The 87,558-nt window shown below is 69.5% G+C and carries 77 protein-coding genes and 1 tRNA gene (1 of these 78 cut by a window edge); 44 read left to right on the top strand and 34 right to left on the bottom strand.

Annotated features, from left to right (window positions below; all coding sequences use genetic code 11):
• The 4 genes from EJ913_RS22190 to EJ913_RS22205 form a co-directional block, all read left to right on the top strand.
• Positions 1-239, top strand: partial view of an enolase C-terminal domain-like protein gene (locus tag EJ913_RS22190; RefSeq protein WP_127001964.1) — the final stretch only. 1,096 nt of this gene lie to the left of the window's left edge; 239 of the gene's 1,335 nt are visible here — the last part of the coding sequence; its start codon lies beyond the left edge, outside the window; the stop codon is at positions 237-239.
• Between the two features lie 23 nt (positions 240-262).
• A complete protein-coding gene (locus tag EJ913_RS22195; protein ID WP_127001966.1) occupies positions 263-1,414 on the top strand; it encodes a Gfo/Idh/MocA family protein in 1,152 nt (383 codons plus the stop codon).
• Positions 1,415-1,573: 159 nt separating this feature from the next.
• The gene (locus EJ913_RS22200) at positions 1,574-2,737 is read left to right on the top strand and encodes a dihydrodipicolinate synthase family protein (RefSeq protein WP_127001968.1); all 1,164 of its coding nucleotides are present in this window, start codon (positions 1,574-1,576) and stop codon (positions 2,735-2,737) included.
• 2 nt (positions 2,738-2,739) lie between these two features.
• Positions 2,740-3,606 carry a sugar phosphate isomerase/epimerase family protein gene (locus tag EJ913_RS22205; protein ID WP_127001970.1) on the top strand — a complete coding sequence of 289 codons (867 nt, stop codon included), beginning with the start codon at positions 2,740-2,742 and terminating at the stop codon, positions 3,604-3,606.
• 6 nt (positions 3,607-3,612) lie between these two features.
• On the opposite strand, the gene EJ913_RS22210 is transcribed toward EJ913_RS22205, so the two are convergent.
• Both EJ913_RS22210 and EJ913_RS22215 read right to left on the bottom strand, forming a co-directional pair.
• A complete protein-coding gene (locus tag EJ913_RS22210; RefSeq protein ID WP_127001972.1) occupies positions 3,613-4,536 on the bottom strand; it encodes a response regulator transcription factor in 924 nt (307 codons plus the stop codon).
• On the bottom strand, positions 4,523-7,945 hold the full coding sequence (locus tag EJ913_RS22215) for a hybrid sensor histidine kinase/response regulator (protein ID WP_127001974.1): 3,423 nt from the start codon (positions 7,943-7,945) through the stop codon (positions 4,523-4,525). The genes EJ913_RS22210 and EJ913_RS22215 overlap by 14 nt, the downstream gene beginning before the upstream one ends.
• A 362-nt stretch (positions 7,946-8,307) precedes the next feature.
• Here EJ913_RS22215 and urtA (EJ913_RS22220) point away from each other — a divergent pair, with 362 nt between their 5' ends.
• The 8 genes from urtA (EJ913_RS22220) to EJ913_RS22255 all read left to right on the top strand — a co-directional run bounded on the left by urtA (EJ913_RS22220) (position 8,308) and on the right by EJ913_RS22255 (position 17,690).
• Positions 8,308-9,567, top strand: coding sequence for an urea ABC transporter substrate-binding protein (gene urtA / locus EJ913_RS22220; RefSeq protein ID WP_127001976.1), 1,260 nt, complete (start codon positions 8,308-8,310; stop codon positions 9,565-9,567).
• 172 nt (positions 9,568-9,739) lie between these two features.
• The gene (gene urtB, locus EJ913_RS22225) at positions 9,740-10,666 is read left to right on the top strand and encodes an urea ABC transporter permease subunit UrtB (RefSeq protein ID WP_127001978.1); all 927 of its coding nucleotides are present in this window, start codon (positions 9,740-9,742) and stop codon (positions 10,664-10,666) included.
• A gap of 59 nt (positions 10,667-10,725) precedes the next feature.
• The gene (gene urtC / locus EJ913_RS22230; RefSeq protein ID WP_244939453.1) at positions 10,726-11,847 is read left to right on the top strand and encodes an urea ABC transporter permease subunit UrtC; all 1,122 of its coding nucleotides are present in this window, start codon (positions 10,726-10,728) and stop codon (positions 11,845-11,847) included.
• 13 nt (positions 11,848-11,860) lie between these two features.
• Positions 11,861-12,607: an urea ABC transporter ATP-binding protein UrtD gene (urtD, locus tag EJ913_RS22235; RefSeq protein WP_127001982.1), complete on the top strand. Its 747-nt coding sequence runs from the start codon at positions 11,861-11,863 to the stop codon at positions 12,605-12,607.
• Positions 12,608-12,625: 18 nt separating this feature from the next.
• Positions 12,626-13,315: an urea ABC transporter ATP-binding subunit UrtE gene (gene urtE, locus EJ913_RS22240; protein ID WP_127001984.1), complete on the top strand. Its 690-nt coding sequence runs from the start codon at positions 12,626-12,628 to the stop codon at positions 13,313-13,315.
• A gap of 188 nt (positions 13,316-13,503) precedes the next feature.
• The gene (urtA, locus tag EJ913_RS33280; RefSeq protein WP_185909892.1) at positions 13,504-15,927 is read left to right on the top strand and encodes an urea ABC transporter substrate-binding protein; all 2,424 of its coding nucleotides are present in this window, start codon (positions 13,504-13,506) and stop codon (positions 15,925-15,927) included.
• 178 nt (positions 15,928-16,105) lie between these two features.
• The gene (fmdA, locus tag EJ913_RS22250; protein ID WP_127001988.1) at positions 16,106-17,335 is read left to right on the top strand and encodes a formamidase; all 1,230 of its coding nucleotides are present in this window, start codon (positions 16,106-16,108) and stop codon (positions 17,333-17,335) included.
• A gap of 13 nt (positions 17,336-17,348) precedes the next feature.
• Positions 17,349-17,690: an FmdB family zinc ribbon protein gene (locus EJ913_RS22255; RefSeq protein WP_127001990.1), complete on the top strand. Its 342-nt coding sequence runs from the start codon at positions 17,349-17,351 to the stop codon at positions 17,688-17,690.
• Between the two features lie 73 nt (positions 17,691-17,763).
• On the opposite strand, the gene EJ913_RS22260 is transcribed toward EJ913_RS22255, so the two are convergent.
• Positions 17,764-18,243 carry an RT0821/Lpp0805 family surface protein gene (locus EJ913_RS22260; RefSeq protein ID WP_127001992.1) on the bottom strand — a complete coding sequence of 160 codons (480 nt, stop codon included), beginning with the start codon at positions 18,241-18,243 and terminating at the stop codon, positions 17,764-17,766.
• 279 nt (positions 18,244-18,522) lie between these two features.
• On the opposite strand from EJ913_RS22260, the gene EJ913_RS22265 reads away from it, so the two are divergent.
• Positions 18,523-19,065 (top strand): hypothetical protein, encoded by a 543-nt coding sequence (locus tag EJ913_RS22265; RefSeq protein ID WP_127001994.1) that lies wholly within the window; start codon positions 18,523-18,525, stop codon positions 19,063-19,065.
• A 12-nt stretch (positions 19,066-19,077) separates the two neighbouring features.
• Here EJ913_RS22265 and EJ913_RS22270 read toward each other — a convergent pair whose 3' ends face one another.
• The 9 genes from EJ913_RS22270 to EJ913_RS22310 form a co-directional block, all read right to left on the bottom strand.
• Entirely contained in the window at positions 19,078-19,596 is a 519-nt protein-coding gene (locus tag EJ913_RS22270) for a flagellar protein FlgN (protein ID WP_127001995.1), read from the bottom strand.
• On the bottom strand, positions 19,593-19,925 hold the full coding sequence (locus tag EJ913_RS22275; RefSeq protein ID WP_127001997.1) for a rod-binding protein: 333 nt from the start codon (positions 19,923-19,925) through the stop codon (positions 19,593-19,595). Before EJ913_RS22275 ends, EJ913_RS22270 begins: the two co-directional genes overlap by 4 nt.
• 38 nt (positions 19,926-19,963) lie before the next feature.
• Positions 19,964-21,115 (bottom strand): flagellar basal body P-ring protein FlgI, encoded by a 1,152-nt coding sequence (locus EJ913_RS22280; protein WP_127002000.1) that lies wholly within the window; start codon positions 21,113-21,115, stop codon positions 19,964-19,966.
• 9 nt (positions 21,116-21,124) lie between these two features.
• The gene (locus EJ913_RS22285) at positions 21,125-22,228 is read right to left on the bottom strand and encodes a flagellin (RefSeq protein WP_127002002.1); all 1,104 of its coding nucleotides are present in this window, start codon (positions 22,226-22,228) and stop codon (positions 21,125-21,127) included.
• Between the two features lie 4 nt (positions 22,229-22,232).
• Positions 22,233-23,630 carry a flagellar hook-associated protein FlgK gene (gene flgK / locus EJ913_RS22290; protein ID WP_127002004.1) on the bottom strand — a complete coding sequence of 466 codons (1,398 nt, stop codon included), beginning with the start codon at positions 23,628-23,630 and terminating at the stop codon, positions 22,233-22,235.
• A 25-nt stretch (positions 23,631-23,655) separates the two neighbouring features.
• On the bottom strand, positions 23,656-24,894 hold the full coding sequence (locus EJ913_RS22295; protein ID WP_127002006.1) for a flagellar hook protein FlgE: 1,239 nt from the start codon (positions 24,892-24,894) through the stop codon (positions 23,656-23,658).
• A 174-nt stretch (positions 24,895-25,068) separates the two neighbouring features.
• Positions 25,069-26,088, bottom strand: coding sequence for a flagellar motor protein MotB (locus tag EJ913_RS22300; protein WP_127002008.1), 1,020 nt, complete (start codon positions 26,086-26,088; stop codon positions 25,069-25,071).
• A gap of 6 nt (positions 26,089-26,094) precedes the next feature.
• Positions 26,095-26,982 (bottom strand): flagellar motor stator protein MotA, encoded by an 888-nt coding sequence (gene motA / locus EJ913_RS22305; protein WP_127002010.1) that lies wholly within the window; start codon positions 26,980-26,982, stop codon positions 26,095-26,097.
• 165 nt (positions 26,983-27,147) lie between these two features.
• Positions 27,148-29,628, bottom strand: coding sequence for a hypothetical protein (locus EJ913_RS22310; RefSeq protein ID WP_127002012.1), 2,481 nt, complete (start codon positions 29,626-29,628; stop codon positions 27,148-27,150).
• A 145-nt stretch (positions 29,629-29,773) separates the two neighbouring features.
• Between EJ913_RS22310 and flgF the strand changes: the two genes are divergently transcribed.
• Genes flgF through EJ913_RS22335 form a run of 5 tightly spaced genes read left to right on the top strand, consistent with a single transcriptional unit; the run spans position 29,774 to position 33,321 of the window.
• Complete coding sequence (gene flgF, locus EJ913_RS22315) at positions 29,774-30,505, top strand: flagellar basal-body rod protein FlgF (RefSeq protein WP_127002014.1); 732 nt, start codon at positions 29,774-29,776, stop codon at positions 30,503-30,505.
• 12 nt (positions 30,506-30,517) lie between these two features.
• On the top strand, positions 30,518-31,303 hold the full coding sequence (gene flgG / locus EJ913_RS22320) for a flagellar basal-body rod protein FlgG (RefSeq protein WP_127002016.1): 786 nt from the start codon (positions 30,518-30,520) through the stop codon (positions 31,301-31,303).
• 5 nt (positions 31,304-31,308) lie between these two features.
• On the top strand, positions 31,309-32,058 hold the full coding sequence (flgA, locus tag EJ913_RS22325; protein WP_238520484.1) for a flagellar basal body P-ring formation chaperone FlgA: 750 nt from the start codon (positions 31,309-31,311) through the stop codon (positions 32,056-32,058).
• 21 nt (positions 32,059-32,079) lie between these two features.
• Entirely contained in the window at positions 32,080-32,811 is a 732-nt protein-coding gene (flgH, locus tag EJ913_RS22330; RefSeq protein WP_127002020.1) for a flagellar basal body L-ring protein FlgH, read from the top strand.
• A 39-nt stretch (positions 32,812-32,850) separates the two neighbouring features.
• Positions 32,851-33,321, top strand: coding sequence for a hypothetical protein (locus EJ913_RS22335; protein WP_127002022.1), 471 nt, complete (start codon positions 32,851-32,853; stop codon positions 33,319-33,321).
• 138 nt (positions 33,322-33,459) lie between these two features.
• Here the strand turns inward: EJ913_RS22335 and EJ913_RS22340 are convergent.
• The 3 genes from EJ913_RS22340 to EJ913_RS22350 all read right to left on the bottom strand — a co-directional run bounded on the left by EJ913_RS22340 (position 33,460) and on the right by EJ913_RS22350 (position 35,008).
• Positions 33,460-33,535, bottom strand: a tRNA-Glu gene (locus EJ913_RS22340).
• A gap of 55 nt (positions 33,536-33,590) precedes the next feature.
• Positions 33,591-34,613, bottom strand: a complete 1,023-nt coding sequence (locus EJ913_RS22345) for a threonine aldolase family protein (protein WP_127002024.1) — start codon at positions 34,611-34,613, stop codon at positions 33,591-33,593.
• A gap of 65 nt (positions 34,614-34,678) precedes the next feature.
• Positions 34,679-35,008: a hypothetical protein gene (locus tag EJ913_RS22350; protein WP_127002026.1), complete on the bottom strand. Its 330-nt coding sequence runs from the start codon at positions 35,006-35,008 to the stop codon at positions 34,679-34,681.
• Between the two features lie 63 nt (positions 35,009-35,071).
• On the opposite strand from EJ913_RS22350, the gene EJ913_RS22355 reads away from it, so the two are divergent.
• The 3 genes from EJ913_RS22355 to EJ913_RS22365 all read left to right on the top strand — a co-directional run bounded on the left by EJ913_RS22355 (position 35,072) and on the right by EJ913_RS22365 (position 37,816).
• Positions 35,072-36,076, top strand: coding sequence for an RluA family pseudouridine synthase (locus tag EJ913_RS22355; protein ID WP_244939454.1), 1,005 nt, complete (start codon positions 35,072-35,074; stop codon positions 36,074-36,076).
• A 161-nt stretch (positions 36,077-36,237) separates the two neighbouring features.
• Positions 36,238-37,122: an RNA polymerase sigma factor RpoH gene (gene rpoH, locus EJ913_RS22360; RefSeq protein ID WP_127002030.1), complete on the top strand. Its 885-nt coding sequence runs from the start codon at positions 36,238-36,240 to the stop codon at positions 37,120-37,122.
• 31 nt (positions 37,123-37,153) lie between these two features.
• Entirely contained in the window at positions 37,154-37,816 is a 663-nt protein-coding gene (locus tag EJ913_RS22365) for a dienelactone hydrolase family protein (protein ID WP_127002032.1), read from the top strand.
• Here EJ913_RS22365 and EJ913_RS22370 read toward each other — a convergent pair.
• Positions 37,728-38,444 (bottom strand): protein-methionine-sulfoxide reductase heme-binding subunit MsrQ, encoded by a 717-nt coding sequence (locus tag EJ913_RS22370; RefSeq protein ID WP_127002034.1) that lies wholly within the window; start codon positions 38,442-38,444, stop codon positions 37,728-37,730. The genes EJ913_RS22365 and EJ913_RS22370 overlap by 89 nt on opposite strands.
• 2 nt (positions 38,445-38,446) lie before the next feature.
• Complete coding sequence (msrP, locus tag EJ913_RS22375) at positions 38,447-39,394, bottom strand: protein-methionine-sulfoxide reductase catalytic subunit MsrP (RefSeq protein WP_127002036.1); 948 nt, start codon at positions 39,392-39,394, stop codon at positions 38,447-38,449.
• A gap of 431 nt (positions 39,395-39,825) precedes the next feature.
• Between msrP and EJ913_RS22380 the strand changes: the two genes are divergently transcribed.
• From EJ913_RS22380 to EJ913_RS22400, 5 genes are all read left to right on the top strand, one after another.
• Positions 39,826-45,654: a hybrid sensor histidine kinase/response regulator gene (locus EJ913_RS22380; protein WP_244939455.1), complete on the top strand. Its 5,829-nt coding sequence runs from the start codon at positions 39,826-39,828 to the stop codon at positions 45,652-45,654.
• 80 nt (positions 45,655-45,734) lie between these two features.
• Positions 45,735-47,933, top strand: a complete 2,199-nt coding sequence (locus tag EJ913_RS22385; protein ID WP_244939456.1) for a PAS domain-containing hybrid sensor histidine kinase/response regulator — start codon at positions 45,735-45,737, stop codon at positions 47,931-47,933.
• Between the two features lie 182 nt (positions 47,934-48,115).
• The gene (locus EJ913_RS22390; protein WP_127002040.1) at positions 48,116-48,490 is read left to right on the top strand and encodes a hypothetical protein; all 375 of its coding nucleotides are present in this window, start codon (positions 48,116-48,118) and stop codon (positions 48,488-48,490) included.
• A 16-nt stretch (positions 48,491-48,506) separates the two neighbouring features.
• Positions 48,507-48,776 (top strand): DUF5985 family protein, encoded by a 270-nt coding sequence (locus EJ913_RS22395; protein ID WP_185909893.1) that lies wholly within the window; start codon positions 48,507-48,509, stop codon positions 48,774-48,776.
• Entirely contained in the window at positions 48,776-49,054 is a 279-nt protein-coding gene (locus EJ913_RS22400) for a DUF5985 family protein (RefSeq protein WP_127002042.1), read from the top strand. Before EJ913_RS22395 ends, EJ913_RS22400 begins: the two co-directional genes overlap by 1 nt.
• Before the next feature lie 28 nt (positions 49,055-49,082).
• Here the strand turns inward: EJ913_RS22400 and EJ913_RS22405 are convergent, their stop codons facing one another.
• The 13 genes from EJ913_RS22405 to EJ913_RS22465 form a co-directional block, all read right to left on the bottom strand.
• Positions 49,083-50,321, bottom strand: coding sequence for an MFS transporter (locus EJ913_RS22405; RefSeq protein WP_127002044.1), 1,239 nt, complete (start codon positions 50,319-50,321; stop codon positions 49,083-49,085).
• A complete protein-coding gene (locus EJ913_RS22410; protein ID WP_127002045.1) occupies positions 50,318-51,505 on the bottom strand; it encodes a thiolase family protein in 1,188 nt (395 codons plus the stop codon). The genes EJ913_RS22405 and EJ913_RS22410 overlap by 4 nt, the downstream gene beginning before the upstream one ends.
• 37 nt (positions 51,506-51,542) lie before the next feature.
• On the bottom strand, positions 51,543-52,997 hold the full coding sequence (locus EJ913_RS22415; protein WP_127002047.1) for a class I adenylate-forming enzyme family protein: 1,455 nt from the start codon (positions 52,995-52,997) through the stop codon (positions 51,543-51,545).
• Positions 52,998-53,004: 7 nt separating this feature from the next.
• Entirely contained in the window at positions 53,005-53,556 is a 552-nt protein-coding gene (locus EJ913_RS22420) for a biotin transporter BioY (RefSeq protein WP_127002049.1), read from the bottom strand.
• A gap of 23 nt (positions 53,557-53,579) precedes the next feature.
• A complete protein-coding gene (locus EJ913_RS22425) occupies positions 53,580-54,197 on the bottom strand; it encodes an energy-coupling factor transporter transmembrane component T family protein (RefSeq protein ID WP_127002051.1) in 618 nt (205 codons plus the stop codon).
• Positions 54,197-54,871: an energy-coupling factor ABC transporter ATP-binding protein gene (locus EJ913_RS22430; RefSeq protein ID WP_127002053.1), complete on the bottom strand. Its 675-nt coding sequence runs from the start codon at positions 54,869-54,871 to the stop codon at positions 54,197-54,199. Before EJ913_RS22430 ends, EJ913_RS22425 begins: the two co-directional genes overlap by 1 nt.
• Positions 54,872-54,941: 70 nt before the next feature.
• Positions 54,942-55,922, bottom strand: a complete 981-nt coding sequence (locus tag EJ913_RS22435; protein WP_127002055.1) for a zinc-dependent alcohol dehydrogenase family protein — start codon at positions 55,920-55,922, stop codon at positions 54,942-54,944.
• Positions 55,923-56,019: 97 nt separating this feature from the next.
• Positions 56,020-56,682, bottom strand: a complete 663-nt coding sequence (locus EJ913_RS22440) for a flagellar hook assembly protein FlgD (RefSeq protein ID WP_127002057.1) — start codon at positions 56,680-56,682, stop codon at positions 56,020-56,022.
• Positions 56,683-56,699: 17 nt separating this feature from the next.
• Positions 56,700-58,106, bottom strand: a complete 1,407-nt coding sequence (locus tag EJ913_RS22445; protein ID WP_127002058.1) for a flagellar hook-length control protein FliK — start codon at positions 58,104-58,106, stop codon at positions 56,700-56,702.
• Between the two features lie 5 nt (positions 58,107-58,111).
• Positions 58,112-58,834: a MotE family protein gene (locus EJ913_RS22450; RefSeq protein WP_127002060.1), complete on the bottom strand. Its 723-nt coding sequence runs from the start codon at positions 58,832-58,834 to the stop codon at positions 58,112-58,114.
• A gap of 3 nt (positions 58,835-58,837) precedes the next feature.
• The gene (locus tag EJ913_RS22455; protein WP_127002062.1) at positions 58,838-59,512 is read right to left on the bottom strand and encodes a DUF6468 domain-containing protein; all 675 of its coding nucleotides are present in this window, start codon (positions 59,510-59,512) and stop codon (positions 58,838-58,840) included.
• Complete coding sequence (gene fliM, locus EJ913_RS22460) at positions 59,493-60,692, bottom strand: flagellar motor switch protein FliM (protein WP_244939457.1); 1,200 nt, start codon at positions 60,690-60,692, stop codon at positions 59,493-59,495. Before fliM ends, EJ913_RS22455 begins: the two co-directional genes overlap by 20 nt.
• A gap of 28 nt (positions 60,693-60,720) precedes the next feature.
• A complete protein-coding gene (locus EJ913_RS22465) occupies positions 60,721-61,257 on the bottom strand; it encodes a flagellar basal body-associated FliL family protein (RefSeq protein WP_127002064.1) in 537 nt (178 codons plus the stop codon).
• Positions 61,258-61,444: 187 nt separating this feature from the next.
• Here EJ913_RS22465 and fliF point away from each other — a divergent pair, with 187 nt between their 5' ends.
• The 9 genes from fliF (at position 61,445) to EJ913_RS22510 (ending at position 70,125) form a co-directional block, all read left to right on the top strand.
• Entirely contained in the window at positions 61,445-63,175 is a 1,731-nt protein-coding gene (fliF, locus tag EJ913_RS22470; RefSeq protein ID WP_127002066.1) for a flagellar basal-body MS-ring/collar protein FliF, read from the top strand.
• Positions 63,175-63,915, top strand: coding sequence for a FliH/SctL family protein (locus EJ913_RS22475; protein WP_185909894.1), 741 nt, complete (start codon positions 63,175-63,177; stop codon positions 63,913-63,915). The genes fliF and EJ913_RS22475 overlap by 1 nt, the downstream gene beginning before the upstream one ends.
• A 172-nt stretch (positions 63,916-64,087) precedes the next feature.
• Positions 64,088-64,402, top strand: coding sequence for a flagellar motor switch protein FliN (fliN, locus tag EJ913_RS22480; RefSeq protein ID WP_127002068.1), 315 nt, complete (start codon positions 64,088-64,090; stop codon positions 64,400-64,402).
• 14 nt (positions 64,403-64,416) lie between these two features.
• Entirely contained in the window at positions 64,417-65,229 is an 813-nt protein-coding gene (fliP, locus tag EJ913_RS22485; RefSeq protein ID WP_127002070.1) for a flagellar type III secretion system pore protein FliP, read from the top strand.
• Positions 65,230-65,233: 4 nt separating this feature from the next.
• Positions 65,234-65,527 (top strand): hypothetical protein, encoded by a 294-nt coding sequence (locus tag EJ913_RS22490; protein ID WP_127002072.1) that lies wholly within the window; start codon positions 65,234-65,236, stop codon positions 65,525-65,527.
• A 9-nt stretch (positions 65,528-65,536) separates the two neighbouring features.
• Complete coding sequence (locus EJ913_RS22495) at positions 65,537-66,565, top strand: flagellar motor switch protein FliG (RefSeq protein WP_127002080.1); 1,029 nt, start codon at positions 65,537-65,539, stop codon at positions 66,563-66,565.
• Positions 66,566-66,567: 2 nt separating this feature from the next.
• On the top strand, positions 66,568-67,278 hold the full coding sequence (locus tag EJ913_RS22500; protein WP_244939458.1) for a hypothetical protein: 711 nt from the start codon (positions 66,568-66,570) through the stop codon (positions 67,276-67,278).
• Positions 67,279-67,416: 138 nt separating this feature from the next.
• Positions 67,417-68,166, top strand: coding sequence for a response regulator (locus tag EJ913_RS22505; RefSeq protein WP_127002082.1), 750 nt, complete (start codon positions 67,417-67,419; stop codon positions 68,164-68,166).
• A gap of 3 nt (positions 68,167-68,169) precedes the next feature.
• A complete protein-coding gene (locus EJ913_RS22510) occupies positions 68,170-70,125 on the top strand; it encodes an ATP-binding protein (RefSeq protein WP_127002084.1) in 1,956 nt (651 codons plus the stop codon).
• 3 nt (positions 70,126-70,128) lie between these two features.
• Here the strand turns inward: EJ913_RS22510 and EJ913_RS22515 are convergent, their stop codons facing one another.
• On the bottom strand, positions 70,129-70,575 hold the full coding sequence (locus tag EJ913_RS22515) for a hypothetical protein (RefSeq protein ID WP_127002085.1): 447 nt from the start codon (positions 70,573-70,575) through the stop codon (positions 70,129-70,131).
• A 387-nt stretch (positions 70,576-70,962) separates the two neighbouring features.
• On the opposite strand from EJ913_RS22515, the gene EJ913_RS22520 reads away from it, so the two are divergent.
• The 8 genes from EJ913_RS22520 (at position 70,963) to EJ913_RS22555 (ending at position 78,224) form a co-directional block, all read left to right on the top strand.
• On the top strand, positions 70,963-71,781 hold the full coding sequence (locus EJ913_RS22520) for a winged helix-turn-helix domain-containing protein (RefSeq protein WP_127002087.1): 819 nt from the start codon (positions 70,963-70,965) through the stop codon (positions 71,779-71,781).
• Positions 71,782-72,015: 234 nt separating this feature from the next.
• Positions 72,016-73,809: a flagellin N-terminal helical domain-containing protein gene (locus tag EJ913_RS22525; protein ID WP_185909895.1), complete on the top strand. Its 1,794-nt coding sequence runs from the start codon at positions 72,016-72,018 to the stop codon at positions 73,807-73,809.
• 118 nt (positions 73,810-73,927) lie between these two features.
• Positions 73,928-74,308: a flagellar biosynthesis regulator FlaF gene (gene flaF, locus EJ913_RS22530; protein WP_127002091.1), complete on the top strand. Its 381-nt coding sequence runs from the start codon at positions 73,928-73,930 to the stop codon at positions 74,306-74,308.
• Complete coding sequence (locus EJ913_RS22535) at positions 74,298-74,732, top strand: flagellar biosynthesis repressor FlbT (protein WP_127002093.1); 435 nt, start codon at positions 74,298-74,300, stop codon at positions 74,730-74,732. The genes flaF and EJ913_RS22535 overlap by 11 nt, the downstream gene beginning before the upstream one ends.
• Before the next feature lie 2 nt (positions 74,733-74,734).
• A complete protein-coding gene (locus EJ913_RS22540) occupies positions 74,735-75,127 on the top strand; it encodes a hypothetical protein (protein WP_185909896.1) in 393 nt (130 codons plus the stop codon).
• Positions 75,124-75,915, top strand: a complete 792-nt coding sequence (locus EJ913_RS22545) for a DUF1217 domain-containing protein (RefSeq protein WP_127002095.1) — start codon at positions 75,124-75,126, stop codon at positions 75,913-75,915. Before EJ913_RS22540 ends, EJ913_RS22545 begins: the two co-directional genes overlap by 4 nt.
• A 48-nt stretch (positions 75,916-75,963) precedes the next feature.
• Positions 75,964-77,058 (top strand): hypothetical protein, encoded by a 1,095-nt coding sequence (locus tag EJ913_RS22550; RefSeq protein WP_127002097.1) that lies wholly within the window; start codon positions 75,964-75,966, stop codon positions 77,056-77,058.
• 95 nt (positions 77,059-77,153) lie between these two features.
• A complete protein-coding gene (locus EJ913_RS22555) occupies positions 77,154-78,224 on the top strand; it encodes a serine hydrolase domain-containing protein (protein WP_127002099.1) in 1,071 nt (356 codons plus the stop codon).
• A 30-nt stretch (positions 78,225-78,254) separates the two neighbouring features.
• Here EJ913_RS22555 and EJ913_RS22560 read toward each other — a convergent pair whose 3' ends face one another.
• From EJ913_RS22560 to EJ913_RS22570, 3 genes are all read right to left on the bottom strand, one after another.
• Positions 78,255-78,647, bottom strand: coding sequence for a hypothetical protein (locus tag EJ913_RS22560; protein ID WP_127002101.1), 393 nt, complete (start codon positions 78,645-78,647; stop codon positions 78,255-78,257).
• 127 nt (positions 78,648-78,774) lie between these two features.
• Positions 78,775-80,088 (bottom strand): HlyD family type I secretion periplasmic adaptor subunit, encoded by a 1,314-nt coding sequence (locus EJ913_RS22565; protein ID WP_127002103.1) that lies wholly within the window; start codon positions 80,086-80,088, stop codon positions 78,775-78,777.
• 23 nt (positions 80,089-80,111) lie between these two features.
• Positions 80,112-84,110 (bottom strand): peptidase domain-containing ABC transporter, encoded by a 3,999-nt coding sequence (locus tag EJ913_RS22570; RefSeq protein ID WP_244939459.1) that lies wholly within the window; start codon positions 84,108-84,110, stop codon positions 80,112-80,114.
• Positions 84,111-84,459: 349 nt separating this feature from the next.
• On the opposite strand from EJ913_RS22570, the gene EJ913_RS22575 reads away from it, so the two are divergent.
• A partial coding sequence (locus EJ913_RS22575) for a beta strand repeat-containing protein (RefSeq protein ID WP_425321123.1) occupies positions 84,460-87,558 on the top strand: 3,099 nt, incomplete at its 3' end.

The following is an 87,558-nucleotide window of genomic DNA, read 5'->3' on the forward strand; positions in this document are numbered from 1 at the left end:
TGCTCGGCCTCGGCCACGCCGAGCGCAACGGCCACCAGTACGGCGAAGGCTTCGGCACCCCGGATGAGGCGAACGCCTTCCTCGCCGCCCATCCCGGCTTCTACGCCCGCGACCCGGACGGTTCGGTCCGGCTCGCGACGGACGACGGGCGCTTGCTTACGGCGCCGCTGTCCACCCCCGGTTTCGCCCGCGCGGCCGAGCCCGCCTGGGCCAGCCTCACCCCCATCCAAACCGCCTGAAGCCTACCTAGGGAGTCCAACCCATGAGCACGCAACGCCTCGGAATCATCATGCACGGCGTGACCGGCCGGATGGGGATGAACCAGCACCTCATCCGCTCGATCCTGGCGATCCGGGCGCAGGGCGGGGTTACCCTGTCCGACGGCTCGCGCGTCATGCCCGACCCGATCATCGTCGGCCGCAACGCCGAGAAGATGCGCGAACTGGCCCAACGCCACGGCATCGAGCGCTGGAGCGACAACGTCGAGGCGGCGCTGGAAAACCGCGAGGACACCATCTTCTTCGACGCCGGTACCACCCAGATGCGGCCCATTCTGTTGGAGAAGGCGATCCGCGCCGGCAAGCACGTCTATTGCGAGAAGCCCATCGCCACCAACCTGGAGGCCGCGCTCGGCATCGTCCGCCTCGCCGAGCAGGCCGGGGTGAAGAACGGCACCGTGCAGGACAAGCTGTTCCTGCCCGGCCTGCAGAAGCTGCGCATGCTGCGCGACAGCGGCTTCTTCGGCCGCATGCTGTCGGTGCGCGGCGAGTTCGGCTATTGGGTGTTCGAGGGCGACTGGCAGCCGGCGCAGCGCCCGTCCTGGAACTACCGCGAGGAGGACGGCGGCGGCATCATCCTCGACATGATCTGCCACTGGCGCTACGTGCTCGACAACCTGTTCGGGCCGGTCAAGAGCATCTCCTGCCTGGGCGCCACCCACATCCCGGACCGCTGGGATGAGAAGGGCCAGCGCTACGACGCCACCGCCGACGACGCCGCCTACGCGATGTTCGAGCTGGAGGGCGGGGTGATCGCCACCATCAACTCCTCCTGGTGCACGCGGGTGTACCGGGACGATCTGGTGACCTTCCAGGTCGACGGCACCAACGGCTCGGCGGTCGCCGGGTTGACCGACTGCGTGATCCAGCCGCGCCAGGGCACGCCGCGCCCGGTGTGGAACCCGGACCAGAAGCAGACCATGGACTTCTACGAGACGTGGCAGCCGGTGCCGGACAACCAGCCGGTCGACAACGGCTTCAAGACCCAGTGGGAGTCCTTCATCCGCCACGTGGTGGAGGACGCGCCGTACAACCACGGCCTCATCGAGGGGGCCAAGGGCGTGCAACTGGTGGAATGCGCGCTGCAGAGCTGGAAGGAACGCCGCTGGGTGGACGTTCCGTCACTGACCGCCTGAGCCCGTCTGCCCCCTCCCCATCCCTCCCCCGCCTCTGGCGGGAGAGGGGGCTGGACGCTTGACGGCGCTCGGCGGAGTTCCCTCTCCCGCGCAGCGGGGGAGGGTTAGGGAGGGGGCACCGGCGAAAGACCTTACCACCCTGTTCCGGAGTCCATCGCCATGGCCCTGACCATCCGCCTGCCGCGCGCCGACCGCACGCTCGAAACCTACGAACTGGCCCCCGCGCGTGGATTCCCGGCCCGCACCGACCGGCCCCTGACCCGCGTGGCCTTCGCCGCCGCCCACATGGTCGCCGACCCGCTGGCGGAGTGCGACCCGTGGCTCGCCCCCGCCATCGACTGGGACCGCACCATCGCCTTCCGCGAGCATCTGTGGGATCTCGGGCTCGGCGTCGCCGAGGCGATGGACACCGCCCAGCGCGGCATGGGGCTCGACTGGCCGACCTCGCTGGAGCTGATCCGCCGCTCGCTGGCCGCCGCCAAGGCGCGCGGCAACGCGGTGATCGCGTGTGGCGCCGGCACCGACCATCTGCTGCCCGAGAACGCCCGCTCCATCGACGACGTGATCCGCGCCTACGAGGAGCAGATCGAGGCCATCGAGGCGCTGGACGGCCGCATCATCCTGATGGCGTCGCGCGCGCTGGCCCGCGTCGCCAAGGGGCCGGACGACTACGCCCGCGTCTACGGCCGCATCCTGTCCCAGGTCAAGCAGCCGGTGGTGCTGCATTGGCTGGGCGACATGTTCGACCCGGCGCTGACCGGCTATTGGGGCACCGGCGACCTCGACGCGGCGATGGACACGGCGCTCGGCATCATCGGCGACTTCGCGCCCAAGGTGGACGGCATCAAGATCTCCCTGCTCGACAAGGAGAAGGAGATCGTCATGCGGCGGCGCCTGCCGGACGGCGTGCGCATGTACACCGGCGACGACTTCAACTACGCCGAACTGATCGCCGGCGACGGCGAGCGGCACTCCGACGCGCTGCTCGGCATCTTCGACGCCATCGCCCCGGCGGCGGCGGCGGCGCTGGCCGAACTGGCCGACGGCAACGAGGCCGGCTTCCACGACATCCTGGCCCCGACCGTGCCGCTGTCGCGCCACATCTTCAAGGCGCCGACCCGCTTCTACAAGACCGGCGTCGTCTTCATGGCCTATCTGAACGGCCATCAGGACCACTTCACCATGGTCGGCGGGCAGGAGAGCACGCGCTCGACCCAGCACCTCGCCGAACTGTTCCGGCTAGCCGACAAGGCGGGGCTGCTGACCGATCCGGAGCGCGCGGTCCGCCGCATGGCCGCCGTCCTCGCCGTGCGGGGGCTGTGACGATGCGCGACTTCTCCGCCGATCACCGCTGGCTGTCGATCAACACCGCCACCGTGCGCAAGCAGGGCGATCTCCTCCAGATCATCGAGGCCTGCGACCGCCACGGCATCCGCGCGATCTCGCCGTGGCGCGATCAGGTCGCGACGGTCGGGCTCGACGCCGCCGTGCGCGCGGTGCGCGGCGCCGATCTCCAGCTCTCCGGCTATTGCCGGGGCGGCATGTTCCCGGCGGACGCCGCCCACCGCGCCGAGATGCGCGACGACAACCGCCGCGCGGTGGACGAGGCGGCGGCGCTGGGCGCCGTCTGCCTCGTGCTGGTCGTCGGCGGGCTGCCGCAATACTCCCGCCCCGGCTCGGCGCCCAGCAAGGACCTTGCCGGCGCCCGCGCCCAGGTGGAGGACGGCATCGCCGAGTTGCTGGACTGCGCGCGCAACGCCGGCATGCCGCTTGCCATCGAGCCGCTGCACCCGATGTACGCCGCCGACCGCGCTTGCGTGAACACGATGACCCAGGCGCTCGACATCTGCGACCGGCTCGACCCCGACCGCAGCGGGGCGCTGGGGGTGGCGGTGGACGCCTACCACGTCTGGTGGGATCCCGACCTCCAGGCGCAGATCCGCCGCGCCGGCAAGGAGCGGCTGCTGGCCTTCCACGTCTGCGACTGGTTGGTGCCGACGACCGACCTGCTGCTCGACCGTGGCATGATGGGCGACGGCGTCATCGATCTGCCGCAGATGCGCGGCTGGGTCGAGGATTGCGGCTTCGCCGGCTATTCGGAGGTCGAGATCTTCTCGGCGAACACCTGGTGGGAGCGCCCGATGGACGAGGTGCTGTCCACCTGCATCGAGCGCCACCGCAGCGTGGTGTGACGCCCTCTACCGGGTGTTGAGCGTCCGCACCGCCATAGCCGCCGCCGCCGCGCGGTTCTCGACGCCGAGCTTGGCGTAGATCTGCTCCAGATGCTTGTCCACGGTGCGCGGGCTGAGGCCGAGGATCTCGGCGATGTCGCGGTTGGGCTTGCCGTTGGCAACCCACATCAGCACCTCGGCCTCGCGGGCGGTCAGGGCCAGCTTCTGCTTCAGCCGGGCGTCCTCGCCGGCGCCGGTCTCGTCGGCCAGTTGCAGCAGAAGCTCGTCCGGGCCGGTCTGCCCGACCGGGCTGATGCGCAGCCGCACGCCGGGCGTGGCGGTGGGAACGACGACCGTGTCGGGCTTGCGCGCCGGGCCGTTGCGCTGCCGTTCCTCCAGCCAGGAGCGCGCCTCCTCCGGCAGGGTGAATCCGGCTTCCTGCGCGCCGTGGCCAAACGCGGTCTCCAGCATGCGGCTGGTCTGCGGCGTGCACCACAGCACCTCGCCCCGGTGGTTGGCGGCCAGCAGGTAGCGGCCGGTCGCGTCCAGCGCCGCGCGCGTGCTCTGGGCGACGCGGGCGTTGGCGAGATGGGCGTACATCCGCGCGATCAGCGCCTCGGCGACGATGGGCTTGGTCACGTAGTCGACGCCGCCGGCCGAGAAGCCCTTCAGGATGTGCTCGGTCTCGGTCAGCCCGGTCATGAAGATCACCGGCACATGGGCGACCTGGCTGTTGCGCTTCAGGCGCCGGCAGGTCTCGAAGCCGTCCAGCCCCGGCATGATCGCGTCCATCAGGATGACGTCGGGCGTCACCTGCTCCAGCAGGGTGAGCGCGCGGCGGCCGTCGAGCGCCACCAGCACCGTCACGCCGGCCTCCTCCAGCGAATCGGTCAGGAAGCTGAGGGTTTCCGGCGAATCGTCAACGACGAGGACGACGTCACGCGGTTTCATGTCCGGGGGCTTGGTCTGGGCTGTCATCGCGGTGCACCGCCTCCAGCGCGGCCATGTATTGGTTCAGGTCATAGTTGCTGACCAGCCGGCGCATCCGGCCCACGAAGGCGTCGAGTTCGGGATGGGCCGCCGCGATCTCCGACAGCTTGGCCTGCATGCCGCGCACGTAGCCGATGCGCCCGAGATGGATCAGCTCGGCGATGTGGTGCTGCGGCGGCAGGTCCGACGCCGCGAAGCCGGGCAGGGCGGCGAGCGTGCCGTTGGCCGGACCCTGCTCGTACTCCCACGCGATGGGCCGCAGCTTGCCCAGGCAGGCCAGCAGCTTGGGGATCGATACCGGCTTGGCGACGAAGCCGTCATGCGCTGCGTCGGGCGGCAGCACCGCGCGGTCCTCCCGCGTGTCGGCGGAGACCATGACGATGGTCGCCCGCTCGTGCCCGGTCCGGCGCAGCAGCCGCGCCACCTCCCAGCCGTTCAGGCCGGGCATCTGCACGTCGAGCAGGACGATGTCCGGCTTGTGCTGGTCGGCCAGCGTCAGGCAGGCCGGGCCGTCCGCCGCCTTGACGACGGTGAAGTCCAGCTCGCCCAGGATCTCGCCGATCAGGTTGCGGTGGGCCATGTCGTCGTCGGTGACCAGCACGGTCAGGCGCGGTCCGCTGTAGCCCCGGATCAGGTGCTCGGGCTGGGCCGGCGCGGTCGAGATCACCGCCGCCGACATCATCAGCCGTACCTTGAACACGCTGCCGCGCCCGATGGCGCTGGTCACGGTGATCTCGCCGCCCATCACCTCGGTCAGCAGCTTGGTGATGGTCAGCCCCAATCCCATGCCGGGCACCATCTGGCTGGCGGCGGCGCCGCGCTCGAACGGCTCGAAGATGCGCTCCAGATCCTCGGGGAAGATGCCGGGGCCGGTGTCCTCGACCTCGAACTCGGCGATCTGGCTGCGGTAGCGCACGCGCAGGGTGACGATCCCGGATTCGGTGAACTTGATGGCGTTGGACAGCAGGTTGATGACGATCTGCCGGATGCGCCCCTCGTCGGTCAGGACGACCGGCGGCAGCTCCTCCACCGCCTCGAAGCGGAATTCGATGCCCTTGGCCTCGGCCTGGAGGCGGAACATGCTGACCAGCTGGTCGAGCAGCTCGACGAAGCGCACCTCGCCGCGATTGAGCTGCAACCGGCCGCCCTCGATCTTCGACACGTCGAGCAGCCCGTCGAGCAGCCCCGACAGATGCTCGGCGCTGCGCCGGATCACCGTGACCGCGTCGACCCGGTGCGGCGGGATGGTCGGATCGCGCTCCAGCATCTGGGCGTAGCCGAAGATGGCGCTCAGCGGCGTGCGGAACTCATGGCCGATGCCGACCAGATAGCGGCTCTTGGCGAGGTTGGCGGCCTCGGCGGCTTCCTTGGCCTTCTGCAACTGGGCGTCGGTCTTCTCGTGGGCCTCGATCTCCTGCATCAGCAGGGCGGTCTGCTTGTGGGATTCCTGTTGCGCCACCTTGCGGCTCTCGCGGGCCAGGACGTAGAGCCAGGTCGCCACCCCGGCGACGATCATCAGGATGAAGAACACCTTCCACAGCGTGCTGCGGATGACGGCGCGGGCCTCCTCGTTGACCGCCGCGACCTCGAAATAGACGAGCGCCAGCACCGCGCCGATGGCGGCGCCGAGCAGCAGCAGCACGCCCAGGTAATGCCCGAAGCGCGCCTTCAGCGCCCCGGCCAGCCGCCCCGGCAGCAGCGCGTCGATCGCGCGGCGCAGCTGCACGCCGAGCCGCGCGTCGGTCTTGCAGCCGTCGCCGCAGCGGGCGTCCAGCGAGCAGCAGAGCGAGCAGATCGCGCCGGCGTAGACCGGGCAGAAGGCCATGTCCTCCGGCTCGAACGCGTGCTCGCAGACCCGGCACCGGATGGCGGGCTCGCGGTTCCAGCCCTCGAAGGGACGGCGCGCGATGTAGTACGCGCCATCGGTCAGAAAGGCGATGGCCGGCGCGGCGGCAAAGGCGGTGGCGAAGGCCAGGAAGGGCGCGAAGACCTTCACCGCCGGTCCGAAGCAGCCGATCACCGCCAGCCCCGACACCCCGGCCGCCAGCGCCATGGCGCCGACCCCGACCGGGTTGACGTCGTAGAGATGGGCGCGCTTGAACTCGACCTGCGGCGGGCTGAGTCCGAGCGGCTTGTTGACCACCAGATCCGCGACCAGCGCGCCGATCCACGACGCGGCGAAGCAGGAATAGAGGCCGAGCACCGGCTCCAGCGTCTTGTAGACGCCCAGTTCCATCAGCAGCAGGCCGATGACGACGTTGAACACCACCCAGACCACCCGGCCCGGATGGCTGTGCGTCAGCCGCGAGAAGAAGTTCGACCAGGCGATGGAGCCGGCGTAGGTGTTGGTGACGTTGATCTTGATCTGCGACAGCACGACGAACAGCCCGGTCAGCCCGATGGCGAGCTGGGGCGAGGGCGTCACGTGCTGGAAGGCGACCAGATACATCCGGGTCGGCTCGGCCGCCTGCTCCACCGGCACGGCGTGGCGCAGTGCCAGCACCGCCAGGAAGGAGCCCAGCAGCAGCTTGACCCCGCCCAGCAGGATCCAGCCCGGCCCGGCCGCCAGCAGCGCCGCCCACCATTCCAGGCGCTTGCGCCAGTTCTGCGGCCCCGGTTCCTGGGGCAGGAAGCGGATGAAATCGACCTGCTCGCCGATCTGCGCGGTCAGCGAGAACACCACCGACGCGGCGGCGCCGAACAGCAGCAGGTCGAAGCTCCCGCCATTCCCGCCGCTCTGGAAGCCGGTGAAACCGGTCCAACGGGTCAGCGCCTCGTCGTCCTGAAGCGCGATGAACAGGAAGGGCAGGGCGTGCAGGACGAGCCAGAGCGGCTGGGTCCACAATTGGATCCGGCTGATGACGGTGAAGCCGAAGGCGACCAGCGGGATGACGACCAGCGAGCTGACCACGTAGCCGGCGGCCAGCGGCAACCCGACCATCATCTCCAGCGCGGTCGCCATGATGGCGGCCTCGATGGCGAAGAAGATGAAGGTGAAGGAGGCGTAGATCAGCGAGGTGACGGTCGAGCCGATGTAGCCGAAGCCGGCGCCGCGCGTCAGCAGATCCATGTCCACCCCGTAGCGGCTGGCGTAGACGCTGATCGGCAGGGCGGTGGCGAAGATCAGGACGGCGGTGGCGAGGATGGCGAGCACCGCGTTGGTGAAGCCGTAATTCAGGGTGATCGCCCCGCCGATGGCCTCCAGCGCCAGGAAGGAGATCGAGCCCAGCGCCGTGTTGGCGACCCGCACCGGCGACCAGCGCCGCGCCTTGCGCGCGGTGAAGCGCAGCGCGTAATCCTCCAGGGTCTGGTTCGCGACCCAGCGGTTGTAGGTCCTGCGGACCGCGACCACCCTTTGCCGGTTCGCCATGGCGCCTCTTCGAGGAATGATGTCTTCCAGTTTGTTCGTTTAACAAACCATATAGGGTCGCTCCCTTCAGGGTGGCAGCAACAATTTCTCCTGTCCAGCTCGAGAAGGGCGGCTTTTCACGAAATAACGATCATGGGTCGGTGACTGGATTGACTTGGCGGAAAGCGCGCCGACTGACGGGCGGTCGTCGGGACGCGCCCAGGATTTCGGCCGAGTTTATAGAGTTCCATGGACCGGCGGGCCTATACGCAAATCCACGTATTGCTGCATTGCACCGTCGCGCTGACCATCGGGGCCGATAACGCGGTGCGATCCCGCCAATCCCCTTCAAAAAATACAAACTGCCCACATCAGGAGGTTTCATGTCCTCGGATAAGACCAGTGGCGGCTTGCGTTCGCCGTTCCGGCGCAAACTCCTCCTCGGCATGGCGGCCCTGCCGGCCCTCACCCTGCTGCCGCGCGGCGCCATCGCCCAGGCGCTCGCCACCGACGCGGTCAACACCACCAAGCTGGCGGTCACCGACAGCACGGTGAAGGTCGGCATCCTGCATTCCACCACCGGCACCATGGCGATCTCCGAGACCGGCTCGGTCCAGGCGGAAAAGCTGGCGATCGCGCAGATCAACGAGATGGGCGGCGTGCTCGGCCGCAAGATCGAGGTCATCCAGGAGGACGGCGCCAGCGACTGGCCGACCTTCGCCGAGAAGGCCCGCAAGCTGCTGGTCGAGGACAAGGTCGCGGCCGTGTTCGGCTGCTGGACCTCGGCCTCGCGCAAGGCGGTGCTGCCGGTCTTCGAGCAGTACAACGGCATGCTCTACTACCCGACCTTCTACGAGGGGCTGGAGCAGTCCAAGAACGTCATCTACACCGGCCAGGAAGCGACCCAGCAGATTCTCGCCGGGCTGGACTGGGTGTCGAAGGAGAAGAGCGCCAAGAGCTTCTTCCTCATCGGTTCCGACTACATCTGGCCGCGCACGTCCAACAAGATCGCCCGCAAGCACATCGAGAAGAACGGCCAGAAGGTGGTCGGCGAGGAGTATTTCCCGCTTGGCCACACCCAGTTCAACTCGGTGATCAACAAGATCAAGCTGACCAAGCCGGACGTGATCTACGCCTCGGTGGTGGGCGGCTCGAACGTCGCCTTCTACAAGCAGTTGAAGGCGGCCGGCATCAACCTGGAAAAGCAGACCCTGATGACCATCTCGGTCACCGAGGACGAACTGCTCGGCATCGGCGGCGAGAACATCGCCGGCGCCTACGCCTGCATGAAGTATTTCCAGTCGCTGAAGAATCCGAACAACGAGAAGTTCGTGGCGGCCTTCAAGAAGATGTGGGGCGGCGAGAGCGTCATCGGCGACGTGACGCAGGCCGGCTATCTGGGGCCGTGGCTGTGGAAGCTGACGGTGGAGAAGGCGCAGAGCTTCGACATCGACAAGATCGCCGTCGCCTCGGAGGGGATCGAGTTCAAGGAGGCGCCGGAAGGCTACGTCCGCGTCCACGCCAACCACCATCTGTGGAGCAAGACCCGCGTCGGCCGCGCCCGCATGGACGGCCAGTTCGACATGGTCTACGAGACCGCCGACCTGATCGAGCCGGATCCGTTCCCCAAGGGCTACCAGTGACGCTCAGCCTCCGTTTGCCCCCTCCCTAACCCTCCCCCGCTGCGCGGGAGAGGGAACTCCGCCAAACGCCGGCAAGGGTCCGGCCCCCTCTCCCGCCGCAGGCGGGGGAGGGATGGGGAGGGGGCCAGACGCCCCACGCGCGCCGCAGGAACACTGCACAGGAGTTCCCATCATGTTCGAGGGCTACAGCCTGGCCGAGCTCGGCTCGATCTTTGCGATGCAGGGATTCGCGGGGCTCATTCTGTTCTCCGTCTTCGTTCTGATGGCGCTGGGCCTCGCCATCATCTTCGGGCAGATGGGCGTCATCAACATGGCGCACGGGGAGTTCATGATCCTCGGCGCCTACGTGACCTACCTGTGCTCGACGCTGGTGTCGCAGCACGCGCCGGCCCTGTTCCCGGTCTATTTCTTCGTCGCGATGATCCTCGCCTTCATCGCCAGCGGACTGCTCGGGATGCTGGTGGAATGGGGCATGATCCGCTTCCTCTACAAGCGGCCGCTCGACACGCTGCTGGCGACCTGGGGCCTCAGCCTGATCCTCCAGCAGATCTTCCGCTCGGTCTTCGGCGCTCGCGAGGTCGGCGTCGTGCTGCCCGACTGGCTGATGGGCTCGGTCGCCGTCACCGACACCATCGAGGTGCCGATCAACGGCCTGTTCGTCATGGCGCTGACCATGGCGATCACCGTGGTGATCTACGTCGTCATGTTCCGCTCCCGCTGGGGGCAGGGCGTGCGCGCGGTGATGCAGAACCGCACCATGGCCGGCGCCGTCGGCATCAACACCGAGAAGGTCGACCGCTACACCTTCGGCCTGGGCTGCGGCATCGCCGGGGTGGCGGGCAGCGCCTTCACCATGGTCGGCTCGACCGGCCCGACCTCGGGCCAGCTCTACATCGTCGACACCTTCCTGGTCGTGGTGTTCGGCGGCGCCCAGAGCCTGCTCGGCACCATCGCGTCCGCCTTCGCCATCTCGCAAGCGCAGTCGACCATGGAGTTCTTCCTCAGCGGCTCGACCGCCAAGGTCCTGACCCTGCTGACGGTGATCGTCATCCTGATGCTGCGCCCGCAGGGCCTGTTCGTCCTCAAAGTCCGCCGGTGAGGTCTCAATCCATGAAGCAAGCCATTCAAAGCGGATCCCCGTTCCGTGTGACGGGAGAGATGGCGGGGGTCCTGCTGCTCGCCCTGTTCATCGTCGTCGTCCTGCCGCTCGGCCTCGACACCTTCCGGCTGAACATGGTCGGCAAGTACCTGACCTACGCCTTCGTCGCGCTGGGGCTGGTGCTGTGCTGGGGAAGCGCCGGCATCCTCAGCTTGGGCCAGGGGATCTTCTTCGGCCTCGGCGGCTACTGCATGGCGATGTTCCTGAAGCTGGAGGCGTCGAGCCCGGAGGCGACGAAGATCCAGTCCACCCCCGGCATCCCCGACTTCATGGACTGGAACCAGCTGACGGCGCTGCCCTGGTTCTGGGAGCCGTTCCACAGCCTGACCTTCTCGGTCGTCGCGGTGGTGGCGGTGCCGGCGCTGCTCGCCTTCGTCGTCGGGCTGGCGATGTTCAAGCGGCGGGTCGGCGGCGTCTATTTCGCCATCATCACCCAGGCCTTCGCCGCCATCCTGACCATCCTGATCGTCGGCCAGCAGGGCTACACCGGCGGCATCAACGGCATCACCGACCTGCGCACGCTGAAGGGCTGGGACATCCGCACCGACGAGGCGAAGCTGGTGCTCTACTTCGTCAACGCCGCACTGCTGATCGGCTGCATTCTGCTGTGCCTCTATGTGCGCCATTCCAAGCTGGGCCGCATCTTGGTGGCGCTGCGCGACAAGGAGGACCGGGTCCGCTTCTCCGGCTACGACGTGGCGAACTTCAAGATCTTCGTCTTCTGCTTCGCCGCCGCGCTGTCGGCGGTGGGCGGCGCGATGTTCACCCTCCAGGTCGGCTTCATGTCGCCGTCCTTCGTCGGCATCGTGCCGTCGATCGAGATGGTCATCTACTGCGCGGTCGGCGGCCGGCTGTCGCTGCTGGGCGCGGTCTACGGCACGCTGCTGGTCAACTGGGCCAAGACGCTGCTGTCGGAAAGCTTCCCGGAGCTGTGGCTGTTCGCCATGGGCGCGCTGTTCATCGGCGTGGTGATGGTGTTCCCCAACGGGCTGGCCGGGCTCTACCAGCAATACCTCGCCCCGCATGTGAAGCGCGCGCTGTCGCGCGGCCGGACCATCGCTCCCGCCCCCGCCTCCGCCACCACGTCCGCCATCGTCCCGCCCCACACCGCCGCCGACTGAGGAGCGACTCTTCATGTCCAATCCAACGGATTACCTGCTGGCGGTCGAAGGGCTGACGGTGTCCTTCGACGGGTTCAAGGCGGTCAACGACCTGTCCTTCTACGTCGATGCCAACGAGATTCACGTCATCATAGGGCCGAACGGCGCCGGCAAGACGACGGTGCTCGACCTCATCTGCGGGCGGACCAGGGCGTCCGGCGGCTCGATCAAGTTCCGCAACAAGGAGCTGACCGCGATGAAGGAGCACGAGATCGTCAAGGCCGGGGTCGGGCGCAAGTTCCAGAACCCGTCGATCTACGACGACCTGACGGTGTTCGAGAACCTGGAGATCTCCTTCCCGCGCGGCCGCTCGGTGTTCGGCGCGCTGGCCTTCAAGCGCGACGCCGAGGTGCGCGACCGCGTCGCCGAGATCGCCGAGATGATCTTCCTGACCGACCACCTCGACCAGCGCGCCGAGTATCTCAGCCACGGGCAGAAGCAGTGGCTGGAGATCGGCATGCTGCTGATCCAGGACCCCGAGCTGCTGATGCTCGACGAGCCGGTCGCCGGCATGAGCGTCAACGAGCGCAAGAAGACCGCCGAGCTTCTCAACAAGATCATCCAGAACCGCTCGGTGCTGGTGATCGAGCACGACATGAAGTTCGTCGAGGACATCGCCCACCGCGTCACCGTGCTCCACCAGGGGAAGATCCTGTCCGAAGGGTCGATGGAGCGGGTGAAGAACGACCCGAAGGTCGTCGAAGTCTATCTGGGCCATTGATACAGCGGGGGACCGAACATGCTGTCCGTCAACCAACTGCGCGTGTCCTACGGCCAGAGCGAGGTCCTGCACGGGCTGGACTTCACCGTGGCGCCCAACGAGATCGTCGCCATCATGGGGCGCAACGGCATGGGCAAGACCACGCTCATGAAGTCGCTGATGGGGATCGTGCCGACGCGCTCGGGCGCCGTCCGGGTCGGCGACACCGAAATCACCAACCTCAAGAGCTACGAGCGGGTGGGCCACGGCGTCGCCTACGTGCCGCAGGGCCGCATGATCTTTCCGGCGATGACCGTGCAGGAGAACATCGAGACCGGGCTGACCGTCCATGGCGGGCGCAGCGTGCCGGGCGACCTGTACGAGCTGTTCCCGGTGCTGCTGGAGATGAAGGGCCGGCGCGGCGGCAACCTGTCGGGCGGCCAGCAGCAGCAGCTGGCCATCGCGCGGGCGCTGGCAAGCAAGCCGAAGGTGCTGCTGCTCGACGAGCCGACCGAAGGCATCCAGCCCTCGATCATCCGCGAGATGGGCCGCACGCTGCGCCGCATCCGCGACGAGAAGGGGCTGAGCATCGTCGTGTCGGAGCAGGTGCTGAGCTTCGCGCTCGACATCGCCGACCGCGTGCTGGTCATCGAGAACGGCGAGATCGTCCACGAGGACACCCGCGACCGGATCGACGAGGCGAAGGTCGCGCGCCTGCTGTCGGTCTAGGCGGTTTGGTGTCGGCTTCGATGCCCCCACCCTTCCTCCCCCGCTGGGCGGGGGAGGGGACTGGCCTCTGAACGTCGACAAAGCTCCTGCCTCCTCCCCCGCCCAGCGGGGGAGGAATGAGGTGGGGGCATCGAAGCCGACACTCCCGTCCAATCTTCACCGCCGTCATCACCACACCGGGGAACGCCATGAGCCCTGCCAAGACCGCCCTTGTCTCCTGCGCCGCCGTCGCCGCTCTCGCGGCGCTGACGGTCGCCGTCCTCCTGATGACCGGTTCGATCGGTGCCGCGCTGGCGGGGATCGCCGTCAACGCGCTGCTGGCGCTGGGCGTCCTGTACGGCGTGCTGGCGCGCCGCGTCGGCGAACCGCTGTCCAGGCTGGCCGCCGGGGCGACCGCCGCCGCCGGCCTGCCGAGGACCGACGACGACGTCGGGGATCTGACCAAGGCGCTGGAACGCCTCATCGCCGACGCGGCAGCCCGCGCCGCCAACGAGACGGAACGCGAGGCCGAGCGCAAGGCGACCGAGGAACGCGCGGTCCGGCTGGAAACCCTGACCCGCGCCTTCGAGAACAAGGTCGGCCATCTGGTGCAGACGGTCTCCACGGCGGCCGGCGAGATGACGGAGACCGCCACCGCGATGACCGGCACCGCCGAGCGCAGCAACCAGCTGTCGGCGGCGATGGCGTCGGCGTCGGGCCAGGCGTCGGTCAACGTGCAGACGGTGGCGACCGCGACGGAGGAGCTGTCGGTCTCCATCCAGGAGATCGGCCGTCAGGTCGCCTCCTCGGCCAGCATCGCCGGCAAGGCGGTGGACGACACCCGGCGCACCGACGCGGTGGTCCAGGGCTTGGCGGAAAGCGCCAACCGGATCGGGCAGGTGGTGACGATGATCCACGGCATCGCCGGCCAGACCAACCTCTTGGCGCTGAACGCGACCATCGAGGCGGCGCGCGCCGGCGAGGCCGGCAAGGGCTTCGCGGTGGTGGCGTCGGAGGTGAAGACCCTCGCCAACCAGACCGCCAAGGCGACGGAGGACATCTCGACCCAGGTCGGCGCCATCCAGTCGGCGACGGCCGAGGCGGTGGAGGCCATCCGGGGCATCGCCGGCACCATCGCCGACATCAACGAGATCGCCGCGACCATCGCCGCCGCCGTCCAGCAGCAGGGCGCCGCCACCCGCGAGATCGCCCGCAGCGTCCAGGAGGCCGCGCGCGGCACTGAGGAGGTCGCCCGCAACATCACCGGCGTGACCGAGGCCGCGTCGGACACCGGGACGGCGGCGGGGCAGGTGCTCGACGCCGCCGGGGAGGTCTCGCAGCGCGCCGACCAGCTGAGCCAGGAGGTCAACAACTTCCTCGCCGAGGTCAGCCTGCAATCGGCGCTGCGCCGCCGCGCCAACGCCGCCGGGCGCATGAACGCTTCCGCCGGGACCGGTGTTCGGCGGGTGGCGAGCGGCCCGGCGACGGCCACCGTCAACACCACCGGCCTCGCCGTGACCGACGACAGCGTCACCATCGGCATCCTGCACTCCGCGACCGGCACCATGGCGCTGAGCGAGGGCGGCTCGATCCAGGCGGAGATGCTGGCGATCCAGCAGATCAACGAGGCGGGTGGCGTGCTCGGCCGCGAGATCCGCATCGCGCAGGAGGACGGCGCCAGCGACTGGCCGACCTTCGCCGACAAGACGCGCAAGCTGCTGGCCGAGGACAAGGTGGCGGCGATCTTCGGTTGCTGGACCTCGGCCTCGCGCAAGGCGGTGCTGCCGATGCTGGAGCGGCACAATGGGCTGCTCTACTACCCGACCTTCTACGAGGGGCTGGAGCAGTCCAAGCACGTCATCTACACCGGCCAGGAGGCGACCCAGCAGATTCTCGCCGGGCTGGACTGGGTGCGGCGCGAGAAGGGCGCCAAGACCTTCTTCCTGATCGGCTCGGACTACATCTGGCCGCGCGCGTCGAACGCCATCGCCCGCCGCCACATCGAGCGCAACGGCTGCCGCATCGTCGGCGAGGAGTATGTCGAGCTCGGCCACACCCGCTTCGAGGCCATCGTCGCCAAGATCAAGGCGACCAAGCCCGACGTGATCTACCCCATCGTCGTCGGCGGCTCCAACGTCGCCTTCTACAAGCAGCTGAAGGCGGCGGGGATCGACCTCGGCACCCAGACCCTGCTGACCAACAGCGTGACCGAGGACGAGATGCTGGGCATCGGCGGCGACTACATCGCCGGGGCCTACACCTGCGCCAAGTATTTCCAGGGGCTGGATCTCCCGGCCAACCGGGCCTTCGTCGCGAACTTCAAGAAAATGTGGGGGGCGGACAGCGTCATCGGCGACGTCACCGCCAACGCCTACATCGGCCCCTGGCTGTGGAAGCTGGCGGTGGAGAAGGCCGGCAGCTTCGACGTGGCCCGCGTCGCCGCCGCCTCGCCCGGCATCGAGTTCAAGGACGCGCCCGCCGGCCACACCCGGATCCACGAGAATCACCATCTCTGGACGAAGACCCGCGTCGGCCGGGCGCGCCGCGACGGTCAGTTCGACGTGGTCTACGAGACCAAGGACCTGATCGAACCCAACCCCTTCCCCGAAGGCTTCCGCGAGATCGCGGCGTGATGAAGCCGTCGCGCCCCGTGCCCCCTCCCTAACCCTCCCCCGCTTGCGCGGGAGAGGGAACTCCGTCGAACGCCGACGAAGCTCCTGCCCCTTCTCCCGCTGACAAGCGGGGGAGGGATGGGGAGGGGGCTTGCCTGAACACCGCCCAACCATTCCATAAAGAAGGAAGACCCACGCTATGGCCGACACACTCGTCAAGGTCGATCTGTCGAAGTCCCCCTATGAGAACGACATGATCCACAACCGCTGGCACCCGGACATCCCGATGGCGGTCACGGTGAAGCCGGGCGACGATTTCATCCTGGAATGCTACGACTGGACCGGCGGCCAGATCATGAACGACGACAACGCGGCCGATGTCCGCGACGTCGATCTCAGTCAGGTCCATTTCCTCAGCGGCCCGGTCGGCGTCGAGGGGGCCGAGCCGGGCGACCTGCTGGTGGTCGACCTGCTCGACATCGGCGCCTTCCCGCAGCAGCAATGGGGCTTCAACGGCTTCTTCTCCAAGCAGAACGGCGGCGGCTTCCTGACCGAGCATTTCCCGCTGGCCCAGAAGTCGATCTGGGACTTCGAGGGTATGTTCACCAAGTCGCGCCACATTCCGGGCGTGCGCTTCGCCGGTCTGATCCACCCCGGCCTGATCGGCTGCCTGCCGTCGCCCGACCTGCTGGCCAAGTGGAACAAGCGCGAGCAGGCGCTGATCGACACCAACCCGACCCGCGTTCCCGGCCTCGCCAACCCGCCCTACGCGCCGACCGCCCATATGGGCCGGTTGAAGGGCGATGCCCGCGACAAGGCGGCGGCCGAAGGCGCCCGCACCGTTCCGCCGCGCGAGCATGGCGGAAATTGCGACATCAAGGATCTGTCGCGCGGCTCCAAGATCTATTTCCCGGTCTATGTGAAAGGCGCCGGCCTGTCGATGGGCGACCTGCACTTCAGCCAGGGCGACGGCGAGATCACCTTCTGCGGCGCCATCGAGATGGCCGGCTGGGCGCATCTGAAGGTCGACCTGATCAAGGACGGCATGGCGAAATACGGCATCAAGAACCCGATCTTCCGACCCAGCCCGATCACCCCGACCTACAACGACTACCTGATCTTCGAGGGCATCTCGGTCGACGAGGCCGGCGAGCAGCATTACCTCGACGTCCAGGTCGCCTACCGCCAGGCCTGCCTGAACGCCATCGAATACCTGAAGAAGTTTGGCTATTCCGGCGCGCAGGCCTACTCGATCCTCGGCACCGCGCCGGTCCAGGGCCACATCAGCGGCGTGGTCGACGTGCCGAACGCCTGCGCCACCCTGTTCCTGCCGACCGAGATCTTCGACTTCGACATCAAGCCCAACGCCAACGGACCGACCAAGTTCGTCACCGGCGACGTCGACCTGCCGATCGCCCAGGACAAGTGAGGAGCCCGTCGCCATGCCGATGTACGATTACGAATGCCCGAGCTGCGGCGATTTCACCGACCTGCGTCCGATGGTGGAATGCCGGATGCCGCAGCCCTGCCCGGCCTGCGCCACGCCGTCGCCACGGGTGATGCGCACGGCCCCGGCCTTCTCGACCGTTTCGGCGGCGACGCGCAAGGCCCATGGCACCAACGAACGCAGCGCCGACCGGCCCAAGCTGCTGTCGGAAGGGGGCCACAAGCACGGCCCCAACTGCGGCTGCGGCAGCGGGTCCAAGAACAGCCGGACGGTGGCGCGGGGGGCCGACGGCTCCAAGGCGTTCCCGACCGCGCGCCCCTGGATGATCAGCCACTGAGGTCTCGGCATTGAGACCTGCGGGACCGGGGCTGCGGCTCCGGTCCTCTTTCTTTATCGACCTCCGGGCAGCCTCAGCTCGCGATCTTCCACGAGCCGTCGGGCTGGCGGCAGGCGGTGCCGTGGGCCTGCTCGGTGCGGCCGCCGACCACGATGGTCTGCTGGAACTCGCGGCAATAGGCGCCGCCGCCGTCGTAGCCGTCGCGGATCGGCACGATGGTCCCCTGGTTGCCCGATTGCGGGTTGTTCCAGCGGATCTGTTGACCGATCGGCGCCGCGTAGGCGCGGGTCGCCGCCTGGTCGGCGTAGGTCTGGTCGGCGCGGTCCAGCGAGGAGCCGAGTTCCCGCCCGGCGAAGGCGCCCAGCAGCGTGCCGATGCCCACCGCCACCAGCTTGCCCGACCCGCCGCCGAAGCGCGAGCCGATCAGGCCGCCGGCCACGGCGCCGCCGACCGTGCCGACCCCTTCCTTGGTTCCCATGGAGCCGGTCTGGCAACCGGCCAGGGCGGTGCTCAGGAGGGCGGCGATCAGGACGGCGGACAGGGCGGAGCGCATCGGTGGTCCTTCATGAAAAAACATTCCCCATGGAAGCCGCCGGAGCGGGCTCGGATGCCCGTGGGGAAACCGGGCCGCATGATAATGCGGCAGGCCGAACGCAGTCATCCGAAAACCCGTATATTCGGAGACTTACTTTTCCGGAGCGCCCGCGGTTTCGGTCCGGGCCGCCCCAGGTGGGGTCATATTTCTCCACCGGTTCATTTGGTATTAATCTGTTTTTGTTCGACTTGAGCCTCTGCGGAGCCCCTTGACCGGGGCCAGGACACCGGGGCGGCAATGGGCGATTCGGACGATCTTTTCGATATGTACCGCAACGACCGCACGCCCAAGCGGGCGCTGACCGGTGCGGCGCTCGCCACGGCGCTGTCGGAGCGGGTGCGGCGCAGCTTCGCGCTGATGGACAGCCTCTGCGCCGACGTGGCGCGGGCGCTGGCCCAGGCGCGCTACACGACCCGGCTGGCCACGGCGGTGGTGGACCGCTCCACCTATGTGCGGCTGGACCGGAACTCCGAAGGCTTCCGCGACTACCTGCGCGGCTGGAGCCAGCAGCGGGCCGAGCGCGGCTCCGGGGGCATGCATTGGGAGGCGCAGATCCTCGTCGCCGACCACCGGCGCGTCTCGGCGGAGATCGGGCTGGGCGTGGCCTTCGAATGGCCGTCCGGCGATGCCGGCGAGGCCGAGGCCTTCGTCGAGTTCTGGCCGACCGGGCAGGGGGTGGCGCTGCCCGCCGACTCCCGTGGCTTTCAGCGCGCGCTCGTCGCCTGCATCGTCAAGATGGAGGAGGCGGGCACGCTGTCCAGCTTCAAGGGCCGCTCCTGATCCCGTTTTTCCCTACAGCGTCGTGTTGAGGCCGGAGGCCGACAACTCCACCGGGCGCAGGGAATGGCCGCTGCGGGCGTAGGTCCCGTCGCTCGCCGCCTTTTCCAGCGCCGCCAGCAGGTTGCGGTTGATGGTCAGCACCGCCTTGCGCAGGGCGACCAGACCGGTGGCGTTGACGGTGACCGCCCGGTCCAGCCGTTCGATCCGGTCCAGCGTCATGGCCCGCAGATCGTCGGGCAGGCGGACGCCGTCGGCGCGGGCTTGGTTGGCGACGCTCTCAAGCCGCTCGGCCATCGCGGCCTTGCGGTGGGCGAAGACCTCCAGCCGATCCAGCATGCCCACGGCGATGCAGGCCGATTCCTCCTCCAGCACCGCGCAGAGCGCTTCGACCGCGTCGAGGAACTCGGTGACCAGCAGCGCCGTGGCGCCGTCATAGGCCGGGGTCTCGGCCTCGGGTGCCGCGCCGGGGACGGCGTCGGGTTTCTGTTCGGAAGCGAACTCGTGGATCAGATCCTTGAGGGTCACGCTCACGATGCGGTCTCCGCCTGCTGGGCGTAGAGGCGGGCGACCTCCTCGCGCACCATGCGGCCGATGCCCAGCGTGCCGGCCTCGGCGATGGCCTTGCCGTATTCCTGGAGCATGAAGCTGCGCCACGGTTTCTCCGCCGGACCGCCGCCGCCGAAGGTGCCGCTGCTCTCCAGCCCGGCGAACATCGATTCCATCATCTGGCCGACGATCATCGATTCGAACTCCTTGGCCACCTTGTCCGCCGAGACGGGATCGAGCCTGGGCGCCGCAGGCCCCCCGGTCTTTCCATTCGGCACGTCCGACGCCGCCGGCCGGACGTTCACCCCGCTCATGTCCATCGACTTCCGCCCTCCCGCGTGGCTTGCCGGTCTCAGATGATCTCAAGGTCGGCGTGCAGGGCGCCCGCCGCCTTGATCGCTTGCAGGATCGCCACCATGTCGCGCGGGCCGACCCCCAGCGCGTTCAGCCCGTTGACCAGTTGCTGGAGGCTGACGTTGCCGCCCACCGTCACGAACTGCCGGCCGTTGCCCTCCTGCACCTGGATGTCGGTGCGCGGGACGACGACGGTCTGGCCGTTGCTGAAGGGCTGCGGCTGCGACACCTGCGGGGTTTCCACGACGCGGACGGTCAGGTTGCCTTGCGTGATGGCGACGCGACTGACCCGCACGTCGTCGCCGATGACGATGGTGCCGCTGCGCTCGTCCACCACGACGCGGGCGATGGCGTCGGGCCGGACGTGCAACTGCTCGATCTCGCCGATCAGGCGCGAGACGTTGCCCGTGTAGGCGCCGCCGATCCGCACGTCCACCGTGGTCAAATCCACCACCCGCGCGTTGCCGGCGCCCAGCCGGCCGTTCACCGCGTCGGCGATGCGGTTGGCCGTGGTGAAGTCCGGGTTGCGCAGCGCCATCCGCACCGCGCCGATGTCGTTCAGGGCGAATTTCAGCTCGCGCTCGACGATGGCGCCGTTGGCGATGCGGGCGGTGGTCGGCACCCCCTTGGTCACCGTCGCCGCCGCGCCCCCGGCGGAGAAGCCGCCGACCGACAGCGGCCCCTGCGCCACCGCGTAGGCCTCGCCGTCGGCGCCCAGCAGCGGCGTCACCACCAGCGTGCCGCCCAGCAGGCTGGTCGCGTCGCCCAGCGCCGACACCGCCACGTCCACCGCCGTGCCCTGGCGCGGGAAGGGCGGCAGGCTGGCCGTCACCATCACCGCGGCCACGTTGCGGGTGCGCAGGGTCTCGCCGCGCGTGTTGATGCCCAGCCGCTCCATCATGCCCTTCAGGCTCTGCTCGGTGAAGGGCGCGTTGATCAGCCGGTCGCCGGTGCCGTTCAGCCCGACCACGAGGCCGTAGCCGACCAACTGGTTGCGCCGCACCCCGTCGAAGGTGACGAGATCCTTGACCCGCGTCTGCGCCACCGCCGTGCCGCCGGCCGGCGGCCCGAGGACGGCGAGCAGCGCCAGCGCACCGGCGATGATGGCCCTGGCGGCGGCCCAGGTGACGTCGGTGGGGAAGCGGGGCATGGCGGGCGCCTAGAGGTAGTTGGTCAGGTGCATCTTGGCGATGCGCGCGGTGGCGCTGGCGGTCGCGTCGATCTGCGCCTCCAGATGGCTGATCCGCGTGCTCGCCTCCGCGTAGTCGACGCCTTCCAGATTGTCGATCTGGAGGTTGAGGATGGTCTTCTGCGTCTGGTGCTGCTCGGTCACGGCGGCGATCTGATTGCGCTGGATGCCGAGCAGCGCCGTGGCCTGCCGCAGGTCGCCGAGGCCCTTCGACATCTTGGAGACCGCCTCCTCGATGTAGTCCTTGTAAGCCGCCGGCTCCATCGTCGAGGTGTCGACCGCCGCCAGCATGTAGGCGCCCTGCAGCAGGTCGCGGAACGTCTGGTCGTTGGCCTGCACGCCGTAGGCGACGCTGGTGGCGTCGGCCGGGCGGCCGGTGATGCGCGGGGACGCCGCGCCGCCCGCCTGCATCGCCGTCGTGCCGGTGTAGAAGCCGCCCTCGTAGGTGTCGGTCAGCGGTGCCGGCGCCGCGGTGGCCGGGTCGCGCACCGCGAACAGGTTGTCCAGCGTGGCGATCACCGCCGCCGTCTGCGCCGCCGTGGTCGGCATGGCCGAACCGCCGGTCGCCGCCGTGATGGCGTCGCGGACGATCTGCATCGGCGAGGGCAGGCCGGACTTGTCGCCGTCGACGGCGCGCATCGGCGGCCCCTCGACCGCCGTGCCGGCGAAGAGATAGGCGTTGCCCGACGCCGCGTTCAGCATGCCGACGATCTGGTCGAGCGTCGCCTTCGCCTTGTTCTGCAGCGACACGCCGGTTGGCGCCTGCTGACCGAGGCCAGTGGAGGCGGTGGCCAGCAGATCCGTCCCGGCGGTCAGGATGCTGGTCATCGCGCTGTCCATCGTGCCCATGCGGCCGTCGAGCAGCGCGGTGGTCTTCAGGTACTCCTCGGTGCGGTCGAACAGGTTGCGCAGCGCGATGTCGCGGCCGGTGCGGGCGCCGATCGTCGCGGAGACGTCGGCGTGGACGCCGGTGGAGAGTTCCTCGTTCGCCCGCACCATGTCCATCTGCAGCTGCGTCATCGTGGTCTGCAGGCGCCGGGACATGCCCAGCGTGGAGAGCGTGTTGTACAGCATCGGCTCAGCCCTTGATCTGGAGCAGGATGTCGATCATGCGGCCGGCGACCTGCACCACCTGCGCGCTGGCGCCGTAGCTCTGCTCGATCAGCAGGAGCTTCTGCATCTCGTCGTCGATGTTGACGCCGTCGCGGTTGACGCGGGCGGATTGCAGCGTGTCGGCGCTGATCTTGCGCGCGTTCATCTCGGATTCGGCGGTGGTGCGGTAGCCCTGCTGGACCGACACCATCGCCGTCGCGTAGCCGCCCAGCGTCGCCGAGGCCGGCATGTCCGTCGCGGTGAAGGTGCCGGTCGCGGTGAAGACGGCGGAGAACGTCTCGATCTGCGTCTGGTCGCCGGCCGGCAGCCGGGCGATCGCCTGGACGCCGCTCTGCACCCGCCAGCTTTCCGTCTTGACCGAGGCGTCGACGGCGATGCGCGAGGCGAGCCCGGCCGTCGTCGTGTAGGCGGCGCCGGCGTCGGTGAACAGGCCGGGCTTGGTCGGGTCGGCCTCGGCGTTCTGGAAGCGCTGGACGATACCGGCGGCCAGCTGGTCGAGCTGGGCCATTGCGCGCGGCATGTCTTGGGTGGCGGTCTGGACGTAGCCCATGATCCGGCCGGTCTGGATGTCGGTCTCCGGGTTGGCCGACAGCGAGGCGCCGTTCGCCATCAGGTCGTTGCCGACGATGGTCAGCGGCGTCTTGCCGGGGGCGAGCTGGCCGTCGAGCAGGGTCTGGCCGTTGCGGGTCATCACCACGACCTGCCCGTCGTCGCGGCTGTAGGTGCGGATGCCGATCTCCTCCGACACCGTGTCGAGCAGCCGGTCGCGCTCGTCGCGCAGGTCGCCGGTGTCGCCGCCCTTGGCGTCGAGGCTGGCGATGGCGCCGTTCAGCTCGCCGATGCGCTGGAGCGACCCGTTGACCGTGTCGACCGAGTTCTGGAGCCGGTTGCGCGCGTCGGTCTGCACCGTCCGGGCCGCCTCGGCGGCGCTGTTCAGTCCCTGGACCAGGGAGGACGCCTGGGCGACCACCGCGTTCTGCGCCGCGTCGTCGTTCGGCATGTCGTGCAGGCGCGAGAAGGCTTGCTGCAGCTTCGACAGCAGGGTCGAGACCGAGCGTTCGTCCTGCGGCTGCCCCAGCACCAGCGCGTAGTCGGCCAGCGCCGAGGCGCGCGCCTCCTGCCCGGTGTAGCGGCTGGTCTCGTGGCGGGCGTCGCGGATCAGCAGCTCGTCGACCTTGCGGGCGATGGCGTCGACCTTGACGCCCGACCCCTGCCCGCCGGTGAAGGACGCCGACAAGGCGAGGTCGCGGCGGACATAGCCGGCGGTCGTCGCGTTGGCGATGTTGTGGGACGCCAGGGCGGCCTGCTGCTGGGTCGTGCGCAACCCGGACAGGGCGGCGGACAGGGCGAGTTGAACGCTCATGGCTGGGGCTCCGTCGCTTGCGCGCTCAACGCTTCAGGCGGTTGGTCTCGTCGACCATCTCGTCGGCGGTGCGCACGATGGTGGCGTTCGACGAGTAGGCGCGCTGGGTCTCGATCAGCGAGACCAGTTCGGTGGCGATGTCGACGTTGGACTGTTCCAGCGCCCCGCCGATCACGGAACCCGCGCCGGCGCTGCCGCCCTTGCTGAGACTCAGGGGACCGGCGTCCATGCCCAGCGTGAAGGTGTTGCCGTTCTGGGCGACCAGCCCGCCCGGATTGACCACGTCGGCGACCGGAACCTGGTAGAGCGCCTGGCGCGCGCCGTTGTCGTAGACCACCCAGAGCTTACCGGTCTCGTCGATGTTCACCGTGCTGACCCGCCCGACCTTCGCGCCGTCGCCGATGACCTGCGGGACATAGTCGCCGTTGAGTTGGGTGACGTTGCCGAATCCGAAGGTGACGGTGTCGGCGGTCGGCGTCGCCGGTGAGGTGACCGTGAAGGAGGCCGGGGTGATCGGGTTGCCGGTTCCGTCCACCGGCATGCCGGCGTAGGGGCCGGTCGCCGCGAAGGTGACCGTCACCGGCGAGCCGGTGACGGTGTAGCCGGTGGGCGCGGTGGCGGTCAGCGTCCATTCGTTGGCGGTGGCGGTCTTCGTCCAGGTCAGGTTCAGATCCTGCGCGTTGCCGAGCCCGTCGTAGAAGCCCGGCGTCGTCGTGAAGGTGTCGCCGGCCGCCGCTTGGCCCGGCAGGTTGCCGGAGAACTCCATCTGGGTGGTGCGGCTGCCGCCGTAGAGCAGGTTGCCGACGTTGACCGGCACCAGATCGTCGAAGCGGGTGGTGCTGACGTTGGGCAGGGTTCCGTCCGGCGACAGCTTCCACGCCTCCAGATACTGGCCGGCGGTGTTGCGCAGATAGCCGCTGTCGTCGGGCAGGAAGCTGCCGGCGCGGGTCAGCGAATATTGCGGCGACCCCGAGGAATTGTTGCCGACCACGAAGAAGCCGTTGCCGCTGATCGCCATGTCGGTCGCCGAGCTGGTGCCGATCGGCGTGCCGTCCTGTTCGAGCTGGTAGCGGGTGCTCGACTGCACGCCGCCGGCCGAATAGGTGCTGCTGCCCGGCGAGGTCAGCAGGGTCGAGAAGTCCACCGTGGCCCGCTTGTAGCCCACCGTCTGCGAGTTGCTGATGTTGTCCGAGATGGCGGCGAGGCGAGAGCTCTGCGCGGACATTCCGCTCACTCCGGATCGCATGGCGCTGTACAGGCTCATCGGGGCATCCTCTGGTCAACCGTCGAACGAAGGGGGAGGGCGGTCCCGGGTTTCTCCGCGAAGGACTGTCGAGGCCGACGATAGCGCAGCGTTTTTAAAGGGGCTTTAAAAGAAAAACGGCCGCTTTTGTTAAAAAGCCGGCCGTTTTTATCTGGGAATGGGTGAGGGTCTCTCTCATCCCGGAGTCTTGCGCAGCAGCGTGATGCTGATGCGCCGGTTGCTGGGGTCGAGCGGCGTGTCGGCCGCGAAATGGTCGAGGTCGGCGCGGCCCTCGACGCGGACGATCCGCTTGGCCGGGATGCCGCCGGCGATGATCTCGCGCCGGGCGGCGTTGGCGCGGTCGCTCGACAGCTCCCAGTTCCCGTATTTGGCCTCGGCGGCGTAGCCCAGCCCGTCGGTGTGGCCGGCGATGCTGATGCCGTTGGGCACCGGCGCCAGCGCGGCGGCCACCATGCGCATCAGGCGTCGGCCCGGCTCGTTCATCTGGGCCGAGCCGACCTTGAACATCGAGAAGCGGGCCTGGTCGGTCAGCTGCACGCGCAAACCCTCCGGCACCTGCTGGATCACCACGCTGCCGGACAGCGCGTTCAGCTCCGGCGATTCGGCGATGCGGGCGCGCAGGTCGCGCTCCAGCGATTCCAGGGCGACGCGTTCGTTCAGTTCCGCCGACTGGTGGTCGAGCAGGGCTTCCAACTCGGCGCGCGTGGCGGTCGGGCCGGCGTTGCCGGCGGCGGTCGCCGCAGCGTTCTGGGCCGGCGGGGCTTGCAGCAGATCGACCGGCTCCGACGGGGCGCGGCCGCCCGGCGGGTGGGGCATCGGATCCTTGCGCCCGGCCGGCTGGCGGTCGCTGTCGCCGACCGAGGCGACGACCGGCGGCGATGCCACGGGGCTGGCCTGGTCGCCGGCCGCGTTGGGTGTGGTCAGCGCGCCGGTCTTGTCCACCGACCGCCCGGCCAGCATGCCGTCGGCGCCCGATTCGCTCTGCGACACGGCGACCGGGTTGAAGTAGTCGGCGATGCCCTTGCGCTGTTCGGTGGTGGTGATGTTCATCAGCCACATCACCAGGAAGAAGGTCATCATCGCCGTCACGAAATCGGCGTAGGCCAGCTTCCAGGTGCCGTTGTGGTCCTCCTCGTCGTGGACGATGTAGTGGCGCTTGACGATGATCGGGGGGAGCGTGGATTTGCGCGGCATCGGCGGTCACGCGGCCTGACGGCCCTCGCGGCCCTTGGCCTGCGAGGACAGGGTGGTGGCGACCTCGACTTCGGCGAGGCTGGGCTGGATGTCGGTGTACAGCACCTTGCGGGCGAATTCGGCGCAGACCTGTGGCGGGCTGCCGCGCAGGTAGGCGCAGAGCGCCGCCTTGATGCAGAGGAACATGTTCAGCTCCGACTCGCGGCGCTGGCGGGTGGCGCTGGCGATCGGGCCGACCATGCCGTAGGACAGCAGCACGCCCAGGAAGGTGCCGGTCAGCGCCCCGCCGATCATGTGGCCCAGCACCTCCGGCGCCTCGCTGATGGCGCCCATCGCGTTGATGACCCCCAGCACGGCGGCGACGATGCCCAGCGCCGGCAGCGCGTCGGCGAAGTTCTGGAGAGCCTTGGGCACCTGGTTCAGCTCGCGGCTCAGCGTGTCCAGCTCCTCCGCCATCAGGGATTCCATGTCGTGCGGGTTGTCCTGGCCCAGCGCCACGAGGCGCAGGTAATCGCACAGGAAGGTGATGCAGCGCTCGTGGCGCAGGACGTTGGGGAACTGGGTGAAGAGCGGGCTGTCGGACGGGCGGTCGATGTCGCCCTCGATCTGCGACATGCCCTTGGACTTGGCGACGCGCAGCAGGCCGTAGACCAGCGCGATCACGTCGAGGTAGTCGTTCTTCGTGGTGCGCCGCCCGCGCGCCACCGCGCCGACGGTGCGCAGCGATTCGCGCAGCACGGTCGGCGAGTTGGCGATGACGAAGCCGCCGATGCCGGCGCCGATGATGATGACGATCTCCACCGGCTGCCACAGCACGGCCATCCGCCCGCCCATGGCGGCGAAGCCGCCCAGCACGCTGGCGAACACGGCGATCAACCCGAACAGCAAGCGCATCGTTCATTCTCCCGGACGGGTGGGGTGCCGGTTTGGGGTGTGGTGGGGTGTCGGCTTCGAATGCCCCCACCCTTCCTCCCCCGCCCAGCGGGGGAGGAAGGGTGGGGGCAACCGTGGCAGCCACGTCTCCCTGCTTACGCTGGTGCGTTTAAAGCCGCTTTACGATTAGCGTCCGCTCCGCCAGCCACGCGCCAGCCGGTCGAGCGCGTCGGCGGCGGCGAGCTGCCGCGTCACCTCGTCGCCGTCGAGCGGCCGGTCGCCGGTCGGCGGTGGCGTCAACGTGTCGAGCAGCCCCGCCCAGCGCGTCCCGGCCAGCCGCGCGCCCTGCCGGCCGGCAAGCCCGCGCACCGTGTCGGGATCGCCCGCCAGATAGGCCGACAACCCGTAGAGCGCCACATCCTCGGCGGCGGGGTCGGGCACCGGATCGACCAGCTCGGCGAAGGCGGTGCGCGCCGCCGGCCATTCCCCGGCCTCGAACAGCCCGCGTGCCCGCAGCCTTGCCGCCGCCGCGCCGGGCAACCCGCGCAGTGCGTCGAGCGCCCGCATGGTGTCGCCGTCGCCGAGCAGCGCGTCGGCCCGCAGCAGGGCGCGGCGCTCGGCGAGGCCGGCGTCCAGCCCGGAATCGCCGGTGCGGTTCAGCACCTCCAGCGCCTCGGTCTCGTGGCCGGACTCGATCAGCGCGCGGGCCAGCAGGGCGCCCAGCTCGGCGCGCCGCGCGCCGCTGCTGTCCTCGGTCAGGGCGTGCAGGATGCGGGTCGCCTCGACACTGTAGCCGTCGCGCGCCAGCAGCGCGGCGAGGCGGCGGCGCAGCGTGGCGTCCCCGTCGTCGGCCAGCCCGACCAGCCGGCCGTGCCGTGCTTGGAGCGCCAGCGCGTAGAGCCCGCCGGGCTTGGCGCGCTCCAATTGGTCGAGCACGGCGGCGAGCAGCCCGCGCCCGGCCACCAGGGCGTCGCGCCCGCGCGCCGTGGCGCCGAAGCGCCGGCCGAGCAGCCCGAACAGGTCGAGCGCGGCGTCGGTCCGCCCCTGCCGGGCGTAGGCGTTGCCCAGCGCCGCCAGCGCGTCGGTCTCGACGTCGTCGCCGCGCCAGGCGAAGCGCAGGGCCTCCAGCTCGGCGATGGCGCCGTCCTCGTCCAGGCTGCCCAAGGTCCGGCGCAGCTCGATGCCGCGCACCTCGGCGCGGCGGGCGAAGGGGCCGTGGGTGATCGCCGCCGCCTTGCGGTACTGGTCGAGCGCCGCGTCGGGGGTGTTGCGCAGCTCGGCCAGCCGGCCCCGGAAATAGTCGAGCCGTCCGTCGGCCATGCCCTTGGCGTCGACCGTGATCATCTCCAGCACGATCAGGTTCAGGGCGTTGACGTCGGGCGCGGCGACGGCCGCCTCCGCCAGAATGGTCAGCAGGCGGCTGCGCAGCTCGGCCGGGTAGTCGAGCAGGCGCTTCAGCGCGATGGGCAGCCCCTCGCGCGCCGCCTCCCAGCGGGTGGGGGCGAGGGTGGCGCTGCGCCAGACATGGTGGTCGGGGGAGGCCGCCGGGGGGATCGTGACGAACAGGCTGTCCTCCGGCGTGCCGGCGCGGTCGAGCGCGCGGAAGGCGTCGCCCAGGATCCGGAGGCTGTATCGCTGGTCGGGCGCCGGGGATTGGCTGGCCGCCGCCTCCAGCGTGGCGCGTCCCTCCTCCTCCAGCGCGCGGGCCAGGGCGAAGCGGGCGAGCGCGATGAAAGCGTCCACGCGCGCCCGACCCTGCGCGCCGTTCAGCGCCTGCTGCAAACGGTCGCGGGTCTGGACGAAATCCTCGCCCGCCCAGGCGGCCACGTCCATCGGGCCGATGGGGGGCGGGCCTTGCGGCACCGGTTGCGCCACGGGCTGGTTTGCCTGCGGGTGGGGCGTTCCGGCCGGCTTGGCGGCGGGCATGGTTTCGAGCTGCCGCAAGGTCTGCTCGACGCTGCTGCGAATTTCGGTGTCCAGGCTCGGCGGCGTCGCCTTGACCAGCACGGGGACGGGCGGCAGCGGGACGGGGGCGGGCAGCGGCGCCAGCTTGATCGGCGGCGGGAGCGTCGGAAGGGCCGGGGGGATGGGCTGCGCTTGCGCGGTGCGGACCGGGTTCAGCGCGTCGGCGATCTCGCCGAAGGTGGAAGGGGCGGGGGCCGTGACGGCTTGCGGCGCGTCCCCGGCCGTTGGGGCAGCCGCGGAAACGGGCGTGTCTTCCAACGCCTCCGCCGGTGTTTCGTCGGACGGCAGGAGGCCGGCCGGCACGGGAGGCTTGCGAGCCGGCACGGGAAGGGCGCCGATGTCGACGATCAGCACCCGGCGCTCGCGGAGCGCGGTGACGCGGGCGCCGCAGGCGATGTCGGCGGTCAGGGAGCGGCCGTCCTCGGTGACCTGGAAGCCGGACAGCCGCGTCGACCAGATGCCGTTCAGCGTGGCGACCGGCCAGTTCGCCCGCTTGGGCAGGGTGACGCGCAGGGCGCAGGCCTCGGCGACGGCCTCGGCCTCCACGCCTTCGGGCAGGCTCAACGCCAGACGCGAGAATTCGGCGTGGTCGCCCAACTGCCCCTTCACCGTGACGGCGGCCTGGGCTGCGGCGGGCACCGCCAAAATCACGAGAAGCAGCGTCGAGGCGACGGTCGTTCCTGTGTCTGTGCGCCGTTTCATCGCAGTCATCCCGAATTTTATCCAAATGATCGGCAAAGCGGTTTCAGTGCCGCCGGGACATCCGCGAACCGGCCTCAGGTTGAAACCCGGCTTTAAACTGCATCGTCCAGATTAAGGCGGCGTTCAAACCCAGGGGTGTTCCGCGATGGAGAACCAGCTTTACATCGGACTGTCGCGCCAGATGGCGTTGCGGCGGCAGTTGGATGTGGTGGCGAACAACATCGCCAACATGAACACCGCCGGTTTCCGGGGCGAGCGCACCCTGTTCGAGACGGCGATGGAGGCCGGCGGACGCAAGCCGACCGACCGCATCGCCTTCACCATCGACCGCTCCACCTACACCGATCTGCGGTCGGGCTCCTTCTCGGCGACCGGCAACCCCTACGACGTGGCGCTGGACGGCGACGGCTTCCTGGCGGTGCAGACGCCCGACGGGGTGCGCTACACCCGCGACGGCCGGATGCGCCGCGACGCCGACGGGCAGCTGGTGACCGCCAACGGCCATCCGGTGCTGGACGACGGACGCCGGCCGATCACCATCAATTCGGACACCAGCACGGTCAGCATCGCCGCCGACGGTCTGGTGTCGGCCGACGGCAACGTGGTCGCGCGGCTGGGCCTGAGCCGCTTCGACAACCCGCAGGCGCTGACCCAGACCGGCGACCTGCTGTTCGAGGCCGGCAACGGCGTGGAGCCGCGCCCGGCGCCGGACACCCGGCTGGTTCAGGGCAAGATCGAGCAATCCAACGTCCAGGGCATCGCCGAGATCGGCCGGATGATGGACCTGACCCGCGATTATCAGGCGGTGACCAGGATGGTGGACGACGGTCAGGACCTGCTGCGCACCGCGATCAACCGCCTCGGCAAATCCCAGTAAGGAGTTTCGACCATGCGCGTGCTCAGCATCGCGTCCACGGGCATGATGGCCCAGCAGTTGAACGTCGAGGTCATCTCGAACAACATCGCCAACATCAACACCACGGCCTACAAGCGCTCGCGCGCCGAGTTCCAGGATTTGATGTACCAGTCGGAGCGGCGCCAGGGCAGCCAGTCCACCGACAGCGGCACCATCGTGCCGACCGGCATCGAGGTGGGGCTGGGCGTGCGGCCGACCTCGGTCAACCGCATCAACACCACCGGCAGCCTGACCTCCACCGGCAACGAGCTGGATCTGGCGATCGAGGGGCGCGGCTATTTCAACGTGACCCAGCCGGGCGGCGACACCGTCTACACCCGCGCCGGCAGCTTCAAGCTGTCGCCGGAGGGCACCATCGTCACGTCGGACGGCTTCCCGGTCGCTCCCGGCATCACCGTGCCGCAGGGCACCCGCGAGGTGGTGATCAACCGCTCGGGCGAGGTGCTGGCCTATGTCGACGGCCAGACCCAGCCGGTCAACCAGGGTCAGCTGGCGATGACGGTCTTCGTCAACGACTCCGGGCTGGAAGCGCTGGGCGACAACCTGTTCCGCGCCACCCCGGCGTCGGGCGAGGCGCAGGACGGGCTGGCGGGGCAGGCCGGTTTCGGCACCATCCGGCAGAAATACCTGGAATCCTCGAACGTCAACGTGGTGCAGGAGATCACCGAGCTGATCTCCGCCCAGCGCGCCTACGAGATGAACGCCAAGGTCGTCGAGGCCGGCGACCAGATGGCCTCCACCATGACCAACATGCGGTGATCGCCATGCTCCGTTCCATTGCGGGCCGGCTGGCGGGGGCGCTGCTGGCGCTGTCCGCGCTTGCGGCGCCGGTCCAGGCCGGTCCTGTGGAGACCCTGCTGGCCGAGGAACTGCTCGGCACGCTGGGGCCGTCGGTGCCGGCCGACGCGCGGGTGTCGCTGACGCTGGGCGCGCCCTTCGACGGCCCGGTCGATCAGATCCGCGCGATCGCCCACGACCCGCGCGGCGGCACCTTCCGCGCCCAGGTCGTCAGCAACGGGCGGACGGTCGAGTTGGCCGGCCGGGCGGAGATCGAGGTGGAGATGCCGGTTCCGGTCCGCCGCATCCGGCCGGGCGAGATCATCGAGGCCGCCGACCTGACGCTGGTGCGGATGCCGCTGGAGCGGGCCGGCGCCGGCTTCGTGCAGTCGGCCGAGGCGCTGGTCGGCCTGTCGCCCCGGCGCCAGATGCCGGCGGGGCGGCTGGTGCTGGTCGGCTCGGTCGGCATGCCCATCGTCGTCCAGCGCAACCGTCCGGTCACGCTGGTCTACGAGGATGGACCGCTGGTGCTGGCCGCGCGCGGGCGGGCGTTGCAGGAGGGCGGGGTCGGCGATCTGGTCCGCGTCATGAACGTCGCCAGCAGCACCGTCGTCACCGGCACCGTCACCGGGGCCGAGACCGTCTCGGTCAACGGACCTTCGGTGAACGGACCCTCGTTCAATGGCCTTTCCAGCACCCAGCAGGCCGCGCGCCGCGACGCGCCGTCCAAGCCCTGACCTTATCCGAGGAGATCCGCCATGCGCGCGGCTGTCGTTTCCCTGATGTTGGCGTCGGTCGCGGTGGGCGGCTGCGCGCGCCTCGCCGACCTGGGCAGCGCCCCGACCCTGTCGGAAATCTCCAACCCCGGCCTCCAGCCGGAGGCCCGCGTGATCTCCATGCCGATGCCTCAGGCGATGCCCGCCGACCAGATCCCGAGTTCGCTGTGGCGCACCGGCTCGCGCAACTTCTTCCGCGACCCGCGCGCCAAGTCGGTTGGCGACCTGCTGACGGTCATCATCGACATCTCCGACCAGGCGCAGATGCGCAACAGCACCCAGCGCGGGCGGGCCAACGCCGAGAAGGCCGGGCTGCCGAGCTTCTTCGGGCTGGAAAGCCGGCTGCCGGCGGTGTTGCCCGACGCGGTCGATCCCTCCAGCCTCGTCGACCTCGACAGCAGCAGCTCGTCGAGCGGCAACGGCACCATCCAGCGCAACGAACGCATCGCCATGCGCGTCGCCGCCGTGGTGACCCAGGTGCTGCCCAACGGCAATTTCGTGATCGCCGGCCGGCAGGAGGTGCGCGTGAACTATGAACTGCGCGAGATGCGCATCGCCGGGGTGCTGCGGCCCGAGGACATCTCCAACGTCAACACCATCGACTACGACAAGATCGCCGAGGCCCGCATCACCTACGGCGGGCGCGGCCAGATCACCGACGTGCAGCAGCCGCGCTACGGACAGCAGGTGCTGGATGTCATCCTGCCCTTCTGACGGCCGCCCCGTTTCCGTCCGCCGTCGGAGTTCCGCATCATGAAAGCCGTCCTGCTGTTCGCCGTGGCCACCGGCCTCGCCTTCGCCGGGGGCTACGGCGCCGGACGCTACGAGACGATGCCGCGTCCGACCGTGCCGGTCGACGCCGCGCCGGCGGCGCTCGCCGGGGAGACGATCGGCAGCGGCCCCTATTACGTGGAGGTCGGCCAACTGGTCGTGCCGATGCTGGCCAAGGGGCGCACCGTCGCCTTCATCCTGACGCAGATCACGCTGGAGGCCGGCAGCAACGACGAGGCCAACATGGTGCGGCGCCGACTGCCCCACGCGCGCAGCGCCATGCTGGAGACGCTGTTCGGTCTGGCCGGATCGGGAAGCTTCGACGGGCCGGCGGTCGATCCGCTGGCGGTGTCCGCCGCCCTGTTGCGCAGCGCCAACGGACAGTACTCCAGCCGGCCGATCCGGACGGTGCTGATCGACCGGCTGCTGCGGCAGGACAACAGCCGGTCGTGAGGACGCGGGCTTGACGCGGCGCGGCGGCGCGTCCGAAGCCGGCTCCGCGGCAAGCCGACGCCGAGTACCCTTGGACATGAAAAAGGCCCAGCTGAAGAGCTGGGCCTTTTTCTATCTCATTGCCGACCTTCGAGAAGGTGGCGTCCCCAAGGGGATTCGAACCCCTGTTACCGCCGTGAGAGGGCGGTGTCCTAGGCCTCTAGACGATGGGGACGTCGTTGGCGTGGGCGGGTTTTTAGCGAAGCCTGAGCGATCCGGCAAGCACTTTCTTACGTGCCCGATGCGATTTTCAGAAAAGCGTCCACCGAGGTCGCCGGCGTGTCGAAAGCCGTCACCAGCCGCACCAATCCGTCATCCCAACGGTAGAAGCCGAAGCCCGCCGCCTCCAGCGCCGCGATGGTGGATTCGGGCAGGCGGACGAACAGCTCGTTCGCCTCGACCGGGTATTCCAGCACGACCCCCGGCAGCTTGCCGAGGCCCGCCGCCAGACGGTCGGCCATGGTGTTGGCGTGGCCGGACAGGCGCAGCCACAGCTCGTCGGCCAGCCACGCGTCCAACTGCGCCGACAGGAAGCGCGTTTTCGACACCAGATGGCCGCCCCGCTTGCGGGCGTAGCCGAAATCCTCGGCCATCGCCGGGTTGAAGAACACCACCGCCTCGGCCGCCAGGCAGCCGCCCTTGGTGCCGCCCAGCGTCAGCACGTCCACCCCGGCCTTCCAGGTCAGCGCGGCCGGCGCGCAGCCCAGCCGCGCCACGGCGTTGGCGAAGCGGGCGCCGTCCATGTGGACCGCCATGCCGCCGGCGTGCGCCACCTCGACCAGCGCCTCCACCTCGTCCGGGCGGTAGACGGTGCCGGCCTCGGTCGCCTGGGTCAGGCTGAGCGCCGAGGGCTGCACCTTGTGGACGACCCCGACGCCGGCCCGCGCCACCGCGCGCGCCACCGTGTCGGGCGTCAGCTTGCCGTGGGCGCCGGGCAGCGGGACCAGCTTGGCGCCGCCGGTGAAGAATTCCGGGGCGCCGCACTCGTCCACCGTGATGTGCGCCTCCTCGTGGCAATAGATGGCGCCGAAGGGCGGGGCCAGCGCCGACAGCGCCAGCGCGTTGGCCGCCGTGCCGGTGGCGACCGGAAACACCGCCACCTGGGTCTCGAAGATCGCCGACAGCCGCTCGGTCACCCGCGCGGTCAGCGCGTCGTTGCCGTAGGGGGCGGCTTGGCCGGTCGAGGCGGTGGCCAGCGCCGTCATCACCTCCGGCGCCGCGCCGGCCACGTTGTCGCTGCGGAAATCATGCATGGTCGCGGGTCCGGTCGAAAAGGGGAGGGGATGAGGGAAGGGAGGGGCGGTAGGATGGAGTCCGATCAGGGCGCCGGCTTGCCGGCCGTGACGGTGGCGGTGATGGCGCCGTTGCGCGGGTCCATCACGTAGAGCCGATCAAGGCCCTGCGGCAGGGTCACCTTGAACAGGACGCGGTTGTTCACCACCACGATCTCGCCGATGCGCGACCCGGCGGGCACGTCCAGCGTGACGTCGGCGGGCTCCTTGCCCGGCGCCGCGCGTTCGGATTCAGCGGCCTGCTGGGCGGCGCGGTTGGGGTCGTTCATGCGCTTGTACAGCTCCACCCCCAAAAAGGTGAAACCGGCGACGATGAGAACGCCCATGATGACGACGAGTGCCTTGAGGATCTGCACGGTTTGGGGTCCACTCCCGGACAAATGAGAACTGACGAACATACGATGAAAGACGGCCGAACGATGCCCGAGTCCACCGAACGCGTCCACCGCGCTCCGCTCGTCCACACGGTGCCCGAGGCGGCGGCCGGCGAGCGGCTGGACAAGGCGCTGGCCGCCGGGCTGCCGGACCTGTCGCGCTCGCGCGTGCAAGCCCTGCTGGAGCAGGGCTGCGTCGCCGAGGGCGGGCGGACGATAACGGACCCGTCCCTGCGGGTCAAACCCGGCCAAACTTTCGACGTTTTCGTGCCCGAAGCTGAAGCGGCGCTGCCCGAAGCCCAGGACATCCCCCTGGACGTGGTGTTCGAAGACGAGGACGTGCTGGTGATCGACAAGCCCGCCGGTCTGGTGGTCCATCCCGCCGCCGGCAATCAAGACGGAACGTTGGTGAACGCGCTGCTCGCCCATTGCGGCGACAGCCTGTCGGGCATCGGCGGGGTCCGGCGGCCCGGGATCGTCCATCGGCTGGACAAGGACACCAGCGGCCTGATGGTGGTCGCCAAGAACGACCGCGCCCATCACGGCCTGACCGAGCAGTTCAGCGACCGCACGCTCAGCCGCACCTACCACGCGCTGGTCTGGGGCCTGCCGACCCCCAAGCAGGGGCGGATCGAGGGCGCCATCGGCCGCAGCGCCGTCGACCGCAAGAAGATGGCCGTGGTCGACCACGGCGGGAAACACGCCGCCACCCGCTACCGCGTGCTGAAGGCCTTCGGCCCGGCGGCGGCGCTGGTCGAATGCGTGCTGGAGACCGGGCGGACCCACCAGATCCGCGTCCACATGGCCCACATCGGGCACCCGCTGGTCGGCGACCCGCTCTATGGACGGGGGCGGGCGTCGCGGGTGGGGGGCAAGCACGCCTCGACGCTGCCGGAACCGGCGCGCGGGCGGATGGTCGAGTTTCCCCGCCAAGCCCTGCACGCGACCGCCCTGACCTTCCGGCACCCAGGCACGGGGGAGACGATGACCTTCCACGCGCCCACGCCGGCCGATCTACATGAACTGATTGTCATCTTAGAATCGGTCTGAATTAATGCGGGGCCTCGGCACTCCTGGTTTAGACTCGAGGGCGATGGCGGGTTCCGACGCCTGCTCCCATGAGGGGCCGGGGACCCGCGCAGAAGAACGGTCCGCCCATTCCCGCGCCAGCAACGCGGGTGGGAACGGGCCGTCGGAAAGGGGTTGAAACCATGGCGACAGTGTCCAGCGTTCCGGCGATCGGGTCCGAGAGCAATCTCTCCCGCTATCTCCAGGAAATCCGCAAATTTCCGATGCTGGAGCCGGAAAAGGAATACATGCTGGCCAAGAGTTGGCAGCAGCACGAGGATTCCGGCGCCGCCCACCAGCTCGTCACCAGCCACCTGCGGCTCGTCGCCAAGATCGCGATGGGCTACCGGGGCTACGGCCTGCCCTTGTCCGAGCTGATCTCCGAGGGCAACGTCGGCATGATGCAGGCGGTCAAGCGCTTCGACCCGGACCGCGGCTTCCGTCTGGCCACCTACGCCATGTGGTGGATCCGCGCGGCCATTCAAGAATACATCCTGCACAGCTGGTCGCTGGTGAAGATGGGCACCACCGCCGCGCAGAAGAAGCTGTTCTTCAACCTGCGCCGCCTGAAGGGCCAGATGCAGGCGATCGAGGAGGGCGACATGTCGCCCGAGCAGGTCAACGCCATCGCCACCAAGCTGTCGGTGCCCGAGCAGGACGTGGTCAACATGAACCGGCGCCTCGCCAGCCCCGACCATTCGCTGAACGCGCCGCTGCGCGTCGACGGCGAGGGCGAGTGGCAGGACTGGCTGGTGGACGAATCGGCCAACCAGGAGATCACGCTGGGCGACCAGCAGGAGCTGGGCAAGCGGCGCAAGCTGCTGGGTGGCGCCATGGAGACCCTGAACGAGCGCGAGCGCGACATCCTAGTGGAGCGCCGCCTGCGCGAGGTGCCGATGACGCTGGAGGATCTGTCGCAGAAATACGGCATCAGCCGCGAGCGCGTCCGCCAGATCGAGGTCCGCGCCTTCGAGAAGCTGCAGAAGGCGATCAAGAACGCGGCGGTGGAGCAGAATCTGGCGCTGTGACGCCGGCGAAGAACGGAAACGGAGACGGAGCATGAGCGAGAGCGGTTGGGTGGAACTGCGGGCCGGGGACGGCCATGGCCTGCGCGCCTACAAGGCGGTCGCCAAGGGCGGGGAGGTCGGGCGGCTGGTCGTGGCGCCGGAAATCTTCGGCATCAACCGCCACATCCGCAGCGTCTGCGACGGCTTCGCAGCCGACGGCTTCACGGTGATCGCCCCCGACCTGTTCGATCGGGCGGAGCGCGCGGTGGAGCTGCCCTACGACGAGACGGGCGTCCAGCGCGGCATCGCCATCAAGGGACGGATTTCCGACGAGCAGGCGCTGGCCGACATCGCGGCGGCGCTGGAGCATCTCGGCGGGGACGCGGCGATGGTCGGCTATTGCTGGGGCGGCAGCCTCGCCTGGATGGCGGCGTCACGGCTGCCGTTGCGCGCGGCCGTCGGCTATTACGGCGGCGCCATCGCCCAGCACCTCGACGAGGCGCCGCGCGCGCCGACCCTTCTGCATTTCGGGGAGCAGGACCACGCCATTCCGCTGACGGTCGCCGAGGGCGTGCGGGCGCGGAACCCGGCGGTTCCGGTCCACGTCTACCCCGCCGGGCACGGCTTCAACTGCGACGAGCGGGGGAGCTACCATCCGCAAAGCGCGGCGCTGGCGCGGCTTCGGACCCTGGGGCTGCTGCGGGCCGTGTTCTAGGCTCTTTCCGGGCGTTGGGCAGACGGAGCGGCCAGCGGCGGAAGGCGAGCAGCCCGACGCAGAGCGCGGCGTAGACCAGCGGGGTCGTCTGCCACCCCTTCACCAGCATGATGAAGTGCAGGCAGCCGGCCAGCCCGGCGACGAACACCCCCTTGTGCAGCGCGCGCCAGCGTTTGCCGCCCAGCCGCTTGACCATCCCGTTGGTGGAGGTCAGCGCCAGCGCCGTCAGGATCAGGATGGCGCCCATGCCGACGGTGATGTAAGGCCGCTTGACGATGTCCTTCCAGATCGCCGGCCAGTCGAAATACTGGTCGAGGCCGATGTAGGTGGACAGGTGGACCGCTGCGTAGAAGAAGGCGAACAGCCCGATCATCCGGCGTAACCGGGCCAACGCCGCCACCCCGGTCAGCATGCGCAGCGGCGTCACAGCCAGCGCGACCAGCAGGAATCGCAGGGCCCACAGCCCGCTCTGCTTGACGCTCTCCAGCACCGGCTCGGCCCCCAGCTCGCCGCTGTAGGCGAGCCAGAGGGTCCAGAACAGCGGAACCAGCGCGACGGCGAAGACGACCGGCTTGGCCGCGCGCGCGGTCAGGACGGCGTTGGCGATCTGGCGGAGATCGGTTGCCATTTTTAGAAATTCGCCCGCAGGTCCATGCCGGTGTAGAGCGATGCGACCTCCTCGCCGTAGCCGTTAAAGGGCAGGGTCTTGCGGCGCGAGAAATCGCCGACCCGGCGTTCCGTCGCCTGGCTCCAGCGTGGGTGGTCGACCTCGGGGTTGACGTTGGAGTAGAAGCCGTACTCGCGCGGCTGCGAGCTGTTCCAGGCGGTCGGCGGCTGGTCCTTGACCAGGGTGATCTTGACCACCGACTTGATCGATTTGAAGCCGTATTTCCACGGCACCACCAGCCGGATCGGGGCGCCGTTCTGGTTGGGCATGGTCTCGCCGTACATGCCGACGGCCATCAGGGTAAGCGGGTTCATCGCCTCGTCCAGCCGCAACCCCTCCACATAGGGCCAGTTCAGCACCCAGGACTTCTGACCGTACATGCGCTCCGGATCCAGCAGGGTCTGGAAGGCGACGTATTTGGCGTTGCCGGTGGGCTCGACCCGCTTCAGCAGCTCGGCCAGCGGGAAGCCGATCCAGGGGATCACCATGGACCAGCCCTCGACGCAGCGCAGGCGGTAGACGCGCTCCTCCATCGGGAATTTCAGCAGGTCGTCGATGCCGATGGTGATCGGCTTGGCGACCTCGCCGCCGATGGCGATCTCCCACGGGCGGGTGCGCAGCGCCTTGGCGCCGTCGGCCGGGTCGCTCTTGCCGGTGCCGAACTCGTAGTAGTTGTTGTAGGTGGTCGCCGACTTCATCGGCGTGACCGCGTCCAGCTTGGCGTCGGCGGGCTTGACCGTGGTGGCCGCCTCGAAGGCCGCCGCCTGGGCCAGACCTAGCCAGCCGGTCAGGCTGCCGGCCGTGAAGGCCGCCGCGCCGCCGGCCAGAAGGGTGCGGCGGGAAAGGACCAGCTCCCGTGGCGTCACCTCGTCTTCGCGGGCCAGCGAGGCGGCGGGGAATTTGAACAGCATCGACCCTCTCCCAATCCAAACATCCGTCGTCACACCCATAACCATAGGGCGGGGGGTGCCCGGCGGCAAATCACGGGGCCTACACGTTTGCGTGAGCGGGTCGGCCGCCGTGAATCGATGGCGGCCGTGATTGTCACGGCCTTCCCACAAAAAGCAGAAATCCGCTCTCTACAAAAGTCATATGCAAACACCCTATGACTGACGTCAGGGTGCGTACCAAAGGCTAAATTGACCGGAATCGCCTTTACTTCATCGTGTGGGGCTGTAGGACTGCGGGCTAACTCGTTCGGCCGGGACACAACTCGCGCAGCGTCCATGCCGTATTTATAAAAATCGTAATAAGTGCGCGCGTTGCTTGGCGGGGGCCGGCGGCGGGTGTGTGAAACAAAGGGGCGACGGTCGGGCAGGCCGCGCAGGAGATGGGGAACGGCATGACGGCGACGATGGCGACCACCGAGGCACTGGATCCGAAGGCTCTGCTTCTGGTCTTGCGGCAGTTCCGCAAGGGCGACTTCTCGGTCCGGCTGCCGATGGACCTGACCGGCATCGACGGCGAGATCGCCGCCGCCTTCAACGACGTCGTCGAACTGAACGAGAACCTGACCAAGGAGGTCAGCCGACTCAGCGTCGCCATCGGCAAGGAAGGCAAGATCAGCCAGCGCGCCAAGCTGTCCAGCGCGTCGGGCGGCTGGGTCACCTGCGTCGACAGCATCAACACGCTCGTTGGCGACATGATCCAGCCGACCACCGAGATCGCGCGGGTCATCGGCGCCGTCGCCAAGGGCGACCTGTCCAAGACCATGGCGCTGGAGATCGAGGGCCGGCCCCTCCAGGGCGAGTTCCTGCGCACCGCGCGGAACGTCAACACCATGGTGGAGCAGCTGGTCTCCGTCACCTCGGAGCTGACGCGCGTGGCGCGCGAGGTCGGCATCGAGGGCAAGCTGGGCGGTCAGGCCCATGTGAAGGGCGTCGGCGGCACCTGGAAGGATCTGACCGACAACGTGAACATGATGGCGGCGAACCTGACCGGTCAGGTGCGCAACATCGCCGAGGTGACGACGGCGGTCGCGAAGGGCGACCTGTCCAAGAAGATCACGGTGGACGTGAAGGGCGAGATCCTGGAGCTGAAATCCACGATCAACACAATGGTGGACCAGCTGAACAGCTTCGCCTCGGAAGTGACGCGCGTGGCGCGCGAGGTGGGTTCGGAAGGCAAGCTGGGCGGCCAGGCCCGCGTGGAGGGCGTCGGCGGCACCTGGAAGGATCTGACCGACAACGTGAACATGATGGCGGCGAACCTGACCGGTCAGGTCCGCAACATCGCCGATGTGACGACGGCGGTCGCGAAGGGCGATCTGTCGAAGAAGATTACGGTGGACGTGAAGGGCGAGATCCTGGAGCTGAAATCCACGATCAACACGATGGTGGACCAGCTGAACAGCTTCGCCTCGGAGGTGACGCGCGTGGCGCGCGAGGTGGGTTCGGAAGGCAAGCTGGGCGGTCAGGCGCGCGTGGAGGGCGTCGGCGGCACCTGGAAGGATTTGACCGACAGCGTGAACATGATGGCGGCGAACCTGACCGGTCAGGTCCGCAACATCGCCGACGTGACGACCGCCGTCGCCAACGGCGATTTGTCCAAGAAGATCACGGTGGACGTGAAGGGCGAAATCCTGGAGCTGAAATCCACGATCAACACGATGGTGGACCAGCTGAACAGCTTCGCCTCGGAAGTGACGCGCGTGGCGCGCGAGGTGGGTTCGGAGGGCAAGCTGGGCGGTCAGGCCCGCGTGGAGGGCGTCGGCGGCACTTGGAAGGATCTGACCGACAGCGTGAACCTGATGGCGGCCAACCTGACCGGTCAGGTCCGCAACATCGCCGACGTGACGACCGCCGTCGCCAACGGCGACTTGTCCAAGAAGATCACCGTCCCCGTGAAGGGCGAGATTCTGGAGCTGAAGAACACCATCAACACGATGGTGGACCAGCTCAACAGCTTCGCCTCGGAGGTGACGCGCGTGGCGCGCGAAGTGGGTTCGGAAGGCAAGCTGGGCGGTCAGGCGCAGGTCAAGGGCGTCGGCGGCACCTGGAAGGATCTGACGGACAGCGTGAACGCGATGGCGACCAACCTGACCGGTCAGGTGCGCAACATCGCCGAGGTGACGACGGCGGTCGCCAATGGCGATCTGTCGAAGAAGATCACGGTGGACGTGAAGGGCGAGATCCTCGAACTCAAATCCACGATCAACACGATGGTGGACCAGCTGAACAGCTTCGCCTCGGAAGTGACGCGCGTGGCACGCGAGGTGGGCTCGGAGGGTAAGCTGGGCGGTCAGGCGCAGGTGAAGGGCGTCGGCGGCACGTGGAAGGATCTGACCGACAACGTGAACGCGATGGCGACCAACCTGACTGGTCAGGTGCGCAACATCGCCGAGGTGACGACGGCGGTCGCCAACGGCGATCTGTCCAAGAAGATCACGGTGGACGTGAAGGGCGAGATCCTCGAACTCAAATCCACGATCAACACCATGGTGGACCAGCTCAACAGTTTCGCCTCGGAAGTCGCCCGCGTGGCGCGCGAGGTGGGCATCGAGGGCAAGCTGGGCGGTCAGGCGCAGGTCAAGGGCGTGGCCGGCACCTGGAAGGATCTGACCGACAACGTGAACATGATGGCGGCCAACCTGACCGGTCAGGTGCGAAACATCGCAGAAGTCACGACGGCGGTCGCGAAGGGCGATTTGTCCAAGAAGATCACGGTGGACGTGCGTGGTGAAATCCTGGAGCTGAAGAACACCATCAACACGATGGTGGACCAGCTGAACAGCTTCGCCTCGGAGGTGACGCGCGTGGCGCGCGAGGTGGGCTCCGAGGGCAAGCTGGGCGGTCAGGCGAAGGTGGAGGGTGTCGGCGGCACCTGGAAGGATCTGACCGACAACGTGAACATGATGGCGGCGAACCTGACCAACCAGGTGCGCGGCATCGCCAGCGTCGTGACGGCGGTCGCCGACGGTGACCTCAAGCGCAAGCTGGCGGTGGACGCCAAGGGCGAGATCGCCGCGCTGGCCAACACCATCAACGGCATGATCGAGACGCTGGCGACCTTCGCCGATCAGGTGACCAACGTGGCCCGCGAGGTCGGCATCGAGGGCAAGCTGGGCGGTCAGGCCCGCGTGCCCGGCGCCGCCGGCCTGTGGAAGGATCTGACGGAGAACGTCAACCAGCTCGCCGCCAACCTGACCACCCAGGTCCGCGCCATCGCCGAGGTGGCGACCGCCGTGACCAAGGGCGACCTGACCCGTTCCATCACCGTCGAGGCGATGGGCGAGGTGGCCGCCCTGAAGGACAACATCAACGAGATGATCCGCAATCTTCGCGACACCACGCTGAAGAACGCGGAGCAGGATTGGCTGAAGACCAACCTCGCGAAGTTCACCCGTATGCTCCAGGGCGAGCGCGATCTGGTCACCGTCTCTAACATGATCCTGTCGGAGATCGCCCCGCTGGTGAACGCGCAGCACGGTGTCTTCTACGTCGCCTCGCGCGACAAGGACGAGGCGCTGCTGGAGATGGTCGCCAGCTACGCGCTGAAGGAGCGCAAGAACCTGTCCAACCGCTTCGGGTTGAAGGAGGGGCTGGTCGGGCAGTGCGCCTACGAGAAGAAGCGCATTCTGCTGACCAACGTGCCGCGCGACTACGTGTCGATCAGCTCGGGCCTTGGCGAGGCGCCGCCGCTCAACATCATCGTGCTGCCCGTGCTGTTCGAGGACGAGGTCAAGGCGGTGATCGAACTGGCCTCCTTCGGCCGGTTCAGCGAGACCCACCAGTCCTTCCTGGAGCAGCTGACCGAGAGCATCGGCATCGTGCTCAACACCATCGCCGCCAACATGCGCACCGAAGGGCTGCTCAAGCAGTCGCAGCGCCTGACGACCGAGCTGCAAAGCCAGCAGGAGGAGCTGAAGACCACCAACGAGCGGCTGGAACAACAGGCCGCCTCGCTGCGCAAGTCCGAGGAGCTGCTCAAGGCCCAGCAGGAGAAGCTGAAGACCACCAACGAGGCGCTGGAGGAAAAGGCCGGCGAGCTGGAGCAGCAGAACGTCGAGGTCGAGCGCAAGAACCGCGAGGTCGTGCTGGCCAAGGCGGCGCTGGAGGAGAAGGCCGAACAGCTCTCCCTGACCTCCAAGTACAAGTCGCAGTTCCTCGCCAACATGAGCCACGAGCTGCGCACCCCGCTGAACAGCCTGCTGATCCTGTCGAAGCTGCTGGCCGACAACCCCGACACCAACCTGTCGGACCGTCAGGTGGAGTTCGCCCACACCATCCACGCCGCCGGCACCGACCTTCTGGGCCTGATCAACGACATCCTCGACCTGTCGAAGATCGAATCCGGCACCGTCACGCTGGAGATCGGCGAGGTCGTGCTGGGCGACCTGCGCGGCCATGTCGAGCGCACCTTCTCCCAGGTCGCGCAGGAAAAATCGCTGTCCTTCGCCATCGAGATGGACGAGCGGCTGCCCGTCGCGATCCAGACCGACGAGAAGCGGCTGGAACAGGTGCTCAACAACCTGCTGTCCAACGCCTTCAAGTTCACCGAGACCGGCGGCATCACCTTCCGGGTCGCCGCCGTGACGGAGGGGTGGAGCGCCGGCCATCCGGTGCTGAACGCGGCCTCCTCCGTGCTGGCCTTCACCGTGCTGGACACCGGCATCGGCATCCCCGACGACAAGCAGCGCATCATCTTCGAGGCGTTCCAGCAGGCCGACGGCACCACCAGCCGCAAATACGGCGGCACCGGCCTCGGGCTGTCGATCAGCCGTGAGATCGCCCGGCTGCTGGGCGGCGAGATCCGCGTCACCAGCATCGTCGGCAAGGGCAGCGCCTTCACCCTCTACGTGCCGCTGACCTTCGACCTCGCCAGCGACACGGCGGGCCAACCCACCGGGCCGCTCAAGCGCACCGATCTCGCCACCCGGCCCATCGTGGCGGCCGGGTCGGAGGAGGGGCTGGCGCTGCTGCTGCCCACCCCGGCCTCCGACGACCGCGAGCGCATCCGCCCCGGCGATCCGGTGGTGATGATCGTCGAGGACGACGCGAAGTTCGCCTCCATCCTGATCGATCTGGCGCGCGAGAAGGGCTTCCGCACCGTGGTGTCGTCGGGCGGCGGCTCGGCCCTGCCGTTCGCCCGCAAATACCGGCCGGACGCCATCCTGCTCGACATCGGGCTGCCGGACATGGACGGCTGGGCGGTGCTCGACCTGCTCAAGCGCGATCCCCAGACCCGCCACATCCCGGTCCACGTCATCTCCGCCAAGGACGAGCGGCGGCGCGGCCTGTCGATGGGCGCCTTCGACTATTCGGAAAAGCCGGTGGAGCGCGAGGCCATCTTCAACGCGCTGGCCCGCGTCCAGAACTTCAAGGAGGCGCCGCACCGCAAGCTTCTGATCGTCGAGAAGGAGGCCCAGCAGCCCGGCGGCATCGCCGCCCTGATCGGCAACGGCGACGTGGAATCGCGCACCGTCACCTCGGTGGAGGCCGCGATGGCGGCGCTGAACGTCGACCGCTTCGACTGCATGGTGCTGGATCTGTCGACCCCGCAGCCCGCCGATTTCGAACTGGTCGAATGGCTGCGCACCCGCGAGGCGCTGGCCTGGATGCCGGTGGTGGTCTACGCCTCCACCGACATCGCGCCGGAGGACGAGGCGCGGCTGCGCCGTCTGGCGGAAACCGTCGTGCTGAAGAGCACCCGGTCGCCCGCCGGGCTGATCGACGAGACCGCGCTGTTCCTGCACCGCGCCGTCGACCGCCTGCCGGACGAGAAGCGCCGCACCATCCTCGATCTGCGCCAGCACGACCCGGCGCTGGCTGGCAAGCGGGTGCTGGTGATCGACGACGACATCCGCAACATCTTCTCGCTCGCCAGCGTCATGGAGGCCCACGCCATCCAGGTGCTGCACGCCGAGAGCGGGCGCGAGGGCATCGAGATCCTGAAACGGAACCCCGACATCGACGTCGCGCTGGTCGATATCATGATGCCGGAGATGGACGGCTACCAGACCATGCGGGAAATCCGCGGCATCGACGCGTTGCGCCACCTGCCGATGATCGCCGTTACCGCCAAGGCGATGAAGGGCGACCGCGAGAAATGCATCGAGGCCGGCGCCACCGACTACATCGCCAAGCCGGTGGACATCGACCACCTGCTGTCGCTGCTGCGGATCTGGACCGCGAAGGGCACACGGACGGTGCTGCGGGGGCTCCCGGCATGACGCGGAGAAAGCTGCACGTTGCGCGGGTTCCGGCCACGCGGGGCGGCGCGTGGGGCGGTTCGCGGCGCGGGAAGGGAGGGGTGTCGCCCTTCACCTTTCCCCGCCAGGGTCTGGCGTCCCTGGAGCCGGCGCCGCCCGTCGTCGCGCGCGGCGCGAGCGCCGGGGGGGAGGGCCGGGTGATGACGGACGCCCCGCAGCCGGACGCCCGCAAGACCGACGTCGCCATCCTGATCGTGGACGACGATTCCCGGAACCTGTTCGCCGTGCGCGAGACGCTGGAGGACCTGGGCGCCCAGCTCGTGCTCGCCAAATCGGGCGAGGAGGCGCTGAAGCACCTGCTGCGCCAGGACTTCGCGCTGATCCTGCTGGATGTCCACATGCCCGGCATGGACGGCTACGAGACGGCCGAGATGATCCGCAAGCGCGAGAAGTCGCGCCACATCCCGATCATCTTCCTGACCGCCATCAACAAGGACGAGGTCCACATCTTTCGCGGCTACGCGACGGGCGCCGTGGACTACATGTTCAAGCCGGTCGATCCGCACGTCCTGAAGTCCAAGGTCTCGGTCTTCGTCGACCTCTACCGCAAGACCGAGGAGATCCGCCGCGAATCCGAGGCCCGGCAACGCCTGCTCGACGAGAACGAGCGGGTCCGCCGCGAGAAGCTGCACGCCGAGCAGGCGCTCCGCCGGTCGGAGGAGCGGCAGGCCCTGGTGCTGCGCCAGCTTCCCATCGTGCTCTACACCGCCGACCTGACGCCGGGTCTGCCCTTCCGCTACGTCTCCGACAATGTGGAGGCGGTGCTGGGCCATCCGGCCGGTTGCTTCATCGGAAACTCCGCCTTCTGGGAGGAACGGCTGCACCCCGACGACCGGTCGCGCGTGCTGGCGCAACTGGCGGGAATCCGGGACGCCGGGCTGTCCACTCTGGAATACCGCTGGATCTGCCCGGACGGGACGGAACGCCATCTGCTCGACCAGACCGTGGTGGTGCGCGACGAGACCGGGGCGCCGTGCGAGCTGTCCGGCACCATCCTCGACGTGACCGAGACGCGGCAGGCCCAGCAGCAGCTCGCCCATTCCCAGAAGATGGAGATGGTCGGCCAATTGACCGGCGGCATCGCTCACGACTTCAACAACATGCTGATGGTGGTGATCGGCAGCCTGGAGCGGCTGGCCCCGGCGCTGGCCGACGACGCCAAGACCGCGCGCCGCGCCGAGATGGCGTTGCAGGCGGCGCTGCGCTGCTCCGACATGACGCGCCGGCTGCTGACCTTCGCGCGGCGCCAGCAGCTCCACCCCGAGCCGGTCGATCTCGACGCGCTGGCCGGCGGCATGGCCGAGTTGATGGAGCGCACGCTGGGCCGCGACATCGAGATCGTCATCGAGGCCCCGGCCGAGCCGCTGTGGACCGCCACGGTGGACCGCTCCCAGGCGGAATCGGCGTTGCTCAACCTCGTCATCAACGCGCGCGACGCCATGCCGGACGGCGGGCATCTGCGCATCCACACCGCCAACACCCGCTTTTCCGAGGCCACCACCGCCCATGGCATGAGCATCCCCGCCGGGGATTACGTCCTGCTGGCGGTGTCGGACAGCGGTTGCGGCATGCCCCCGGAGGTGCTGGAGCGCGCCTTCGAACCCTTCTTCACGACCAAGGAGACCGGCAAGGGCACCGGCCTCGGCCTCAGCATGATCCATGGTTTCGTGAAGCAGTCGGGCGGGCTGATCGGCATCGACAGCACGCCCGGCGCCGGCACCACCTTCCGCCTTTACCTGCCGCGCGCGGTCGAGACCGGGCGGGCGGTCGGCGATTCCGACGCCGACGCGCCGGAGCAGGCCGCCGGCCGGGGCGAGACCGTGCTGGTGGTGGACGACGATTCCGACGTGCGCGCGGTGGCGGTGCAGGCGGTGACGGCCTTCGGCTACCGCGTGCTGGAGGCCGACGGCGGCGCCTCGGCGCTGGCCGTTCTGGACGGCGGGGCGGTCGACCTGCTGTTCACCGACATCGTGATGCCCGGCGGCATGAACGGCCGCGAGCTGGCGCGCGAGGGCTTGCGCCGCCACCCCGGCCTGCGCGTGCTGTTCGCGTCCGGCTACGCCAACGGGTCCACCGTCGAGCCGGACGCCGATCTCGGCACCGCCGAGACGCTGGCAAAGCCCTACCGCGACGCCGACCTCGCCCGCGCCCTGCGCCGGGTCCTCGACCTGTCCGTCATCCCCCCACCGGAGGACGGTGGCGAGAACGCCCGTCCTTCCCGTTCCGGAGAACCCGACTGAACGCGCATGGACGCTGATTCAAAGCCCCTCTCCCCGCGTGGAGAGAAGGGCCACGTCAGCGCCCATGGTTGAACGCGGGAGTAATGGAAAGAGTGTGGAAATGACGGGCCGCCAGGTTTTTTCGAGGGATGGGGACGCGCCCCACCAGGGTGCCGGCAAGCAAACAGTCAGGTTCTGTGTACATGGTGTTGTCCGACGATGCGCTGTCGCTTCTTCGCACTTCGATCCGCTCGGTCTGGGCGTTGGAACTCCTGATGCTGCTGCGCCGGGAGCCCGGACGGTCCTGGAGCCGCGACGCCCTGATCCGCGAGCTGCGCGGCAGCGAGACCGTCGTGCAGGAGGCGCTGGACGGCTTCCTCGCCGCTGCCCTGGTCGCGGCGGAGCCGGACGGTTCCTACCGCTACCGCCCGGCGCTGGCGGTGCTCGACCAGTGGGTAGGGGAGATCGAGCAGGCCTACGCCCAGCGCCCCTCGGCCATCGTCCGGGAGATCCTCGGGGCGCCCGGCAACAAGGTGCAGATCTTCGCGGATTCCTTCCGCTTCCGGAAAAACGACTGATGGGACGGCGTCTGCGATGGATTTCGTGAAGTCGGCCGTCTACCTGCTGTGCTTCGCCGCGAGCCTGCTGTGCATGGTGCTGCTGGCGCGCAGCTGGTGGCGCTCGCGCTCGCGCCTGTTGCTGTGGAGCACGCTGTGCTTCGTGGGCTTGGCGATCAACAACCTGCTGCTGTTCGTCGACGTGGTCGTCCTGCCGACGCAGGTCGACCTGCTGCCGTTCCGCCAGCTCACGGCGCTCGCCGCGATCGGGGTGCTGTTGTACGGCTTCATCTGGGATGCCGACTGATGTCAGGAACGGGCTACGGCTTCATCACCGGGGCGCTCGCGGCGCTGTACGTCATCGCCGGGGTGTTCTTCCTGCGCTTCTGGCGGCGGACGCGCGACGCGCTGTTCGTCCATTTCGCGCTGGCCTTCGGACTGCTCGCCCTCAACCAGGCGCTGGTCGCGCTGGGCGGCTTCCAGCGCGAGGAGCAGGGCTGGATCTACCTGATCCGCCTGCTCGCCTTCGTGCTGATCATCGTCGCCATAATCCGCAAGAACCTGGAGGGCCGGCGGCCGGGTTAGCGAGGGCGCCAACTCAGCGCAGGCCGGCTCAGCGCAGGGACGACAGCCGGTCGATCCGCCGCAGGGCCGGGAAGCGCCACGCCCAGGCCGCCGCCAGCCCGACCGCCCCGACGCCGCCCAGCACCACCGCCGGGACGACGCCGAGCGCGGCGGCCAGCGCCCCGGATTCGAACTCGCCCAGCTGGTTCGAGGCGCCGATGAACAGCGAGGCCACGGCGCCGACCCGCCCGCGCATGTCGTCCGGGGTGGAGAGCTGCACCAGGGTCTGGCGGACGAAGACGCTGATCTGATCGGTGGCCCCCACCGCGAAGAGGGCGGCGAAGGACAGAACCGGGTCGGCCGACAGCCCGAAGGCGATGGTGGCCGCGCCGAACCCGGCGACCGCGATCAGCATCCAGCGCCCGGCGTGGCGCCGCACCCCCCAGCGGGTGATGCAGACCGCCGTGATCAGCGCCCCCAGCGCCGGGGCGCTGCGCAGCAGCCCCAGCCCCCAGGGGCCGACGTGCAGCACGTCGCGGGCGTAGATCGGCAGCAGCGCCGTCGCCCCACCCAACAGCACCGCGAAGAGGTCGAGCGAGATGGCGCCCAGGATTTCCGGCCGGCTGCGGATGAAGGCGGCGCCGGCCAGCATGTTGGTCAGGCTCATCGCCCGCTTGGTCATCGTCACCGGGCGCGGCCGCATGGCGAGGATCAGCGTCACCGAAAGCAGCATCATCACCGTGCTGGCCCCGTAGACCGCCGCCGGCCCGGCGATGTAGAGCAGCCCGCCCAGCGCCGGGCCGGAGATCAGCGCCACCTGCACGCCCGACGAATGCCAGGCGACGGCGTTGGGCAGATCCTCGACCGGCACCGTCGCCGACAGGATCGCTTGGTTGGCCGGTCCCTCGAAGGATTTGGCGGCGCCGATCAGCGCGACGATGCAGAAGATCGCCAGTGGCGCGAGCGCTCCGGCCAGTGTCATCGTCAGCAGGGCGGCGATGGCGACCAGTTCCACCGACAGGGCGCCCAGCAGCACGCCCTTGCGGTCGTGGCTGTCCACCACATGGCCGGCGACTAGCGCCAGGGCCAAAGTGGGCAGGAACTGGAACAGCCCGACCAGCCCGAGGTCGAGCGGGTTTCCAGTCAGGTCGTAGACCTGCCAGCCCACCGCCACGACCTGCATCTGGAGCGCCAGCATGGAGCAAACCCGCGCGAACCAGAACAGGGCGAAGGCCCGGTGCCGGAAGGCCGAGCGGAAAACGTCGCCGGAGGAAGGCGCCACGGTCATCGAACAGGCTCCAAGAAAACAGGCTCCACGAGAGTCGCCAACCCCAGCCCGCCGCCGATGCCCAGCGTCGCAAGCCCGCGCCGGGGTGGCGTGCCGTCGTTTGCAAAGAGGATGTCGGAAAACAACCGCGTCATCAGGATCGCCCCCGAAGCGCCGTAGGGGTGGCCGAGCGCCAGCGCGCCGCCGCTGGGGCAGACCCGCGCCTCGTCGATCCCCAGCGCGTCGAGGCTGGCGAGCACTTGGCTCGCGAAGGCCTCGTTGAACTCCACGAAGTCGATGTCCGCGACGCCGAGGCCGGGGTGGCGGGCCAGCAGCTTGCGCACCGCCGGGATCGGGCCGGTGCCGAGCAGCTTGGGATCGACCCCGGCGGCTTGGCTGTCCACCACCGCCAGCCCTCGGGTCAAGCCGAGCGCGCGGAATTTCCGCTCCGAGACGACGGCGACCACCGCCGCCCCGTCGTTGACCGGGCAGGCGTTGCCGGCGGTGACCGTGCCGCTCTCGCGAAAGACGGGGCGCAGGCGCGCGAGCCTGTCCAGGCTGGTGTCGGCGCGCGGGCATTCGTCCTTGTCGACGACGGTCCCGTCGGGCAGGGCGAGCGGCACGATCTCGCGGGTGAAGCGGCCAGAGGCTTGCGCCGCGACCGCCTTGCGGTGGCTCTCCAGCGCGTAGCGGTCCTGTCGGTCGCGCGCGATGCCGAAGGCGGCGGCGACGTTCTCCGCCGCCTCGCCCATGGAGGGATTGCCGACGGTGTCCGGCGCGAAGCGGGCGCGGTCGTAGAAGGCGGGGGTGCGGTACAGGCTGGACGGCTTGGCGACGCGCCAGGGGGCGGTGCTGGTGCTCTCCACCCCGCCCGCGAGGAAGACCTCGCCGGCCCCGGCCTGGACCAGCCGGGCGGCGAGGTTGATCGCCTCCAGCCCGGAGCCGCATTGCCGGTCCACGGTGACGCCCGGCACGCCGACCGGCAGCCCGGCGGCCAGCGCCGACAGCCGCGCGACGTTGCCTCCCGGCCCGACCGCGTTGCCGAGCAGCACGTCGTCCACCTCGGCCGGGTCGATCCCGGCATCGGCCAGCACGGCGCGGATGACCGGCGCCGCGAGCGCCTCGACGGGCAGGTCGCGCAGGGCGCCGCCGATCCGTCCCACCGGCGTCCGCCGCGCCGCGACGATGATCGCGCGCGTGGTCATGCGCGGTTCCTTCCTCTCCTGGGGGGAAGAGGACCGCTCACGCCAGTTCCTCCAATCCGCCGGCCCGCGCGCGGTCGCGCAGATCGGCGCGGGCGATCTTGCCGCTTCCGGTCAGGGGCATGGCGTCCGCCGTGAAGATCCGACGGGGCGCCTTGTAGCCCTCCAGCCGCCCGTGGCACCACTCCCGCAGCTCCGCCGCCGAGGCGCGTTTCCCGCCCCGCCACCAGACCACCGCCGACACCGCGTCGCCCCAATAGGGATCGGGCAGGCCGAAGACTACCGCCTCGGCCACCGCCGGGCAGGCGCGCAGGGTCGCCTCGACCTCCGCCGGGTAGACGTTCAGCCCGCCGGAGATCAGCATGTCGCCGGCGCGCCCGACCAGCCGCAGCCACCCTTCCGCGTCGATCCAGCCGTAATCCCCGACCGTGCCCCAGCCGTCCCGCTCGCGGTAGCCGGCGCCGTCCGTGGCCTCGACATAGCCGCCGCTCAACATGCGGCTGCGCACCCAGACGGTTCCGGGCGATCCCGCCGCGGCCGGTCGGCCTTCGTCGTCGCGCAGTTCCAGCTCCACCCCATGGAAGGGCCGCCCGACGCTGTCGGCGGGGGCGCCCTCGCGCGAGGCGCGCAGACTGACGAAGCTCAGTTCCGACGCTCCGTAATATTCCAGCACCGCCGCCTCCGGACACAGCGCGGTCAGTCGCTCATGCACGGCCGGCGCCAGCTTCGCGCCCGAGCAGACGACACGGCGCAAGCCCGGGAAGCGCAAGGCGTGCCGTTCCGCCGCGTCGAGGATGCCGACCAGCATGGTGGGCACGACGACCAACGTCGTTACCCCCGCCCCGGCCAGCCGCCGCGCGGCGTCGGCGGCGTCGAACTTCGGCTGGACATGGACCGTGGCCCCGGCCGACAGCCCCTCGAACGCACCGTACAGCCCCAGCCCGTGCACCAGCGGCCCCGGCACCAGGACCACGTCCGCCGGCCCGATGCCGAACTCCACGCGGCTCGCCTCCAGCGTCGCCAGCCAGGATCCCTGGTCGCGGATGAAAGCCTTCGGACGCCCGGTCGTGCCGGAGGTGAAGCCGATCAGGAAGGGTGTCGCCGGATCGACCGGCGGCGGGATCCAGCCCGCCGGCTGTGCCGCGATCCAGCCGACCGCCGTCTTGTCGGTCAGCCGCAGGGCCGGGCGCAACGTGTCGAGCGACGCTTCGGACTGCCCCTCGCTCCATTTCGGATCGAGCAGCGCCACCACGCCGCCCGCCGCGACGGTGCCGAGGAACAGCGCCAGGAACTCCGGCCCGTTGCCCAGCCGCAGAGCGACGCGCGGCGGCTCCCCGTCCGTCGCCAGGGCGGCCACCCCGGCGCCCGCGCGCAGCGCCATCTCCCGCAACACGCCGTAGGTGATCGGCGCGCCGTCGAGGAGCCCGCCGAGGACCAGGGCGGGGTGGGAGGGGCGGCGGGAGGCGGCGTCGAGGAAGGGCTGGCAGAGGCTCATGACCGCATCAGGCGTGGACCGCCGGCAGCACCCCGGCGCGGCGCACGGCGGCGGCGGCCACGGCGGCGACGCCCGCCTTGACCAGATCGCCCGGCACGAAGGCCAGGGAGCCCAGCGCCGCCTTCTCCAGCGGCAGGCCGGCGACCAGCGACAGCCAGGGGATGCCGCCCGCGTAGACCACCGCGACCCCGCCGACCACGCAAGTCCCGAACAGCCGGAGCGGGTTGGCGCCGGTGGCGAAGCGCTCGGCGAGCAGGCCGGTGACGAAGGCGCCGACCGGGAAGGCCAGCACGAAGCCGCCGGTCGGCCCCATCAGCACGCCGACCCCGCCGCGCCCGCCGGCCAGCAGCGGCAGCCCGGCGGCGACCAGCAGCACGAAGAGCAGCACCGCCAGCCCGCCGCGCTTGGCGCCCAGCAGCGCGCCGGCCAGCATGACGCCTAGGCTCTGGGCGGTGATCGGCACCGGCAGGAAGCCCAGCGGGATGGGCGGGGCCATGCCCAGACCGGCCAGCAGGGCGGCGAACAGGGCGCAGAGAACGAGATCGCGGGTGCTCAGCATGGGCGGGCGCTTCCTTCTGGCGGTTATCGGCCGTTGTCGGCGGGGTCGTAGCCCCGCGCCTCCAGCGCGGCGGCGAGATCATCGGCCATGGTGAAAATCTTGACCAGCAGCGGAACGAACAGGGCGGCTATGCTCCGCTCGACGCCGCGCGCCCGCTGGGCCATGCGGACCTCGCGGACCTGCTCGGCCAGCAGCGGGATGAAGCGGATGGTCAGCGCCAGCATCAGCGCCAGCTTGGCCGGGTTGACGCCCAGCGGGCGGAGCAGGCCGAACACCCGCTCGAACAGGTCGATCATGTCGGCGACCCGCGTGGTCAGGGTGACCAGCGTCGCCAGCAGGACCAGCGCGGCGAAGCGCGCGACCGCGACAGCGGCCTCCGCCCAGCCGGTTCCGGCGAGCAGCGCCTGGAACCCGAACAGCAGGGTCAGCAGGACCACCGGCGCCCGCAACTCGCGCAGCACCCTCCCCACCGGCAGCCGCGCGGCGGCGAGCAGCCCCAGTCCCAGCGCGCCGGCGAGGGCGGCTCCCCAGGCGCCCGGCAGGGTCATCACCCCGGCCGTCACGGCCAGCAGCCCGCCCATCTTCACCCCCGCCGGCCAGCGGTGGACCGCCGAATCCCGGTGCAGGTACAGCCCCAGCATCAGGACAGCCGCTCCACATAGGCCGGCACCGCGACGGCGGGGGGCGCGTCGGCGACGACCCGCCCGTCCTCCAGCACCAGCACCCGGTCGAAATCCATCACCATGTCGAGGTCGTGGGTGACGACGACGGCCTTCTGCGGCAAGGCGCGGATGGTCTCGATCACCCGGCGGCGGTTGCGCAGGTCGAGCAGGGTCGTCGGCTCGTCGAACACGACGTGGTCCGGCTCCAGCACCAGCACCCCGGCGATGGCGAGCAACTGCTTCTCGCCGCCGCTCATCTGGTGGGCCGGCTGGTGGCGGTAACGGGCGAGGCCGTGGCGGTCGAGCGCCGCCGTCACCCGCCGGGCGATCTCCTCCTTGGGGATCTTGCGGGCCTTCAGGCCGAAGGCGACGTCCTCCTCCACGGTCGGCAGGACGATCTGCACGTCGGGGTTCTGGAACACGAAGCCGACCTTGCGGCGCACCGCGCGCCCGTCGGTTCGGGTGTCGAGCCCGTCCACCGTCACGCTGCCCCCGGTCGGCACCAGCAGCCCGTTCAGGAGCCGGGCCAGCGTGCTCTTGCCCGATCCGTTGCCGCCGAGGATGGCGACGCGCCGCTCGGTCAGGCGGAAGGACAGGTCGCTCAGCACGGCGCGGTCGCCGTAGGCGTGGGTGACGGAGCAGAACTCAATCATATTGGCGGCCTGGGCGGAGTGTCGCGTGACGCTTCTGTTGCGGCTGCGAAAGGTCTTAGCCGCTTTGCCGTCACCCCGCCAGCACGACCTTGCCCCGGCGGCCCGGCTCCTCGGCGGCGCGCAGGGCGGCGGCGAGGTCGGACAGGTCGAAGACGCGGGCGGCGGGCAGGGCGAGGGCGCCGCTCTCCACCCGCGCCATCAGGGCGGCGAAGGTGGCGTGCCAGTCCTCCGCCGTGCAGGAATCGACCCAGCGCTTCAGCCAGAAGCCCAGCACCCGCACGCCGCGCGCCTTGGCGGCGGGCAGATCGGTCGGCAGCAGCGAGCCCGACAGCAGCCCGTAGGAGACCAGCGTCCCGCCCGGCGCCACCAAATCCCCCAGCGCCATCCCCTCCGTGCCGCCGATGGCGTCGAGCGCGGCGGCGACGCCCCGTCCGTTCGTCAGGGCGGCGACCGTGGTGGCGAGGTCGTCGCGCGCCGTGTCCACCACGGCGGTGGCGCCCAGCGACAGCAGGTCGTCGGTGTGGAGGGCGTTGCGCACCGCCGCGACCATGCGCAGCCCCAGCGCGCGGGCGGTCTGCGCGGCGATGCGCCCGCAGGCCGATCCGGCGGCGTTGACGATCACCACGTCGCCGGGGGACAGCGGAAGTTCGACGGTCAGCAGCCGATGGATGGTCAGCGGGTTGATGTAGCACTGGGTCGCCGCTTCGTCCGGGATGGCGTCCGGCACCGGCACCGCCCAGGCGGCGGGGGCGGCCACCAGCTCCGCCCAGGTGCCGGTGCCGCGCAGCGGCAGGACCCGGCGGCCGAGCCAATCGGCGGACACCCCATCCCCCACGGCGACGACGCGGCCGACCGCCTCGAAGCCGGGGATGAAGGGCAGGGCGGTGGCGCGGGCGTAGGTGCCGCGCACAGTCAGCAGGTCGGACGGGTTGACGGTGCGGGCGGCGGCGCGGACCAGCAGCTCGCCCGGCCCGCAGACCGGATCGGGCCGGTCGCGCAGGACCAGCGCCGCCGCCGGTTCGCCGAAGTCTTCGCAGAAGATCGCCCGCATGCCCTGTCCCTCGCTTCGGCGCCGTCCGAGGGCCGGAGTCTTATCCGGAAGGGCGCGCGGACGCGAGCCTCACGACACCGCTCTCAGGGCGCCGTCCTCAGGATGCCGACAGGATGGCGCCGGCGCCGACCGTGGCGCCGCCCTTCAGGACGAACTGTGTGGCGCCGTCGACGGTGCGCACCTCGGTCACCGTGTCGGCGATCACGCTGGCGGTCTCCAGCGCCTTGCCGTCCTTGTCCTTCGCCGTGATCCGCAGGGTGTATAGCCCGTCCGGCATCGTCGCGCCGCTGGCCGTCCGGCCGTTCCAGGCGAAGCTCTGGCGCCCGGACTGGAGCGAGCCGGCGGCGCTGTGGACGACGGCGCCGGCGGCGTTCAGCACCTCGACCTTGACGCTGGCGGGGGTGCCGCTGACGGTGTAGGCGCTTTCCGCCTTGCCGCCGGCGAGCGGCAGGCTGGTGGTCGTCGCCTCCACCTTGCGGCCGAGGAAGGCCATGTCCATGCGCATCCCGCTGCTCTTCAGCGTGTCGAGCACCTCGGTCAGCGTGTCGTTGGTCTTCATCGATTGCTCGACCGTCGACAGTTGGGCGAGCTGAGTCATGAACTGGGTGGCGTCCATCGGCGCCAGCGGATCCTGGTTGCGCAGTTGCGCCGTCAGCAGCTTCAGGAAGGATTCATAATCGACGGTGGCCTTCTTTGTCTCGTCGGTGGCGGTCTTGGCCGTGGCGCCGGTCAGGGCCGCCGCGCTGGGGGTGGTGGTCATGGAGGCGATCCCTTGGTTCAGATGGTGACGTCGACCAGCCCGTCGATTGGGCGCGGTGCGTGATCGATCGGTGCGTCCGCGACGGTGAGCCCCGCCGCGCCGCGCCACGCGTTGCGCGACCCGCCGCCGCCCTGGTCGGGAGCGGCGAAGCCGCGCGACTGGCCGTCGCCCTGCAGCGAGAAGTTCAGGGTGGCGTTGTCCAGCTTCAGGCCGGCGTCGCCCAGCGCTTTTTCGAGCTGTTGCAGGTCGCGGCGCAGCAACGCCAGCGTGTCGGCGTTCTCGGCCTGCACCGCGAGCGTGACGTGGCCGTCGCTGACGTCGGCGACGACGTGGATGCGGCCAAGCTCCGCCGGAGCGAGGTCGATGTGGAACTCGCCGCCGCCGGCCTCGGCGACCCGGACCAGCGGTGCCGACAACTGGGCCATCGCCGGGGCGTGCGTCGCGGCCGCGCGGCCCGAGGAGGCGGCGGCCGCGTAATGGGTGGCCGCCTGTCCCGGCAGGGCGAGCAGCGTGTCGAAGCCACCCGGTGCGGGTGTGCCGGACGATCCGCCGGACGAGGCGGGGGCAAGGCCGGGAACCGGATCGCCGTTGATGGCGGCTGTCCGGCTGCTGTTTGCGGCCTGCTCGGCGATGGCCCGCGCGATGGCGGCGGTGGGATCGGCCTTGCCGCCGTCCTTGCCACCGTCTTGGACCTGGCGACCGGCGTCCTTGGCGCCAGGTCCGCCGTTCCGTCCCGCGCGGCGGGGTTCGCCGGTGGGGTTCACGACGGCTTCCGCCGCTTCGGTGGCCGGGGGCGCGAGCGTCGAGGCGCCGTTCGGTGGGGCCGTTGCCGGGACCGGACCGGAGGGGACGGTTGCGGGCGGCGCACCGCCGGGCATGTCCGTGGGGGGCGCCTGCGCCGCAAGCGGGTCGGCGGGAGCGCCGACGAGATTGCTGGCTTGCGGCGCAGCGGACGCCGTGGCCGTCCCCGGCGCGGCCTGCTCGATCTTGCCCGCGCCGGGCGTTGCGCCACCGGGCAGCGGGGACGTCGTTTCCGTCCCGGCTTGCGGAAGGGCGCCGCCGAGGCTTTCCGGCGTCAGGCCGGCGGCGTCCGTGGCCGCCCCCGGCACGGTCGGAGCGAGCGCCGCCTCCCCACCGGGAGCGGGCGGCGCGACCGCCTGGATCGGCGCGGCCAGCCAGGGAATCGCCGGCTCGCCGGTGTCGGGGACGGCGCCGTTGGCGGCGTCCGGCTTTGGGGTCTTGGGACGGGGCTTGGACGCGCCGGGGCCGGATGTCCCCTCGTTCGCGGTTTCGTTGGCGGCTTCGTCGAGCAGGTCGGCGAAGCCGCCCTCCTGCGGATCCTTGGCGGACGCGCCGCCGCCCGTCGCGGAGGAGGGCGCGGCGGGGCGGGGCGGAGCCTTGACGAGGTCGGGCATGGCGGTCATGGCGGTCAGTTCGTCAGGGTGGGGCGGGCCACGACGGCGGCGGTGGCGGCTGTGGTGGCGGTCTTGCGGTCGCCGGGCAGGGCGCGGCGTTGCAGGATGAGGCGTGTGACCTCGCGCGCCTTGGCGTCGGCCATCTCGGCCAGGATCGGGGCGGTGCGCCGCTCGGCGATGCGGTCGAGGACGTCGACGACGATGTCGGTCTCCAGATCGCTCAGGATGCGGGCGGCGTCGCGCGGCTTCATCGCCTCGTAGATGGCGACCATGCGGCGCAGATCCTCCTGCTGGAGGGTGGAGCGCTGGGCCATCAGCGTCTCGACCTCGCGCTTGACCGTGTTCAGCCGGTCGATCTGGGTGCCGACGCGGGCCTCGGTCGCCGACAGAACGGCCTCGGCTTCGCGCAGCCGGTGCTGGCGGTTGGTGGTGTCGGTCTTCTGCTCGGCGATGGCCTCGCGCAGCAGGGGATCGGTGCAGTTGGGCGGGGCCAGCGACACCGGCGGCGGGGCCGGCTCGGCCTGCGCCATGCTTTGCCCTTGTGGAGGACCGGGTGTTGGCGTGGGTTCGGGCTGGGCGCCGTTCTTGAGGTCGGTCGCCCAGGGGCGTTCATGCTTGCCGAACTCGCGGTCGAACTGCTGGGCGATCACCGGGAAGCCGTCCATCAGCGCGCCCAGCTTCAGGGGCAGCACCATCAACACGGCGACCAGGGTGATCGGGAGAATGCGCGGGATCATGGGTCAGCCCTCCGACCCGACGGTGCGCAGCCGCGCGTAGAAGGCGCCGACCGCCATCGGCCGGGGCGGCTCGGCCGGGGTGGCGGTGGGTGCCACAGCGGGTGTGGGGGCTGGTTTGGACGGCGGAACCGGGGCGGTGTCCGGCGCGCCCGCGCGTTGCGGCAGCCCCAGCGGGCGGAACTCCCCGCTCCCGCTTTCCTGCGTCGCATCGGTCGCCGCGTCGGACGGCGTCTCCACCGGCTCGGCGCGCCGGACGGCGGGCGCGGGTTCGGAGGCCGGCATCAGCTCCTCCATCGGGATCCCCGCCGGGCGCGGGCGGGCGGGACGCATCGCCCCCTCGTCCAGGCGGCGCAGCAGGGCGCGGGCGTGCTGGAGCGACTCCTCCATGCGCGTCGCGGTGCGCTCGCAGGAGCCCAGGATCAGCGTCATGTCCTCCCTCACGCCCTTGGCGCGGTCGAGATCCTCGGCCAGCCGGCTGGCGGTCTCGGTGGCGGACGCGACCAAACGCTTCATCGAGGCGTCGGTCTCGTCGATCGACCTTGAGAAGCTGGTCACCAGCGTGTTGATTTCGGACTGCCCGGTGCGCAGCAGCTTGAGCCGCTTGTTGACGAGGACGAGGTAGACCGTCGCCGTCACCAGCAGCACCGCCAGGGCCGCGTCAATGAGAAAGGAGACCATCGATCAGCTCCTGCTTGGTGTCGAGCTCGGTGTCGATCTTCACCGCGATGTTGTCGTTGCGCTGCCCCATGTGGCCGGCGAACAGCGGAATCGTCTTGCTGAACACCAGCACCGCGTTCTCGGGGTTGATGCGCAGTTTCAGCGACTGGCCCTTCTGCCAGGCCAGCACCTCGCCCAGCGGGACCTTGGTCTCCGCCAGCACCGCCACCAGTTCCAGCTTCGAGCGCATCAGCTCGTTCTTCAGGTGGTTCTCCCACACCGTGTCGTGGCCGAACTTCTCGCCCATGAACATCTGCACCAGCTTTCCGCGCACCGGCTCCAGCGTGGAGTAGGGGATGACGATGTCGATGTGGCCGGTGCGGCGCTCCACCTCCACGGCGATGCGGACGCGGATGACGGCGTTGGTCGCCCGCGTGATGGTGGCGAATTGCGGGTTCACCTCCAGCCGGTCGAAGACGAAGTCGATCTGCGCCAGCGGGTCGAAGGACTGTCCCAGATCCTGGAGGATCACCTTCATCATGCGCTCGGTCATCTTGCGCTCGATGGAGGTGTAGGCGCGCCCGTCGATCCGCCCCGGCCGCGACCGCCGGCCGCCCAGCAGCACGTCCATCATGCAGTAGATCAGCGCGCTGTCGATGGACACCAGCATCTGGTTGTCCCACTGCTCGGCCCGCGCGACGCCGATCAGGGCCGGCAGTTCGATGGTGTCCTGGAAGTCGGTGTAGCGCAGCCACTCGATCCGCATCAGCGACGCCTCCACGTTGGTCGAGGCGAACTGGCGCAGCGAGGTGTTCAGCAGCCGCACCATGCGGTCGAACACCACGTCGAGCATCGGCAGCCGGTCCTTGTTGACCGTCGTCGAGTTGACCAGCCGCTCGATGGCGCTCAGCACCGCCCCGTCCCCCGACGGCGCGTCGAAGTTCAGCAGCCGGTCGATCTCCTCCTGGTTGAGGAGCTTGGCCTCGCCCGAGAAGCCGGCCAGCGCCGCCTTGGCGGCCTCCGCCAGCGCCGCCTTGGCGGCATCGGAATGGGCGGTTGCCGGAGCGGCCGCGGTTTCCCAATCGGCGTCGGACCAGTCGTCCTTGATGCCGTCCGGCGGCACGATGGGGGCCGCGACGGGGGACGGCTGGTTCGATCCGTGGGTCTCGCCCTGGAAAGGGTCGGCGGGGGCGTTCGTCATCCGTGCCTCTGGGGTTCGATCGCGGGCGCTATTGCGTGAGCAGGCTGCGCAGCAGGACGTCGGCGACGGCGTCCCGGTTGCTGTCGGGTTGGGCGGCGATCAGGTTGAAGCGCCGGCGGATTTCGGTGCGCAGCCGGTGGAGACCGGCGGACCCCTCCAGATCGTCCTGGTCGAGGTTGCGCAGGAACTCCTGGAGGGCGTCGACCAACTGGGGCATGGCCTTGTCCACCCGCGCCCGCTCGGCCGGCGCCACGGCGAGGCTGAGGCCGATCTTCAGGAAGCGCGACGGGCTGTTCGGGCGCAGGTTGACGATCATCTCCGGCAGGTCGATCACCCCCTGGGCCAACTCCTGGGCGGGGATGGACGGGGACCACAGCCGCTCCAGCCGCTCCGTCCCGGCCGACAGCCAATAGCCGCCGATCCCGGCCGCCACGACCGCGCCCAGCGCCACGGCGCCCAGCAGCAGGCGGGCCAGCGGCAGGACGAGGACGTAGACGCGGCGCGACCCGGCCAGCGGCCCCAGCCTTTCCATCCCCGCCGCCTCGGCTCCCGTTCGTGTATTCATCGGTCCTGCCCGCTTGAGATTGCCGAAAATTTTAGTCGTCCCGCCGATCTCTGGAGTTTTAGAGACTTTGTTCTTTCCGGCTCTCCGGTTTTTTACTCCGCTTAAAAGTCGCGCCGGTAATTTGGTCCGGTGCGCAGGGCGAAGACTAGGCCCCCCGATTTTCGGAAACTTTAAAGGTGCGGGCATCGTGGACAGTCTGATCGACACTTTGCGGTCGCTGGGCCGTGGACGCCTCCTGGTGCTGGCCGGCACCGGCGTCGGCATCGTCCTGGCGGTGGCCGTCCTGGCGATGCTGCTGTCGCGGCCGCACATGACCGCCCTGTACAGCGGGCTGGAGCCGGCGGAAGCCGGCCGCATCGTCAAGGCCGTCGAGGCCATGGGCGTGCCGGTGAACGCCGCCTTCGACGGCACCACCATCGAGGTGCCCCAGGCCGAGGCGTCCCGCCTGCGCATGATGCTGGCCGAACAGGGGCTGCCGTCGCGCGGCGGCGTCGGCTACGAGCTGTTCGACACCGACAAGCCGCTCGGCATCACCAGCTTCATGCAGCGGATGAACCGCCTGCGCGCGCTGGAAGGGGAGCTTGGCCGCACCATCGAGACGCTGTCCGGCGTCGAGGCGGCGCGCGTCCACATCGTGCTGCCCGAGCGCGAGGAGTTCTCGCGCAGCGCGCCCAAGCCGACCGCGTCCATCGTGGTGCGCATGCGCGGCCGCGCCGGGATGGAGCGCAAACAGGCGCTGTCGATCCGCCATCTGGTGTCCGCCGCCGTGCCCAACCTGAAGCCCGGCGCCGTCACTGTGATGGACTCGTCGGGCGAGCTGCTGCTGAGCGAGGACGACGGGCCGGGGCTGGCGTCCGCCCGCTCGGACGGGCTGCGCGTCGCCGCCGAGACTCGGGTGGCGCGCGCCATCGAGCAGATGCTGGTGGCGCGGCTCGGCGCCGGCAACGTCCGCGTCCAGGTCGCCGCCGAGGTCGAGACCAAGCGCGAGGTGGTGCGCAGCCAGACCTTCGACCCGAACAGTCAGGTCGTCCGCTCCACCCAGACGGTGCAGGAGCAGGAGCGCAGCAGCGACAGCAACGGCGACCCCCCAGTCACCGCCGAGCAGAACCTTCCCCAGCGCGACGTGCGCGCCCAGGCGCAGACCCAGCAGTCGTCGAACGACAACAAGCGCCAGGAGGAGACCGTCAACTACGAGATCTCCAATGTTGCCCGCGAAACGGTGATCGAGCCGGGCGACGTGCGCCGCCTCAGCGTCGCCGTTCTGGTCAACGGCACCTGGAAGACCGCCGCCGACGGCACCCGCCAGTACGAGCCGCGCGCCGCCGAGGAGTTGCAGCGGCTGGGCGAATTGGTGCGCTCGGCGATGGGCTTCGACCAAGCGCGCGGCGACCGGGTGACGGTGGACAATCTGGAGTTCGTCGAACTGGCCCCCGATCTGGCGCCGCGCAACCTGTCCGACGAGATCACCGAGACGCTCAGCCGCAACGTCATGACGCTGATCCAGTGGGTGATCCTGCTGGTGCTGTCGGCCCTGCTGATCCTGGTCGGCCTGCGTCCGCTGATCCGCCGCGTCTTCCCGGCGCCCGAGCCCGTGGTGGCCGAGGCGGCGCCCGCGCTGGCCGGCGCCGCTGGCGGCGCCATGCCGCAGCTGACCGGCCCGGCCATGGCGGCGGGCGGCGCGGCGGGGGCGGTGTCCGGCGGGACGGCGGGCAGCGAGGGCGAGGGTGGCGTGCCCGGCCTGGAGGCGACGCCCCAGCCGCTCGGCATCGAGGAGGCGATGGACCAGCTGATCGAGCTGCGCACGGTGGAGGGGCGCGTCCGCGCCTCCTCAATCCGCCGGCTCGGCGACATGGTGGACCAGTACCCGGACGAGGCCATCGATATCCTTCGGTCCTGGCTCTATGAGGAGGCGGCGTGATGGCGGCGGCCTACCCGCGCTACCGCTTCGACCACAGCTTCGGCGCGCCGGTCGCGGCGCCGGTCGTGGTCGCGGAGGCGCCCGATCCGCTCGACCAGCCGCGCCACTCCGACCGCGCGCTGCACCAGGCGCTGGCCGAGGCGCGCGGCGCGGCGCTGGCAGAAGGGGTGCTCCAGGGCCGGTGCGAGGGCGAGGCGCTCGCCCGGCGGCGGATCGAGGCCGAAGTTGCCGACACGCTGGACCGGCTGGCTGGGCGCCTCGCCGAACTGGACGCCGCGCACGCCGCGCAGTTGGAGCGTTTGGAGGCGCAGGGCGCCGCCCTGCTGGTGGCGCTGGTGCGCCGGCTGAGTCCGCGCCTGCTGGACACCGTCGCCCGCGCCGAGGTCGAGCGGGTGGCGCTGGACGCCCTGCGCGCGGCCGGCGGCGCGCCGGTCCTGCAATTGCGCGTCCATCCCGAGGTGAGCGGCCCGCTGGCCGAACGGCTGGCCGGCGAGACCGTCTTCAAGGGCCGGCTCGACGTCGTTCCCGACGCCGCGCTGGACCGGGGCGCGCTCGACGCGTCGTGGGAGTCCGGCGGCCTGCGCCGCGACCCGGCGGCGCTGGACCGCGCCGTGGCCGAACTGGCGGACCGCGCGCTGTCCCTGATCGGGCCTGCCGCCGCCCCTTCCGCTGCGTCCCCCTCTCCCCCCCGGGGAGAGGGCTGGGGTGAGGGGGACGCACCGCATGATGTCACCGGATGATCCGGCGCCTTTCGACCGGCGGAAAGTCTGCTTTCCATCCCTGGAATCCACGCCGCGCCTCCCCCTCACCCCGACCCTCTCCCCGGGGGGTGAGGGAGGCGATGATCGGCCCCCCTGAACGACCCCACGTCACCGACCATCCCATTTCTCCCGACAGAGGCGAGAACGCATCATGCCCCCCTTGAACCTCGACATCCTGGACGACGACACCAAATCCGCCGAGAAGGGCTACGACGGCCCGATGAACGCGATCTACAACGTCCCGGTGGACGTCCAGGTCGTGCTCGGCCGCACCAGCATGCTGGTGGCGCAACTGCTCAAGCTCGGGCGCGGCGCCGTGCTGGAGCTGGAACGCAAGGTCGACGAACCGGTGGAGGTGCTGGTCAACCACCGCCTCGTGGCGCGCGGCGAGGTGGTCATCGTCGAGGACCAGCGCCTGGGCGTCACCCTGACCGAGATCGTCCGCACCGACCTCGACCTCGATTGACCGGAGACCGGATCATGACCCGTCGAGGCGCCGCCATCCCGGCCGTGACCCTGGCGACGGCCGTCCTGCTGGCCGCCTTGGCGCTCGCCGGGCCGGCCGTCGCGGCGCCGCTGGATCTCGGCCTCGACGCGCTGGGGTCGCTGGGCGACGGCGGCGGGCTGTCGGGGCGCATCATCCAGGGCATCGTCCTGCTGACGGTGCTCAGCGTCGCCCCCGGCCTGCTGATCATGGTGACCTGCTTCACCCGGATCATCGTGGTGCTGTCGCTGCTGCGCTCGGCGCTGGGGCTTCAGCAGTCGCCGCCCAACATGGTGCTGATCAGCCTCGCCATGTTCCTGACCTTCCACATCATGGGGCCGACCATCGACAGCGCCTGGCAGGACGGGTTGCGCCCGCTGCTGAACGAGCAGGTGACCCACGAGCAGGGGCTGGAACGGATGATCGAGCCCTTTCGGGGCTTCATGACCGCCCATGTGCGCGAGCGCGACCTCGCCGCCTTCGCCTCCTTCTCGGCCCGGCCCGCCAAGCCCGGCGAGGAGACCAAGGAGGCGCCGGCCAAGCCGGTCACCGCCGAGACGGTGGAACTGCGCCTGCTGATGCCGGCCTTCCTGCTGTCGGAGCTGCGCCGCGCCTTCGAGATCGGCTTCCTGCTGTTCCTGCCCTTCCTGGTGATCGACATGGTGGTGGCGGCGATCCTGATGGCGATGGGCATGATGATGCTGCCGCCGGTGATGATCGCGCTGCCGTTCAAGATCATCTTCTTCGTGCTGACCGACGGCTGGTTCCTGATCGCCGGCAGCCTGATCCGTTCCTACGGCGCGGGGTGAGGCGATGGAAACGCTGCCGCCTCTCCCCCTGCCGGCCAGCCTCGCCGACAGCCTGTTGGCCCTGGCGCGCCGCCGTGGCGTGGCGGTGGCCGACGACGGCTCCCTTGGCGGCCCCGATGGCGTTTCCAACGACGGTTCCATCGCCACGCTGCTGGCCGCCATCGAACCGCGCCCGCTGATCCCTCACCCGCTGCTGCTGGTGGCGGGCGCGGTGATGGCGGTGGCCTTCCGCCACGACCGCCGTCTCGCCGTACCGCCCGCCGGCGACGCCCCCCCTTCCGCCGATTGTTCCTTCTGAGGTGCCGCCATGGGAACGCCGATCAAGATCCGCGAGAACTACAAGAGCCTGAACGGCGCCGAGAAAAGCGCCATCATCTTCCTGGCGCTGGGCGAGGAGCGCGGCTCGCGGCTGATGGAGCGGCTGGACGAGGACGAGATCCGCATCGTCAGCCGGGCGATGGCCACGCTGGGCAACGTCACCTCGAATCTCGTGGAATCGCTGCTGCGCGTCTTCACCGAGCGCTTCGCCAACACGGGCTCCGTCGTCGGCTCCTACGACAGCACCGAGCGGATGCTGAACCGCTTCCTGCCCAACGACCGCGTCACCGAGATCATGGGCGAGATCCGCGGTCCCGCCGGCCGGACGATGTGGGAGAAGATGTCGAACGTCAACGAGGGGGTGTTGGCCGCCTATCTGTCCGGGGAATACCCGCAGACGGCCGCCGTCATCCTGTCGAAGATGCGCGCCGACCACGCGGCGAAGGTGCTGGTCCTGCTGCCGCCCTCGGTGCGCGCCGAGGTGATCGAGCGCATGATCCAGATCGAATCGGTGCAACGCGAGGTGCTGCTGGACATCGAATCGATCCTGCACAACGAGTTCATGGCGAATTACGCCCGCACCCACGGCAACGATTCGCTGGAGCGCATGGCCGACATCTTCAACCGCATCGACCGCGAGACCCTGACCGAGATCTTCGCCGAGCTGGAACCGGCGATGCCGGAGCCGACCATCCGCATCAAGCAGCTGATGTTCACCTTCGAGGATCTGATGCGGCTCGACCGCGTGTCGTTGCAGACGGTGATCCGCCGCTGCGACACCGGCCAGCTCGCCATCGCGCTGAAGGGCGCGCAGGCCCAGCAGCGCGACCATTTCCTGTCGGTGCTGTCGGAGCGCGCCCGCCTGATCCTCCAGGACGAGATCGAGAACATGGGGCCGCTGCGCATGCGCGACGTCAACGACGCCCAGGCGGAGATCGTCGCCTTGGCCAAGACGCTGGCCGACGACGGCAACATCGTCATCCCGCAATCCGACGATTCCGACGCCGTGGTTTACTGACCATGACGCCCGGCGATCTCTCCGCCTTGATTCCGCACGCCCCCGCGGCGTTGGTCGAGCGCTTCCGCGCGGTCCAGGGCTCCTCCCTCCAAGATGGTGACGGCGGACCGGACGTCACGGGATCGGCGATGCGGCTGCTGGAGCTTCTGGAAACGCTCGATCCCGCCGAGGCGGCCTTGGCGCGCGGCTGCCTGCCTCGCTGCGATTCGACCTTCGGGGCCGGGCTGGCGCTGTTTCTGGCGGTGTCGGAGGAGGGGTGCCGGGGTTGGCTCGGGGACGAGGCGGCGGCGCTGCTGGCCGGGCTGGACGGCGGGCTGCTGCTCGACGAGTGCGACCGCGCGCTGACGCCGCGCTTCCAGCCGGTCGACGGGCGGATGTGGCGGGTGCTGCGGGTGCCGCTGCAGGACAGCGCGGCCGGGCTGCTCTGCGCCACCAGCGTCGACGACGGTCTGGCCGACGCCTTCACCGTGGTGCTCCAGGCGCGGCCGGAGCGTCTGGGCGCGGTGCAACTGATGGCGACCGTCGCCGCGCGCCGGCTGGACGTGACGCTGCGGGCGGCGTCCGGGCTGCCGGCGGAGCTGTTGGCCGACCTGCACGAGGGCTTCCGCGCCGCGCTGGCCGATTGCCGGTTGGACGGCTCGTTGACGGTCGGGCCGCTGGCCGGCGCGTGGCTCGGGCTGGACGACACGCTGACCTCCGACCTTGCGCTGTAGCCGGGCGGCACTTGATTAAAATGGAGTTTAAATTCTCCGGAACTCCCGGGAGTGGCCGAAACGCGCCGTTGCGCGGGGGCGATTGTTGGCCGTAGTTGCTTGGTTCCATCGTGACATCCAGGCCGAAGGGGCACCGCCATGCCGCCGATCACAGAGACGGGCCAGACGACGGTTCTGCTGGCCGACGATGATTCCTTCATGCGCTCCATCGTCGCGAACCTCATCCGGACGACGCTCGGCTGCGAGGTGGCCCTGGCCGTCTCCGGCCGCGACGCCATCGACCGGCTGGGCGCGCGGGCGCCGGCGGTGTCGCTGGCGCTGCTCGATTTCGTGATGCCGGAGGGCAACGGGCTGGAGGTGGCGCGCAGCATCCGGAGCGGGCTGGGGCGGGTGCCGCGCGACCTGCCCATCGCCATGCTGACCGGCCGCACCGACGTGGAGCTGGTGCGCGCCGCGATGGAGCTGGACGTCAACGCCTATGTCGTGAAGCCGGTCACCAAGGAGACCCTGTTCGCCCGGCTGGAGCGCGCCTGGACCATCCCCTTCGACCTCAAGCCCGCCGAAATCTACGAGAAGGTCGAGATCCCCAACCCCTGGGGGCCGGAGCGCGTGCGCAAGCCGGCGGCCCCCGCCCCGTTGCCGTCGCCGCCCCCCGGTCCCAACCCCTGCGAGCCGGCCGGGCGCAGCGCGCGGGTCGAGACGCGCATCGCCGACCTCGCCCCCGGCGTCATCCTGGCCGCCGCCGTGCGCGCCAACGCCACCGGCTCGATCATTCTGCCGGCGCACATCCGGCTCGACCGCGCCCTGATCGCCCGGCTGTCCGACCTCGCCGAGATGGGCATGATCCCGCCCGTCGTCTTCGTCATCGCCGCCCGTCCGGAGGGCTGAGCAGTGGATCCCTTCGAGATCGATCCGTTTGCGGTCGACCCCTTCGCGGTGCCGTCGGCGGGCGTCGATCTCGGCGAACTGCTGGGCACGGCCCCCATCGGGGTGCTGATCCTCGACGAGGCCCACACAGTCCTCTACCACAACCAGCGCGTCGCCGAGATTCTGGGCGTTGTCGGCGCCGAACTGGGCGCGGCGGTCACCGCCATTCTCAACGGCCCGATCCTGATGCACGGGTTGGACATGAGCGACATGGCCGTCGACGCCCTGCGCCCCGACGGCGAGACGCGCACCCTGCATTTGTCCTTCGGCTCCATCGCCCACGGGATGAGCGACGCGACCATCGTCTGGGTCTACGACGTGACCGAGATGCAGCGCGCCCGCGCCGAGGCCGAACGCTCGGCCCGCTACCGCTCGGCCTTCCTGGCGACGATGAGCCACGAGCTGCGCACGCCGATGAACGGCGTCGCCACCATCGCCGATCTGCTGGCCGACACCGCGCTGGACGGCGACCAGCGCGCGATGCTGCGCACCGTGCGCCAGTCGGCGGACTCGCTGCTGGCGATCCTCGACGACGTGCTCGACTTCTCCAAGATCGAGGCCGGCGCCATGGAGACGGAGGATCGGCCCTACGACCCCGCCGCCGTGCTGGACGGCATGGCGGCGATCCTGCGTCCCAGGGCGGCGCAGAAGGGGCTGGCGCTGACCCTGGAGATCGCGGACCGCGTGCCCGCCTGGGTCGGCGGCGACGGCAACCGGGTGCGGCAGATCCTCATCAATCTGGTGGGAAACGCCATCAAGTTCACCGAGCGCGGCGGCGTCGCCGTGCGCGTGTCGGCGCCGCTGCCGGACCGCCTGCGCGTCGAGGTCGAGGACAGCGGCATCGGCCTGACCGGCGAGCAGCGGCTGGGACTGTTCCGCCCCTTCGTCCAGGCCGACGCCAGCGTCGCCCGCCGCTTCGGCGGCAGCGGTCTGGGGCTTTCGATCTGCCGGGGGCTGGTGGAACTGATGGGCGGGCGCATCGGCGTGAACAGCGCGCCCGGCGAAGGGTCGCTGTTCTGGTTCGAGATCGACGCGCCGGCACGCGCGGCGCCCCCAAAGCCTGCCGTGGCGTTGCGGGAGAGCGTCGTCGGCGACTGGCTGGCGCCCGGCCGGGCGGAGGCCGAGGCGGAACGCGCCGTGGTGCTGTGCGCCGAGGACAACCCGACCAACCGCTTCGTCTTGGAGCGGGTGCTGCGGCGGCTCGGCATCGTCCACGACCTTGCCGCCGACGGGGCCGAGGCGCTGGCGATGCTGCGGCGGGACCGGCACGGGCTGGTGCTGACCGACCTGCACATGCCGGTGCTCGACGGCTACGGGCTGGCCCGCGCGATCCGCGACCGCGAGGCGGCGGAAGGGGAGGCTGGGGCCGTGCCCATCGTCGCGCTCTCCGCCGACGTGGTGCGCGGCACCGCCGAGGCGTGCCGCGCCGCCGGCATGGCCGAGCATCTGACCAAGCCGATCCGCATTGAGGCGCTGGACGCGGCCATCGCCCGGCATCTGCCGGCGGCGCTCCGGCTGCGCCGGCGGGGGAGTGGGGAGGAAGCGGTGTCGCCCGTGATCCCGGAGGCGGTCCAGGAGCGGCAGCCGGCTTCGCTGGACCTGACCCTGCTGACCGATCTGGTCGGCGACGACCCCGCTTGCATCCGGGCGGCGCTGGAGAGTTTCCAGGATTCGGCGCTGGAACTCATGAGCGGGATCGAGCGCGTCGGCGCGACGCGGGAGGCGATGATCGACGCCCATTCCCTGAAATCGTCCAGCCGCTGCGTCGGCGCCGTCCAACTCTCGCTGGCCGCCGAGGCGCTGGAAGCGGCCCTGCGCAACGGGGACGACGACGCGCCGCGGCTGGTGCCGTGCGTCCGTGCCCAGCTCGACGACAGCCTGCGCGCCATCCGCGCCGTGATCGGGCGGCTGGCCGGCTGAGCGTCAAATGCGGCTGGCGGCCGGGTACGCGGGGACCGCCGGGGCCGGCACGGACGGCGGAGGCGGCAGGCTGCCCAGCGCCATCCGGGCGCTGTCGCGCAACGGCGTGAAGTCGATCTCCGGAAAGCGCCGCAGCAGGGCGGTGTAGGAGGCCCGCGCCACCCCCGGACAGCCGATGACCTGGAACAGGTCGCCCTGGCGCAGCAGCGCCTCGGCCTCGTCGGTCTTGCGGTGGCCGGGAATGGCGGAGGCGACCGCGTACCAGCGACCGTAGGCGGCCCACATCCCTTCCACCGCCTCCCCCTCGCACTGTCCGACGACGAGAGCTTTTTCAAAGGCTTGGCGATAGTCGCTGTCGGGCGATTGTGGCACTTGGACGCACCCGGCCAGCAGGACGCCCAAAGCAGCGGTCAGGCGGACCGGAAGGACCGCAACGGTTGTTGCGCGCATGAAGACCCTCCCAAGGGTGTTGCACCGCAAGAAAAGACCATCACGGTTAAACCCGCGTTCACGTTTGTGGAGAAAGTCCACGCAAAATCAAACGAAATTAACCATTAATCGTTCGTTACAACGACGGTGCTGACCTTCGATACTTTAAAAACTCATAGCCATGCGAAGTATAAAGAGCAATGCATAAAAATTTACTCAGCATTGAAGGGTTTATGGAACATTAAAACCACGTAAAACGCCCAACGGCATATGTCATTCCAACTACCCCAATCTGTTGACAGATAGCCTTTCGATAGGTTCTCTTGTGCCTGTGATAAGGGTGAGACACGGTTAAAATTAAATAAAAAGCAATGCTTCGCCCTTGCTTGCGCACAATGGAGAATCCAAATGCAGACGCTGCTGATTGAACCGGGTGACCTGATCGCCGAAGCCATCGGGAAACAGCTCGATCTCAGTAAAATTAACCATGACCGCATCGACCTGGAAGGGCTCCGGGACCTGCTGAACGGCCATGGCCGGATCGAGATCAATCACGACGCGATCATCATCGGGGATGTCGGCGACACCGCCGCCTGCGTGGCGCTTCTGCGCGCCCAGGGGGTGACGGCGGCCATCGTCTGCCTGATCGAGCGCCGCTGCGCGAACACCACCGCCGGCATCCTGCGCGCCGGGGCCGACGACGTCCTGGTCAAGCCGATCATCAGCACGGAGATCCGGGCGCGGCTGGAGGCGATCCGCCGGCGGTCCTACGGCCTGACCAGCAACGCCGTGTCGGTCGGCCGCCTGACCGTCTTCCTCGACGGCCGCGACCCCGAGGTGGACGGCGAGCGCCTGCGGCTGAGCCAGCGCGAGCACGCGATCCTGTCGGTGCTGGCCCTGAACCACCGCCGCGTGGTCTCCAAGGAGCACATCTACGAGGAGGTCTACGGCCTGTCCGGCTCGGACCCGCTCGACAAGGTGATCGACGTCTACATCTGCAAGCTGCGCAAGAAGATCGACGCGGCGACCGGCGGCGGCCGCTACATCGAGACGGTTTATGGCCGCGGCTACAAGTTCGAGGCGCCGCCCGACCATGTCGCTCCCGACATGGCCGCGCTGCTGCTGGAACGCCTGTCGCAATCGGCGGCGCTGAACGCTGGCCGCCTGCCGATCATCCCGCCGGTTCCGGTGGTGCCGCGCGGCGCCGCGCGGGTCGCCACGCGCTGACGCCAAGTCCTGTTCTTTGCAAGGAAGGGCGCTTTTCAGAAAATTTTTCGGTAATCGCCGCTTTTTTAAAGAAACGCCGCCAGTAACGAAACGGCTGTATTTTTTACCTCGGATTAAACCGGGTTGGTCATCCTAGCTTCTGCCAACCGCGCTCCCGCAACCTGATCGGGAAGGCCCGCGCGCACCGGCCCCGGCGTCAGAAAGGCGCCATGCATCTCGCGAATGGAGATACCCATGGCCTCGATTATGACCAACGCCTCGGCGATGACCGCGCTGCAGACGCTGCGCAAGGTGACGACCGATCTGGAAGGCACCCAGGACCGCATCTCGACCGGCCTGAAGGTGAACGTCGCCAAGGACAACGCCGCCTACTGGTCGATCTCCTCGACCATGAAATCCGACGTCGCCGGCTTCAAGGCCGTCTCCGACGCTCTGGGCCTCGGCACCTCGACCGCCGTCAACGCCTCGAACGGCGCCGACAGCGTGAAGAACATGCTGACCGCCATGAAGCAGCGCATCGTCGCCGCCCAGTCGAACGGCACCGATCCGAAGTTCCTCCAGGCCGAAGTCGACCAGTACATCCAGCAGATCGAGGGCGTCGTCGCCTCGGCGTCGTTCAACGGCGACAACTGGCTGAACGTCAACTATTCGCCGGACGGCTCGGCCAAGGACCTCAACGTCGACGTTCTGGCGACGCTGAGCCGCTCCGAGAGCGGCGTGACGCCGAGCTACATCAGCTTCACCCGCCAGGACATGCGCTCCGACTCGATCCTCGGCCAGGCGACCATCGAGCAGAAGATCGACTCCACCGTGGCCGCCAAGGCCTCGCAGGTGTTCGACATCGGCACCTCCAGCGGTGTCTACATCGACGGCCAGAATCTCGGCCTCGACAAGCTGACCTTCAAGTTCACCAGCGAAGCGCTGACCGTGAACTACCAGCAGAAGAAGGTCGTCGGCGCCGGCACCTCGGTCAACGGCGACATCGTCGCCCTGACGCTGAAGCCGATCACCACCGACGTCACGGTCGACCTCAGCACCATCAAGTACACCACCGACCAGGCGACCACCGAGGCCCTGATCACCAAGGCGATCAACGACGCGATCGTCAAGCAGACCTACGCTTCGATGCTGCCGTCGGTCATCGACCAGAGCAAGACGCTGGCGGCGGCGAGCCAGCGCCAGGCGCTGGTGGATTCCGCCTACGACGTCGCCTACACCAAGCACCTCGCGCAGACCGGCAAGGCGACGGACTTCGAGGGTGCCAAGGCCTACGGCGAGGCGACCAAGCTGGCCATCGGCGCCGCCTACGACCGTGGCGACACCGCCTACAACGCCAAGCTGACGGACGGCACCACCGATCTGTTCACCGCCGCCCTCGACCTCAGCGGCGCGGCCGCCGCCCTCACGCTCGGCCTCGGCAGCGCGGCGTCGACCGCGGCGGTGACCGCGGCGACCTCCGCTCCGGGGCTGCTGGGCGCCGCCGCGCCGACCGACTTCGCGACCGCCGACGCGATGTTGAAGGACCGCACGGTCAAGTCGGCCTTCGCCACCATCGACGGCAAGCGCCAGCTGCAGTTCACCGTCGGCGCCGGCTACAAGTCCGCCACGGCCTCGGCCGACATGACCGCCGCCGGCAACAAGGTCGTCGACACCAACTACAACTCGAAGATCGAGGGGTTGTGGGTGCAGACGAAGGAAAGCGACGCCTTCGGCGGCCTCGCCGAACTGAAGCAGCTCGACGTCCAGAACAACGCGACCCGTTCGCTGGAAGCGATCGACAGCATGCTGACCAAGGTGATCGTGAAGGCCGCCGCGGTCGGCTCGATCGAAAACCGCATCGGCATCCAGACCGACTTCCTGTCCAAGCTGACCGACGCGGTCAACAAGGGCATCGGCCTGCTGATCGACGCCGACATGAACGAGGAATCGAGCCGCCTGCAGGCCCTCCAGGTCCAGCAGCAGCTCGCGACCCAGGCGCTGTCGATCGCCAACCAGGGTCCGCAGAACATCCTGTCGCTGTTCCGCTAAACCTTGGGCGGGCCGGCGTCCCTTCCCTCGGGCGCCGGCCCCTCTGCTTTTTTCGGGCCCCACCATGTGCCCGACGCGACGCGCGCCATCGACGATGTAACCCTCCAAAGGTGCGACCATGAGCATCGCCGCCTATCAGCAGACCATTCTCGACTGCGACGATCCGCGTCGGATCGAGTACCGCCTGTTCCTGCGCATCACCTTGGCCCTGGAACGGTTTCGGGAGGCCGATTGGCGTTCGGAGGGGTTAAAGGACGCCCTGTACCGGAACATGGAGCTGTGGGGCTGGCTGCGCGCCGACCTGCTGGACGACGAGAACGGCCTGCCCGAGAAGCTTCGCGCCGGTCTGGTGTCGCTGTCCTACACGGTCGACCGGCAAACCCGCGCGGTGTTGCAGGGCATGGCCGGGGTCGGCCTTCTGGTCGAGATCAACCGGGCCGTCATGCAGGGGCTGCAGGGAACGCCGCAGCCCGCCACGGAGGTGGCCGATGTCGCTTAAGCTCCGTCTCAAGCCCTTTGAGCGGGTGGTCATCAATGGCTGCGTCGTGCAGAACGAGAACCGCCGCTACACGCTGACCATCAGCAATTTCGCCCAGATCATCCGCGGCAGCGACATCATGCAGGACGAGGAGGCGACCACGCCCGTGCGCCGCTCCTATTTCGTGATCCAGAGCATGCTGCTCGATCCCGGCGCCGCGGACCGCCACGCGCCGATCATCGCCAGCATGATGGCGGATCTCTACGCGGCGTTCGCCCGGCCGGACATCCAGAACCACATCATGCAGTCGATGGGCTATGTCGCCGAGCGGGACTACTACAAGGCCCTGAGCAGCCTGCGCCCGGTTCTCGACTACGAGGACGTCGTGCTGGGACGGCCGAAGGGCCGCCCGTCCGGGCATAACGAACAGCACGCGGCGGGGTGAGCATGGCAAAGCCACTGGAGGGGGTCGGCGGCACCGGTGCTGAGCGTGGGATCACGAGCGCCGACGTGATCGCCGAGGCGCGCCAGCGCCAAGCGGACCGTCTGAAGGCGGCCCAGGCTGAAAACGACAAGCCGACGGAGATCGTCGAAGGCGCGGTGAACAGCCAGCGCTCGGCCATCCCGCCGCGCCGGGACATCCAGCCCTACCGGGTCAAGCTCGATCCCGACACCCAGCGGCTCCACACCGAGGTCCTGAACACCACGACCGGCGAGGTCATCATGCGCATCCCGCAGACCTACACCGATCCGGCCGATGCGCCGGCCGAGGACGGCGAACCGGGTGCCGAGCCCGATGGCGAAGCGGGACGCCCGCCGAAGGGGGGGGTGAAGGCATGAGCACCATCCAGGAGTACCGGCAGATCGTGCGCAACCAGGACCGCTTCGAGGGGGCGCTGCGCAAGCGCGGCGACATCCAGCGGGACATCGCCTATTTCGAGGCGAACATTGGCAAGGTTGGCACGACCGAGGCGCTGATGAAGGACGACAAGCTCTACCGCTTCGTCATGGAAGCCTTCGATCTCGGCAGCCAGACCTTCGCGCGCGGCCTCATCCGCAAGGTGCTGAACGAGGGCGTCGCCGATCCCAAATCCACCGCCAACCGCATGACCGACCCCAAGTTCAAGGAAATGGCGACGATCCTCGGCTTCAAGGAGAATGGCGGGGCCAGCCTCAAGGAACCCAAGATCGTCAAGGCCATCGTCGACCGCTTCGTCGACGTCAAGATGGAGGTCGCGGCCGACGAGACCAACCCGGCGGTCCGGCTGGCGCTCTATTTCCAGCGCCGGGCGCCTGGACTTTCCAACTGGTTCCAGGTGCTGGGCGACGCGCCGTTGCAGAAGGTCGTCTTCACGGCGCTGGACATCCCGGACGCGGCCGCCCTTCAGGACGTCGACCGGCTCGCCGAAAAACTGAGCGCGAAGTTCGACATCAAGGATTTCAAGGATCCGGCGAAGTTGCAGAAGCTCCTCGACCGCTTCGCCGCGATGTACGACCTGCGCAACGATTCGTCGGCCACCAGCGCCACCATGCCGTCCATCGGGCCGATCTCGCGCGGCGGGCGCGCATCGATCATTTCCATCGACCCGTCCATCACGATGTCGCTGATGAGCTTCCCGCGCTTCTGACGCTCGGGATCGGCCCTCGCCGACAGGAAGAGGCGGCGTGAGGAGGTCTTGGCTTTGCAGGCGGACAACAGAAAGGGACCCGACCGCATCCGCCCGCCCGCCACCACCGGCGCCGGGGCGGTCGGGCGGATGCGCGCCAGGGCCGCCGAGGGGCGCGATTCGCTCCACATCCTGCCGCTGTCGATCATTCCCCTGGAGACGCCCGGCCTGCGCCACGCGCGGCTGATCAAGAACGTCCGGCTGGAAACCGTCGCCGAGGTCTTCAACGACGCGCAGACCGGCAGCGGGCAGATCGCGCTCGACCAGCTTCCCGCCTGCTTCGGCATCGACGGGCCGGCGATGCGCCGCGACCTGCGGCTGATCGCCCAGATCGCCGAGGCCGCCAGCTTCGACGTGTACAGCCTGCGGCTGGAGCTGCGCCGCCTGAGGATCGACGTGGAGGAGGCCGGCGCGCTCCGCCTGTCCGACGCCAAGCGGGCCGAGCTGACCGGCTACATGCAGGTCTTCACCCGCCCGCTGGTCGAGCATGTCTACGGCGGCGACGGCGTGCGCGTGACCAGCATGGAAAGCCTGATCCGCCTGTTCGCCGAACCGGATGTGGAGGAGGCGCGGCGGCGTTTGCAGATGACCGCCGACCGGCTCGACATCCCGCTGAGCGAGATCCCGAACTTTCTGGAGGAATACGCCGACATCTTCCTGTCGCTGGCCTATTTCAAGCACTGCCTCGACGACATCGTGCCGGACGTGCAGGGCTTCCTCGCCTGGATGACCGAGTTGCACGGGGCCAACGAGGTGCGGCGCGACGTCCGGCAGGGCCGGCTGCTCGACGAGATCGGGCGGGATCTGACCGACATCGCCACCTCGATCACCGGGCGCTTCGAGAGCTTCGACAACCGCTCGCGTGATTTCTGGCGCAACATCAACGCCGACAGCTTCCGCACCATCCGCGACCTGATCGTCACCCACCACCTGACCATCGGCGGCGTGCTGTGCGGGCTGGCGGTGAAGATGAACCTGTGGAAGTCGCGCTTCGCGCGCGGCGGCGGGCCGATCCGCCGGCTTGAGTTCATCCGCTCGGAAATCCTGCCCGGCCTCTCCCACATCAAGGCCATCGAACAGGCGTCGCGCAACAGCCTGCGGTGACGCGGTGGCGTCCGGAGGCCTGGAAGGGGCGACGCTCCCGACACCATGCGGCGGCCACGCTTGGATGGTGGCGAAACCTCCCCATATGCCCAGGCATGAGCGCGACCCATCGATCCAGCATCGGCCGGCGGGCGGTGCTCGCCGCCGCTGCCGCCGCCTCTCTCGGCTCCGTCCTGCCGCGTGGCCTGTCCGCCGCCGAAGCGGAGAGCCCCGGAGCCGCCGGGGCGTTCGACCCGGCGCGGCTTGGCCGGGCGATCGACCGGGCGGCGGGTCTCGACCAGATCCACGGCATGGTCATCGGTCGGCACGGGAAGGTGGCGGTCGCCAAGGTGTTCCGGGGGCCGGCGCTCGGCCGCGCGGTGAACGTCAAATCGGTGTCCAAGACCATCGTCGCCTCGCTGGCCGGGATCGCGCTTGACCGTGGCGTCCTGCCCGGCGTGGACGCAAGCCTGGCCGACGTTGCGCCCGATCTCCTTCCGCCCGGCGCCGATCCACGGGTGCGCGCGATCACGGTCGCGCAGCTTCTCACCATGCAGGCCGGGCTGGAGCCGACCTCGGGGCCAGGGTATGGCCGCTGGATCGGCAGCCGGAATTGGGTTGCCGACGCGTTGGGCCGGCCCTTCGTCGCCGAGCCGGGCGAGCGGATGATCTACTCGACCGGCAGCTATCACGTGTTGGGCGCGGTGCTGGCGCGCGTCTCGGGCCGCAGCCTGCTGTCGCTGGCGCGCGAGTGGCTCGGCCAGCCGCTGGGAATCGACGTGCCGTCCTGGACGCGCGACCCGCAGGGGTTCTTCCTCGGCGGCAACAACATGGCGCTGTCGCCGCTCGACCTGTTCCGCTTCGGCGAGATGTGGAGCCGTGGCGGAGTCTGGAACGGACGGCGCGTCGTGAGCGCCGCCTGGGCGGAAGCCTCCTGGGTGGCGCGGACGCGCTCTCCGTTCTCGGGCGACGCCTACGGCTACGGCTGGTTCCTTGCCGAGGCGAACGGGCACCGGATCGCCTACGCGCGCGGCTATGGCGGGCAGATGCTGTACCTCGTACCGTCACTGGGCGTGACCGTGGTCGTCACCTCCGATCCCGGCCGTCCGGCCCGCTCGGACGGGCATGTCGGCGCCCTGAACGCCTTGTTGACCGCCGAGATCATTCCGGCCGCGGAGCTTGCCTGACGCTCCCGCAGCCCAAGTCAGGCCGAGGCGTCAGCGCCGCGCCGCGATCTCGTCCAGCTTGGTCGCGATGTCCTGTTCGAAGTTGCCGACCCACCGGTTGTAGGCGCGCTCCACCCCGTCGTTCTGGCGCTCCATGTTCTTGGCGCTGACGTATTGGATGCGGTAGCTCTGGGTCGAGAACAGGACGTCGGCCTCGGCCACCCACGGCCATTTGGTGTAGGTGGCGCGCACCTGCCCGTCCGCCAGATGCTTGAAACGCCAGCCGCGCCGCGCGCCGGCCTCGATGATCGCCGATTCGATGGCGCTCAGCGGCAGCGTCCGCGCGCCGGGGGGCACGCTGTGCTCCTGGGTCGTCGCGATCGGCTTGGTGGTCTGGCAGGCGGCCAGAAGCAGAAGGGCGGCACCGGCCACGAGTTTGCGCACGCGCCTGATCCTTGTCCAATGCAATCGGGAGGCGGCATACTCCCTTTTCGCAAAGGCTCCGTCAACGGCCGCGCTTCCGCCTCCGCCGTTTTCGCGTGTGGCCGAATGTCCGGGTTCGCCTTTCCGGTCAGCGTTCGTGGAAGCTGTCGGACAGGGCGAAGTAGATCGGCTTCAGCAGGTATTCCAGCAGCGAGCGCTCGCCGGTGGTCATGTCGACCTGCACCGTCATGCCGGGCAGGATCGGCTGGGCCGCCTCGTTCTCGCGGCCGACATGGTTGCGGCTCAGTCCGATGACGGCCTTGTAATAGGGGCGGTGCTGCTCGTCGAGGAAGGTCGTGGCGGAGATCCGGCGCAGCGTGCCGGGGATCGAGCCGTAACGGGCGAAGTCGTAGGTCAGCACCTTCACGTTGGCGCCGAGCCCGACGTGGAGCTGGCCGACGTCGCGCGGGGTGACGTGCGCCTCCACCGTCATCTCGTGGTCGACCGGGACGATCTGCATCAGCACGCCGCCTTCCGGCACCACGGCGCCGATGGTGTTGATCCGCAGATCCTGCACCAGACCCCGCACCGGCGACAGCACGGTCAGCCGCTTGGACCGGTCGTCGAGCTTGCTGCGCGCCTCGCGGAGCTGCGCGATCTCGGCGGTGACGGTGCCCATCTCGGTCACCGCGTCCTGCGACAGCTTGGCGGTCTGGTCGAGGATGCGGTTGCCGGCTTCGGCGATGGCCTGCCGGGTGGTGACGAACTGGCTTTCGATGCGCCGCTGCTCGCCCATCAGCCGGGCCTGCTCGCGCTGGGTCTCCAGCGATTGCAGCTTGGACGACAGGCCCATCGTCTCCAGCTTGTTGCGGATGTCGACCGAGCCGGTGATCAGCGCGATCTGGTCCTTGATGCTGGCCTGCTGCCCCTCGTAGAGCGCCAGTTCCGATTCGCGCTGGTCGACCTGGGAGCGCAGCACGGCGGTCGCCGTATCGCGCGCCTGGATCTGGGTGTCGAAGATCAGTTGCTGGTCGGCGACCTGCGCCGGGTCGGCCCCGGCGAAGCGCGCGAAATCCGGCGTCCGTCCGGCGGCGAAGGCGCGCAGCCGCTCGGCCCGCAGCTCCAGCGTCGTCAGGCGGGCGTTCATCTGCTCAAGCTCGGACTGGACCTGCTTGGGGTCGAACACCACCAGCGGCTGTCCGGGCTCGACCAGATCGCTGTCCTTGACCAGGATGGAGGCGACGATGCCGCCCTCCAGATGCTGGACGACCTGGGCGTTGCCCGACGGCACCACCTGACCCGGCGTGACGACCGCCTCCTTGACGGGCATCAGCGTCGCCCAGACGAGCAGGGCCACCATCAGCAGGAACAGCACGACGATCGTCGCGCGGACCAGCGACAGGGTCGCGTCGTCGGCGCTGAGCGATTTGCCGGTGGGGCGGGCGAGTTCGGAAGCGGCCATGGTCGGTCACACACAGGAAGCGGTTAGCGGGGCAGCATCGAGGCGAGGCCGAGCGGACGGTTGATCCCGCCGGCGCCGCCCGGTCCGGGCAGGCCGGACATCGGGGCGGTCTTCGCCGGGGCGATCATGCCGGCGTCCATGGTCATCACCGAATCGGCCAGGGTCAGGTGGCTCGGCCGGTGGGTGACGAGGAAGATTGTGCTGTGGCCGCGCAGGGCGGTGAGCGCGGCGTGCAGCGCCTTGTCGCCCTCGAAGTCCAGCCGGCTGGCCGGCTCGTCGAGCAGCAGGATGCGCGGACGGCGGATGTAGGCGCGGGCCAGGCAGATCTTCTGCGTCAGGCTGGGCGACAGGCGCATCGACTGGTTGTCGCCGATGCGGGTGTGCAGACCCTTGGACAGCGCCTCGACCTCGTCCAGCGCGCCGGCCAGCGACAGCGCCCAGCGCATCTCGGCCTCGTCGGCGGTCTCGTCGGCGAAGCGCAGGTTCTGCGCGACGGTGCCGTAGAACAGCGTGCTGGCCTGGGGCACGTAGCCGATCGACTTGCGCATGTCGATGGGATCCATCTGCCGGATGTCGACGCCGTCGATCCGCACGTTGCCGGCCTGGGGCGGATACAGCCCCAGCATGACCTTCAGCATCGACGACTTGCCGGCGCCGTCCGGCCCGACGATGGCGACGATCTGCCCCGGCTTGACCGTGAAGGACACGCCGACCAGCGCCGGATCGGCGTCGTTCCGGTAGCGCAGAGACACGCGCGAGAAGGACACCTCGCCCTTCAGCTTGCGCGGCGGCAGGGTGGCGCAGCGCGGCTCGCGCTCGGGCCGGATGCTCATCAGGTTGTTGATCTGTCGGGCGTTGGCGCGCAGCTGCTCGATGCGCGGCAGCATGGTGACGGCGGTCTGCAACGGCACCATCACCCGCCACAGCAGCATCATCGACGCCATCAGCGCGCCCGGCGTCATCGCGCCGCTGAACACCTGCACGGCACCGATGCCGACGGTGGCGAGCCCGGCGGCGGGCACCACCAGACCGGCCAGCGCCACGTGGGTGGCCGACAGGTTGGCGGCGGCGTGGCCGGAGCGCGCGGTCCTGGCCGAGAGCTGGTCGTAGCGGTCGCGCCAATGGGCCAGCCCGCCGACGGCGCGCAGCGCCGGCATCTTGGCGACCATCTCGACGAAGAATTCCTGCCGCTCGGTGTCGGCCCGCGCGGTGGCGGCGGTGCGGGCGCGCACCAGCGGGTGGATGGCGGCGCCGATGGCGGCGGTCAGCAACACGGCGCCCAGCGGCACCAGCGCCAGCGGCCCGCCGAGGATGGCCATCACCGCCATGTAGAACAGGGCGAAGGGCACGTCGAACAAGGCGGCGACCTGCCCCTGGCTGATGAAGTCGCGGATCGATTCCAGATCCTTCACGCGGGCGATCTGGGTGCCGATGTTGGCCCGCTCGCTCATGCCGACCGGCAGCATCAGGATGCGGTCGATGGTGGCGTTGCTGATCGAGCGGGCGATGCGCGACCCGGCATGGGCCAGCGCGCGCCCCCGGATCTGGCGCAGGGCGAAATCGCCGCCCACCACCAGCACCGCGCCGACGGCGATGGTGACCAGCGTCTCGATCGACCCGGTGGTGATCACCTTGTCGTAGATCGCCATGGTGAACAGCGGGGCCGCGATGGACAGCAGGTTGATGACGGCGCTCAGGCCCAGCACCGCCCACAGCAGCGGCACGAAGCCCTGCAGCACCGTGGCGACCCAGTTTTGGGCGACGGCGCTGGAGTCGACCGGAACGAAGACGTAGGCGGTGCCCTTGCCGGCGGTCAACGTGACCTCGGCGCGCGCGCGGCCGCTGAAGGCGGCGACCCCGTCCGCGCCGACCGACAGCAGGGTGTGGACCGCGCCGTCGCGCCCCCGGAACAGGCAGGGCAGGTGGGAGGCCTCGACGGTGGCGAGATCGACGCGCAGGCTCCGCCCCTCGAAATTCAGGCGCTGGAAGACGTCGCACAGCTCCTCGACCGTCTGCACCTCCGAGAAGTGGGGCAGGGCTTCCGCGAGCGCCAGCGGCCCGCCGCGCCAGCCCAGCGCGTCGAGCAGCGGGATCATGCAGGCGCCGACCTCCGACGATTCCGACAGGCGGCGGCGCAGCGCGTCGCTGTCGTCGTGCGCGGCCTTGATCGGCTCGGCCTTGTCGGCCGGAGCCCCGCCGGGGGTGGGGGCGGGGGAGGAGGAGACGAGAACCGGTTGGGCGGCGGGCTGGGCGCCGGGCTGGTCGGCGCCGGGTTCCGGCCGGCCGACCACGCGGCCGTCGACGATCTGGATGACCCGATCGGCGAGCGTCAGCAGGGACGGGCGGCTGGTCACCAGCAGGATGGTGACGCTGCCGCGCAGCTCTTCCAGCGCGCGGCGGAACACGGTGTCGGATTGCACGTCGAGCGAGGAGTTCGGCTCGTCCAGCAGCAGCACCGCCGGTTCGCGCACCAGCGCGCGGGCGAGGCAGATCATCTGGCGGGCGCCGCGCGGCAGCGCCTCCTGCGAGGCGTCGCCGACGATGGTCTCGTAGCCCTGCGGCAGGCTGGCGATGCGGCGGTCCAGACCGAAACGGCGGCAGACCTCCATCGCCAGATCGGCCCGGCTGGGGTCGAACAGCGTCAGGTTCTGGAGGATGGTGCCCTTGAACAGCTCCGGATTCTCGCCGACGTAGACGACGCCGCCGATCCCGCCCATCTCAGCCCCGGCGGCGCCCGAGTCGGAACCGCGCACGCCGACGCGCACCGCCCCGGCCGTCGGGCGCAGGGCGCCGAGGATCAGGCGGAGCAGCGTCGTCTTGCCCGACGCGTTGGTCGCCACCACGCCCAGAAGCTCGCCGGGGCCGACGCTGAGCGACAGCTCGTGCAGGATCTCCGGGCCGCGGTCATAAGAAAAGCGGACGCTGTCCATCTCGATGGAGCCGGGGGCCAGGGCCGGGCCAACCGCCGTCCCGACGGCCGCTGCGGCTTCGGCGGCCGGCTCGACCTCCAGCAGCACATGGCCGATGCGGCGCAGCGCCAGGGACACCGACTGGTAGCGCACCCAGCGGTCGAACAGCGCCTGCACCGGCTGCACGCAGCGTCCGGCCAGCATCGAGCAGGCGGTCAGCACGCCGGTCGTCATCGCCCCGTCGATCACCGACACGCTGCCGACGATCACCACCAGCATCATCGTGGCCTGCGCCAGGGTGGTGGCGACGACCGAGGCGGTGCCGCTCAGCCGCGCGACGTTGAAGTCCTCCTCGCTGCAGCCCTGCTGCAGGCGTTCGTGGCGCCGCAGCAGCCCGGCCTCGGCGCCCAGCCCCTTGACGGTGTGGACGCCGCTCAGCACCTCGCTGATGAAGTTCAGGCGGCGCTCTTCCAGGGTGTGGCGGTCCTCCAGCGCCCGGCGCATCCGCGTGCCGAGAAGGGAGCCGACGATCAGGAACAGCCCCAGCACCGCCAGCGGGATCAGCACCAGCCAGCCGGCCAGCAGCGCGATCAGGCCCAGGTAGAGAATCGCGAAGGGAATGTCGATGGCCGATTGCAGCGCCTGGCCGGAGTAGAACTCCCGCACCATCTTGATGGCGCGGTACACCTCGAAATGCGTGCCGATGCCCTGATGGGAGAAGGCGTTCAGCGGCATGCGCATCAGCCGCTCGATCAGCGAGCCGCTGGACTGGTGCTCGATTCGCGCGCCCATCCAGGTGGTCAACGCCGAGCGGGTCACCCGCAGCACCGCCTCCATCACCGCCGCCAGGGCGCAGCCGATGCCCAGCAGCGTCATGGTGCCGTAGGACTCGTTGGGCAGGATGCGGTCGTAGACGTGCAGCAGCGTCACCGGCAGCGCCAGGCCGAAGATGTTCAGCGCGAAGGAGGCCAGCACCAGCACGCCCTTGTCGCGGCGCAGGCCGAGCATGCCCGACAGGAGCCGGCGGGCGGCGCCTTCGGCGGCCCGGTCGCGCTCGCTGGCGGCCTTGGCGGCTTCGGCTTTGCTGATGGGTGACGGGGATGCGGGCTGCAAGACGGCCAACCTGTGGGGAAGGGTATCGGAACAGCCAATCAACACCATAATTGCTAGTGATAAGTAAATGAGCGAATAGCAACGAATGTTGACGGGGCATGACCTTTTTGAGCGGACGCTCTTCCCGTGCCCGTTTCGGGGCCGGATTCATGGGCGGTTTTTGCCGCCAGTTGCGCAGAACCCGATTTCGGCCCGACCGGACGAGGCTGCGACATACACGCGCATTACAGACGTGTGTTGAATTTCATCACACGAAGATTCTTATCACAAGCAACTCGAAGCGCTAGAACAGAGGCTCATAAGAGTCTCAAGCGGCGCGGTTGTGCGCCTTATGTTTTGGAGCGATCCGATGGCTGACGAGGCGGTTCAGGGCACCAACACCGAGGTCGACGATCGCCAGATCCTCGACGACCTGACCCTCCTCCAGCAGGTCGACGGCTCCCGTCTGGGCGGCGTCATCCACGAGGTCGCCGACGTCGAGCTGGAACGGCCCGACGACACGCTCGGCCACGTGCAGACTGATTACCGCGGCGTCGTCGACATGATGATCGGCGGTGCGGCGCAGACCGGATCCGTCGCCGGTTCGTCCACGGCGGTGGCGTCGGACCGCGCGGCGCTCGCCCAGATGCTCAACGGCGACCTGTTCCGTTCGGATGGCACGCGCGGAACCGGCCCCTTGGGTCCCGACGGGTCGGGCGTCGGGGAATCCGAGGATCGCGACCTCTCCGCCTCGAACACCGAGGCCGTGGACGTGCTGTGGTCGGCGCGGACCACGACGACCTTCGAGCAGCCCCAGGCCGGTGCCGCCGACGCGGACGACGCCGCCGGATCGACCCAGTCGGCGGGCACGGCAACCCCCGTGACGCTTCCCGACACCGTCGTTGCGGCCGATGCCGCGCTGCCGACGGTGACCACGGCCGCCGCGGCCACGACTCCGGCCGCCCCGACCCTGACCGTCGGCTCCGCCACCGGCGACGAGGACAGCGCCATCCTTCTGTCCATCGGCGCCGTGCCGGCGGCCGGCGGCGGGACCCTGTCCTTCACGTTGTCGGGTATTCCGGCCGGCGCCAGCCTGACCAACACGGCGGGCGAGACGCTGACGGTCGTCAACGGCACGATCACCCTCACCCAGAGCCAATTGACCGGGCTGGCGGTCACGCCGCCGGCCAACACCGACCAGGACTTCACCATCACCGTCACGGCGACCAGCAGCGACGGCACCACCGTGTCGGCCGGCGCCACCTCCAGCCTGCTGGTCACCGTCAACCCGGTGTCGGACACGCCGACCCTGGCGGTCCAGGCGGTCACGGGCAATGAAGACTCCGCCATTCCGCTGACCATCGATCCGGCGCTGACCGACACGGACGGGTCGGAGACGCTGACGATCACCATCAGCGGCATTCCGGACGGCGCGGTGCTGAGCAACGCGGGCGGAGCGCTGACGGTCGTCAACGGGTCGGTCACCCTGACCCCGGCGCAGTTGGCGGGGCTGACCGTCACGCCGCCGCTGAACAGCGACGCCGGCTTCACGCTGACCGTCACGGCGACCAGCACCGACGGCACCGCCGCCCCGTCCAGCGTCAGCGCGCCGCTGGTCGTCACCGTCACCCCGGTGTCCGACACGCCGACGCTGTCGGTCCAGACCGCGAGCGGGAACGAGGACACGGGCATTCCGCTGACCATCGATCCGGCGCTGACCGACACGGACGGATCGGAGACCCTGACGATCACGCTGTCGGGGATTCCGGACGGCGCGGTGCTCAGCAACACGGGCGGGGCGCTGACGGTCGTCAACGGCTCGATCACGCTGACGCCGGCGCAGTTGGCCGGGCTGAACATCACGCCGCCGGCCAACAGCGACGTGGACTTCACCCTGACGGTCACGGCAACCAGCACCGACGGCACCGCCGCTCCGGTCAGCACCAGCGCGCCGCTGCTGGTCTCGGTGACGCCGGTGTCGGACGCGCCGACCTTGACGGCTTCGGCCGCGAGCGGGAACGAGGACACGGCCATTCCGCTGGCGATCAGCCCGGCGCTGACCGACACGGACGGGTCGGAGACGCTGACGATCACGCTGTCGGGGATTCCCAACGGCGCGGTGTTGAGCAACGCGAGCGGGACGCTGACGGTGATCAACGGCGCGATCACGCTGACGCCGGACCAGTTGGCCGGCTTGGCGATCACGCCGCCGGCTAACAGCGACGCGGACTTCACGCTGACCGTCACCGCCACCAGCACCGACGGCACCGCCACCCCCGCCAGCACCAGCGCCCCGCTGGTCGTCACCGTCAACCCGGTGTCCGACATGCCGACGCTGTCGGTCCAGGCGGCGGGCGGGAACGAGGACACCGGCATCCCACTGACGATCGATTCGGCGCTGACCGACACCGACGGGTCGGAGACGCTGACGATCACGCTCAGCGGTATCCCGGCCGGCGCCAGCCTGAGCAACACGGCCGGCAACACGCTGACGATCAGCAACGGCTCGATCACCCTGACCCCGGCGCAGTTGGCCGGCCTGAAGATCACGCCGCCGGCCAACAGCGACGTGGACTTCACACTGACCGTCACAGCGACCAGCACCGACGGCACCGCAACCCCGGTCAGCACCAGCGCCCCGCTGACCGTCACCGTCAACCCGGTGTCGGACACGCCGGTCCTCAGCGTCATCGCCGCGACCGGTGACGAGGACCGCGCCATTCCGCTGAGCATCAGCGCGGCCCAGCCCGACGCCGACGGCTCGGAGACGCTGTCCTTCACCCTGTCGGGCATTCCGACCGGCGCCAGCCTGAGCAACGCGGCGGGCGAGACGCTGACGGTGGTCAACGGCTCGATCACGCTGACGCCGGGACAGTTGGCCGGCTTGGCGATCACGCCGCCGCTGAACAGCGACGCGGACTTCACGTTGACGGTCGTGGCGACCAGCACCGACGGCACGGCCGCGCCCGCCAGCACCAGCGCTCCGATCCTGGTGACCGTCAACCCGGTGTCGGACGCGCCGACGCTGAGCGTCCAGGACGCGACCGGCGCCCAGAACGCGGTCATTCCGCTGACGATCGCCCCGGCGTTGACCGACACGGACGGCTCCGAGGTTCTGACCGTCACCATCGGCGGCATCCCCGCAGGCGCCAGCCTTGCCAACGCCAACGGCGCGTTGACGGTGGTCAACGGCTCGATCACGCTGACGCCGGACCAACTGGCGGGCCTGACGATCACGCCGCCGTACAACAGCGACGACGACTTCACGCTGACCGTCACCGCGACCTCCAAGGACGGCGTCGCGGCGGTCGCGACCACGGTCGCCCCTCTTCTGGTGGTGGTCACCCCGGTGACGGATACGCCGACGCTGACGGTGTCGGCGGCGACGGGGAACGAGGACACGGGCATCCCGCTGACGATCAGCCCGGCGCTGACCGACACGGACGGGTCGGAGACGCTGACGGTCACG

The sequence above is a fragment of the Azospirillum doebereinerae genome (assembly GCF_003989665.1).
In the GTDB taxonomy this organism is placed as follows: Bacteria; Pseudomonadota; Alphaproteobacteria; order Azospirillales; family Azospirillaceae; genus Azospirillum; species Azospirillum doebereinerae.

Coding starts and splice junctions, on each gene's coding strand:
- fliN (WP_127002068.1), top strand. CDS start 64,088: ATGCCCCCCTTGAACCTCGACATCCTGGACGACGACACCAAATCCGCC.
- EJ913_RS22415 (WP_127002047.1), bottom strand. CDS start 52,997: ATGAGCCTCTGCCAGCCCTTCCTCGACGCCGCCTCCCGCCGCCCCTCC.
- EJ913_RS22390 (WP_127002040.1), top strand. CDS start 48,116: ATGGTGTTGTCCGACGATGCGCTGTCGCTTCTTCGCACTTCGATCCGC.
- flgA (WP_238520484.1), top strand. CDS start 31,309: ATGCTCCGTTCCATTGCGGGCCGGCTGGCGGGGGCGCTGCTGGCGCTG.
- urtE (WP_127001984.1), top strand. CDS start 12,626: ATGCTGTCCGTCAACCAACTGCGCGTGTCCTACGGCCAGAGCGAGGTC.
- fliM (WP_244939457.1), bottom strand. CDS start 60,692: ATGACGAACGCCCCCGCCGACCCTTTCCAGGGCGAGACCCACGGATCG.
- EJ913_RS22445 (WP_127002058.1), bottom strand. CDS start 58,106: ATGACCGCCATGCCCGACCTCGTCAAGGCTCCGCCCCGCCCCGCCGCG.
- EJ913_RS22540 (WP_185909896.1), top strand. CDS start 74,735: ATGGCAAAGCCACTGGAGGGGGTCGGCGGCACCGGTGCTGAGCGTGGG.
- EJ913_RS22500 (WP_244939458.1), top strand. CDS start 66,568: ATGACGCCCGGCGATCTCTCCGCCTTGATTCCGCACGCCCCCGCGGCG.
- EJ913_RS22495 (WP_127002080.1), top strand. CDS start 65,537: ATGGGAACGCCGATCAAGATCCGCGAGAACTACAAGAGCCTGAACGGC.
- urtA (WP_185909892.1), top strand. CDS start 13,504: ATGAGCCCTGCCAAGACCGCCCTTGTCTCCTGCGCCGCCGTCGCCGCT.
- EJ913_RS22260 (WP_127001992.1), bottom strand. CDS start 18,243: ATGCGCTCCGCCCTGTCCGCCGTCCTGATCGCCGCCCTCCTGAGCACC.
- EJ913_RS22205 (WP_127001970.1), top strand. CDS start 2,740: ATGCGCGACTTCTCCGCCGATCACCGCTGGCTGTCGATCAACACCGCC.
- EJ913_RS22275 (WP_127001997.1), bottom strand. CDS start 19,925: ATGAGCGGGGTGAACGTCCGGCCGGCGGCGTCGGACGTGCCGAATGGA.
- flgG (WP_127002016.1), top strand. CDS start 30,518: ATGCGCGTGCTCAGCATCGCGTCCACGGGCATGATGGCCCAGCAGTTG.
- EJ913_RS22300 (WP_127002008.1), bottom strand. CDS start 26,088: ATGCCGCGCAAATCCACGCTCCCCCCGATCATCGTCAAGCGCCACTAC.
- EJ913_RS22555 (WP_127002099.1), top strand. CDS start 77,154: ATGAGCGCGACCCATCGATCCAGCATCGGCCGGCGGGCGGTGCTCGCC.
- EJ913_RS22490 (WP_127002072.1), top strand. CDS start 65,234: ATGGAAACGCTGCCGCCTCTCCCCCTGCCGGCCAGCCTCGCCGACAGC.
- EJ913_RS22265 (WP_127001994.1), top strand. CDS start 18,523: ATGGGCGATTCGGACGATCTTTTCGATATGTACCGCAACGACCGCACG.
- EJ913_RS22380 (WP_244939455.1), top strand. CDS start 39,826: ATGACGGCGACGATGGCGACCACCGAGGCACTGGATCCGAAGGCTCTG.
- EJ913_RS22195 (WP_127001966.1), top strand. CDS start 263: ATGAGCACGCAACGCCTCGGAATCATCATGCACGGCGTGACCGGCCGG.
- EJ913_RS22475 (WP_185909894.1), top strand. CDS start 63,175: ATGGCGGCGGCCTACCCGCGCTACCGCTTCGACCACAGCTTCGGCGCG.
- flgF (WP_127002014.1), top strand. CDS start 29,774: ATGGAGAACCAGCTTTACATCGGACTGTCGCGCCAGATGGCGTTGCGG.
- EJ913_RS22410 (WP_127002045.1), bottom strand. CDS start 51,505: ATGACCACGCGCGCGATCATCGTCGCGGCGCGGCGGACGCCGGTGGGA.
- EJ913_RS22285 (WP_127002002.1), bottom strand. CDS start 22,228: ATGCTGTACAACACGCTCTCCACGCTGGGCATGTCCCGGCGCCTGCAG.
- EJ913_RS22465 (WP_127002064.1), bottom strand. CDS start 61,257: ATGAATACACGAACGGGAGCCGAGGCGGCGGGGATGGAAAGGCTGGGG.
- EJ913_RS22545 (WP_127002095.1), top strand. CDS start 75,124: ATGAGCACCATCCAGGAGTACCGGCAGATCGTGCGCAACCAGGACCGC.
- EJ913_RS22440 (WP_127002057.1), bottom strand. CDS start 56,682: ATGACCACCACCCCCAGCGCGGCGGCCCTGACCGGCGCCACGGCCAAG.
- EJ913_RS22455 (WP_127002062.1), bottom strand. CDS start 59,512: ATGGTCTCCTTTCTCATTGACGCGGCCCTGGCGGTGCTGCTGGTGACG.
- urtD (WP_127001982.1), top strand. CDS start 11,861: ATGTCCAATCCAACGGATTACCTGCTGGCGGTCGAAGGGCTGACGGTG.
- fmdA (WP_127001988.1), top strand. CDS start 16,106: ATGGCCGACACACTCGTCAAGGTCGATCTGTCGAAGTCCCCCTATGAG.
- EJ913_RS22215 (WP_127001974.1), bottom strand. CDS start 7,945: ATGGCGAACCGGCAAAGGGTGGTCGCGGTCCGCAGGACCTACAACCGC.
- EJ913_RS22505 (WP_127002082.1), top strand. CDS start 67,417: ATGCCGCCGATCACAGAGACGGGCCAGACGACGGTTCTGCTGGCCGAC.
- urtB (WP_127001978.1), top strand. CDS start 9,740: ATGTTCGAGGGCTACAGCCTGGCCGAGCTCGGCTCGATCTTTGCGATG.
- motA (WP_127002010.1), bottom strand. CDS start 26,982: ATGCGCTTGCTGTTCGGGTTGATCGCCGTGTTCGCCAGCGTGCTGGGC.
- EJ913_RS22395 (WP_185909893.1), top strand. CDS start 48,507: ATGGATTTCGTGAAGTCGGCCGTCTACCTGCTGTGCTTCGCCGCGAGC.
- flaF (WP_127002091.1), top strand. CDS start 73,928: ATGAGCATCGCCGCCTATCAGCAGACCATTCTCGACTGCGACGATCCG.
- EJ913_RS22450 (WP_127002060.1), bottom strand. CDS start 58,834: ATGATCCCGCGCATTCTCCCGATCACCCTGGTCGCCGTGTTGATGGTG.
- EJ913_RS22430 (WP_127002053.1), bottom strand. CDS start 54,871: ATGATTGAGTTCTGCTCCGTCACCCACGCCTACGGCGACCGCGCCGTG.
- EJ913_RS22565 (WP_127002103.1), bottom strand. CDS start 80,088: ATGGCCGCTTCCGAACTCGCCCGCCCCACCGGCAAATCGCTCAGCGCC.
- EJ913_RS22355 (WP_244939454.1), top strand. CDS start 35,072: ATGCCCGAGTCCACCGAACGCGTCCACCGCGCTCCGCTCGTCCACACG.
- EJ913_RS22210 (WP_127001972.1), bottom strand. CDS start 4,536: ATGAAACCGCGTGACGTCGTCCTCGTCGTTGACGATTCGCCGGAAACC.
- EJ913_RS22535 (WP_127002093.1), top strand. CDS start 74,298: ATGTCGCTTAAGCTCCGTCTCAAGCCCTTTGAGCGGGTGGTCATCAAT.
- EJ913_RS22370 (WP_127002034.1), bottom strand. CDS start 38,444: ATGGCAACCGATCTCCGCCAGATCGCCAACGCCGTCCTGACCGCGCGC.
- flgK (WP_127002004.1), bottom strand. CDS start 23,630: ATGAGCGTTCAACTCGCCCTGTCCGCCGCCCTGTCCGGGTTGCGCACG.
- EJ913_RS22345 (WP_127002024.1), bottom strand. CDS start 34,613: ATGCATGATTTCCGCAGCGACAACGTGGCCGGCGCGGCGCCGGAGGTG.
- EJ913_RS22280 (WP_127002000.1), bottom strand. CDS start 21,115: ATGCCCCGCTTCCCCACCGACGTCACCTGGGCCGCCGCCAGGGCCATC.
- EJ913_RS22520 (WP_127002087.1), top strand. CDS start 70,963: ATGCAGACGCTGCTGATTGAACCGGGTGACCTGATCGCCGAAGCCATC.
- EJ913_RS22365 (WP_127002032.1), top strand. CDS start 37,154: ATGAGCGAGAGCGGTTGGGTGGAACTGCGGGCCGGGGACGGCCATGGC.
- flgH (WP_127002020.1), top strand. CDS start 32,080: ATGCGCGCGGCTGTCGTTTCCCTGATGTTGGCGTCGGTCGCGGTGGGC.
- urtA (WP_127001976.1), top strand. CDS start 8,308: ATGTCCTCGGATAAGACCAGTGGCGGCTTGCGTTCGCCGTTCCGGCGC.
- EJ913_RS22255 (WP_127001990.1), top strand. CDS start 17,349: ATGCCGATGTACGATTACGAATGCCCGAGCTGCGGCGATTTCACCGAC.
- EJ913_RS22425 (WP_127002051.1), bottom strand. CDS start 54,197: ATGCTGGGGCTGTACCTGCACCGGGATTCGGCGGTCCACCGCTGGCCG.
- EJ913_RS22515 (WP_127002085.1), bottom strand. CDS start 70,575: ATGCGCGCAACAACCGTTGCGGTCCTTCCGGTCCGCCTGACCGCTGCT.
- EJ913_RS22435 (WP_127002055.1), bottom strand. CDS start 55,922: ATGCGGGCGATCTTCTGCGAAGACTTCGGCGAACCGGCGGCGGCGCTG.
- urtC (WP_244939453.1), top strand. CDS start 10,726: ATGGCGGGGGTCCTGCTGCTCGCCCTGTTCATCGTCGTCGTCCTGCCG.
- EJ913_RS22200 (WP_127001968.1), top strand. CDS start 1,574: ATGGCCCTGACCATCCGCCTGCCGCGCGCCGACCGCACGCTCGAAACC.
- EJ913_RS22335 (WP_127002022.1), top strand. CDS start 32,851: ATGAAAGCCGTCCTGCTGTTCGCCGTGGCCACCGGCCTCGCCTTCGCC.
- rpoH (WP_127002030.1), top strand. CDS start 36,238: ATGGCGACAGTGTCCAGCGTTCCGGCGATCGGGTCCGAGAGCAATCTC.
- EJ913_RS22525 (WP_185909895.1), top strand. CDS start 72,016: ATGGCCTCGATTATGACCAACGCCTCGGCGATGACCGCGCTGCAGACG.
- EJ913_RS22295 (WP_127002006.1), bottom strand. CDS start 24,894: ATGAGCCTGTACAGCGCCATGCGATCCGGAGTGAGCGGAATGTCCGCG.
- msrP (WP_127002036.1), bottom strand. CDS start 39,394: ATGCTGTTCAAATTCCCCGCCGCCTCGCTGGCCCGCGAAGACGAGGTG.
- EJ913_RS22420 (WP_127002049.1), bottom strand. CDS start 53,556: ATGCTGAGCACCCGCGATCTCGTTCTCTGCGCCCTGTTCGCCGCCCTG.
- EJ913_RS22400 (WP_127002042.1), top strand. CDS start 48,776: ATGTCAGGAACGGGCTACGGCTTCATCACCGGGGCGCTCGCGGCGCTG.
- EJ913_RS22310 (WP_127002012.1), bottom strand. CDS start 29,628: ATGAAACGGCGCACAGACACAGGAACGACCGTCGCCTCGACGCTGCTT.
- fliP (WP_127002070.1), top strand. CDS start 64,417: ATGACCCGTCGAGGCGCCGCCATCCCGGCCGTGACCCTGGCGACGGCC.
- EJ913_RS22405 (WP_127002044.1), bottom strand. CDS start 50,321: ATGACCGTGGCGCCTTCCTCCGGCGACGTTTTCCGCTCGGCCTTCCGG.